This window comes from Streptomyces humi, from assembly GCF_001005085.2.
Classification (GTDB): Bacteria; Actinomycetota; Actinomycetes; order Streptomycetales; family Streptomycetaceae; genus Streptomyces; species Streptomyces humi.
This window is the reverse complement of sequence record NZ_LBMU02000029.1, coordinates 113839-227734: the sequence shown is the minus strand read 5'-3', so window position 1 is coordinate 227734 and position 113896 is coordinate 113839. Positions and strand designations below refer to the sequence as shown.

The following is a 113896-nucleotide window of genomic DNA, read 5'->3' as shown; positions in this document are numbered from 1 at the left end:
TGCCGTCCACGATCTGGTGGACGATCTCGGCGGTGGACAGGTTCCGGTCCAGACCCGCCTGCCCGGTCGCGCAGAACGGGCAGTTCATCCCGCAGCCGGCCTGCGAGCTGATGCACATGGTGACCCGGTCCGGGTAGCGCATCAGCACGGACTCGACGAGCGTGCCGTCGAACAGCCGCCACAGCGTCTTACGGGTGGTGCCCTCGTCCGTCGACAGATGCCGTACGACCGACATCAGCTCCGGGAACAGCGCCTCCCGCAGCTTCTCCCGGGAGCCGGCCGGGATGTCCGTCCACTGCTCGGGGTCGTGCGCGTACCGCGCGAAGTAGTGCTGCGAGAGCTGCTTGGCGCGGAACGGCTTCTCCCCGGCCTCGGCCACCGCGTCCTTGCGCTCGGCGGGCGAGAGGTCGGCGAGATGCCGCGGCGGCTTCTTGGCTCCGCGCGGGGCGACGAAAGTGAGTTCTCCGGGCTTAGGCATAGCCCCACCAGTGTCGCAGATCCACACGGGTGGCCCTGCCGTCCGGTGTCCGGGGCCGGTGTCACCAGGTGACGGGGAGGGTGCGGGGGCCGCGGATCAGGCCCTGGCGCTGGAACTCGACCTGCTCGGGAGGGACGGCCAGGCGGATGGCCGGGAAGCGGGTCAGGACCGAGGCGATCAGCACCTCGGCCTCCATCCGGGCCATGATCGCGGCCATGCAGTGGTGGGGGCCGTGCCCGAACGCCAGGTGGGGGCCGTCCGTGCGGTCGAAGTCCAGGTCGTCGGGGTCGGCGAAGACCGCGGGGTCACGGTTGGCGGAGACGTACGCGTTGTAGACGACCTCGCCCGCCCGGATCAGCTGGCCGCCCACCTCGACGTCCTGGACGGCGACCCGCGGGATGCCGACGCCGTTGCGGTGCGGGACGTAGCGGAAGAGTTCGTCGACGGCCTTGGGCAGCAGTTCCGGCTCCCGGCGCAGCCGGTCCAGGTGCTTGGGGTGGGTGAGCAGCGCGTACATCATCGAGCCGCTGTTGTTGCGGACCGCGTGGCCGCCGCTGACCTGGATGGCGGTGGCCAGGGAGATCGCCTCGTCGTCGGTGATCTCGCCGGCCCCGGTGGCCTGTGCCAGCACCCCGGCGAGATCCTCGCGGGGCTTCTCGCGGCGGCTCCGGAGCAGTTCGGCGATCCGGGCCCGGGTGTCCCGGGCGGCCTGCCGGGCCCGCTGCTCGGAGTCGGCGCCGGCGGACAGCAGGGCCTCGCCGGTCGCCGCCCAGCGGTGCCAGTCCTTCTCGTCGACGCCGAGGAAGTCACGGATCACGGCGATCGGGAACGGCCCGTGCAGGTGCTCCATGAGGTCGGCGGGCGGGCCCGCCGCCTCCATCGTGTCGAGCAGTTCAGCGGCCCGGCGTTCCGCCATCGGCCGCAGCCGCTGCATGGCCCGCCCGGTGAAGGCCCGGGCGACGACCCTGCGCAGCCGGTTGTGCCGGGGCGGGTCGATGTACTGGAGGCCGGCCGTCTGTGAGGCCACCGGCTCCGGACGCATGCTGGTGACGTCGCGGCCGACGACCTCTTCCCGCGAGAACCGGGGGTCGGAGGTGACGAAGCGGACGTCCTCGTACCGGGTGACCAGCCATGCGTGGCCCTCGCCGTGCGGAAGCCTGATCCGGGTGACCGGCTCCTCCCGCAGCACCTCGTCCAGGAACGGGTCGGGGTCGAGCGCGGGCAGGTCGTCGACGGGCCAGAACCGCACCGGCGGAGGCGTCGGGACCGGGGACGGGGTGGCGGCCGGAGCCGGGTCGAGGGGCATGGGCAGACTCCCTGCACGTCGGAGGACACGGCGTCCTCACAGGGAGTCTCCCTCCGACCGGCCCGACCCTGCGATTTCTGGTGCGGCATCCGGGGGCGGACATGCCGGTGGGCCCGCGCCCGGCGAAGGACGGGGCCCACCCGTGGGAGTCGTACGGCAGCCGGTGCGGCGGCGGCCGGTCGTACGGCGGGCGGTGGTACGACCGCCGGTGTCGGTGCCGGGCCGCCTCAGCCGCTGCCGACGAACAGCACCATCAGCAGCCAGACCACCGGAGCGGTCGGCAGCAGCGAGTCCAGCCGGTCCATGATGCCGCCGTGGCCCGGCAGCAGCGTGCCCATGTCCTTGATGCCCAGGTCGCGTTTGATCATGGACTCGCCGAGGTCGCCGAGCGTGGCGCTGGCCGCGACCGCGAGGCCCAGCAGCAGGCCCTGCCACCAGGTGCCGTCGTCGATCAGGAACTGCATGCACAGCGCGCCCGCGACCATGGCGAACAGCACCGCCCCCACCAGGCCCTCACGGGTCTTGCCGGGGCTGATCCGCGGAGCGAGCTTGTGGGTGCCGAAGCGCCAGCCGACCGCGTAGGCACCGGTGTCGCTGACCACCGTGAGGAGCAGGAAGGTCATGACCCGCAGGGGGCCGTCCTCGGCGGTGAGCATCATCGCCACGAACGTGGCCAGGAACGGTACGTAGAACGCCGCGAAGAGACCCGCCGTGACGTCCTTGAGGTAGCCCTCCGGCGGTTCCGTCATCCGCCAGACCAGGACGGCGAGTCCGGTGAGCGCCAGCGCCACCCAGGCGCCCTCCGCACCGCGCGCGTAGCCGGCGACCACCATCGCCGCGCCGCCGAGCGCGAGCGGGACCAGGGGCGCCTTGATGCCCTTGCGCTCCTGGAGCCTGCTGGTCAGTTCCCACAGGCCCACCACGACCGCGACCGCCACCACGCCGACGAAGACGGCCTTGACGACGAACAGGGAGGCCACGATCACGACGCCCAGTCCGACGCCGACCCCTATGGCCGCGCCCAGGTCGCGCCCCGCGCTCTTCTTCTGCGGCGCGGGCGCCGGCTGCGGGGCGTCGGGCATGGGCTCCGGATTCTGCGGCGCGGCCGCGTGGGGCAGAGGCTGCGCCGACGGGGTGTCGTTGCGGAACAAGGGGCCGCTCAGCCGAGCGGCCCCCCGGTCGTCGTCCTGGTCTCCGCCGTACGCGGGTCCGTCGTCGGACACGATGGGCATGGGGCGAGTCTGCTGCGCGTCATGCGCATCGTACGCGGGACCCGCCGGGGCGGCTCCCTGGACGTACCCCGGGCCGTAGCCGTGGCCTCGGCCGTGGTCGTAGCCCTGCCCGGAACCGTGGACGTACCCCTGCCCGGAGCCGTCGACGGAACTGTGGGCATACCCCTGCCCGGAGCCGTCGACGGAACTGTGGGCATACCCCTGGCCGGTGCCGTCGACGGGCCCGTGGGCGTACCCCTGGCCGGTGCCGTCGGCGTACCCCTGGCCGGTGCCCTGATCGGTCGGCCGCCAGTACCCGGCCGATGCTGATCCGGCCTGCCCGGCCTGCGGCCCGGCGGGTGGCGGGGCTCCCCAGGATGAGTCGTTCATCAGACTTCGAGAAGCTCCGCTTCCTTGTGCTTGAGGAGCTCGTCCACCTGCGCGACGTACTTGTGCGTGGTGTCGTCGAGCTCCTTCTCCCCGCGGCGGCCCTCGTCCTCGCCGACCTCGCCGTCCTTGACGAGCTTGTCGATGGCCTCCTTGGCCTTGCGGCGCACGGAGCGGATCGACACCCGGGAGTCCTCGGCCTTGCTCTTGGCGACCTTGATGTAGTCGCGGCGGCGCTCCTCGGTGAGCTCGGGGAACACCACCCGGATGATGTTGCCGTCGTTGCTCGGGTTGACGCCCAGGTCCGAGTCGCGGATGGCCTGCTCGATGTTGCGCAGGGCCGTCTTGTCGAACGGGGTCACGACCGCCATGCGCGGTTCCGGCACGGAGAACGAGGCCAGCTGGTTGATCGGCGTCGGCGCGCCGTAGTAGTCGGCCACGATCTTGTTGAACATCGCCGGGTGCGCACGCCCGGTGCGGATCGCGGCGAAGTCCTCCTTGGCGACCACGACGGCCTTCTCCATCTTCTCCTCGGCCTCGAGGAGGGTCTCTTCGATCACCACTTGCTCCTGCGTGTCTTGAGTAAGGCCCGGCTGCGGTTCCGTTGCGGGGCGGCGGCCGGCTGCGTCGCGTCTTCTTCCTGCACGGTTCCCGACCGGCCGGACATTGTCCATCCCCCGGTCAGGGTCCGTCAGGCGTTGCCGGTCAGGCCCGGCCGCCCTGGTCACCCACCAACGTGCCGATCTTCTCACCCTTGACGGCCCGCGCGATATTGCCCTCGGCGAGCAGCTCGAAGACCAGGATCGGGAGCTTGTTGTCCCGGCAGAGCGTGATCGCGGTGGCGTCGGCGACCTTGAGCTCGCGGGTGATGACCTCGCCGTAGCCGAGGGCGTCGAACTTGACGGCGTCGGGGTTGGTCTTGGGGTCGGAGTCGTAGACCCCGTCCACCCCGTTCTTGCCCATGAGCAGCGCCTCGGCGTCGATCTCCAGGGCGCGCTGGGCAGCGGTGGTGTCGGTGGAGAAGTACGGCATGCCCATTCCGGCACCGAAGATGACCACGCGGCCCTTCTCCAGGTGGCGCACGGCGCGCAGCGGGATGTACGGCTCGGCGACCTGTCCCATGGTGATGGCGGTCTGGACGCGCGAGTCGATGCCCTCCTTCTCCAGGAAGTCCTGGAGGGCGAGGCAGTTCATCACGGTGCCGAGCATGCCCATGTAGTCGGAGCGGGCCCGGTCCATGCCGCGCTGCTGGAGTTCGGCGCCGCGGAAGAAGTTGCCGCCGCCGATGACGACCGCGATCTCGGCACCGTCACGGACGACGGCCGCGATCTCGCGGGCGATCTTGTGCACCACGTCGGGGTCGACCCCCAGGCCCCCGCCACCGGAGAAGGCCTCACCGGACAGCTTCAGCAGAAACCGGCCGCGTACTTTGCCGTCGTCGCTCTTCTGGGCCTTGGTGGTCATGGAGATCCCGCCTCTTTCACGTGGTGCACATACGAAGAAGGCCATTGCCGGTGGGGTCGCTTTTCGCTGCCCATGCGCGGCAATGGCCTCCTCGTCAGATCTGCTGCCGTCCGTCACGACCCTGGCTGTGGCCGGGTACCCGGACGGCTGCTGTCGACCGACCCTACCGGGATTTCCCCGTGGGTCGCGCGTCGATCGGGGTACGGACTCAGATGCCGACCTTGATGCGCGTGAAGCGCTTCAGGGTGACACCGGCCTCGTCCAGGACCTTCTGGACCGACTTCTTGTTGTCGAGCGCGTACGGCTGGCCGAGCAGCGTGGCGTCCTTGAAGAAGCCGTTCAGACGACCCTCGACGATCTTGGCGATCGCGGCCTCGGGCTTGCCCTCGGCGCGGGTGGTCTCCTCGGCGATCCGGCGCTCGGACTCGACGACCTCGGCCGGCACGTCCTCCTGGGCGAGGTACTTCGGCGCGAAGGCGGCGATGTGCTGGGCGACGCCCTTGGCGATGTCGGCGTTCGGCTTGTCCAGCTCGACGAGGACACCGATCTGCGGGGGCAGGTCGGGCATCGTGCGGTGCATGTACGCGAGCACGAAGCCGTCGGAGAACTGCGCGAAGCGGTCCAGGACGATCTTCTCGCCGAGGTTGGCGTTGGCCTCGTCGACGTACGCCTGGACGGTCTTGCCGGGCTCGATCTCGGAGGCGAGCAGCGCCTCCAGGTCGGCCGGGGAGGTCTTGGCGACGTGCTCGGCGATGGTGTTGGCCACGGCCTGGAACTTCTCACCCTTGGCGACGAAGTCCGTCTCGCACTTCAGCTCGACGAGGACGCCGGAGGAGTTGTCGTCGGCGATGATCGAGACCACGGCGCCGTTCTCGGCGGAGCGGCCCTCGCGCTTGGCGACGCCCTTCTGGCCCTTGATGCGGAGCGCCTCGACGGCCTTGTCGACGCTGCCCTCGGCCTCGTCCAGCGCCTTCTTGCAGTCCATCATGCCGGCGCCGGTGAGCTCGCGGAGCTTCTTGACGTCAGCGGCGGTGTAGTTCGCCATGAGTCGTTAAGTCTTTCTCGAAGTCGGGAGATCTGCCCGATCCACGATCCACATGTAGATGCTGACCGCGAACCTATGGGTGAACGGCGGGGGCGTCCGGGATGTCGGTGCCCCCGCCGTCGACGCTGAAGGGTCAGGCCTGCTCGGCGTCCGCGGCCGGAGCCTCGGCGGTCTCGGCGGCCGGGGCCTCGGCGGCGGGCGCCTCGGCGGCCGGGGCCTCGGCGGGCTTCTCGGCCTCGTCGGCCTTCTTCTCGCCCTCGAGCAGGTCGCGCTCCCACTCGGCCAGCGGCTCGCCCGCGGCCTTCTCGCCCTTGTCACCGGTGGCGACACGGGAGCGGGAGATGAGACCCTCGGCGACCGCGTCGGCGATCACGCGGGTCAGCAGGGTGACGGAGCGGATCGCGTCGTCGTTGCCGGGGATCTTGTAGTCGACCTCGTCGGGGTCGCAGTTGGTGTCGAGGATCGCGACGACCGGGATGTTCAGCTTCCGGGCCTCACCAACGGCGATGTGCTCCTTCTTGGTGTCCACGATCCAGACGGCGCTGGGCACCTTCTGCATCTCGCGGATACCGCCGAGGGTCTTCTCCAGCTTGGCCTTCTCGCGCGAGAGCACGAGAAGCTCCTTCTTGGTCAGACCGGACGCGGCGACGTCCTCGAAGTCGATCTGCTCGAGCTCCTTGAGGCGCTGGAGACGCTTGTAGACGGTGGAGAAGTTGGTGAGCATGCCGCCCAGCCAGCGCTGGTTGACGTAGGGCATGCCGACGCGGGTGGCCTGCTCGGCGATGGCCTCCTGCGCCTGCTTCTTCGTGCCGACGAACATGACCGTGCCGCCGTGGGCGACGGTCTCCTTGACGAACTCGTAGGCCCGGTCGATGTACGACAGCGACTGGAGCAGGTCGATGATGTAGATGCCGTTGCGCTCGGTGAAGATGAAGCGCTTCATCTTCGGGTTCCAGCGACGGGTCTGGTGACCGAAGTGGACGCCGCTCTCCAGCAGCTCCCGCATCGTGACGACGGCCATGGCCGTATCTCCTTGAATTTCTCGGTTGTGCCGCGGGGGCCGGACGGCTCCCGCGCCTGACGCCCGTGTGCGCTGTGCCGCGAAGGACCGAGAAGCGCTGACACCTGCCTGTGAGGGCGGGATGTCGGGGCGTGCGAAGTCGACCCGGTGGCCCGGATCGCCAGAAGAAGTGTACGGGACCGGCGGGGTGCCGGGTGACGCCGCTGTCCACAACCGGGAAGTGGTCCACAGGTACCGGCCATGATCGGCGTGGCTGCGGGACGGTGTCGGCATGCGACGAACGAGGTGGTGGACGTGGGTGACGACGGTGTCGCCGCTGGTCCTGGCGGTGGCGACGGCGGTGGCGGTGGCTGTGGCCCGGGCGGATGCCGGGGCGCCGGCGCCTGTTCCGGTTCCGGCGGTCGCCCGTGCGTGGCCGGTGGGGGTACGACCGCCGGTCCTGCGCGGCTGGGAGCCCCCGGCGTCGGTGTACGGGCCCGGGCACCGGGGACTCGATCTGGGCGCGGCGACCGGCGAGCCGGTGCGGGCGGTGGCGGCCGGCCGGGTCTCCTACGCGGGGCGGGTGGCGGGACGGGGTGTGGTGGCGGTGGAGCTGGCGGACACGGACCTGCGCACGACGTACGAGCCGGTGAGGGCGACGGTGCGCAAGGGGGACGAGGTGGCGGCGGGGCAGGTGGTCGGAACGGTGGAGGTGGAGGGGGCGGGAACGGCGGCGCACTGCGGGGCGGTGGCGTGCGTGCACTGGGGGTTGTTGCGCGGGGAGACCTATCTGGATCCGTTGCTGCTGTTGCCGCCGTGGCTGTTGAACGGGGGCCCGTCGAGACTGCTGCCGGTACTGGGGGTCCCGCTGCCGAAGGGGTCGTGAGGGCCGGTCACGCGACCGCGCCCGGTGCGGGTCGGTTGCGCGACCGCAGCCCGGTTGGGGGTCGGTTTCGCGACCGCGGCCCGGTGGGGGACCAGTTTCGCGACCGCAGGCCGGTGGGGGACCAGTTTCGCGACCGCGGTCCGGTGGGGGATCGGTTTCGCGACCGCGGTCCGGTGGGGGCTGATCGCGCAGTTCCCCGCGCCCTTTACGGGGCGCCCTGACGGGGCGCTACAGCGACCGGCGCTTTGGCCCTTCAGCCCCGCACACCCCGTAGCGCCATCGCCACGGCCGCGTCTGTGATGACCCCGGGATCCTCCGCCGCGCCCAGCTCGATGCGGCGGACCGCGGCGTCCACGACGCCCTGGAGCAGCATCGCCGCCAGCCGGGGCTGCTCGTGGCCCAGCTCCCCCAGCGCCGCGACGATCATCGCGACCAGGCCGCCGTGCGCGGCGCGGATCTTCTCGCGGGCCCCGGCGTCCAGCTCGCTCGCCGAGATCGCGACCACCGCCCGGTGCCGCCGGTCCCCGACCAGGGTCAGCTGCCGGCGCACATACGCCTCGACCTTGTCCTCCGCGGTGGCCGCCCGCTCCATCGCCGTCTCGACCTCCGCCGCCCACACGGGGAAGTCGACCTCGCACAGCTCCTCGACCACGGCGGCCCGGGAGCGGAAGTACTCGTACACCGACGACCGCGCGAGCCCGGTCCGCTCGGCGAGCGCCGGGAACGTCAGCGCCTCCGTCCCGCCGTCGGACAGCAGGGACCGCGCCGCGTCCAGCAGGGCGGCTCGCTGCATCGACCGGTGCTCGGCCACGGAGGCCGCTCGAATCCTTGGCACGGCGTCCACTTTACGGACGCACCGGGCCGTGCGGGAGGCAGCACGACGGGGACGCCGGCCACCTCGCCGGTACCGTCGGCGGAAAACCCTCGCTCAGCGGCCGAAACTCGCCAGCTTCGCGCGCAGCTGTAGCACCGACTTGGTGTGGATCTGGCTGACCCGGCTTTCGGTGACCCCGAGTACGTTCCCGATCTCGGCGAGGGTGAGTCCCTCGTAGTAGTAGAGGGTGACCACGGTCTTCTCCCGGTCGGGCAGCGTGTTGATCGCGCGCGCCAGGAACCGCCGCAGCTCCCGGTCCTCGGCCACCTCCACGGGGTCGTCCGCGGCGGTGTCCTCCAGCGTGTCCATGAAGCTGAGGCCGTCGCCGCCCTCGCCGCCGACGTGCAGCAGCTCCTCCAGGGCCACCACGTTGGCCAGGGACAGCTGACTGAAGACGGCATGGAGCTCGTCGACCTCGATGCCCAGCTCCGCCGCCACCTCCCCCTCCGAGGGCGTTCTGCGCAGCCGCGCCTCCAGGGTGGCGTAGGCCCGCTCGACGTTGCGGGCCTTCTGCCGCACCGAACGCGGGATCCAGTCCAGTGCCCGCAGCTCGTCGATCATGGCGCCGCGGATCCGGGTGATCGCGTACGTCTCGAACTTGATCTCCCGGTCGACGTCGAACTTCTCGATCGCGTCGATCAGCCCGAACACCCCGGAGGAGACGAAGTCGGCCTGCTCCACGTTGGGCGGCAGACCGACGCTCACCCGCCCGGCCACGTACTTGACCAGCGGCGAGTAGTGCAGGATCAGCTGCTCCCGCAGCCGGTCGTCCCCTGTCGCCTTGTACGACCGCCACAGCTCGTCGAGTGTCGAGGGAGCGGGCGGCCGCACGCTGCCACCGTCACGGGCGGCTGGGGGGATCGCCGCCCGGTCGGACCCGGAGGTGTGCTGGGGCATTCGTCGCCTTGTGCCGTTCTGCTGTGAAGTGCCAGGAATTGCCGTGATGTGCCGAGAGACGGGATGGGCCGGGGAGAAGGGATGTCGGGCGCGGGGTCGGTCAGAGGTCGGCGGGCGTGGTCCGCGCGGGGCTTTTCGTGAGCGTAGCGTGACTGAGGAGTCGCGGTGCGCGAACAACGAGGCTCCACCCCTGCGCGAACCCCCTGTACGGCGCGTCGGAGCGCGTCCGGCAGGTCGCTCTGTGTGATCGCGCGGGGCGTCAACTCCGGGAATTCCCAAGGGCGTCGGGCGTTCCCCCGGACGGCCGAACACGCTCGGTCAGCACCGACTCCGACCGCCCCTGACCGAGATCAACGCCTGGCGTGTCAACTTCCAGCCGTCGTCGTGTCGTTCGACGTAACCAAGTGCTCGGAGTTCGTACAGCCTCGCGACCGCCTCGTCCTGGGACGTCTGGGCGCCGCGGGCCACCTCTTCGGGTGATGCCGGCCGGTTGCCGGGCAGGGCGGCCAGGACCTGCCGGGCGGCGGGCTCCAGCAGGTCCCGCGGGAGGACGGGACCGCGTCTGGCCGGGGCCAGCTCGCCCATGTCGCCCACGAGTTCGACGACTTCCGCGGCGTCGGTGACCAGCACGGACTCGCCTCTCAGCAGTTCGTGCACCCCGGCCGAGAGGGCGCTGGTGGCCGGTCCGGGCACGCCCATCGTGAACCGGCCGAGCCGCTGCGCCGCCCGTGCGGTGACCAGCGATCCGCTGCGGTGGGCGGCTTCCACCACGACGGTTCCCCTGGTGAGGGCGGCGATGACCCGGTTGCGTAGCACGAACCTGCTGGGGGTGGGGTGTTCGCCGGGCGGCAACTCCCCCACCACCAGTCCCTGTTCGGCGATCCGGTTGATCAACTCGGTGTGTCCTCGGGGGTAGGGCCGGTCGACCCCGCAGGCCAGGACGGCGACGGTGGCGCCGCCGGCGCCGAGGGCTCCGCGGTGGGCGGCGCCGTCGACGCCGTAGGCACCGCCGGACACCACCACCCAGCCGCGCTCGGCGAGCCCGGCGCCGAGGGTGGCCGCCATGTGGGCGCCGTACTCGGTACAGGCCCGGGCGCCGACGACGGCGACGGCCTGGAGCGCCCACATGCGCAGACCGGGCCGCCCCCGCACCCACAGCCCGAGGGGCCGCGCGTCCCCCAGGTCGTCGAGCTGAACCGGCCACTCGACGTCGCCGGGGGCGACGAACCGCACCCCCGCCTCCCGGGCGGTCGCGAGGTCCTGTCCCGGGTCGGCCCGGGCCGCCCTGGCCAGGAGACCGGCCCAGCGGGCCCCGCTCACCCCGGGCAGGGGCGGCCCGCCGCCGCGCAGGCGGTGGACCACCTCCGGCACGCCGTACTCCCGCAGCCACCGCCCGCCCGTCTCGTCGCCGGGTTCGAGGACCCGGGTGAGGAAGACCCGGGCGAGCGGTCCGCCGTCGGTCATGTCGCGGCCCCTTCCAGGACCGCGCCGCGCCGGACTCCGGTACGCAGCTCCAGGGCGAGGTTGACGTCGTTGGCGCTGGGCCGGTCGTGGCCCGCCAGGTCGGCCAGGGTCCAGGCGACCCGGAGCACCCGGTCGAAGCCGCGGGCGGTGAGCAGCCCCCGGTCGAGGTCCAGTTCGGCCTTGGCCAGCGCGCCGGGCCTGACGTGCCAGCGGGTGCGCAGTTCATGGCCGGGGACCTCGCTGTTGGTGCGCCAGGGCAGCCCCTCGTAGCGACGGGCGGCCCGTTCCCGGGCACCGCGCACCCGGTCGGCCACGGCGGCGGAGGACTCGGCGCCGGTGTGGAGCCGGAGCAGTTCGTCCCGGGCGACCGGTTCGACGCTCACCCTGAGGTCCACGCGGTCCATCAGGGGCCCGGAGAGCCGGGCCCGGTACCGCTTGATCGAGGAGGGCCGGCACTCGCAGGCGTCACCGGGGGTGCCGTGCCTGCCGCACGGGCAGGGGTTGGCGGCCAGGACCATGAGGAACCTCGCCGGCATGCGCAGTATCCCGGCGGCCCGGGCGACCACCACGTGCCCCGACTCCAGGGGCTGGCGCAGGGCGTCGAGGACACTGCTGTGGAATTCTGCGGCTTCGTCCAGAAAAAGCACGCCATGGTGGGCCAGGGACACCGCGCCTGGGCGGGGCAGGCCGGTTCCGCCGCCGACCAGGGAGGCCATGGTGGCCGAGTGGTGCGGGGAGCAGTAGGGCGGCCTGTTGACCAGGGGGTGCCCGGGTGGCAGCATCCCGGCGACCGAGTGGACGGCGGTGACCTCCAGGGACTCCTGGCGGCCCAGCTCGGGCAGCAGCCCCGGGAGCCGCTCGGCCAGCATGGTCTTGCCCGCGCCCGGCGGGCCCTTGAAGAAGACGTGGTGGCGCCCCGCCGCGGCCACCTCGAGGGCGGCCCGGGCCACGTGCTGCCCGGCGACGTCCGCCAGGTCGGGCGCGTGCTCGCCGGTCACCGGGCCGGTGGCGAGTCCCATGCCGGGCAGGGCCAGGCCGGCGAGGAAGGGGTCGGGACGGATCTCTCCGGCGACGGGCTCCTCGTCGGGCACCGGTTCGTCGGTGAGCACCGCGATCAGCTGGCGCAGGCTGCGCACGCCCAGCACCGACACCCCCGGCACCAGCGAGGCCTCCGGAACCGCGCTCTCCGGCACCACCACCTGTTCGTATCCGGCGTCGGCGGCGGCCAGCACCGCCGGGAGGATGCCCCGTACCGGGCGCACCCGGCCGTCCAGGCCGAGTTCGCCGATCATCACGATCTCGGCGAGCACCCGGGGATCGATCCGCTCGGCCGCCCCGAGCACGGCGGCGGCCACCGCGAGGTCGAAGCCGCTGCCGCTCTTCGGCACCGACGCCGGGCTGAGCCCCACCGTCAGTTTCTTCGAGGGCCAGGGGGCGCCCGAGTTCACCACCGCGGCCCGGACCCGGTCCTTGCTCTCCGTCAGGCTCTTGTCCGGGAGCCCCACCAGCGTGAAGGCCGCCACGCCCGGCTCCAGGTCGGCCTGGACCTCCACCACCACGCCCTCGACGCCCACCAGCGCCACCGAGCAGGTCCGTGCGAAACCCATCTCAGGCCACCCCCCGGACGTGCTCGACCACGGGTGCCCCGCGTCGCGGCAGGACCACGCCGATCACGTCGATGCGGACACCGCCCGGCGGCGCCCCTCCGTGGGCGTGGATCCAGTGTTCGGCGAGGTCGCGCAGCCGTTCCGCCTTCTCGGGCGAGACGGCGGCCATGGGATGCTCGAACACCCCCGCCCGCCGGGTCTTCACCTCGCAGACGACCAGGACGTCCCCGTCCCGCGCCACGATGTCGATCTCGCCCGTCCTGCCGCAGCGCCAGTTGCGCTCCAGCACTGTCAGGCCGGTCTCCGTCAGCCGCCGCGCGGCCAGCGTCTCGCCGTACCTGCCGAGTGCGCTGCGGGCCCGATGGGTGTTCATGTCGGCACCACCTCCGGCGCCAACCGTCACGCACACCGCACCCGAAAGTTGATCTTGGTGGGTTACTCAGCCGTTGTGGACAACTCCGTCACCCACACGAGCGACCGCACAAACGATCCACGCCGATCCACGCCGACGCCGAGGGCTCAGCCGCCCGGCAGCTCCAGGTCGCTCTTGTTCAGCTCCTCGATGTTCACGTCCTTGAACGTAAGCACGCGGACCTGCTTCACGAAGCGAGCCGGCCGGTACATGTCCCAGACCCAGGCGTCCGCCATGGACACCTCGAAGAAGACCTCGCCCTGGACCGAGTGCACCTGCATCTCGTAGTCGTTGGTGAGGTAGAAGCGCCGCTCGGTCTCGATCACGTATTTGAACAGACCGACGACATCGCGGTACTCCCGGTAGAGCTTCAGCTCCATCTCGGTCTCGTACTTCTCGAGGTCCTCGGCGCTCATGGCATGTTCCCCTTCAGCCGTGCGATCCCACCATTGTGCGCCAGTACCGCGCGCCCCTAGACGATTTCCGGGTCAAGGGTGACGGGCCTGACGGGGGGACCTTCGTCGAGCAGCCTACGGAACAGCTCGGCGAGTCTGGTCGGATACACCGTCTCATGTGCCCGGGTCAGTTCCCGGCACGTCCACCAGCGCGCTCCGGCGACACTGCGCCGCTCCAGCTCGGTCAGGTCCCTGGCCTCGACCGCCGTCTGCGTCGTACGGGCCAGGAAGTACCACTCGTCCTGGTCCCAGCGGCGGCCGGCGAACGGGAAGGAGCACATCCGGCGCCACAGCACCGGCCCGAGTTCGACGTCCGTGATGCCGGTCTCCTCGCCGAGTTCCCGCAGCGCGGCCTCCTCACGGGTCTCGTCGCCCTCCAGTCCGCCGCCGGGCGTGAACCACCAGTCGTCGGCCGGGTCGTCCGGTTCATGGCCGTGCAGCAGCAGGATGCGGTCGTCGGGATCGAGCAGGACGACCCGGGCCACCTTGCGCAGGCCGCCCTCGTACGGCGCCTCAGCGGGCACCGGCGGACTCCGTACGGCCACGGCTCCGGGAGCGGCTCAGCAGGCCGGCGACGGGACCGTAGGCGCCGCCGCCCAGGACCAGCACACCGCCGGCCACGATCATGAGCTCGATGATGCGCAGCGGACCCGGCTGGGAGAGGCTGCCCAGCTCCTCGAAGCCGGTCGGGCGCTTGAGCATGCCCTTCATCGGCCAGACCACGGCATCCACCCGCGCGGTCACGGCGCCGCGCGCGACCGTGCCCTTGGCAGCGTCGGTGAGGTGGGCGGTGGAGTCGAGGGAGCCCTGGCGCTCGTCACCGAGGAGGAAGAGCCGGCCCTTGGGAACGGTGACGGTCGGGAAGCCCTGGAGCTCGGCCAGGCTGCCGGCCGGCAGATACGGTTCGTCGATCGGCTTGCCGTTGACGGTGAGCTTGCCCTTGGTGCAGCAGGCGACCGTGTCCCCGCCGACCGCCACCACGCGCTTGACGACGTCCGCGTTGCTGACCCAGCTGGTGTCGCGGAAGACGACCACGTCGCCGCGGCGCACCTGGTCACCGTCGATGCGCTGGCCGAGCACCCGGTCCCCGGCGTCGATCGTCGGCGTCATCGAACCGGTGGGCACCGTGTACGGCCGGTAGACCACCGCTCCCCAGGCGAACCCGCCGAGGAAGAGCACGATGCCCAGCGCCACCGCGATCCCGGACAACCGGTTACCGAGCCCGCTGCCGGTCCGCGCCGTACCGGTGCTGGTGCCGCCGCCGCTGCGCGGGGCCGTACGTATCGTGCTCTCGCCGCTCATGAGGCCGCACCCTACCCGGCGGTACCGGGCAGGGGCAGCCCTTCTTCGGCGGCCCTGGTCACAAGCTCCCCAAGGGTTTCACATGGGCCGGTCAGCCGGGCCCGCGCGCGTCGCGTCAGCGCTTGCCGGCGGCGGCGCGCCGGTCGAACTTGGACCCGGTCCGGTCGCCCCGCCGGCGGCGCCACACGACGATCGGCAGGACGGCGGCGACGGCCACGCCCTCCGGGGCCACCGAGAGGGAGGCCGCGGCGGAGGCCTGCGTGTCGAGGCCGGACTGGTCGAAGGTGTCCGGGACGGGCAGCGTGCCCCAGCGGTTGATCGGCCAGGCCTTGACGATGGCACGGCCGACGACCTCCTTCACCGGGACCATGCCGTGGTGCTTGTCGGACTGGTTGTAGCGGGAGTCGCGGGAGTTCTGGCGGTGGTCGCCCATCACCCAGATGTAGCCCTTGGGCACCTTCACCGTGAACTGGCCGCCCTGGTCGTCGACGCTGCACGGGGTGTTGCCCGGGTACACGTAAGGCTCGTTCAGCGCATGGCCGTTGACCATGAGCGGGCCGCTGTTCTTGCAGGAGACGGTGTCGCCGCCGACACCGATGACCCGCTTGATCAGGTCCTTCTCCTCGGCGGACGGCATCAGGCCGATCCAGCTGAGGAACGTCTGGATCGCGTTCGGCTGGGCGGTGGGCTCGCCCGCCAGCCAGTCGTCCGGGTCGTGGAAGACGACGACCTCGCCGCGCTCCGGCTCGGAGCCGAACCACGGGGTGAGCTTGTCGACCAAAACGCGGTCACCCTGCTGGAGGGTGTTCTGCATCGAGTCCGACGGGATCGAGAACGCCTGCACCAGGAACGTCTTGATCAGCAGCGCCAGGACCAGCGCGATGCCGATCAGGATCGGCAGCTCCTTCCAGAAGGAGCGGGGCTTCTTCGGTGCGGGTGCCGCCGCGCCGCCGTCGTCGTCCGTCCCGGCTCCGCCGCCGCCGGAGTACGAGCCGTCCGCCGGGGTGGGGCCCCCGGCCGGCCCGCCGTCACTGCCGGAGGTGGTACCACCGTCTGCGCTGGGGACATTCTCCTCGGGGCGCCCGTGCTCCTCGCCGTCGTGTCCCGACCGTGCGCCTACCGCCACATCCCCCACGCCAACTCCTTACTCCGTGCCGCCGCCGGCGCCATCCACGGCGCAGGCCCACCACTCCCATAACGAGCGGGAGTTCCGCAGGGCTCGGGAGTTGGACGTATCCGTCTGGAACGTCGGAGGCAACCCTATGCGACACCTGGGGAGCCGCGGTCGACCCCGACACGGAGTTAGAAACGCTTGCGAAGGTTTTAGGTTCCTCGAGCGAGGACCAGTGCCCGAGCGGCCAGCCGATCCACTTGGCCCGTCCCACCACGTTGCTCACCGGGACCGTGCCGCCGTAGTCGGTGTCCTGGTGGGCCCGGGAGTCGGCCGAGTTGCCCCGGTGGTCGCCCATCACCCAGAGCCGGCCCTGCGGGACGGTGATGTCGAACTCCTGGGTGGACGGGGCGTTCCCGGGATACAGGTAGTTGCCCTCCGTCAGCGGCACGCCGTTGACGGTCACCCGGCCCTGCGCGTCACAGCACTTGACGTGGTCACCGCCGACGCCGATGACCCGCTTGATGAGGTCCTTCTCGTTGGCGGAGGGCAGCAGGCCGATGAAGGTGAGCCCTTCCTTGAGCTGCTTGACGACGACCGGGTCGTCGGCCTTGGTGGTCTGCTCGTCGGCCAGCCAGCCGCCCGGGTCGTGGAAGACGACGACGTCTCCGCGGTGCGGCTGCCAGCCGAACCACGGGGTGAACTTGTCCACCAGGACACGGTCGCCGATCCGGATCGTCTGCTCCATCGAGCCCGACGGGATCACGAAGGCCTGGACGAGGAACGTCTTCAGCACGAGCGCTATCAGGACGGCGACGCCGACCAGCAGCGGTATCTCCCGCATGGCTCCGCGCCGGCGCTTGCGCTTGACCTTGCGCTGAAGCTTGCGCCGCTCCGCGCGGGAGCGGCCGCCGCCCGGGCTGGAGGTGCGCCGGACCCCGGTGGGCAGCAGCGTGGCGGCGGCGTCGACGGGCACGCCGCGTGGTCTGCCGCGGTTACCCATGCACGCCCTCCGCCACCTTCGGCCGCCGCGCCCCGGCGGCCTCGCTCGCGGGCACGCGCGCGTAGGCGGCCGGGCGGGAGAGCCGGGTCCAGTGGGCGTACGGCCAGATGATCCAGTCGGCGCGGCCGATGACCTCCTTGACGGGGACCATGCCGCCGCCGGGCGAGCCGAGATGGTCGCGGGAGTCGCTGGAGTCGCTGCGGTGGTCACCGAGGACGAAGAGCCGGCCGCCTGGGACGACGACGTCGAAGGCCACGGTGGAGGGGGTGTCCCCCGGATAGAGGAACGCGGTCTCGTCGACCGACCGGCCGTTCACTTCGATCCTCCCCTTCTTGTCGCAGCAGACCACATGGTCTCCTCCCACACCGACAACGCGTTTGATGTAGTCGGCGTCCCCGAAATACCCGGATCCGTCGAACACGACGACATCGCCGCGGCGCGGCTCGGCACCGAAACGGTACGCCAACTTATCTACGAGAACCCGGTCCCCGATCCTCAATCCCTGTTCCATGGATCCGCTGGGAATCTGGAATGGTTGGGCCACGAAAGTGTTGAGGGCGAGCAAAAACACCAGGCAGGTGAAGAGCGTCAGGGTGATCCAGCCGCCCGGCAGCCAGTCGGCGACCCGGGTCAGGAACGCGAAACGCGACCGGTCCTCCGCGTCCCCTGGATCGGGACGGGAGGAGCGGTCGCGCTCCGTCGGCTGTGCTTCGGTGTCCATCGAGGCCAGATGCTATCCGGCCGCGATAAGAACTCCGTTCGCGCGAGATCAGTTCTCGCGCTTCTCCTTGATCTTCGCGGCCTTACCGCGCAGCTCGCGCAGGTAGTAGAGCTTGGCGCGACGCACGTCACCGCGGGTGACGAGCTCGATCTTCTCGACGATCGGGGTGTGCACCGGGAAGGTGCGCTCGACGCCGACGGAGAAGGAGACCTTGCGGACCGTGAAGGTCTCGCGGACACCGCTGCCCTGGCGGCGGATCACAACGCCCTTGAACTGCTGCACACGGGAGCGGTTGCCCTCGATGACGCGGACGTGGACGTTGACGGTGTCACCCGGGCGGAAGGCCGGGACGTCGCTGCGCAGCGACGCGGAGTCGACGGTGTCGAGCAGGTGAGACATTTCGTCTGCTTTCCTCGCTGATGCCACAGGTCATCAACGGAAACTAGGTGTTCCATGGGGTCTGCCGTGCGGGTCGGGGCGGGCGTCGTGTCCCCCTGCGGCAGGGGCGCACGCCGGACGGGCGCACAACAGCGGTCTATTCTTCCACGCCCTCTGGCCTGCGCCAAAATCGGCCGTGGGGAGTGCCCGCCGGATCCGGGGCCCAGCCCAGGATGGAGAGCATCTCGCGGTCCTTCTTGTCGAAGGCCTCGGGGGCGCAGCGCTCGATCAGGTCGGGCCGGTGGGCGGTGGTCCGCTTCAGGGCCTCGTCGCGACGCCAGCGGGCGATCTTGCCGTGATGGCCGCTGAGCAGCACGTCAGGGATGTCCCGGCCGCGCCAGACGGGCGGCTTGGTGTAGACGGGGCCCTCCAGGAGGTTGGCCATCGCGCCGGGCGCGAACGAGTCGTCCCGGTGCGACTCGGCGTTGCCGAGGACACCGGGCAGCAGCCGTGCCACGGCCTCGGTGATCACCAGTACGGCCGCCTCGCCGCCGGCGAGCACGTAGTCGCCGATGGACACCTCGTACACCGGCATCCGGGTCGCGTACTCGTCCATGACGCGCCGGTCGATGCCCTCGTAGCGGGCAGGTGTGAACAGCAGCCAGGGCCGTTCGGAGAGTTCGACGGCGAGTTCCTGCGTGAAGGGGCGGCCGCTGGGGGTGGGGACGATCAGCGCGGGGGCGTGCGAGCCGGTGTCGTAGCCGTCGGCGAGCGCGGAGTCGAGGGCGTCGCCCCAGGGCTCGGTCTTCATGACCATGCCGGGGCCGCCGCCGTACGGGGTGTCGTCGACCGTGTTGTGGCGGTCGTACGTCCAGGCCCGCAGGTCGTGCACATGGACGTCGAGCTGTCCGCGCGCGCGTGCCTTGCCGACGAGCGAGACGTTCAGCGGTTCCAGGTACTCGGGAAAGATCGTGACGACGTCGAGGCGCATCGCTTACGACTCTTCCCGTGAGGACGCGATCTCGGCCTGGTCGTCGATCAGGCCGGGCGGGGGCGCGATGACCGCCTTCTGCTCTTCCAGGTCGATCTCGGTGACGATCTCCTCGACGAACGGGATCATCACCTCGCTGCCGTCGGGGCGCTCGACGATGAAGAGGTCCTGGGAGGGCAGGTGCGAGATCTCGGTGATCCGGCCGACCTCGGTGCCGTCCTCGGTGACCACGTCCAGGTCGATGAGCTGGTGGTCGTAGTACTCGTCCTCGCCCTCGGGCAGTTCCTCCGGGTCGATCTCGGCGATCAGGAGGGTGTTGCGCAGGGCCTCGGCTCCGGTGCGGTCCTTGACGCCCTCGAAGCGCAGGAGCAGGCGGCCGCTGTGGACCCGGCCCGTCTCGATGGTGAGCGGTCCCACGCCGGCGGGATCGGTGGCGAGTACGGCGCCCGGTCCGAGCCTGAGCTCCGGTTCGTCGGTGCGTACCTCCACGGTGACCTCGCCCTTGATGCCGTGGGCGCGGCCGATCCGTGCGACTACGAGCTGCACTTTCCTCGGTCTCCTGTCATTGCCTGCTCCTAAGACTGCGCTCATAGGACTGCGCTCAATACGACTGCGCTCAATACGACTGCGGGCCGGGGACGGCCAGTGGCCCTCCCCGGCCCGAGCCGGTTGCGATAAGCGTCAGCGGACGTGGTCCACGTCGACGAGGTCGACGCGTACTCCGCGACCGCCGATGGCGCCCACGACGGTGCGCAGGGCACGCGCGGTGCGGCCGTTGCGGCCGATCACCTTGCCGAGGTCGTCGGGGTGCACCCGGACCTCCAGCACGCGCCCGCGACGCAGGTTGCGCGAGGCGACCTGCACATCGTCAGGGTTGTCGACGATGCCCTTCACGAGGTGCTCAAGCGCCTCTTCGAGCATGCTGCTCAGGCCTCGGTCGACTCGGACTCAGCCGCGGCCTCGTCCTTCTTCTCAGCCTTCTTCTTCTGGGTGATCGCCTCACCCTTGCCCTCGTCGTCACCGCCGAGCGCTTCGAACGTCGGGCGGGTGGCCTTCGGGGCCGCGACGAGCAGCGGCGCCGGGGCGGGCTCGCCCTTGAACTTCTGCCAGTCGCCGGTCTTCTTCAGGATGGCGAGGACGGGCTCGGTCGGCTGGGCGCCGACACCGAGCCAGTACGCGACACGGTCGGCGTCCACCTCGATGACCGACGGGTGGTAGGTCGGGTGGTACTTGCCGATCTCCTCGATCGCACGGCCGTCACGGCGGGTGCGGGAGTCGGCGACGACGATGCGGTAGTGAGGCGAACGGATCTTGCCCAGACGCTTCAGCTTGATCTTGACTGCCACGGGAGTGGGTTCTCCTGGTTTTGACGTGGTTGGGCACGGCGAGACTGCCGCGTGGGGTTGCGGTACCCGAGTGCCCGATGGACGCGTCAGCCGGAGGAGAGAGGGGTCCTGTGCGGCTGTCGAGTACAGCTAGCCATTGTGCCACACCCTGTGGGTCGCTCGGTCCGGCGGTCGGACGGGAGCACGCCGAAGGCGCACCCGGCGTGGAGGTGGCGTACGTCGGGTGCGCCGACCGGCGCATCAGGGCGCGGCGACGGCTGCGGCTGCCACGAGCAGCCGTGACCTATGCCGCGCCCACGACCTCCGGGATACGGAACGGTTTGCCGCAGCCGCCGCAGACGATGGGGGCCTGGGCCAGGACCGACGGAACCACCCGGACATTGCGGCCGCAGTCGCACACCGCCTTGACGCGGACGCCGCCACCGGAGGATCCGTGGCGGGCGGCCGGGCCGCGGAAGGTGCGGGTGGTGTCGGCGGACGTCGCCACCGTGTGTGCCTTGAGGGCGCGCTGAAGTCTCTCGATGGTCGGGCGGTAGCGGCGCTTCGCCTCGGGGTTGAGCGAGACCAGCGAGAAGCCGCTGCTGGGATGCGGCTCGTCGGGGTGGTCCAGGCCCAGCTCCTCGGCGATCGCGAGGAATCGGCGGTTGTGGTAGCGGCCGGCCCGTGAGGTGTCGCGGACTCCTCGGGAAGCGGCGATGCCGTGGACTGCCTCATGGAGCAGCCGTTCGAAGGAGAGCTCGTGACCGCACGCGGACGACGACTCCCCGATCAGGGACTCTGGCGCGGCAAGGTCCGGCAGCTCGGGGTGGTACCGCTGAATGTCGGCCCACGCCTGCGCCAGCTCTGCGGCGAGAACAGGTGGTGTCTGTGTCGTGCTCACGTAATGACAACGAGCGGGGGTGCCGCTGTGTTCCTATTCCGGGGCATCCCAAATAATTTGCACGTACCCGTCAGTCGGCACTGATGCGTGGAGACGAGTACGGGTGCGCTGATCTGCGGAGAAGCCTCACAGCTCGTACCAAGCCGGTGCGTAGTCTGACGTACGACCCGGCGCGTACCCCCGGCCGGGACGCGGAAGCGGCTGTCGTCGGCGGAGCGCAAGACGCGTTTCGGTCGCGCTCGTGGCCTTCGTGGCTCTCGCGGCGTTCGCGGCTGAGGCCGCCACCCCGGTCAGCGTGCCCGGCTTCGCGGACGTTACTCCGGAGCCGACCATGGCCAGAACCGCCGTGTCGTGGGTCCGATGGTAGAGCCCCAAGTTGCCGGGATGTGAAATCTCGCCACAGTCATAGTCCATGCACAAGCCGGGACCCGCGACCCCTGGACGCCACCGCGAGCCCGGAGTTATGTGGCATAGGTGGGAAGTGCGGGCGCACGGCACGGGGGCCACGGAATCGGTCAGTGCGTATCTCTCGGCGGATTGGGGCGCTTACCTATGACACCTACGCTCGTGCGGCACCACCCTTCTCACGCGGACTCCACCCCGCGCGTGGACCTGGGCGCACGCGCGCGTGACTGGTCCGAGATCCAGGAGCGGATGCTGGTGCCGCTCTACGAGACCGTCCACGAGCGACTCGAAGTGGGCCCGGCCACCCGGCTGCTCGGCCTGCGCTGCGGTTCCGGGCTCGCCCTGCTGATGGCGGCGGCCAGAGGAGCCGCGGTGACCGGAGTCGACTCCTCCCCCGAACGGCTCGCCCTCGCCCGGGAACGGCTGCTGCCCGACCCGGTACCGGGCGCACGGATGCGCCGCCGGGCCGCCCGGATCGTCCAGGGCTCGCCCGGGGACACCGTGGACGGGCGGGCACCCTCGTACAACCTGATCACCGCCTTCGATCCGATCGGCTGCCTCGCCGGGGACGCCGAGGGGCTCGTCGGCCTGCTCGCCGACGCGGTCGCGCCGGCGGAGCGCGGGGCGGCCGTGGTGCTGACCGGCTGGGGTCCGCCGGAGCGCTGCACGACCTCGTCCGTGCTGCGGGTGGCCGCGAAGTTGGCCGATCCTTTGCGCGGCGCGGGCTGCTGGCGTCCGGCCTGCCGTGACGATCTGGAGGAGGTGGCCGAGCGGACCGGTCTGCGGATCGACGGTTCCGGCCGGGTCTCCTGCCCGTTCGGGTACGCCGGCGTGGACAACGCGGTGCGCGGGCTGCTGTCGACCGGGCTGTTCGACGCGGGGATCGCGGCGGCCGACGAGGAGCAGGTCGGCAAGGAGCTGGCGGAGGCGCTCCATCCGTATCTTCGTGCGGACGGCACGGTGTGGATGCCGAACGTCTTCCGGTACCTGATCGCACGGGTGCGCTGACGCTCCGCGGGGCAGGCCTTGGTGTTTCGGCTGCGGCGTTGGTGTTTCGGCCGCGGCGTTGGTGTTTCGGCCGCGGCGCCGTCGTGGCTGGTCGCGCAGTTCCTCCCCCGGTCTTCGGCCGGGGGCACCCCCAGCGCCCCTCTGGGGCGCCATGGCACGGGGCGCTCAGACCCGCGTGATTCCCGCGATGCGGTACGCGTCCGCCTCCTCCAGGGTCTCGTGTTCCAGGAGGGCCTGGGCCAGTGCGTCCAGTTGGTCGCGGTGGTCGCGGAGTTGACGGCGGGCCTCCTCGTAGCACTCGTCGACGATCCGGCGCATCTCGGTGTCGATCACGTCGAGGGTCTGCGGCGCGGCGGCCAGTCCGTAGGCCTGCTGCGCGTCGTTCGGGAGCGCGGAGAGGCGGCCGACCTCCTCGCTCATGCCCCAGCGCGAGACCATCCCGCGCGCGATGCCGGTGACCTGCTCCAGGTCGCTCTCGGAGCCGGTGGTGATCACGTCGTAGACGACCTGCTCGGCGGCCATCCCGCCGAGCGCGCCGATGATCCGGCCGCGCAGGTACTCCTCCGTGTACGCGTACTTGTCGGCGTCCGGGGTGGAGAGCGTGACGCCCAGGGCGCGGCCGCGCGGCACGATGGTGATCTTGCGGACCGGGTCGGCGCCGGGCTGGAGCATGCCGAGCAGGGCGTGTCCGCTCTCGTGGTAGGCGGTCCTGCGCCGCTCCTCCTCGGGCATCACCAGCGGCCGTTCGGCGCCGAGCTGGACCTTCTCCAGGGCCTCGGAGAGGTCGGACTGGGTGACCCGTTCCTGCTTGCGCTTGACGGCGAGCAGGGCGGCCTCGTTGGCGAGGTTGGCCAGTTCGGCGCCGGTCATGCCGGGCGTCGTACGCGCGACCTGGGCGAGGTCCACGCCCTCGGCCAGCGGGATCTGCCGGGTGTGGATCCGGAGGATGGCCTCGCGGCCGGTGCGGTCCGGGGGCGCGACCTGGACCACCCGGTCGAAGCGGCCGGGGCGGGTCAGCGCGGGGTCGAGGATGTCGGCGCGGTTGGTGGCGGCGATGACGATGACGCCCTCGGAGCCGGAGAAGCCGTCCATCTCGGTGAGGATCTGGTTGAGGGTCTGCTCGCGCTCGTCGTGACCGCCCATGGAGGCGCCGCCGCCGCGGGCCCGGCCGATGGTGTCGATCTCGTCGATGAAGATGATGGCGGGGGCGACCTTGCGGGCCTCGGCGAACAGCTCACGCACGCGGGAGGCGCCGACGCCGACGATCATCTCGATGAACTCGGAGGCGGACGCCGAGAAGAACGGCACCCCCGCCTCGCCGGCGACGGCCCGCGCGAGCAGTGTCTTGCCGGTGCCGGGCGGGCCGGCCAGCAGCACACCGCGCGGCATCTTCGCGCCCATCCTCCGGTAGGCGTCGGGGTTCTTCAGGAAGTCGACGACGTCGTTGAGTTCGCCCTCGACCTCGTCGATGCCGGCCACGTCCTCGAAGGTGGTCCGCTGCTGTCCGGGCTCCAGTTCGACCGGTTTGGGCGGCGCCTTGCGGCCGAGCACGCCGCCCGCGCCGCCGAGGCCCTGGCTCATCCGGCGGGCGACGAAGACCCACACCGCGATCAGCAGCAGCATGGGAGCCAGCGAGATCAGCAGGTTGGCGAGGAAACCGCGGTGCTGGACGACCGGTTCGGCGGTGACCGTGACGTTGTGCTTGGTCAGGTTCGCCCAGAGGTCGTCGTCCGCGAAGGACGGCCGCTCGGTGTTGAACTTGGTGAAGTTCCCGCCGCCCTCGGGGTTCTTCCGCTCCTTCTTGAGCTGGCCCTGGATCGAGTCGCCCTTGGCGTAGATCTTCTCGACGTTGCCGGCGTTCACCTGCTTGCTGAACTCGGTGTACGAGATCGTCGGCTCGTCGGCCTCGTCGAAGTACGACAGCACCAGATTGGCGAGCAGGTACACGACCAGCGCGGTGAGGATCAGCCGCCACCAGCCCCCGCGCATCCCCGGTCCGCCGGACGGTGGCTTCGGCGGCTCCTCGGGCGCGCCCTCGGTACGCCAGGGCTGGTCGGGTGACTTGCGCGGCGGCGCGGGGTTGGCCATATCCGGACGGTACGGCACCGGCCAACCCCTGGCACCCGCGCAGGTGAACTCAGCCCATGAACTTCTTGAACTCGTCCGGCAGCTCGAAGTCCTCGGCACCCTGCTGCGGCACCCCGAAGGCGTTTCCGGCCTGGGCCGCGGCCTCGCGCCGCTGGGCCGCCTCCAGCTCCTGCTGCTTGCGCTTCATCGGGTTGCCGGAGCGCTGCTTGCCCTTGGCCTGCTTCTGCTGCTTCCGCTGCCGGCCGGGGCCGCCGCCCATGCCGGGGATCCCCGGCATGCCCGGCATGCCGCCGCCCTGGGCCATGCGGGACATCATCTTGCGGGCCTCGAAGAACCGCTCGACCAGGTTCTTCACGGCGCTGACCTCGACACCGGAACCGCGGGCGATACGGGCGCGCCGCGAGCCGTTGATGATGGTCGGGTCCTGGCGCTCGCCGGGCGTCATCGACTTGATGATGGCGGCGGTGCGGTCGACGTCCCGCTCGTCCAGGTTGTTGATCTGGTCCTTGATCTGCCCCATGCCGGGCAGCATCCCGAGCAGCTTGCTGATGCTGCCCATCTTCCGGACCTGCTCCATCTGGGCCAGGAAGTCGTCCAGGGTGAAGTCCTGGCCCTTCTTGGACGCCAGCTTCGAGGCCATCTTCTCGGCCTCTTCCTGGTCGAACACCTTGCCCGCCTGCTCGAGCAGGGTGAGCAGGTCACCCTGGTCGAGGATGCGGGAGGCCATCCGGTCAGGGTGGAACGCGTCGAAGTCCTCGAGCTTCTCGCCGCTCGACGCGAACATGATCGGCTTGCCGGTGACCTGGCGGATCGACAGGGCGGCACCACCGCGGGCGTCACCGTCGAGCTTGGACAGGACCACACCGTCGAAGCCGACGCCGTCGCGGAAGGCCTCGGCGGTGGTGACGGCGTCCTGACCGATCATCGCGTCGACGACGAAGAGGATCTCGTCCGGCGAGACCGCGTCCCGGATGTCCGCGGCCTGGCGCATCATGTCCTGGTCGATGCCGAGGCGGCCGGCGGTGTCCACGATCACGATGTCGTGGACCTTCTGCTTGGCGAACTCGATGGAGTCCTTGGCGACCTTGACCGGGTCGCCGACGCCGTTGCCCGGCTCGGGCGCGTAGACGGCGACACCGGCGCGCTCGGCGACGACACTGAGCTGGTTCACGGCGTTCGGGCGCTGGAGGTCGGCGGCGACGAGCACCGGCGAGTGGCCCTGCTCCTTCAGCCAGCGGCCGAGCTTGCCCGCGAGGGTGGTCTTACCGGCACCCTGGAGACCCGCCAGCATGATCACGCTGGGCGGCTGCTTGGCGAAGCGCAGGCGCCGGGTCTCGCCGCCGAGGATCGTGACGAGCTCGTCCTTCACGATCAGCAGGACCTGCTGGGCCGGGTTCATGGAACGCGAGACCTCGGCGCTGAGGGCCCGTTCCTTGACGTTCTTGATGAACGCCCGCACGACCGGCAGAGCCACGTCCGCTTCGAGCAGCGCGATGCGGATGTCCCGCGTCACGGCGTCGATGTCGGCTTCGCTCAGACGCCCCTTGCCGCGGAGATTCTTGAAGGTCGCTGAAAGGCGATCGGAGAGAGTGTCGAACACGGCGGCGTCGGTCCTCGGAGTCGGGGGCGGTGAGCGTCTTCCAGGGTATCCGGCCGCGCAAGGAAGTGGTCCCCGCCTTGCACGACCGGGCGGTCGGGCCCGTGGTGTCAGGCCCGCAGCGTCTCCTCCAGCGCCCGCGCGACCGAGGCCGCCTCCTCCCCCGCCAGCGGGGTCCCGGCGGCCGAGGTCACGTAGAAGGCGTCCACGGCGTTCGAGCCCAGCGTGGAGACATGGGCGCTGCGCACCCGCACCCCCGCCTTCTCCAGCGCGTTCCCGATCCGGAAGAGCAGCCCCGGCGCGTCCTGGGCGCGTACCTCGAACACCGTCGCGTGCCGGGAGGCCGCGGAGGCCACCGTCACCCGCGGCGGCGGCGCCACCCGGCCGCGGCGCCTCGGGTAGGCCGCGTCCCGCTCGGCCAGCCGGCCCGCGATGTCGAGCGAGCCGTCCAGCGCCCGCACCAGGTCGGCCCGCAGCCGGGCGGCCTGGGGCAGGGAGCCGTACTCGGCCGCCACCCGCCAGTCGAGGAGCAGGACCGTGCCGTCGCCGTCGTGGACGTCGGCCGGGAGCTGGAGGGTGCGCAGTTCGGCCGTGCGGACCGTGAGGCGGTGCACGGCCAGCACACCCGCGACGGCCGGCAGCACGCCGGGCTGGTCGGGTACGGCGATGAGCAGCTCCACACCGAGCGGTTCCGGCTCGCCCGGCTCGTCGTCCGGGGCCGGGGGCTCGGTCTGGGCGCGCAGGGACAGCACCGGGCCGCCGGTGCGGAACGCCTCGATGGCGAGCCGCTCCTGCTCGGCCGTGGGCGCGCCCGGCTCGGGTTCCTCCGCGGTGTCACCGGCGAGGACCGCGGAGACCCGCTTGACCAGGTCGGCGACGAGGGAACCGCGCCAGGAGGACCAGGCCGCCGGGCCGGTGGCCAGGGCGTCCGCCTCGGTGAGGGCGTGCAGCAGCTCCAGGGTGCCCTGGGTCGAGACGGCGTCGGCGACCAGGCGGACGGTGGCCGGGTCCTCCAGGTCGCGCCGGGTGGCGGTCTCGACGAGCAGCAGGTGATGGCGGACCAGGGTCGCCAGGACCGCCACGTCGGCGCGGTCGAAGCCGATCCGGGCCGCCACGTCCTTGGCGATGATCTCGCCGGCCACCGAGTGGTCGCCGGGCCAGCCCTTGCCGATGTCGTGCAGCAGGGCGGCGACCAGCAGCAGGTCGGGGCGGTGCACGCGGCGGGTGAACTCGGAGGCGCGGACGGCGGTCTCGATCAGGTGCCGGTCGACGGTCCAGATGTGCACGGCGTTGCGCTGCGGGCGGCAGCGCACCCGCTCCCAGTCCGGGAGCAGGCGGGTGATCAGGCCCTCGGCCTCCAGGGCCTCCCAGACGTCGACCGTGGGACGGCCGGAGCCGAGCAGCGTGACCAGCTGTTCACGGGCCTCGGCGGGCCAGGGCGTGGGCAGCGGGCGGGCGGTGGCGGCCAGGCGCCGTACGGCGTGCAGGGAGAGCGGGAGGCCGGCCTGGGCGGCGGCGGCCGCGGCGCGCAGCGGAAGCACGGGGTCGCGCTCGGGGCGTGCGGCGCGGGCGAGCACCACCTCGCCGTCCTGCTCCACCACCCCTTCGGCGAGCGGGGAGCGCTCGGGGACGGGCTTGCCGCCGCCGAGCATGGCGCGCAGCCGCGGCCGGACGGCGCGGGAGCGCAGCACGCGCCCCACCTCACGCCAGGTGACGTCACTGGCGTACGAGACGACCCGCGCGGACTCGTAGACCTGGCGCAGCAGGGTGTCGGCGTCGAGGAGGTCCAGTTCGGCGGCGACCTGGTCCTGCTCCTGGAGGGCGAGGCGGTCGGTGGCGCGCCCTGTCGTCAGGTGCAGGGCGTCACGGACGTCGAGGAGGTGCCGGCGGGCGTCGGCGAGGCCCTCCCGGGGGGCGTCGGCCACCCAGGAGGCGGCGACGGCGCGCAGGGCGGTGACGTCGCGGAGGCCGCCGCGGGCCTCCTTGAGGTCCGGCTCCAGGAGGTACTGGAGCTCGCCCTGGCGTTCGGCGCGCTCGGCGCACAGCTCCTGGAGTTCGGGGAGACGTCTCGGCGCCTGGTTGCGCCAGTCGGCGAGGATCGCGGTGCGCAGTGCGGAGGTGAGGCCGAGGTCGCCGGCGATGTGGCGGGCGTCGAGCAGGCCGAGCTGGACCTTGAGGTCGTCGCCCGCGGTCTTGCGGGCCTCGGCGGGGGTGCGCACGGAGTGGTCGAGGGCGAGGCCGAGGTCCCAGACGGGGTACCAGAGCCGGTCGGCGACGGCGGCCACCGCGCCGGAGTCGCCGCCGTCGTGCAGCAGCAGGAGGTCCAGGTCGCTGCGCGGCGAGAGTTCCCCGCGGCCGTAGCCGCCGACGGCGACCAGCGAGACACCGCCGCCGATGCCCTCGGTGGCCGCCGCGAACAGCCCGGTCAGCCATTCGTCGGTCAGCTCGGCGAGGGCGGTACGGCGCGGCGGCCCGGACCGCGCCCCCTCGGTGAGGAGGCGCAGCCGGGCCGCCGCGTAGCCGCTGGGTCCCGTGTCCTCTGCGTCGTTCCGCATATCCGTACCCGTCACCCGGCGACTCCTGCCTGTATGCAGATGGTGGTTCTGTTCTACAGCGCGTCCGGGCCGCGCTCGCCGGTGCGGACCCGCACGGCGGTCTCGACCGGGAGCGACCAGACCTTGCCGTCACCGATCTTGCCGGTGCGGGCGGCCTTGACGACAACGTCGATCAGCTGCTCGGCGTCGTCGTCCTCGGCCAGCACCTCGATGCGGATCTTGGGTACCAGGTCGACGGTGTACTCGGCACCACGGTAGACCTCGGTGTGGCCGCGCTGCCGACCGTAGCCGCTGGCCTCGGTGACCGTGAGGCCGTGGACGCCGAAGGCCTGGAGGGCTTCCTTGATCTCGTCGAGCCGGTGCGGCTTCACGACGGCGGTGATGAGCTTCATGCGTCCACCTTCTTGCTCGAACCGGCCAGGGCTCCGCCGGAGACGGCGCTGACGACACCGCCGCCGGCGCCGCTGAAGTCGTATGCAGTCTCGGCGTGCTCGGCCTGGTCGATGCCGGAGACCTCGTCGTCCTCGGAGACCCGCATGCCGATGGTCTTGTCGAGGAGGAAGGCGAGGACGGCGGAGGCGACCAGGGAGTAGGCGAGGACCGCGCCGACACCGGCGAACTGCTTCCACAGCTGGGTGAAGGAGTGGTCGCCGTAGAAGACGCCGGTCGCGGTGGACTGGCCCTTGCCGGTGGCGAAGAAGCCGATGAGCAGGGAGCCGATGATGCCGCCGACCATGTGGACGCCGACCACGTCCAGGGAGTCGTCGTAGCCGAACTTGAACTTCAGGCCGACGGCCGCGGCGCAGGCGACACCGGCGATGGCACCGACGGCGATCGCGCCGAGCGGGGAGACCGCGCCACCCGAGGGGGTGATCGCGACCAGACCGGCGACCGCGCCGGAGGCGGCGCCGAGCGTGGTGAACGCGCCGTGCCGGATCTTCTCGTAGGCGAGCCAGGCCAGCATGGCGGCGGCCGTGGCGACCTGCGTGTTGACGAACATCAGCGCGCCGACGCCGTCGTCGTTGCCGAGCCAGGAGCCGGCGTTGAAGCCGAACCAGCCGAACCACAGGAGTCCGGCGCCGAGCATGACCAGCGGGAGGCTGTGCGGGCGCATCGGGTCCTTCTTGAAGCCGACGCGCTTGCCGATGACCAGGATGACGCCGAGGGCGCCGGCACCGGCGTTGATGTGGACCGCGGTACCACCGGCGAAGTCGATCACGCCGAGCTTGTAGGCCCAGCCGTCGGCGCCCCACACCCAGTGGGCGACCGGGACGTAGACGATCGTCAGCCACAGGGCGACGAAGAGGGCCCAGGCCGAGAACTTCACGCGGTCCGCGATGGCGCCGCTTATCAGGGCCGGGGTGATGACGGCGAACATCATCTGGAAGACCATGAAGACGAAGATCGGGATCGTGTAGCCGTCCCAGAGCTCGGTCAGCCCGATGTTGCTCAGGCCCAGCCAGTCGGAGTTGAACCCGATGAAGCCGTTGCTGGAGCCGAAGGCGAGGGAGAAGCCGTAGAGCACCCACAGGATGGTGACGATCCCGATGCTGATGAAGCTCATCATCAGCATGTTGAGGGTGCTCTTGACGCGGACCATGCCGCCGTAGAAGAAGGCAAGGCCCGGCGTCATGAGCAGCACCAGGGCGGAACAGATGAGCATGAAGCCTGTGTTCGCGGCAGACAGCTTGGGTGCCTCCGCGGCAAGCGTGATGGCTGGAGCCATCGGCGTCTCCTCGTCGGTTGGTACGGCCCCGTGCGGGTCGGAGCGTGAGCGGTCCGGTCAAGCGGGGGGTGGGCCGGTTATGCGCCATGAGATTGGCGCAGCGCGGTTTCGGTCGGTGCCCCTCGTTGTTTCGCCGGGGTGACGAAGGCGCCTTGCGTGTTACGCGTCGATGAACTGCGAGATGTCCGGCTGCGGGATCGTTATCGTGCCGCAACCTTCCCGGGGAGGCCTCCCGGCACAAAAGAGCCGGCCGCGGTGGCCTTCCGAATGACCTGGCATGGGGGAGCCGAGTCGGGCAGTTCGGGAGGGCCGGCCGCGGCCGGGGTCCGGGTTCGCCGGAGGTCAGACCGCTTCGGCGGTCTCCGGCAGGTCGGCGGCCAGCTGCTCGGTGAGGTCGACGACCGCCGCGAGGTCGCCGTGGTCACGGACGGCCGAGTCGACCGTCTTTCGAATACGGGTGTTCACGCGCTCGGAGCGCACCTTCTTGGCGATGCCCAGGGCCTCGGAGGCGAGCACCGTGCTCTGTTCGGCCTCGCCCCGCAGCAGGTGCACGGTGGCCATGCCGATCAGGTTCAGCGCGTACGACCGCTGGTGCTCGGCGTCCTTGGCGAACAGCTCCACGGCACGCTGCATCAGGGGCTCCGCCAGGGACGCGTAGGTGGGGCTGCGGCCGGCGACATAGGCGAGGTCACGGAAGGAGTGCGAGTTCTCGCCGTAGAGCTCGGCCTCGGAGAAGAAGCGGATCCAGTCGGGGTCCGGGTCGTCCCACTCGTCGGCCTCGGCGAAGGTGTCCTCGGCCATCCGGACCGCCCGCTTGCACTTGCCGGGCTGGCCCATGTTGGCGTAGGCGCGGGCCTCCATCGCATACAGCATCGACTGGGTGCGCGGGCTGGCGCAGTCCCGGCTGCCGTACTGGGCGAGGTGGATCAGTTCCAGCGCGTCGTCGGGCCGGCCGAGGTGGATCATCTGGCGGCTCATGCTGGACAGCACGTACGAGCCGAGCGGCTTGTCGCCGGCCTCCTTGGCCGCGTGCAGGGCGAGCACGAAGTACTTCTGGGCGGTGGGCTGGAGCCCGACGTCGTACGACATCCAGCCGGCCAGTTCGGCGAGTTCGGCGGCGACCTGGAAGAGCTTGCGGGAGGTGGCCTCGGGCTGGGGTTCCTGGAGCAGGTCGGTGACCTCGTGCAGCTGGCCGACTACCGCCTTGCGGCGCAGTCCGCCGCCGCACTGGGCGTCCCACTGGCGGAACATCACCGTGGTGGACTCCAGCAGTTCCAGCTCGGGCCTGGAGAGGCGGCCGGGCCGGCGGGACTCGGCCGCCGACTCGCTGGCCGCGTGCTGCGGGCCGCCCGGCGAGGGGACCAGCCAGCGCTGCATGGGCTCGATGAGGGACGGGCCCGCCGACAGGACCAGCGAGGTTCCGAGGAAGCCGCGCCGCGCCAGCATCAGGTCGCTGCGCGAGAACTCGCTGAGCAGGGCCACTGTCTGCGGGCCCGTCCAGGGCAGGTCGACGCCGGTCGCCGAGGGTGACTGGCGTGCGGCCCGCAGACCCAGGTCCTCCACCGAGACGACACAGCCGAACCGCTCGGAGAACAGCTCGGAGAGGATCCTGGGGATCGGCTCGCGCGGGTTCTCCCCGTCGAGCCAGCGGCGCACCCTGGACGTGTCGGTGGAGATGTGGTTGGCCCCCAACTGGCGTGCTCTGCGGTTCACTTGCCGCGCCAGCTCGCCCTTCGACCAGCCACTGCGCACGAACCACGAGTTGAGCAGCTCATTGGGGCGCTTGTCGGTGCTGGTCGCGGTCGCCCCGCTTCCGCCGTTGCCGCCCACTGGAACGCCCCCATCCCTGAGACCACTTGATGCCGGATGCGCCAAGCCCTATCAGAATGCCGGTAAATACGGCCGCTCGTCCCGCGGTTCTCACCCTTCGAACGGGATCCCGAGTTGCCTCCGGCATACCCACGAGTGCATGTGCCCCCAGGCCTCGTGCACTCAAAGTAATCCTACGATCACTGGTCCAGCCATGGCGATCCCGGAAACGCCACCATTCGCCACCCCTTCGAATGAACTCACGATGCCCTTGGCGCGATTCACTTGACATAGGACGGCCGGGAGTTGGCGGAACGATGCATTCGGGGGCGCGTGTCCTCAGGTGCACCACCCGGGGTGCTTCGAGGCGCCGCCTTGACCGTGCGGGCGGACGGGAAAGCGGAGCCGTAGCGTCACGTTCCGTTTCAGTCCCGTTCCGTGTCGTAACCACCGGCGCGCCGGACCCGTTGGAGGGGGCATGGGCTTCACGATCGGCGGCATTCGAGAGATCCGCTCCGGCACACGTCGGCGCGGTCGTTCATCGGACTGCACCGCCGTCGCCGAGTTCACCGGCCTGTGGGGCTGGGACGTGGTGCCGGGCGCCCGGGCCGCGGCCGGGGCGTGCTCCTGCGGGCACGCCGACTGTCCCGCGCCGGGCGCGCATCCGCTGGACTTCGCGCCCCAGGTGTCCGCGGGCGCCACGCTCGACGAGGTCACCAAGGCCTGGGGCGAGTTCCCGGGCGCGGCCGTGATGCTGCCGGTCGGCCGCGCGTTCGACGTCATCGAGGTCGCCGAGCCCGCCGGGCGGCGCGCCCTGGTCCGCCTGGAGCGCATGGGCCTGCCGCTCGGGCCGGTCACCGCCACCCCGGAGGGCCGCGCCCACTTCCTCGTCGCCCCCGGAGCCGCCGCCGAACTCCCCGGCCTGCTCTACCGCATGGGCTGGGACGACCCGACCTCGCTCGACCTGCGCGGCCTCGGCTCCGGTACGCACATCACCGCGCCGCCGTCGGACCGGGCCGGGCTGGGCCCGGTGCGCTGGCTGCGGCCGCCGGCCCTGGACTCGGCGACCAGGCCGCCGGCCGCGCGCCTGCTGCTGGGGACGCTGGCGTACGTGGCGCACCGCTCGCGGGCGTAGGGCGCCGCACACGGCGAAGCGCCCGCTCCCGACTGTGTCTCGGGAACGGGCGCTTCTCGCAGCTGCGGGTGAATCCACCCGGCCGCTACTCCCCGATAAGGGCGTCAACGAACGCCTCCGGCTCGAACGGGGCCAGGTCGTCCGCGCCCTCGCCGAGGCCGATGAGCTTGACCGGAACCCCCAGTTCGCGCTGGACCGCGATCACGATGCCGCCCTTCGCGGTGCCGTCCAGCTTGGTGAGCACGATGCCGGTGATGTCCACGACCTCGGCGAACACCCGGGCCTGGACCAGGCCGTTCTGCCCGGTGGTGGCGTCGAGGACGAGCAGCACCTCGTCCAGCGGGGCGTGCTTCTCGACGACCCGCTTGACCTTGCCGAGCTCGTCCATGAGCCCGGTCTTGGTGTGGAGCCGCCCGGCGGTGTCGATGAGGACGACGTCGACACCCATCTCCTTGCCCTCCTTCACCGCGTCGAACGCGACGGAGGCGGGGTCGCCGGCCTCCGGCCCGCGCACGGTGTGGGCACCGACCCGCTCGCCCCAGGTCTGGAGCTGGTCGGCGGCGGCGGCCCGGAAGGTGTCGGCGGCGCCGAGGACGACCGTCCGGCCGTCGGCGACGAGCACCCGGGCGAGCTTGCCGGTGGTGGTGGTCTTGCCGGTGCCGTTGACGCCGACGACCATCACGATGCCGGGCTTGCGGTCCTCGGGCTCGGTCCTCACCGCGCGGTCGACGTCGGTGCCGACCAGCTTGAGCAGCTCCTCGCGCAGCAGCCCGCGCAGCTCGTCGGGGGTGCGGGTGCCGAGCACCTTGACGCGCTCGCGCAGCCGGTCGACCAGTTCGGTGGTGGGCTGCACACCGACGTCGGCGGTGAGCAGGGTGTCCTCGACCTCCTCCCAGGTCTCCTCGTCGAGGTGCTCGCGCGAGAGCAGCGTGAGCAGCCCCTTGCCGAGGGCGTTCTGGGAGCGGGAGAGCCGGGTCCGCAGCCGGACCAGGCGGCCGGCCGTGGGCTCCGGGATCTCGATCGCGGGAGCTTCGGGGACGGGCGGCTCCTCCACGACGACGGGAGCCGAGCCGTCGGGAAGATCGACCTCCTCTATCGTCCGGCGCGGTTCGTCGCGCGGCGTCTCGGCCTCGTCGCCGACGTGCGGCTCGGCCGGGGGCGCGGTGATGTCGGGCGCGGCGGGGGGCGGCGGGGGCAGCGACTTCTTGCGCCGGCTGCCGACGACCAGCCCGCCGAGCGCGCCGAGCACGACCACGGCGATGACTACAGCAAGGATGACGGTTTCCATAACCCGTCCAGTATCCATCCCTCCCTCACGGCCGACTTTGTTCCCTCGCGAAGGAGTCTGTGGGGATCCCTCGAATACGTGCGTACCTTTTGAGCGGATTAGTCGGTCTAACGTACGATGATTGACCATGAGCACCACCGCCCGTCACGACGGCGCGCTCGAACATCTCGAAGAGTCGCTGGCGCACCACGGTCTCGAAACCCGGGGCATCGAGCCGGTTCCGGACTCCGAGCGCACCGCGACGACCCGCGGTCTGCTGCCCACCTGGATCGCCGCCAACATCACGGTCCTGCTGGTGACCATGGGGGCCGGCCTGGCCGTGTCGTTCGGGCTGAACTTCTGGCAGACCCTGGTGGTGGCCGGCGTCGCGCCGGCGGTGGCCTACGGACTGGTCGGACTGATCGGAATCGCGGGCAAACGCGGGGGCGCCCCCGGCATGGCCCTGTCACGGGCGGTCTTCGGGCAGCGCGGCAACCTGCTCCCCGGCGGGCTGATCTGGGTGGCGCGCTGGGGCTGGGAGACGATCAACGCGGTGACCGGCGCCTATGCCCTGCTGACCGTCCTGGACGTGCTCTTCGGTGTCCGGAGCAACACCGCGCTGATCATCGTGACCCTGCTGCTCTTCGTGGCCGCGACGTTCGTGATCTCGGGCATGGGCATCAGGGTGGTGCAGCGCTGCAACCGCTGGGCGGCCTGGCTGTTCGGGGCCTTCTCCCTGCTGGTCGTCGGCCGCCTGGCCGTGACGGCGGACTGGGGCCGGGTGTTCGGGCAGGGCGCAGGCTCCACGGCCGCGATGGTCACCGGGGTCGGGCTGATCGCGGCGGGCGGGATGAGCTGGGCGCCGGCCGCGCCCGACTTCACGCGCTATCTGCCGGGTACGGCGTCCTCGCCGGCGATCGTGCGCAACACGGCCGTCGGCGCGGGGATCGTCGTACTCCCCCTGGTGCTGACGGGCGCGGTGACCGCGTCGTCCATGCCCGACCTCGCCGGGGCCGCCGACCCGGTCTCCTTCCTGGGCGCGGCCCTCCCCCGGTGGCTCGCGGTGCCGTACCTGCTGATCGCCCTCGTCGGCATGCTGCTGATCAACGCGATGTCCATGTACTCGGCGGGCTTCACCGCGCAGACGCTCGGCTTCCGCGTCCACCGCCACTGGGCGGTCTCGGTCAACGCGGTGATCTCGCTCGTCCTGGGCGCCGTCCTGATGCTGGCGGCGGCCTCCTTCATGGGCTCGTTCATCGCCTTCCTGACCCTGCTCGCGGTGGCGTTCTCGGCGTGGGTGGGCGTCTTCGGGGTGGACATGCTCCGTCGGCGCGAGTACGACGCCGCCGCCCTCCTCGACACGACCCCGGCCGGCGCCTACTGGTACCGGGCGGGCTTCTCCCCCGCCGCCGTGACGGCCTGGGCGCTCGGGCTGGCGACCGGCCTCCTGTTCACCGGGTCCGAGTGGTTCACCGGGCCGCTCGCCACCAACAACCCCGTCGGCCGCTACGGACTCGGCTGGCTGGCGACGATCGTCGTCTCGGGCCTGGTGTACGCGGTGCTGCCGAAGCCGGCGGTGGTGCCGGCGGCGGCCGGGGAGCCCGCGCCTCTGGCTGTCTGACGCACCGTCAGCTACTGTCCCCGCCACAGCCGCCGGCCAAGGTGAAGGGGAACTCCCATGCCCGTCTCGGTCGTTCGCTTCAACCTCGTCGAGCCCGGGGCCGACTCCGCGTCCCTGGGGGCCCGTTACCGGGCGGCCGTGGAGATGGCCGCGTACGCCGACACACACGGGGTCACCACGGTCCAGACCGAGGAGCACCACGGGGTGGACAACAACTGGCTCCCGTCGCCGTTCGCGTTCGCGGGCGCCGTGTTCGGGGCGACACGGTCCATCGCGGTGACCGTGTCGGCCGTGATCGGCCCGCTGCACGACCCGCTGCGGCTGGCGGAGGACATCGCGGTGCTCGACCTGCTCAGCGGCGGGCGGCTGGTGACGGTGGCCGGGATCGGTTACCGGCCTGAGGAGTACGCCCTGTTCGACGTGGACTGGAAGCGGCGGGGGCGGCTCCAGGACGAGGTGCTGGAGACGGTGCTGAAAGCATGGAGCGGCGAGGAGTTCGAGTACCGGGGCCGTACGGTACGGGTCACACCGCGCCCCTTCACCGACCCGCACCCGCTGCTGCTGGTGGGCGGCTCCTCCAAGGCCGCCGCCCGCCGGGCGGCCCGGCTCGGCCTGCCGTTCTTCCCGAGCGCGCACCTTCCGGAACTGGAGGCGTACTACAAGGAACGGCTCACCGAGTACGGCACGGAGGGCTGGACGATGATGCCGACGGCCGAGACACCGCTCCTGCACATCGCCGAGGACCCGGACCGGGCGTGGGAGCGGTACGGGGAGCACTTCCTGCACGAGGCCCGGACCTACGCGTCCTGGCAGTCCGGGGACATCCACTCGGCGGTGCGTTCGGGGGCGACGACGGTGGCGGAACTCCGCGCGGAGGGCGTTTACCGCATCCTCACGCCGGAGCAGTGCGTGTCGGCGGGGCTGGACAACCTGGTGCTGCATCCCCTGGCGGGCGGAATGCCGGTCGAGGAGGGCTGGCGGAGCCTACGGCTGTTCGCGGAGACCGTGCTCCCGGCGCTGCCGGCATAGCGGGCGCGGGCACCGGCCGCGAACGGGACGGGGCGGGGCGGGACGGGGCGGGACGGGGCGGGACGGGACGGGACGGGTACGGCGCGGCCCGGCACCGCCGGACACCACCGTCGTGGCCGATCACCGATGCGGCGGAAGAAGAAGAGGGGGTGCGGCACGGATCTGCGATGCGGCGGGGAAGAGGGGCGGCACGGATCGTGTCGCGGCAGACCGATCGGGTGCGGCACGGGTCGCGTCGCGGCCGATCGACGGGGTGTGGCATGGATCGCGTCGCGGTGGACGCGGAGCCGTCGCCCCGCCCGGGCAGTGACCGGGCGGGGCGACGGGGGGTACGAGGAGAGGGGCAGCGGGGACTTGGCCCTTCTCCCCGAGTCGAGGGGGCGGGTCAGCCCATCTCCTCCAGCGACTTGCCCTTCGTCTCCTTGACGAACTTGAGCACGAAGGGAATGGAGAGGGCCGCGAAGACCGTGTAGATCACGTAGGTCGCGGAGAGGTTCCAGTCGGCCAGCGACGGGAAGCTCGCGGTGATGGCCCAGTTGGCGATCCACTGCGCGGAGGCGGCCACGCCCAGCGCGGCGGCACGGATCCGGTTCGGGAACATCTCGCCGAGGAAGACCCAGACGACCACACCCCAGGACAGGGCGAAGAAGAGGACGAAGACGTGCGCGGCGATCAGGGCGATCCAGCCCTGCGTCGCGGGGAGCTTGCCGTCCACCAGGTCGTACGAGAAGGCCCAGGCCTCCAGGCCGAGACCGACGACCATGCCGACCGAACCGATCAGGGCCAGCGGCTTGCGGCCGATGCGGTCCACGAAGATCATCGCGATCACGGTGCCGATGATGTTGATGATCGAGGTCGTGAAGGAGTAGAAGAACGAGTCCGTCGGGTCGACGCCCACCGACTGCCACAGCGTCGAGGAGTAGTAGAACGCGACGTTGATGCCGACGAACTGCTGGAAGACGGAGAGGCCGATACCGACCCAGACGATCGGCTTGAAGAAGAAGGAGCCGCCGAGCAGGTCCTTGAACGTGGACTTGTGCTCGCTCTTCATCGCGTGCTCGATCTCGGCGACGCGGGCGTCCAGGTTCGCGCTCTTGCCCTCGACCTCTTCGAGGATCGCGCGGGCGCGTTCCCGCTTGCCGACGGAGAGCAGGAAGCGCGGGGACTCGGGGATCGCGAAGGAGAGCAGGCCGTACAGGACGGCCGGGATCACCATGACGCCCAGCATGACCTGCCAGGCCTCCAGGCCCATCAGCTTGCCGCGCTGGTCGCCTCCGGCGGCGTTGAGCAGACCCCAGTTGACCAGCTGCGAGATGGCGATGCCGATGACGATCGCGGCCTGCTGGAAGGACCCGAGCCGGCCGCGGTACGCCGGCGGGGCGACCTCGGCGATGTAGGCGGGACCGATCACGGAGGCCATGCCGATGGCGAAGCCGCCGACGATCCGCCAGAAGGCGAGGTCCCACAGGGCGAACGGCAGCGCCGAACCGACGGCGCTGATGGTGAACAGCACGGCGGAGATCTGCATGCACCGGATGCGGCCGATGCGGTCGGCTATCCGGCCCGCGGTCGCGGCGCCGATGGCGCAGCCGATCAGGGCGACGGCGATGACCTGGGCGAGGGCCGCGGACCCGATGTCGTAACGGCTCCGGATCGCCTCGACGGCGCCGTTGATGACGGAGCTGTCGTAGCCGAAGAGGAACCCGCCCATCGCGGCCGCCGCCGCGATGAAGATGACATGCCCGAGATGATCGGGGTGAGCCGTCCCGGCTCCTGACTGGGGTGCCTGCGCAGTGCTGGTCACAAAAACTCCTCGGGCCACCGGCAACGCTGCCGGGTGGGGGGTGAGCCCTCTCAGGTCAAGTGGCGCACAAGTTCACGCCGCTCACACCTGAAGGTAAAAGCAACGTTGCAGAGACTATGCCTTCAACTATCGAAGTCAATAGGGGGGCGGGTGTGACGTTGTCGGGGGAAGATCAGGGGAATACGTTCAGTTCTTGAAGGGAACGTGAACTGATTCCGGCTGTTCAGGCTGTGTCCGGCTGTCGCACGTCAGCGCAGGCGCTGGCTGATGACCTTCGACACACCGTCGCCCTGCATGGAGACGCCGTACAACGCGTCGGCCACCTCCATGGTGCGCTTCTGGTGCGTGATCACGATCAGCTGCGAGGACTCCTGGAGCTCCTGCATGATGCGGATCAGCCGCTGGAGGTTGGTGTCGTCCAGGGCCGCCTCGACCTCGTCCATGACGTAGAACGGGCTGGGGCGCGCCTTGAAGATGGACACCAGCATCGCGACGGCGGTCAGCGAGCGTTCACCACCCGACAGCAGGGAGAGCCGCTTGACCTTCTTGCCCGGCGGACGGGCCTCGACGTCCACGCCCGTGGTGAGCATGTTGTCGGGGTCGGTCAGGAAGAGCCGTCCCTCACCGCCCGGGAAGAGCCGGCTGAAGACGCCCTCGAACTCCCTCGCCGTGTCCCGGAACGCCTCCGTGAAGACCTGCTCGACACGCTCGTCGACCTCCTTCACGACCTGAAGCAGGTCGGCGCGGGTCTTCTTCAGGTCCTCCAGCTGCTCGCTGAGGAACTTGTGCCGTTCCTCAAGGGCGGCGAACTCCTCAAGGGCGAGCGGGTTCACCTTGCCGAGCTGCTGGTAGGCGCGCTCGGCCGCCTTGAGCCGGCGCTCCTGCTCGGCCCGGTGGAAGGGTTTCGGCTGGTTGCGCGGGTGCTCGGGGTCCTCGGGCAGCACCTCGCCCTCGGCGGGGGGCGAGGGCGGCACCAGCTGGTGCGGACCGTACTCCGCCATGAGTCCCGCCGGTTCCACACCGAGCTCCTCCAGCGCCTTGGTCTCCAGCTGCTCGATCCGCAGCCGTTTCTCGGCGCCGAGTACCTCGCCCCGGTGAACTGAATCCGTGAGTTTGTCGAGCTCCGCCTTGAGGTCGCGGCCGGCGCCGCGGGCGGCGGTCAGTTCCTGCTCGCGTCGCGCCTTCGCGGCCTCGGCGGCGGCCCGCTCCCGCTCGGCCCTGCCGACCGAGACCTCGACGTGCGCGAGGAGCTGGCGGGCGCCGGTGGCGACGGCCTCCGCGACGGCCGCCTCGTGGCGCAGCCGGGCCCGGCGCTGTTCGGCACGCGCGCGTGCCTCGCGTTCCGCGCGGGCGGCGCGGTCGAGGGAGTCGGCGCGGCCGGCCAGGCCCTTGACGCGTTCCTCGTGGGTACGGACCTGGAGGCGGGCCTCCATCTCGGTCTGCCGGGCGTTGGCGCCGTCGGCGGCGAGCCGGTCCCGGGCGGAGGTGTCCGGTTCCTCCTCCACCGGCATCTCCTCGGCGACGGCCAGCCGCTCGGCCAGCACCTCGGCCTCTTCGAGAGCCTTGTCGAGGGACTCCTGGGCGCGGGCGGCGGCGGCCGTGGAGCGTTCCGCCTCGCCCGCCGCGCCGCGGGCCTGCCCGGCGAGCCGGCCGAGCTGCTGGGCCACGGCCGACTTCTCGCGGTCGGCGGCGCGGCGGCGCTCGCCGACCTCTTCCACGAGGGCGGCGCAGGACCTGCGGTGCGCCTGGGCCGACTCCTGGGCCTCGGCCAGTTCCCCGCAGCGGACGGCGAGCTCCTCCAGTTCGGCGGCGGCCTCGTCGACGGAGGCCTGCACCTCGAGGAGGCTGGGCGCGCCCGCGGAGCCGCCGTGCGCGAAGTGAGCGCCGAGGAGGTCGCCCTCGGCGGTCACCGCGGTGAGGTGGGGGTGGCGGTAGACCAGGTCCTCGGCGGCTTCGAGGGTGTCCACGACGACGATGCCGGCGAGGAGGCGTCGTACGGCGGGCATCAGGTCGGCGGGGCCTCGCACGAGATCAGCCGCGAGGTCCCCGGACGGGAGGGGTGTGGTGGGTCGTCGGTCGGGTGCGGGTGCGTCGTGGCCGGTCGCGCGGTCACCCGCGGCCCTCTGGGGCGCTTCGGGGTGGGATGTCTCCGGGGCTCCCGCCAGCAGGAGGGCGGCCCGTCCACCGTCCTGTTTGCGCAGGAGGCGGATGGCGTCGGCTGCCGAAGCGGGGGTGGTCACGGCGATCGCGTCCGCCGCGGTGCCGAAGGCCGCCGCCAGGGCGATCTCGTGGCCGGGGGTGACCGTGAGGAGTTCCGCCGCCGGGCCGAGGATCCCGGTGAGGCGGTCCTTCGCGCCGAGCAGTATGCCCGTGCCGTCCTTGCGCCGCAGGCCCAGGGCCAGTGCCTCGTGGCGGGCCTGGGTCGCGGCGCGCCGGCGTTCCGCCGCGGTGGTCGCCTCGCGGGCCGCCGTCAGGGCCGCCTCCGCCTCGGCGAGCCGCTGCTTCGCCGTCTCGTGCCGCTCGGCCAGTTCGTGGTCGCCGGCGTCGAGGCCGTCGACCTCGGCCTTGAGCGTCTCGTACTCCTCCTGTGCGGCGACCGCCCGCTCCTGGGCCTCGTCACGCGCGGCGGCCAGGCGGTCGATCTCGGCCTGGGCCGACGCCGCGCGGGACCTGGCCGCGCCGGCCTGGCCGTTCAGCCGGGCCAGGCTCTCCCGGCGGTCGGCGATGGACCGGGCCACGTCCTTGAGCCGCCGTTCCTCCGCGGACAGCTCGCGCTCCAGCTCGGCGCGGTGCGCCACCGTGTCGTCGAGGGCGTGCTGGGCCGCTTCCAGGGCGGCCTCGAGCTCGGCCTCCTGCTCCCGGACGCGCTGCGCCTCGCGCTCCATGTCCTCGGGGTCCCGGCCGCGCCGCTCCTCGGGGGGCGCGGAGGTGGCGCTCTTCACCCGGGCGTCGGCCAGCGAGATCGTGCCACGGACCCGTTCGGCGAGCTGGGAGAGTTCGTACCAGGTCTGCTGGGCCCGCTGGAGGCGCGGGGTGAGCTGCCGTACCTCGTCCTCCAGGAGCGACTCGCGCTGGAGGGCCTTCTTCAGCTCCTGCTCGGCGGCTTCCTTGCGTTCCTTGAGCGCGGCCTCGTCGGCGATCTCGGACTGGAGCGCCTGGCGGAGTCGTACGAGATCGTCGGCCAGCAACCTCAGACGCGCGTCGCGCAGGTCCGCCTGGATGACGGCGGCCCTGCGGGCCACCGCGGCCTGGCGGCCCAGCGGCTTGAGCTGGCGGCGGAGTTCGTCGGTGAGGTCCTGGACCCGGGCGAGGTTGGCCTGCATCGCGTCCAGCTTCCGCAGCGCCTTCTCCTTGCGCTTGCGGTGCTTGAGGACGCCGGCCGCCTCCTCGATGAAGGCGCGGCGGCCCATCGGGTCGGCGTGCAGGACGGAGTCGAGCTGGCCCTGGCCGACGATGACGTGCATCTCGCGGCCGATGCCCGAGTCGCTCAGCAGCTCCTGGACGTCCAGCAGGCGGCAGGTGTCGCCGTTGATCTGGTACTCGCTGCCGCCGTTGCGGAACATGATCCGCGTGATGGTGACCTCGGCGTACTCGATGGGCAGGGCGCCGTCGGAGTTGTCGATGGTCAGGGACACCTCGGCGCGGCCCAGTGGCGGGCGGCCGGTGGTGCCGGCGAAGATGACGTCCTCCATCTTGCCGCCGCGCAGCGACTTGGCGCTGTGCTCGCCCATGACCCAGGTGAGCGCGTCCACGACGTTGGACTTGCCCGAGCCGTTCGGACCGACGACGCACGTGATACCCGGCTCGAACCGGAGCGTGGTCGCCGAGGCGAACGACTTGAACCCGCGCAGGGTCAGGGCCTTGAGGTGCACGCCGCTGGACTCTACCCGCCGCCGCTACCCCACTCCACGATGCCTCGCAACCCCGCGGTTTCGCGTATGAACATGCAGGGCACACCAGACGTTAAAGACGGTGAAAGGATGCGCGGGGCTACAAGCGGGCGGGGACACGGGGGGCGGGAAAGCCAAGAAAGAAGGGACGCCGGGGCGTCCCTTGCAAATCTTGACAACTGAAGCGGTTGAAAGGGCTGCCCGATCGCCGCATGTGCTGTTGTGGAGCGATGCAGCAATCAGGTGAGCGCAGGCTCCGCCTGGTTCGCGTCGATGCTCTCCATGATCCTGTCGTGAGAAGCGGCAGCCGTCAGTGCGTCGTTCTCGGCCTGGATCCGGCCGAGCTCGGACTCGAGGTCCTGGACACGCTGCTGGAGCCGTCGCATCTCGGCGAGGAGTCGCGGGTCGGAGCCGCCGACGTAACCGAGAAGCGCCTTTGCCATGATGGATGGTCCTCCACACTGAGTGACCGACCGAAGCGGTGTGGGTCGTGAGGGATCGCACCCGCGGTGCTTGACACATCCGAGTGTTGCTCGACTGTTGCGCCATGCCAAACAGCTAAGGTGCGCGGGGCTTTCAGCGTCTCACCAAAAAGTTTGACGGTCAACACGATCACGCCCCGTATTGGCGGGCGAACCCGGGGGAACGCGGCCCTGGCGGGCGGCGCTGCGACTCCTGCGGGGCCCTCAGGGCGTGACGGTCAGGCGTATCAGCGGAGCCTGCCACGGCGCGCGCTTCTTGGCAACCACCAGGCCCTTTCTGCTCCAGGCACATGCCGGTGGCAGTTCGCTCCGCTTCCGTCCGGGTCCTTCACCGCGCGGACTCAGCGGATGGCGAAGCCGTCGTAGCCGCCGCGGGGTGTGTCCCAGATCTCGGTGACACCGTCGACCCGCCCGGGCGTGTCATCGCCCTGGAGCCAGTCGAGCAGACCTTCGCAGCCCTTGCGGGAGCCCTCCGCGACCACCTGTACGCGACCGTCGCCCAAATTGAGAGCAAAACCACTCAGCCCGCCGATCTCCAGTGCCTTGGCCCGCGTGAACCAGCGGAATCCCACGCCCTGCACTCGTCCACGGACCCAGGCGACCAGTCGCACATCCTCGCTCATGGGTGCAACCTAACCGGCCAATGTCACTCGGGACACTGCCTCCCCCAGCGCCATGCGGTACCGTCCCCCTCCAATGAATCTCATATGAAACTCACTCGATCGAGTGAGTCTGGTTGACCAGAAGGAGTCATTGGCCACATCGGCCCCTGGTCGGCCCCGACCGCGAGGACGAGGGAAGAAGGCAAGGACATGGGACGCCACCGACGCTCCGCCGCCGGCCGCGCCGCCACGGGCCGCGCCACGGGGGTCACGGAGCACAACGACCCGTACGCGGGCGGCCACGACTCGCAGGACTCTTACGCGGCCCTCCGGTTCGGCACGGGCACCGCGCCCTACCTGCACCAGGAGGAGTACTCCGACACCAACGCGCGCAGCTCGGCATACCTGTTCGCCACCGAGGGCGACTACGCCCGTTTCATGGACACCACCGCCTTTCCCGCCGAGGAGTTCACTCCGGCCGACGGCTCCCCCTCCGGCGGCGGGCACCGGCGCCGGAAGAAGGGCGGGCGGCCCGTCGCCACGGGTCTGCTCGGGGTCTCGGCCGCCGTCGCCATCGGCACCGTCGCGGTGGCCGCCGGTGTGGTGCCGGGCCTGGAGAACTACAAGCTCGGCGGCACCAGCAGCACCGGCGGCGACCGGGTGCAGGCCGCCGGCGTGCCCAGCAACACGGCCTCCGAGCAGGGCGGCACCTCCGGCAGCGCCGAGAGCCGCGGCACCGGTTCCTCGACCAGCCAGGACACCCAGCGCTCCGCCTCGCCGACCGCACCGGCCTCCGCGTCCGCGTCGGCCTCCAAGTCCGCCTCCGCTTCGCCCACCCCGACGAAGCCGGCTGCCGAGAAGCCCACGCCCAGCGCCACGCCGTCCACGGAGAAGCCGGCGGCGGCGCCCTCCAGCACGGCCACCAAGGCGCCGGCCCGGGCGGCCGCGCCGATCACCGTGTCCCAGGCGGCCGCCGCCGAGGCCGAGGTGCTGAAGCTGGTGAACGAGGAGCGGGCCAAGGTCGGGTGCAGCGCGCTGTCCGCGAACTCCTCGCTGACCAAGCTGGCCGAGACGTTCAGCGAGGACATGGCGGCACGGGACTTCTTCGACCACACCGACCCGGACGGCAAGACGCCGTGGGACCGGGCCGCGGCGGCCGGCATATCCAACCTCGGCGGCGAGAACATAGCCCGGGGCCAGGCCGACGCCCAGGCCGTCATGGACGCCTGGATGAACAGCGAAGGCCACCGTGCCAACATCCTGAACTGCGACTTCAAGACCCTCGGCGTCGGCGTGCACTTCGGCGCGGGCGGCCCGTGGTGGACGCAGGACTTCGGGTACTGAGCCCGGCCCGCGGGCCGCTCGGCACGGGGTGCGCTAACCGACGGTTAGCGCACCCTGTCAGTTAGCGCTGCGTTCCCGTACCCTTGGTCCATGACCGTCACCCAGGACCGCGCCGAGGAGACGCCCCCTCCGTACGACGCCTTCGCCAGGGCCTGCCCCTCGCGCACCACCCTCGAACACGTCATGGGCCGCTGGGGCGGACTCACGCTCAGCGCCCTGCACGAGGGGTCGTTCCGGTTCAACGAACTGCGCCGCCGGGTCGACGGTGTCAGCGAGAAGATGCTCTCCCAGACGCTCCAGGCCCTGGAGCGCGACGGCCTGGTGCTCCGCGAGGCGCAGCCGACCAACCCGCCGCGCGTCGACTACGAACTCACCCCGCTCGGTCACGAGGTCGCCGAACGCCTGCTGTCCGTCGTGCACTTCGTGGAGAGCCGGATGGACGAGGTGCTGGCCGCCCGGGTGCGTCACGACGAGACGCGCGGCGCGCGCTGACACTTCGGGCAGAAGTAGCTGGACCGGTTCATCCAGGGCCGCCTGCGCATCGGCGTACCGCAGCGCCGGCAGGGCAGCCCCTCCCGGCCGTACGCGTCCAGGGAGCGGTCGAAGTACCCCGACTCGCCGTTCACGTTGACGTAGAGACTGTCGAAGCTGGTGCCGCCGACCGCCAGGGCCGCGTTCATCACGTCCCGCACATGGCCGAGGAGTTCCGTGGTGCGGGGGCGGGTGAAACCGGCGGTCGGGCGTTCGTAGTGCAGGCGTGCGCGCCAGAGCGCCTCGTCCGCGTAGATGTTGCCGACCCCGCTGATCAACGACTGGTCCAGCAGGGCCCTTTTGATGGTGGACCGCTTCCGGCGCAGCGCCTGGTGGAAGGCCTCGTCGTCGAACAGCGGGTCGAGGGGGTCGCGGGCGATGTGCGCGATGACGTCGGGCAGCCCGTCGAGGGTGTTGTCGTGCAACGACAGCCCGCCGAAGGTGCGTTGGTCGACGAAGCGGAGTTCGGTGCCGAGGCCGTCCGCGAACCGGACCCGGATGCGCAGGTGCTTCTCGTCCGGTGCCGCGTGCTGCTGGACCAGCAGCTGACCGCTCATGCCGAGATGAGCGAGGACCGACTGGTTCGTGTCCTCCAGCGGCAGCCACAGGTACTTGCCGCGCCGGCTCGGAGTGCCGACACGGTGGCCCTTGAGCCGGTGCGCGAAGTCGTCGGCGCCGGCCACGTGGCGTCGTACGGCACGCGGGTGCAGTACCTCGGTCTCGGCTACGACCCGGTGGGCGACCCACCGCTCCAGGCCGCGCCGTACGACCTCGACCTCGGGCAGTTCGGGCATCGGGGCTCCCGTTCCAGGACCGTGGAAGACTCCGAGCGCCCGCCCCGTCAGATGCCGGGGCGGGCGCTCGGACTGCGCTGTTCGTCAGGCGGAGGCGGTGGACGACGGGTCGTCGTCCTTCTCGGCCTCGGCTGCGGCGGCCTGCTCGGCTGCCGCGGCCTCGGCCCGCTCGTCCGCCGCGGCGCGGATCGCGCGCCACGCGGACTCGGCGGCTTGCTGCTCCGCCTCCTTCTTGCTGCGGCCGGTGCCGGTGCCGTACGAGACGCCTCCGACGCGGGCGGCAGCAGTGAAGGTCTTCTCGTGGTCGGGGCCGGTCTCCGTGACCAGGTACTCGGGCACGCCGAGGCCCTCCGTCGCGGTGAGCTCCTGGAGACTGGTCTTCCAGTCCAGGCCGGCTCCGAGGTTCGAGGACTTCTCGATCAGCGGGTCGAAGAGCCGGTGCACCAGCTCGGACGCCGAATCGAGGCCCTGGTCGAGATAGACCGCGCCGATCACCGCTTCCAGGGTGTCGGCGAGGATGGACGCCTTGTCCCGGCCGCCCGTGCCCTCTTCACCACGGCCGAGCCGGATGAAGGAGCCCAGGTCGAGTCCGCGGCCCACCTCCGCGAGCGCACGCGAGTTCACCACCGCGGCCCGGAGCTTGGCCAGCTGGCCCTCCGGCAGGTCCGGGTGGGTGTTGTACAGCGTGTCCGTCACGACGAGACCGAGGACGGAGTCACCGAGGAACTCCAGCCGCTCGTTCGTCGGCAGACCGCCGTTCTCGTACGCGTAGGAACGGTGGGTCAGTGCACGCACCAGAAGGGCGGACTCGAGCTTGTAGCCGAGCCGCCCTTCCAGAAGCGTGTGGGACGAGGCCGTGCTGTCCGCCTTCTTCTTGGCGGACGGGTCCGCCTTGGGCTCTTCGCCCTTCTTGGGACTGGACACAGTGCCTCTCACCTGGCCGCTCAGACTTCGAGGACCTGGCGCTTGTTGTAGGTGCCGCAAGACGGGCACGCGATGTGCTGCTGCTTGGGCTCGTGGCAGCGCTCGCACGCAACCAGGGTGGGGACCGCAGCCTTCCACTGCGACCGGCGGTGGCGCGTGTTGCTGCGCGACATCTTCCGCTTCGGAACAGCCACGGCTACTTCTCCTGCTTCTCGTCGACGCCCGCTTCCGCGTCAGCGCCGCTCATCTCGTCCTTCTCGCCGTCCTTCATGGAACCGGCGAGTCCCTGCAAAGCCGCCCAACGGATGTCGACGGCGTCATGGTGGTGGTCCGGGTCGTCCGTGAGCCGGGCTCCGCACTCGGAGCACAGGCCCAGACAGTCGTCCTGGCACACCGGCTGCATCGGCAGTGCGAGCACCACCGCATCACGCAGCACGGGTTCGAGGTCGAACAGGCCGTCCTCGATGAAGTACCTGTCCTCGTCGTCCTCGGCGTCGTCGCCCGGTTCCGCGATCACGCGGCCCCGGTCGTCGGCGTCAGGGTACGAGAACAGTTCCTGGAAGTCCGCTTCGAGCTCCTGCCCGACCGGCTCCAGACACCTTACGCACTCCCCCTCGGCCTGTGCACGGGCGGTGCCGGTGACGAGCACACCTTCCATGACCGACTCGAGCCGGAGTTCGAGCTCCACCGGGGCGCCTTCCGGCACTCCGATGACTCCCTTGATACCGAAGTCCTGGGGAGCGTCGACCGTGCGGGTCAGGCGCTGAAGCGCACCGGGACGCCGCCCCAGCTCGTGTGTGTCGAACACGAACGGGTTGCGGTGGTCGAGGCGCGCGTGAGGAGCCATTCCTGCTTTCGATCTTCGAGCTCAGAGGGGCGCCGCCGGAGAGGTCTCCGGGCAGCGTTGATCGCGGACGTAGACGCGACCGAAGAGCCAGGATACTGGACCTTTCGCTGTCGGCCCAATCCGGCCGGCTCCGGCCCGCTCCCGCAGTCCCGGCTACAGTCCCCGGCCCTGCTCGTAGGCCCTCAACTGCTCCGGCGTGATCATGCCGGTGTCGAAGAGGCTGGTCTCGTCGAGATCGTACGACTGGTGCGCCTGGTGCTGCACGGCCGGCTGCTGCTGGGGGTCGTAGACGGGCTGCTGGCCGGTGTCGTAGCCCTGGTAGGCGGCGGCGTACGGATCCGCCTGCTGGTAGCCGTAGGGGTCCTGCTGGTAGCCGTACCCGTCCTGCTGGGCGTACGCGGGCTGCTGCTGTTGCGGATAGCCGTACGGATCCTGCGCCACGGGCTGCTGCACCGGCTGCTGGTCGTACGACGGCTGCTGCTGCGCGGCGGCGGGCTGCTCGGCCTGCGCCGCCGCCCGGTCCTCCTGGTCGGCGAGGGCCGCCAGGTCGGCGAGGTAGTCGGCGTCGCTGGAGTGCTGGAAGGTCGTGTTGTCGTCGGCCAGCGCGCCGAGGGCGTCGGTGGCGATCCGGCCGTGCAGCTTGGCGCGGCCCTTGCCGACCGCCTCCAGGGTCTTGGCGAGGACCGCCTCGAAGGCGCCCAGCTTGGCGTCCACGTAGGCGTCGGCGTCCCGGCGCAGGGTCTCGGGGTCGTGGCTGCGCTCGGGCGCGTCCTCGTCCTCGTAGCCCTGCTCGTCGAGGCCGGGGCCGGTGCCGAGCAGCTTCTCGCGGCCGCGGCCGACCGAGCCGAGCGTCTTGGTGAGGACGACCTCGAAGTTGGCGAGCTTGGAGTCGACGTAGTCGTCGGCGTCGGCGCGGACCTCCTCGGCCTCCTGACGGGCCTCGGCGAGGATCCGGTCGGCCTCGGTCTGGGAGCGCCGGGCCACCTCGGTGTCCGAGATCAGCGAGCCGCGTTCGGCGTGCGCGGTCTCGATGATCCGCTCGGCCTCCATCCGGGCCTGCTCGACCATCTGGTCCCGGTCGCCGATCAGCTCCTGGGCCTGCGCGAGGGAGCCGGGCAGCGCCTGGCGCAGCTCTTCCAGCATCGCGAGCAGGTCGGCGCGGTTGACCACGCACGACGCCGACATGGGCATGGACCTGGCGCCCGAGACCGAGGCCACGATCTCGTCGAGCTTCTTCTGCACGTCCACCTGTGCTCGCCACTCTCTACAGGGTTGGAGACGGACGGGACGACTGTAGCCCCATCAGTCCCTGTCGAGACGCTTGTTGAGGGCTTCGAGGACGGGCGGGGGAACCAGGTGCGAGACGTCGCCGCCCCACTGGGCGACCTCCTTGACCAGCGAGGAGGAGAGGAAGCTGTAGGTGGGGTTGGTCGGCACGAACAGCGTCTCGACGCCCGACAGGCCGTTGTTCATCTGGGCCATCTGGAGTTCGTAGTCGAAGTCGCTGACGGCACGGAGACCCTTGACGATGGCGGGGATCTCGCGCTGCTTGCAGAAGTCGACGAGGAGGCCGTGGAAGGCCTCGACCCGGACGTTCCCGTAGTCGGCGGTGACCGTGCGGATCAGGTCGATCCGCTCGTCGATCTCGAACAGGCCCTTCTTGGACTTGTTGATCATCACGGCGACGTAGACCTCGTCGTACAGACGGGAGGCACGGGCAATGATGTCGAGGTGTCCGTTGGTGATCGGGTCGAACGACCCGGGACAGACGGCGCGGCGCACTTGTGATCCCTCGCTCTCCGGTCCGGTCATCGTGCGTCTTCGCACGTAGAGGCGGCGCGACCGTACCAAAACGTTCCCTCGCCGTAGCGACGGGACCGGAGGGGTTCGAAGCCGGTCGGCCAGCGGAATTCGCCGCCTCTGGTGCTGCGCTCCACGGTGACGAGGGCGTCGGGCGTGAGCCAGCCCTCCGAGCGGAGTGTGAGGAGAATCTCCCGAAGATCGTCGTCGGAGACGGCGTACGGGGGGTCCAGGAAGACGATGCCGTACGGCTCGGCCGGTGCCGGGTTCTGGATGATCTGCTCGGCTCTGCCCGCCCGTACCTCGGCGCCGGGCAGGCCGAGGTTCTTCACGTTCTCGCGTACGACACGGGCGGCTCTGGCGTCGGCCTCGACGAGGAGGGTGTGGCTCGCGCCCCGGGAGAGGGCCTCCAGGCCCACTGCGCCGGAGCCCGCGTAGAGGTCGAGGACGCGTTCGCCGTCCAGGGGGCCGCCGAGGAGGGACTGCCAGGTGGAGAAGAGGCCTTCGCGCGCGCGGTCGGATGTCGGCCGGGTTCCTGTGCCGGGCGGCACCGAGAGGCGCCGTCCGCCTGCCTGGCCGGCGATCACGCGGGTCATGGGGGGTCCTTCTTCGAGGGCGGCTTTTCGGTTCAGTTTGGCAGGCCCATGGGGGTGGGTGCCTGGTGTGCGATGGCGGCTGCGGGTCCGTGGGGGTTGCTCGCGCAGTTCCCCGCGCCCCTGAGCTGGTCACCTTCAGCCTTTTTCCAAGTACTGCTCTCTCTCCTCGTCCAGGAGGGCGTCCAGGGCCGTTCGCAGGCCGGGCAGGTCTGTCAGCTCCGGGTCTCTCGCCACCAGGGCCGTCGCCTCCTCCCGCGCCTCCGCGATGATCTCCTCGTCCTCGATGACCGCCAGGACGCGGAGGCTGGAGCGGGCGCCCGACTGGGCCTGGCCGAGGACGTCGCCCTCTCTGCGCTGTTCCAGGTCGATGCGGGAGAGCTCGAAGCCGTCCAGGGTGGAGGCGACCGCCGTCAGGCGCTGGCGGGCCGCGCTCGCCTCGGGCATCTCCGTGACCAGGAGGCAGAGGCCGGGGGCGGAACCCCGGCCGACGCGGCCGCGCAGCTGGTGGAGCTGGGAGACGCCGAAGCGGTCGGCGTCCATGATCACCATGGCCGTGGCGTTGGGGACGTTCACACCGACCTCGATGACCGTGGTGGCGACCAGGACGTCCGTGTCACCCGCGGTGAAGCGGCGCATGACCGCGTCCTTGTCGTCCGGGTGCATGCGGCCGTGCAGGACCTCGACGCGGAGCCCGTTCAGCGGTCCCTCGGCGAGGTGGCCGGCCACGTCCAGGACGGCCAGCGGCGGGCGCTTCTCCGCCTCGTCCTCGGCCGACCTCTTCGCCTTCTCGGGGTCGGCCGCCTCGTCGATGTCGTCGCCGATGCGGGGGCAGACGACGTAGGCCTGGTGGCCGTTCCCGACTTCCTCCCTGACCCGTTCCCAGGCGCGGGCCAGGAAGTGGGGCTTGTCGGCGGCGGGGACCACATGGGTGGCGATCGGGGAGCGGCCCGCCGGGAGCTGGTCCAGGACCGAGGTCTCCAGGTCGCCGAAGACCGTCATCGCGACCGTGCGCGGGATGGGGGTCGCCGTCATCACGAGGAGGTGGGGCGGCTGCTTGCCCTTGCCGCGCAGGGCGTCCCGCTGTTCGACGCCGAAGCGGTGCTGCTCGTCGACGACGACCAGGCCGAGCTCGTGGAACTGGACCTTGTCCTCGATCAGCGCGTGGGTGCCGATGACGATGCCGGCCTCGCCGGTGACCAGGTCGAGCATGGCCTGGCGGCGGGCCGCCGTACCCATGGAGCCGGTGAGGAGGACGACCTTGGTCGCGTGGTCCGCGCCGCCGAGCATGCCGCCTTCGGCCAGCTCGCCCATCATCTCGGTGACCGAGCGGTGGTGCTGCTGGGCCAGGACCTCGGTGGGGGCGAGCATGGCGGCCTGGCCGCCCGCGTCGACCACGGCGAGCATGGCGCGGAGGGCGACCAGCGTCTTGCCCGAACCCACTTCGCCCTGGAGCAGCCGGTGCATCGGGTGTTCCGTCGCCAGGTCGTCGAAGATCTCCTTCGAGACCTTCCTCTGGCCGTCCGTGAGGGTGAAGGGGAGGCGGTCGTCGAAGGCCGTGAGGAGGCCGTCGGGGGACGGTTCGCGGGCCACGGCCGGGAGTTGGGCGTCGGCGTGCCGACGGCGGGCCAGGGCCACCTGGAGGACGAAGGCCTCGTCCCACTTGAGGCGGTCGCGGGCCTGGGCGATGTCCGCCTTGGTGCCCGGGCGGTGGATCTTGAGGAGGGCCTCGGGGAGGGGGACCAGTCCACGGCCCTCGCGGAGGGCCGGTGGCAGCGGGTCCAGGGCGTCCTGGGCGCTGGGCAGGACCGTCTGGACGGCCTTGCCGATCTTCCAGGACTCCAGTTTGGCGGTGGCGGGGTAGAGCGGGATGAGGGCGCCCGCCCAGGTCTCCACGGACTCCGCCGGGTCGTCGCCGCGGAGCAGCTCGTAGGCCGGGTGGGCCAGTTGGAGGCGGCGGTTGAAGACCGAGACCTTGCCGGCGAACATCGCGCGGGTGCCCGGCAGGAGTTCCTTGTGGGGTTTGTGCACGCCGGCGCCGAAGAAGACCAGTTGGAGCCGGCCGCTGCCGTCGGTGATCGTGACCTCCAGGCGCTGGCCCTTGCCGCGGGGCGCCTTGGCGGAGGCGAACGTGTGCAGGCGGGCGTCGGCCACCATGGCGACCACCGTGACGTGTTCGTCCATGGGCAGGTCGGCGAGGTGGGTGAGCTGGCCGCGCTCCTCGTACCTGCGGGGATAGTGGTGCAGGAGGTCGCCGACGGTGTGCAGGCCGAGATGCTCGGCCATCACCTTCGCGGTGGCGGGGCCGAGCACTGACTTCAGCGGTTGTTTCAGTGGTTCTTCCAGTGCGGGCACGAGATCCATTGCACACCACGCCACTGACAATCCCGGATACGGTTCGGGAAACACCTGGTCAGACGGTCGTTTTGAGTCATAGGATGGCGCGCTCCGGCCATCCTTCCGCGGTCACCGCCCCATCAGGGACCGCCCGACCCCGCGCCGACCACGTCTTCCCCCCTCCGGCGCAGCGACGATGGATTCCCAGACCTCACAGTCATCCCAGGCATCACAGTCACCTCATACGTTCCAGGTCGACCTGCGTGGTTTGGTGGACCTGCTCTCCCATCACCTGTACTCCAGCCCCAAGGTCTACCTGCGCGAGCTGCTCCAGAACGCCGTGGACGCGATCACCGCGAGACGGGCCGGGCAGCCCGACGCCCCGGCGCGGGTGCGGCTGTACGCGGACGGCAGCTCGCTCCGGGTGGAGGACAGCGGCGTCGGGCTCACCGAGTCGGACGTGCACAGTCTGCTGGCGACCATCGGGCGCAGCTCCAAGCGGAGCGACGGGCTTCAGGAGGCCCGCTCCGACTTCCTGGGCCAGTTCGGCATCGGGCTGCTGGCCTGTTTCGTGGTCGCCGAGCGGATCCGGGTGGTCAGCCGCAGTGCCCGTACGCCGGGCGCGCCGCCCGTGGAGTGGACGGCGCGCGAGGACGGGTCGTACACCGTGCGGACGCTGCCGCCCGAGGCGCGGCCGGAGCCCGGTACCACCGTGCATCTGGTGGCGCGGGCGGGCGCGGCGGAGTGGCTGGACGAGCGGCGGGTGCTCCAGCTCGCGCGGGACTTCGGTTCGCTGCTGCCCTACGACGTCCGGGTGGGCGAGGAGGCGGTCACCGACCTGCCCGCGCCCTGGGACCGGCCGTACCCCTCCCCCGCGACCCGCCGGGTGGCGCTGGCCCGGCACTGTCACGAGCTGTTCGGTTTCACCCCGCTGGACTCGATCGCCCTGGACGTGCCGCTGGCCGGGATCCGGGGCGTGGCCTACGTGCTGCCGTCGGCGGTGAGTCCCGCCCAGCGGGCGACCCACCGGGTGCACCTGAAGGGGATGCTGCTCACCGAGCGGGCCGAACAGCTGCTGCCCGACTGGGCGTTCTTCGTGCGCTGCGTCCTGGACACGGACAGTCTGCGGCCCACCGCGTCCCGCGAGTCGCTGTACGAGGACGAGACGCTGGCCGCCGTCCGGGAGGCGCTCGGTGAGCGGATCCGGTCCTGGCTGACCGGTCTCGCGGCCGGGGACCCGGAACGGCTGTCCGCCTTCCTGTCGGTGCACCACCTGGGTGTGAAGTCGCTGGCCCGGCACGACGGGGAGATGCTGCGCACGATGCTGCCGTGGCTCCCCTTCGAGACCACCGACGGGCAGCTGTCCCTGGAGGAGTTCGCGCAGCGGCACCCGGTGGTGCACTTCACGCGGACGGTCGAGGAGTACCGGCAGGTCGCGCCGATCGCCTCCGCGCAGGGCGTCGGGGTGGTCAACGGCGGCTACACGTACGACAGCGAGCTGGTCGAGGCGCTGCCGTCGGTGCGGCCGGGGACCGTGGTCGCGGAGCTGGACGCGGACACCGTGACCGCGCACCTGGACGCGGTGGACCCGACGGAGGAGCTGTCGCTGGCGGGGTTCCTGGCGGTGGCGCGGGCCAAGCTCGACCCGTTGCAGTGCGACATCGTGCTGCGGGCCTTCCACCCCCTGTCGGTGCCCGCCCTGCACCTGGACGACCGTGCCGCCCGCCACGAGCAGGCCCGCGCGGAGGCCGAGGAGCAGGCCGACGACCTGTGGGCGGGCATCCTGGGTTCGCTGCGCGGCAGCGCGCCCCGCGCGCGGCTGGTGCTGAACCACCTCAACCCGCTGATCCGGCGGATCAGTTCGCTGAAGGACCCGGAGCTGATCGGCACCGCGACCGAGTCGCTCTACGGTCAGGCGCTGCTGATGGCCCAGCGTCCGCTGCGGCCGGCCGACTCGGCGCTGATCAACCGCTCGTTCATCGGCCTCCTGGAATGGGCCACGCATGGGGAGGCCGACCGCTGATGAGCGGAACCGACAGGACCGCCGACTTCGACTCGCTGCGCCGGGCGATGGCGGAGAACTCCGAGGAACCGGAGGGGCCCGCCCGCAACGCGCGCGCGGAGCAGCTGCTGGCGGAGGCCGAGAAGCTGAACGTCCCGCTGGCCGTGATCGAGGCGCTGGGGCACCAGCTGAAGGTCTACAACTACAGCTCCGAGAAGGACAAGATGTTCGTCCCGTTCGCGCGGCTGCTGCGGATGTGGGACGAGCGGCCCGGGGACTTCGACGAGTACGAGACGCATTCGCTGCACTGGGTCTTCAAGTGGATGTCGGCCGGCATGCTCGACCAGCCGCACATCCCGCTCGCCTCGATCGAGAAGTGGCTGGGCGAGATGGAACACCGCTACCGGCTCGCCGGGCACTCGGAGCGGGCCGTGCGCAGCGCCGAGTTCAGCGTCGCCGGGCACATGGGTGACCTGCCGCGCGCCGAGCGGGCGTACGCGGCCTGGCTGGCGGCGGACCGGGACCGGATGGCCGACTGCCACGCCTGCGAGCTGCACGGTCAGGGCGGCTGGCAGCTGCGCAACGGCCGGGACGAGGAGGCCTTGGAGCTGTGGCGGCCGGTCCTGGAGGGCGAGTACAGCTGCGCCCACGAGCCGCACACCGTCCTCGCCTCCTCGCTGCTCCCGCTGCTGCGGCTGGGCCGGGCCGACGAAGCCCGCGCCCACCACCTGCGCGGTTTCCGGCTGGTGCGGCCCATGGAGAGCATGCGGGGCGCCTACGCCGACCACCTGGAGTTCTGCGCGCTGACCGGCAACGAGGCACGCGGTCTGGAGCTGCTGGCGGAACGTCCCGCCTACTTCACGGACACCGGGCAGCCGCGCAGCCGGATGGACTTCCTGGCGGTGGTGGCGCTGCTGATGGACCGGCTGACCGTCCTGGGGCTCGGCGAACAGCGGGTGCCGGGTCCGGCCGGGCGGACCTGGACCGCCGGCGAACTCGCCGGGCACGCGCGCGGGGAGGCCCTGGAGCTGGCCAGCCGGTTCGACGCCCGCAACGGCACCTCGTACGTGGGCGACCAGCTGCGTGAGCGCATGGCGCGGCAGCCGCTGGCGGACCGGCTGCCGCTGGGCGTGCGGGCGGTGCGCACGGCGCCCGCCGGGCCGGTCGGGCCGGCCGTTCCCGCGGCTCCGGCGGAGCGGCCGGGGCTGCCGGAACTGCTCGCCGAGGCGCGCCGGCTGTCGGACACGCTCCAGCCGCACGCCCTGGAGGCGTGGGCGGCGGTCGCGCGGGCCGCGGAGGAGACCGAGGTGGACACGTACGTCCGTGCGGAGATCACCGATCACACGGCGATGGGGCGCGGCCCGGAGGGCGTCGAGCTGTTCGAGCGGGCGGCCGAGCTGTACGCGGAGGCGGGCGACCGGGGCGAGGCGATCGCGGCCCACGCGCGCGCGGCCTACGTACGGGCGCTGTCCGGGGAGCTGGACGAGGCGCTGGCCGGGATCGACGAGCCGTACGACCGGATCCTCGCGCTGTACGCCGAGGACGCGACCGGGGTACGGCAGACGGCGTCCGTGCTGATGAGCCGGGCACGGATCCTGATGCGGCAGGTGCACGAGCGGTCGACGGGCGCCACGGAGGCCGAGCGGGCCGTACGGGAGCTGCTGGCGCTGGTCGGCGGGCGCGGCGGGTCCGACGTACGGCTGGTGTCCCGGGCGGCCGAGGGGCGGGCGATGCTCGCCGAACTGGCCGAGCAGGCCGGGGACGGCGAGCGGGCGGGCGAGCTGTTCCGGCAGGCGTCGGCGCAGTTCGTCGGCGCGGAGCTGCCGTGGTTCGCGGTCGAGTACGAGGTCCGGGTGGCCGGGCTCGCCCACGAGCAGGGTGACCTGGCCGAGGCGGAGCGGGCGCTGCGCTCGGCCCTGGAGCACGGCGGACCGTACGTGGAGCCGATCGGGCGGGCCCAGCTGTATCTCCAGCTCGCCGAGGTGGTCGGCGGGCGGGGCGCGGCCGAGGAGGCCGCCGACCACGCTCTCCAGGCCGCGCACTGGGCCGACGAGGCCGGGGAGAGCGGCACGCTGGGCGCCTGGGCCCGGCACCAGCTGGGCGGCTTCCTGCTGCGGCAGGGCCGGTTCGCGGAAGCCGCCGAGGTGCTGGAGTCGGCGCTGGCGGATCTGAGGGCCGAGACGCACGGGGACGGCGCGGTGGTCCAGACGCAGTGGTGGCTCGGGGACTGCCTGAGCGAGCTCGGCGAGCACCACGCGGCGGCCGAACGGCGGCTCCAGGCGGCGGAGATCGCCCGGCACTGGCCCGAGCAGCACGACCACGCCACCCTGGCCCACCTCGCGGCCGAGTCGCTGGGCAACGCGGGACTGCCGGTGGAGGCGGACCGGGCGTACGTGCGGGCGGGCGAGCTGTGGCGGGCGATGGGCAACGTGCACTTCCTGGTGCGTTCGCTGCGTGCCCGGGCCTGGCTGGCGCTGCGTACGGAGGCGGGGCCGGCGGGCGCGCGGAAGCTGATGGCGGACGCGGTCCGGGAGTGCGAGGCGGCGCTGGAGTCCGCCGCGGACCCGGCCGCGGCGGAGCGGCTCGCCGGTGAACTCGGCCACACCCACCGGCAGTTCGGTGACCTGCTGGCCCGTTCGGTGCCCGAGGACGCCGAGGACACGGCGATCCAGGCGGCGTTCGAGGCGGCGCTCGCGGAGATGACGACGGCGGTCTCGGTGTTCGCCGGGCTCGGCGCGGACGCGGTGCACAGCCGTACCGGTGCCGAACTCGCCGCGGGCTGGCTGGAGGCGGACCTGAGCCGTCCGGCGGACGCGGCGGCACGCGCGCGAGCGGTGCTGGACGCCTACGAGGGGGCCGACCCTGCCGACGAGACGGTCCGGGCCCGGCAGGCGGAGGCGCGGCAGCTGCTGGAGCTCACGGAGGGCTGAGGGCGGCGCGCGGTCAGGGGTTCACTCGACGCCGATGAGCAGCGGGGCGCCCTGCCGGCCGCCGTCGTAGACCACCGTGTCGACGGCGAGGTACGCCTCGCGCACGCGTGCCCGCAGGCGGTCGGCGACGCCCTCGGGCGCCTCGTCGCCGAGGACCAGGGTGACCAGTTCACCGCCGGCCTGGAGCATGCGGTCCAGGACGGTCTCGGCGGTGGCCGTGACGTCCGAGCCGATCACGGCCACGTCACCGTCGACGAGCCCCAGCACGTCCCCGGCCTGGCAGATGCCGGCCATGGTCCAGGACTGGCGTTCGGCGACCACGACCTCGGCGTAGCGGGTGGCGCCGGCGGCCGAGGTCATCTGGACCACGTCCTCGTCGAAGCGGCGGTCCGGCTGGTGCACGGCGAGCGCGGCGATGCCCTGGACCGCCGAGCGGGTCGGGATGAGGGCGACCCGGATGCCCTCCGCGCGGGCCTGCTCGGCCGCCGCGGCGGCGGTGTGCCGCAGGTCGGCGTCGTTGGGCAGCAGCACCACCTCGTGCGCGTGGGCGCGCCGTACGGCGTCCACCAGCTCCCCGCTGGCGGGCGGCTCCCCTGGGCGGGCGAGCACCGCGGTGGCACCGGCCTCGGCGTACAGCCCGGCCAGCCCCTCCCCCGGTACGACGGCCACCACGGCCCGCTGCACCCGCTCGCGCGGCGGCCGGTCCCCGCCGGCGTGCGCGTCCCCGGCGCCGAAGTGGGTGATCCGGATGCGGTGCGGCCGTCCGGCCTCGACCCCGGCCTCCACGGCGGCGCCCGCGTCGTCGACGTGCACATGGACGTTCCACAGGCCGTCGCCGCCGACCACCACCAGGGAGTCGCCGAGGGCGTCGAGCCTGGTCCGCAGCCGGTCCACGGCGTGCTCCTCGGCCTCCAGCAGGTAGATGACCTCGAAGGCGGGTCCGGCGGCGGCCTCGGCGCGGTTCTCGGCGCGGGCGTCGGAGACGGCGTCCACGCGCGCGTGGACGAGCGGACCCGCCCCCGCGGCCCGTGCGTCGAACGTGGCCGGTGTCTCCCCCGTGAACGCCTCCACCAGCGCTCCCAGCACCGCGACCAGGCCCCGGCCGCCGGCGTCGACCACTCCGGCCCGCTCCAGGGCGGCCAGCTGGCCCGGGGTCGCCGCGAGCGCCTCGCACGCGCCCGCGTAGGCGGCCCGCGCGACCGCCGCGCAGTCGTCCCCGGTCCCGTCGGCGGCGGCCACGGCGGCGGCGGTGGCGACCGACAGCACGGTGCCCTCCACGGGGTGGGCGACGGCCTGCCGGGCGGAGTCGGCGGCGTGCCGAAGGGCCAGCCGCAGCCCCTCCCCGTCGATGTGAGTCGCCTCACCCGCGGTGAGGACGTGGGCCATGCCGCGCAGCAGCTGCGCCAGGATCGTGCCGGAGTTGCCGCGCGCGCCTATGAGGGCCCCGTGCGCCATCGCGTGGGCGGCGTCGGCGAGGGTCGGGACCTCCTCGCCCAGCTCGTAGCCCGCGAAGACGGCCTCCACGGCGCCCGTGGCCGACTCCACCGTCAGGTAGAGGTTGGTGCCGGTGTCGCCGTCGGCCACCGGGTAGACGTTGATCGCGTCGATCTCCTCGCGTGCCCGGCCGAGCGCCCCGAGTGCGAGAGCGCACCAGGTGCGTACCGCGAGAGCATCGAGGAATGTCTGCGGCACCTGCGCCACCTGCGCCTCCTTGAGCTGGCCGGACGTGGACGCAGCGTAGACCCCGTGGGGGCGGACACCGGAAGAGGGCCGGGAGCGGGCCCCTGAGCTGCCATGCTAGTTTCGTCTAACCGTCGCAGCCGTTGTATGCTGCTCCGGTTGCCCGATCTGATCGGGCCATTCCCCTGGCAATGCCAATCAAGATCTCGGATTCATTCGATCTCGATCCCGGCACGCCGGGATTCAACCGTAAGTGCATCTGAAGTCTTTGGAGTGACCCGTGGCTGCCAACTGCGACGTCTGCGGCAAGGGGCCGGGCTTCGGCAACAACATCTCGCACTCGCACCGCCGTACGTCCCGTCGCTGGAACCCGAACATCCAGCGTGTGCGTACCGTGGTCGGCGGGACGCCGAAGCGCGTGAACGCCTGCACCTCGTGCATCAAGGCCGGCAAGGTCTCGCGCTGACGCACTGTCGCTGAGCGCGCGGCCACCGCTGGTTCGCTGCACAGAGCCGGTCCACCGTAAGGTGGGCCGGCTTTTTGCCGTGCCCGGAAATCCCGGGGCCCAGCCCCCGCCCGGTCGCGCCCTGACAGGCTGTCCCCATGCGTTTCGGCATTCTGGGCCCCCTCGACCTGCGCACCGACGACGGCACCCCGCTCGACCCCGGCGGCCCCCGCCCCCGCGCGCTGCTCGCCCTGCTGCTCCTGGACGCCGGCCGCGCGGTCTCCACGCAGCGCCTCACCGACGGCCTGTACGGCGCCGAGCCGCCCGCCGGAGCCGCCAACGCGCTCCAGTCGCAGGTCTCCCGGCTGCGCAGGCGGCTGGCCCCGCACGGCGAGATCGAGGCCACCGCCACCGGCTACCGCCTGGTCACCGCCCGCGACAGCGTGGACGCGCACCGCTTCGAGGAACTGGCCGCGGCCGGCCGGGCCGCACTCGCCGCCGGTGACCACGCACGGGCCGCGGCCCGCCTGCGGGAGGCGCTCGCGCTGTGGCGCGGGCCCGCGCTGCCCGACCTCCCGGACGCGGCCGCCGAGGCGGCGCGGCTCGAGGAACTGCGGCTGGCCGCCGTACAGGACCGGATCGAGGCGGACCTGGCGCTGGGCGGCGGTGCCGAGCTCGTGCCCGAGCTGCGGGCGCTGCTGGCGGACCGGCCGCTGAGCGAGCGGCTGTACGGGCAGCTGATGCGAGCCCTGCACGCGGGCGGGCGGCCCGCCGAGGCGCTCACGGTGTTCGAGGAGGCCCGCCGGGCGCTCGCCGACGAGCTGGGCGCGGATCCGTCGCCGGAGCTGTCCGCGCTCCATCTGGATCTGCTCAGGGGTGTGGCACCGGAACGGCCACGGCTGCCGGTCCAGCTCACCCGGTTCGTCGGCCGCGAGCCCGAACTCGACCGGATCGCCGCCGTTCTCGCCGGCTCCCGGCTCGTCACACTGACCGGGCCGGGCGGCGCGGGCAAGACACGGCTGGCGATCGAGGCGGCCCAGCACCGTCCCGCCGCCTGTCTCGTCGAGCTCGCACCCCTGACCGACGGTGCCCGCATCCCGTACGCGGTCCTGGCCGCGCTCGGGGTCCGGGAGGGGCTGCGCAGTCCCGCCGCCGACATCACGGACCGGCTGCTGGCCGCGCTGGAGGACCGGGAGCTGCTGCTCGTCCTCGACAACTGCGAGCACCTGGTGGCGGCGGCCGCCCAGGTCGTCTCGCTGCTGCTCGCCTCCTGTCCGGGGGTGCGGGTGCTGGCCACCGGCCGGGAGTCGCTGGGCATCACCGGCGAGATCCTGGTGCCGGTGCCCCCGCTGCCGCCGGAACCGGCGGTACGGCTCTTCCTGGACCGGGCCCGTGCCGTGCGCCCCGGTTTCGAGGGGCACGCGCGCGTGGCCGGCATCTGTGCCGCCCTGGACGGGCTGCCGCTGGCCATCGAGCTGGCGGCGGCCCGGCTGCGCACCCTGACCCCGGACGAGCTGGCCGACCGGCTGGACGACCGGTTCCGGCTGCTGTCGCGCGGCGACCGCTCCAAGGCGCCCCGGCACCGCACCCTGCGCGCGGTCGTGGAGTGGAGCTGGGACCTGCTGGACGAGGAGGAGCGGGAGCTGGCGCGGCGGCTGACGGTGTTCTCGGGGGGCGCGACGCTGGCCGCGGTCGAGGCGGTGTGCGGGCTGCCGTACCCGGAGGACGTGCTGGCCTCGCTGGTGGAGAAGTCCTTCGTGGAAGTGTCCGAGGGGCGCTACCGGATGCTGGAGACGATCCGCGCGTTCGCCGCCGAGGAACCGCGGGACCTGAAGGACGCCCACGCGCGGTACTTCCTGCGGCTGGCCGAGGAGGCCGAGCCGCACCTGCGCGGTGGCGGGCAACTGCCCTGGCTGGCCCGGCTGGCCGCCGAGCACGGCAACCTGGACGCGGCCCTGCGGCACCTGGTGCGCCGCGACACCGACGGGGCGCTGCGTCTGATGGGTCCGCTCTCCTGGTTCTGGCGGCTGCGCGGACTGTACGGGGAGCGGGTGGCGACGGCACGGGAGCTGCTGGCCGCCGTCGGGGACGCACCGCCGGCCGGCCTGGAGGAGGAGTACGTGCTCTGCGCGATCAACGCGCTCTCCGGCGCGGGTGAGGAAGCCGAGCTCATCGCGCGCGTGGACGCCGTTCTGGACGCGTACCCGGGGCCGTTGCGGCTGCCGTACATCCTGGTGCTGTGGGCGGTCGCGGCCGGTCCGCGGCCCGCCGCCGACGACCACGCCCTCGCGCTGGCGGGCGACTCCCCCTGGGCGCGTGCCCTGCTCGACGTGGGCCTCGGCTTCCGCGCCCAGTTCACGGGCCGGCCGCGGGAGTCCGAGGAGTGCTTCAGGCGGGCGCTGGCGGGATACCGGGCCGCCGGGGACCGCTGGGGCATGGCCAACTGCCTCGACCCGCTCGGCCTGGCCGCCCACACCCGCGGTGAGTCCGGGCGCGCCCTTGAACTCCTCGACGAGGGCCTGGCGTACATGCGGGAGCTGGCCGCCCCGGAGGAGACCGCCGACGTGCTGCGCAGCCGTGGCACCGTGCTGCTGCACCGGGGCGACACGGCGGCGGCCGAGGCGCACTTCGAGGAGGCGCTGACGCTGGCCCGTGGCGCCGGGCTGCCCGACAAGGTGGCGGCCGCCCGGCGCGGCCTCGGTGACGCGGCCCGGCTGGCCGGGGACCCGGCACGCGCGCGCGTGCACTACGAGAACGCCCTCCAGGAGTGTGCCGCCAACTGGTTCAGCGTCGGCGAGACCGTCCGCGGTCTGGTCGGGCTCGGCCGGGCGGCCGCCGCCGAGGGGCACACCGAGGAGGCCCGCGACCGGTTCGGGCAGGCCGCCGGCCTCGCCGTGGAGGGTCCCGGCGTGCTGGAACTCGCCGACGCGGCCGAGGCGCTGGCGTCCGTCGCCGGCACCGCGGAGCGGGCCGCGGTGCTGCTGGGCGCGGCGACGGGCCTGCGGGGCGTCCGGTCCGAGGCCGACCCGGACGTCGTACGGGTGGTGGCGGACGTCCGCGCGCGGCTGTCGCCCATGGAGTACGAGCGGGCCCACGAGCGGGGCCGGCGGCAGCGGGCGGCGGCGGTCAGCGAACGGTAGGGGGACGGTCAGCGCCCCCGCCGAAGCTCCTCGCATGACGAAGCAGACGAAGCACCTCGCCCACCTCAGCGTGCTGGTCTCCGGCGCCAGCGTCGCCGGACCCGCCCTCGCCCTCAACCTGGCCCGGCTCGGCGCCCGCGTCACCGTCGTCGAGAAGGCCCCCGGCCTGCGCGGCGGCGGCTTCGCGGTCGACTTCCGCGGCCATGTCCACCGCACCGTCCTGACCTCCATGGGCATCTGGGACGAGATCCACGCCCACCAGACCCACATGGGCCGCCAGACCGTCGTGGCCGCCGACGGCAGCCCGCGCGTGGACCTGCCGGCCGAGATGATGAGCGGCGACGTGGAGATCTTCCGCGGCGACCTCGCGCGGATCATGTACGAGCGCACCAGGGACGACGTCGAGTACGTCTTCGGCGACTCGATCGCCTCCCTCGCCCAGGACGCCGACGGTGTCGACGTCACCTTCGAGCAGGGCGCGCCCCGCCGCTTCGACCTGGTCGTCGGCGCCGACGGGCTGCACTCGAACACCCGTCGGCTCGTCTTCGGTGACGACTCCCGCCACCTGCGCTTCCTCGACCACTACGTGGCCGGCTTCGACGTCCCCAACCACCTGGGTCTGGACCGCACCGGCCGGGTCTACAGCGAGCCCGGCCGCGCGGTCGTGGTGGGCAACTACGACGGCGACCCGGACCGCGCGGGCGCGCTGCTGGTCTTCCGGTCCGGGGAGCTGTCGTACGACCGCCGGGACGTCCCGGGGATCAAGCGGACCCTGAGGGACCGCTTCGCCGGGATGGGCTGGGAGGTCCCGGCCGTCCTCGACGCCCTGGAGGAGGCCGACGACCTGTACTTCGACGCGATCGCCCAGATCCACGTGGACCGGCTCGTCGAGGGGCGGGTGGCGCTGCTCGGGGACGCCGGGTACGGGGCGACCATGGGCGGGATGGGGACCGGCGTGGCGATCGTCGGTGCGCATGTCCTCGCCGGTGAACTCGCCCTCGCGGGCGGCGACTTCCGTACCGCGTTCACCGAGTACGAGACCCGGATCCGGGAGTTCGCCAAGGGCTGCCAGAAGATCTCCGGGAACGCGGGCCCGTTCTTCGCGCCGCCCACCGAACGCCGTATCCGCAGCCGGGACCGGATGTACCGGATCCTCGCCTCGCGTCCGCTGGCCCGTTTCTTCAAGAGGCTGACGGAGAAGGCGGCGACCGACATCAAGCTGCGGGAGTACCCCTGCTGAGGCGCCAGCCGTGGTCGACGGGTCCGATCCCGGCACCGAGCGCGAAGCCGGCCGCGATCGCCCCGGTGACGTACTCCTTGGCCGCGGTCACCGCCTCCGGCACGGACCGCCCCTTCGCGAGCTGCGCCGCGATCGCGGACGCGAGGGTGCAGCCGGTGCCGTGCGTGTGCCGGTTGGCGTGCCGGGGGGCGCGCAGCAGGTGCTCCTCGGTGCCGTCCGTGAGCAGGTCCACAGCCTCACCGGGCAGGTGCCCGCCCTTGATCAGCACCCATCTGGGTCCGTACGACAGCACGGCCGCCGCGGCCCGGCGCAGACCGGCCTCCGACTCGACGTGCACACCGGTGAGCTGGGCCACCTCGTCGAGGTTCGGGGTGGCCACGGTGGCGAGCGGGAGCAGTCCGGTGCGGACCGACTCCAGTGCGGAGGCGGCGAGGAGGGGGTCACCGTGCTTGGAGACGCCGACCGGGTCCACGACCACGGGCACACCGGTCCCGGCGATCAACTCGGCGACCTCCTCGACCAGTTCCGCGGAGGCGAGCATGCCGGTCTTGACCGCGTCGACACCGATGTCGTCCACGACGGCGCGGTACTGGGCGCGCACGGCCGCCACCGGCAGTTCCCAGGCGCCCTGCACGCCCACGGAGTTCTGCGCGGTGACCGCGGTGATCACGCTCATACCGTGCACGCCGAGGGCGAGCATGGTCTTCAGGTCGGCCTGGATCCCGGCCCCGCCGCCGGAGTCGGAGCCCGCGACCGTCAGTACCCTCGGCGGGCTGTTCATGACTCGATGTCCCCGAAGTGGTCCCAGCCGCCCTTGCTGGTCCAGGGCGCCCCGTCGACGGTGACCTGGGGCAGCGCGGACGGATTGAGGACCTCGCCGATCACCTTCCAGCGGGCGGGCAGTTTCACGTCCGGCGGGAAGGTCGCCACGATCGCGTGGTCCTCGCCGCCGGTCAGCACCCACTGGATGGGGTCGACGCCGACGGCCTGCCCGATGTCGTTCATCTGGGTGGGGACGTCGATCGCGCCGGAGCGGATGTCGATCCGGACCTTGCTGGCCTCGGCGATGTGCCCCAGGTCGGCGATCAGCCCGTCGCTCACGTCGCACATCGCGGTCGCGCCGAGCCCGGCGGCGGCCGGACCGGCGTGGTACGGGGGTTCTGGGCGGCGGTGGGCCTCCACGAAGGCGCGCGGCGAGCGGAAGCCGCGGGAGAGCACCGCGTAGCCGGCCGCCGACCAGCCCAGCCAGCCGGTGACGGCCACCAGGTCGCCGGGCTGGGCGCCGGCCCGGGTGACCGGCTCCTGGTTGCGCAGGTCGCCGAGCGCGGTGATGGAGACCATGATCGTGTCGCCGCGGACCACGTCGCCGCCGACCACCGAGGCACCGGCCACCTGGCACTCGTCCCGGATGCCGTCCATCAGTTCGCTGGGCCAGGTCACGGGCAGTTCGGCGGGGACGACCAGGCCGAGCAGCAGCGCGGTCGGCACGGCGCCCATGGCGGCGATGTCCGCGAGGTTCTGGGCGGCGGCCTTGCGGCCCACGTCGTAGGCCGTGGACCAGTCACGGCGGAAGTGCCGCCCCTCCAGCAGGATGTCGGTGCTCGCCACGACCCGGCGGTCGGGCGCGGCGACCACCGCGGCGTCGTCGCCCGGGCCGACGCGGACCGCCGGAGTGGTGGTGAGACGGGAGGTGAGCTCCCTGATGAGTCCGAACTCACCTAGCTCACCAACAGTGCCCTTCATTGCCCTTGCGCCCCTTCTGTGCCTTGCCGTGCCCGCTCGCGCGTCATCGTCGTCCTGGATACGGTCGAGGTGACCGTCAACATCTGTCCTGCCTGCACCCTGGCGCGCAAGCCCCTGTCCGCGCAGGTCTCCCCGCGGTGAGCGGGGACGCGATACCGTGGCGTTCCTTTTCCCCACATGATCCTCGTGGCCGCCCTGGAGGTTCCGTGGTACAGGCGTACATCCTGATCCAGACGGAGGTCGGCAAAGCGTCGACCGTCGCCGAGACGATCAGCAAGATCCCGGGAGTCATCCAGGCCGAGGATGTGACAGGACCGTACGACGTCATCGTGCGCGCGCAGTCCGAGACGGTCGACGAACTCGGTCGCATGGTGGTCGCGAAGGTCCAGCAGGTGGACGGCATCACCCGCACCCTGACCTGCCCGGTGGTCCATCTGTAGCCCCCGTCTACCCTTGGCCGGTGAACTCCTTCCGTCACCGGCCATTCGGTCTGCCCGCGCTCGCCGCGCTGATGATCGCGGCAGCGGGCTGCTCCTCAGCAGACGACGCCCCGTCGGCGGCGGTTCCCAGTCCGGGCGCGGCGGTTGCGAAGCTCTGCGATCGCCTGGACCGGGTACTGCCGACGAAGGTCGACAAGCTCGGCCGACGTGATCCGGAACCGGCCTCCGCGCTGACGGCCGGGTGGGGCGGCGACCCGGCGATCATACTGCGGTGCGGGGTTTCGCGGCCCGCGAAGATGGCCGACCCGGAGGCCGACGGGGTGGAGGTGAACGGGGTGGGGTGGCTGCTGGAACAGCAGGCCGACAAATCGTTCCGGTTCACCACGACGTTGCGGAAGGCGTATGTCGAGGTGACGATTCCGGCGAAGCGGACGGGGGACGGTATGGCGCCGCTGGTCAGCTTGGCGCCTGCCGTCAAGAAGGCGGTTCCGGAGGGGATTGCCGACTAGGCGCCCTGCGTGGAGCCGTTGCGTGTCGGGTGCGGGTGGTACGTGGTCGCTCGCGCGGTTCCCCGCGCCCCTTTCGGGGCGCTCCAGCTCGGGGTGTCACCAGTGGGGGTGTTTCAGCGGAGGCCTGTCGAGCGGTTGAGGGCTGCCTGGATGAGGCGGTCGACCAGGTCGGCGTAGCCGACGCCGGTCGCCTGCCACATCTGCGGGTACATCGAGATCGGCGTGAAGCCGGGCATCGTGTTGATCTCGTTGATCACGAAGTCGCCGTCCTCCGCGAGGAAGAAGTCGGCACGGACCAGGCCCTCGCAGGACGCGGCCTCGAAGGCGTCCACCGCGAGCCTCTGGACCTCGGCGGTCTCCTCCGGCGTGAGGGGGGCCGGGACGATGCCGGGGGTGGAGTCGATGTACTTGGCCTCGAAGTCGTAGTACGCGTGCTCCGACGGCGGCGGGATCTCGGCGGGGACCGAGGCGCGCGGACCCTCCTCGAACTCCAGCACGCCGACCTCGATCTCACGGCCGCGCACGGCCGCCTCGATGAGGATCTTCGGGTCGTGGGACTGGGCCTCGGCGATCGCCTCGTCCAGGCCGGACAGGCCGTCGACCTTGGTGATGCCGATCGACGAGCCCGCGCGCGCGGGCTTCACGAACAGCGGCCAGCCGTGCTCGCCCGCGAAGTCGACGATCCTCTTGCGGGCGGCGGACTCGTCCTGCTGCCACTCGCGGGGCCGGATCACCAGGTACGGGCCGACCTTGAGCCCGAACGAGGAGAACACCCGCTTCATGTACTCCTTGTCCTGGCCGACGGCCGAGGCGAGCACGCCCGAGCCGACGTAGGGGACGCCGGAGAGCTCCAGGAGGCCCTGGAGGGTGCCGTCCTCGCCGTAGGGGCCGTGCAGCACCGGGAAGACCACGTCGACCTCGCCGAGCGCCTTGGGCACCGAGCCGGGCTCGCTGTAGACGACCTCACGGCTGGCCGGGTCGACCGGGAGCACGACGCCGCCCTCGGTGGACTCGGCGAGGTCGCCGACCTCGGGGGTACGGCGTTCGGTGATCGCCATGCGTTCCGGTTCGTCGGCCGTGAGCACCCAGCGGCCTTCCCTGGTGATGCCGATCGGCAGGACGTCGTACTTCGTCCGGTCGATGGCAGCGAGGACGGCGCCCGCGGTGACCGTGGAGATCCCGTGCTCGGAGCTGCGGCCGCCGAACACGACGGCCACGCGCGGCTTGCGAGCAGGCTGCTCAGGGCTCTGGGGAAGGTTCTCGGTGCTCATATGGCGATGAGAGTACCCGGTGGTAGGGCCCCGATACAGCGTCCGGCCGGTGCCGTGGCTCAGCGTCGCTCGGGCTTCGCGCTGCGCGACATCAGCTCCTTGAGGGCGACCACCGGCGGCTTGCCCTCGTGGACGATGTCCACGACCGTCTCGGTGATCGGCATCTCGACGCCGTGCCGACGGGCCAGATCGGCCACCGACTCACAGGACTTGACGCCCTCGGCGGTCTGCCGGGTGACCGCGATGGTCTCCTCCAGCGTCATGCCCTTGCCGAGGTTGGTGCCGAAGGTGTGGTTGCGGGACAGCGGCGAGGAACAGGTCGCCACCAGGTCGCCGAGCCCGGCGAGTCCGGAGAAGGTCAGCGGGTCGGCGCCGAGCGCGCTGCCGAGCCGGGCGGTCTCCGCGAGACCGCGCGTGATGAGCGAGCCCTTGGCGTTGTCGCCGAGTCCCATGCCGTCCGCGATGCCGACGGCGAGACCGATGACGTTCTTCACGGCGCCGCCCAGTTCGCAGCCGACCACGTCGGTCTCGGTGTAGGGGCGGAAGTACGGCGTGTGGCAGGCGGCCTGGAGGCGCCGGGCCACCGTCTCGTCGGTGCAGGCGACCACGGCGGCGGCCGGCATCCGGGCGGCGATCTCGCGGGCGAGGTTGGGCCCCGTGACGACGGCGATCCGGTCCGCGCCGACCTTGGTGACGTCCTCGATGACCTCGCTCATCCGCATGGCCGTGCCGAGTTCGACGCCCTTCATGAGGGACACGAGGACGGTGCCGGGCGCGAGCAGCGGCGTCCATTCGGCGAGGTTGGCCCGCATGGTCTGGGACGGCACCGACAGGAAGGTGAAGTCGGCGCCGGCGGCCGCCTCGGCGGGATCGGTCGTGGCCCGCAGGTTCGCGGGGAGTTCCACGCCCGGCAGGTAGTCGGGGTTGGTACGGCCGGAGTTGATCGCCTCCGCGACCTCCGCGCGCCGCGCCCACAGGGTGACCTCGCACCCGGCGTCGGCGAGCACCATCCCGAAGGCCGTACCCCACGAACCCGCACTGAAGACCGCCGCCTTGGCCGGCTTGCTCACTTGCCGCTCTCCTCTTCCAGACCGCTCTGCGCACGCGTCCGGCGCCGCTGCTCGATCCGCACCTGGCGAGGATCGTAGGGGGTCTCGGGGGCCTTCTCGCCGCGGATCTCCTCCAGCTGGCGCGTGATCGCCGCCATGATGACCTCGGTCGCCTCCTTGAGGACGTCCTGCGTCATGTCCTTGCCGTAGAAGCGGGTCAGGTCGACCGGCGGGCCCGCGAGCACGTGGTGGGTCTTGCGGGGCAGCAGACTGGGCTTCTTCGCGTACGGCGGGAGCAGTTCGTTGGCGCCCCACTGGGCGACCGGGATGACCGGGCACCTGGTCTGGAGGGCGACCCGGGCGGCACCGGTCTTGCCGGTCATGGGCCACTGGTCCGGGTCCCGGGTGATCGTTCCCTCAGGGTAGAAGGCGACGCACTCGCCGCGCTCCACGGCGTCGATCGCGGCCCGGAAGGCGCTGAGCGCGTCGGTGGACTCGCGGTAGACGGGGATCTGGCCGGTACCGCGCATGGCGGCGCCGACGAATCCCTTCCTGAAAAGCCCGCTCTTCGCCAGGAAACGCGGAACACGGCCGGTGTTGTACTGATAGTGGGCGTAGGCGAAGGGGTCGATGTGGGAATTGTGGTTCACCGCGGTGATAAATCCGCCCTCGGCCGGAATGTTCTCCATTCCGCGCCAGTCCCGCTTGATCAGAACCACCAGCGGCGGTTTGCAGAGCACCGCAGCGAAGCGGTACCAGAAGCCGATTCTCCGGCGGGGCACGCGGACACCTTCCTCTAGGTCTTCCTCCCGGCCTGGGATCGGGAAGAAGTGTGGCCCCGGCCCGCCGGTCTGTCGAGAACACCGTACGCCTCGGTGTCGCGGCCACCGGGTGGGCCCGGGTGACAATGAGGCAACAAGGGAGGGACGGTACGACGGTGCAGTGGACCTTGGTCATCCCGCTCAAACCTCTGGCGCGGGCCAAGAGCAGGCTCGCGGACACCGCGGCGGACGGGGTGCGCCCTTCGCTGGCCCTCGCCTTCGCCCAGGACACGGTGGCGGCGGCGCTGGCCTGCCAGGCCGTGAAGGATGTGGCGGTCGTCACGGTCGATCCGCTGGCCGGGCGGGAGCTCTCGGCGCTGGGCGCGCGCATCGTCCCCGACACGCCGGGAGGCGGCCTGAACGAGGCGCTGCGGCACGGCGCGGCGGTCGTCCGCGCATCGCGTCCGGAAACCCCCGTGGCGGCCCTGAACGCCGATCTCCCCGCGTTGCGTCCACTGGAATTGGCCCGGGTTCTGGACTCGGCCGCGGAATTCCCGCGCGCTTTTCTCCCGGACGCGGCGGCAATCGGCACCACTCTGCTGGCGGCAGCGCCCGGCAGGGAATTGGCGCCCGCATTCGGTCCGGACTCCCGCGCCCGGCACGCCGCCTCGGGCGCCGTGGAACTGCGGCTGACGGACGTGGACTCGGTGCGGCAGGACGTGGACACCGGCGCCGACCTGCGCACCGCACTGGCCCTGGGCGTGGGCCCGCGCACCGCGACCGTGGCGGCCCGCCTGCTGATCCCCGACCAGTAGGCTGCGCCCATGCAGGCCACCGCATACACGTACGACCCCGAAACCCACACCGGCCAGGTGCTCCTGGACGACGGCACCCCGGTCCCCTTCGACGCCCCCGCCTTCGAGGCGGGCGGCCTGCGGCTGCTCAGGCCGGGCCAGCGGGTACGCATCGACACCGAGGGGGCGGGCGCAGACCTCCGGATCACCCTGGTGACTTTGCAGACACTCTGAGGCGAGAGACTCAGGGGCGCGGGGAACTGCGCGACAAGCCCCCACCGGACCCGCACCCAGAACACAACCCACCCAAGAACACACCGCGGGCCGGACTCCCCAAGGGAATCCGGCCCGTCGCGTGAGTAACCCGACCGCGCCGCCGAAGCGAACGCCTAGCGAGTCGCGGTCTTCTTGGCGGCGGCCTTCCGGGCGGTCGACTTCTTCGCCGGCGCCTTCTTGGCCGTGACCTTCTTGGCCGGAGCCTTCTTCGCGGCGGTCTTCTTCGCCGTCGCCGTGGTCTTCTTCGCGGCCGTCTTCTTCGCCGTCGCCGTGGTCTTCTTCGCGGCCGCCGCGCCCGTGGTCTTCTTCGCCGTCGTCTTCTTCGCGGTGGCGGCGGTGGTGGTCTTGCGGGCCGCGCCCGTCGCCTTCTTGGCGGTGGTCTTCTTCGCCGCGGCCTTCTTGACCGTCGCCGAAGCGGCGCCAGTCAGGCTGCCCTTGGGCGCCTTCTTGACCGAGACCTCGCCGCCGCGCGGGAGCTTCTTGGAGCCGCTCACCAGGTCCTTGAAGCCCTGACCGGCGCGGAAGCGCGGCACGGAGGTCTTCTTGACCCGAACCCGCTCGCCCGTCTGGGGGTTGCGGGCGTAACGGGCGGGGCGGTCCACTTTCTCGAAGGACCCGAAGCCGGTGACCGAGACCCGCTCACCCGCGACGACCGCGCGGACGATGGCGTCCAGGACATGGTCGACGGCGTCGGCCGCCTGCTGGCGGCCGCCCATCTTGTCGGCAATCGCTTCTACGAGCTGCGCCTTGTTCACGTCTTCCCCTTCGGAGACCTCGCCAGAACGAAAGTGTTCAAGCTTTTTCGCACGTTAGGCAGATATATACCGCAAATCAAACACGAAACGGGCTTATCACCCTCGTGCCGCAACGGATTCGACTGTCTCGCGAGGTCCGGTCAGCCTTCCTCTTGCGGGAATCGACCCGCTTCGAGGTCGGCGTTGAACCGCTCGAGCCGCCTTGCCGCGTCGGCGATGTCGTGCTTGGCCGCGGCCGTAATGACCAGCAGCTTCCGGGTCAGCGCCATCCGTACGCCCTCCGGGACTTGCAGTGCGCGCACTGTTGTGTGCGCTTCCTTGAGTTGGTCCGCGACCGCCGCATAGAGCTGGAGTTGGCCGTCGTGTTCCATGCACAGATTGTGCCATCTGGGGCGAGTTGTCGCCTGCGCAGGGGGCAACTGCCGCCTCAAATGGCCTTCCGGGCACTTGCGGAAGCCCCGGACACAGCACTCACCTACCCCCACAACATCGGCCCTAACGTGGGAAGTTGGCAAGACCTGCGACAACGCGAGCGTCCGTTCGGGTGCAGACATGGCTGTACCCCCAATCGTGGCGATCGGGGGTACAGACGGGGTGTCGCGGTGGCTGAAACCAGCCGTATTCAGATGTGGTGGATCACGCCCGAACCGGGCTCCGGATCAGACCTGGAGCGTCCGCGGCTTGTACGACGGCCGCTTGGCCTCGTACGCCGCGATGTCGGCCTCGTTCTGGAGCGTGATGGAGATGTCGTCCAGACCGTTCAGCAGCCGCCAGCGGGAGTTCTCGTCCAGCTCGAAGGAGGCGGTGATGCCCTCGGCGCGCACCTCGCGGTTCTCCAGGTCGACGGTGATCTCGGCCTCGGGGTCGTTCTCGGAGAGCTCTTGCAGGGCCTCCACGATCTTCTGGTCGAGGACCACCGTGAGCAGGCCGTTCTTCAGCGAGTTGCCCCGGAAGATGTCGGCGAAGCGGGAGGAGAGCACGGTCTTGAAGCCGTAGTTCTGAAGCGCCCAGACCGCGTGCTCACGGGAGGAGCCGGTACCGAAGTCTGGGCCGGCCACCAGGACGGTGGCACCCTGCCGCTCGGGGCGGTTGAGGATGAAGTTCTCGTCCTTGCGCCAGGCCTCGAACAGACCGTCCTCGAAGCCGTCCCTGGTCACCTTCTTGAGCCAGTGGGCAGGGATGATCTGGTCGGTGTCGACGTTGGAGCGGCGCAGCGGGACGGCCCGGCCGGTGTGCGTGGTGAATGCTTCCATGGCTGATCAGACTCCAGCGGGCGTACGGGCGTCGGACAGGTCGGCCGGGGAGGCCAGGTGACCCAGGACGGCGGTGGCCGCCGCGACCTGCGGCGACACCAGGTGGGTACGCCCGCCCTTGCCCTGCCGGCCCTCGAAGTTGCGGTTGGAGGTGGACGCGGAGCGCTCGCCGGGGGCCAGCTGGTCGGGGTTCATGCCCAGGCACATCGAGCAGCCCGCGTGCCGCCATTCGGCGCCGGCCTCCTTGAAGACCACGTCCAGGCCCTCGGAGACGGCCTGGAGACCGACCCGGGCGGAGCCGGGGACGACCAGCATCCGTACGCCGTCGGCGACTTTGCGGTCCTTGAGGATGTCGGCGGCTGCGCGCAGGTCCTCGATCCGGCCGTTGGTGCAGGAACCTACGAAGACGGTGTCCACGTTGATGGAGCGCAGCGGCTGACCGGCCTCCAACCCCATGTACTCCAGGGCCTTTTCGGCGGCGAGGCGCTCCGAAGCGTCTTCGTACGAAGCGGGGTCGGGGACGTCCGCCGAAAGCGGGGCGCCCTGGCCCGGGTTGGTGCCCCAGGTGACGAACGGCGAGAGGGCGGCCGCGTCGATGTGCACCTCGGCGTCGAATTCCGCGTCCGCGTCCGTCTTGAGGGTCTTCCAGTACTCGACCGCGGCGTCCCAGTCCGCGCCCTCGGGGGCGTGGGCGCGGCCCTTGATGTAGGCGAAGGTGGTCTCGTCGGGGGCGATCATGCCCGCGCGGGCACCGGCCTCGATCGACATGTTGCAGATGGTCATGCGGGCCTCCATCGAGAGCTTCTCGATGGCGGAGCCGCGGTACTCCAGGATGTAGCCCTGGCCGCCGCCCGTACCGATCTTGGCGATGATCGCCAGGATCAGGTCCTTGGCGGTGACGCCCTCGGGCAGCTCGCCGTCGACCGTGATGGCCATGGTCCTGGGTCGGGCCAGCGGCAGCGTCTGGGTGGCCAGCACGTGCTCCACCTGGGAGGTGCCGATACCGAACGCCAGCGCGCCGAAGGCGCCGTGCGTGGAGGTGTGCGAGTCGCCGCAGACGACGGTCGTGCCGGGCTGGGTCAGGCCCAGCTGCGGGCCGACCACGTGCACGACGCCCTGCTCGACGTCGCCCAGCGGGTGCAGGCGCACGCCGAACTCGGCGCAGTTCTTGCGCAGCGTCTCCAGCTGGGCGCGGGAGACCGGGTCCGCGATGGGCTTGTCGATGTCGAGGGTCGGGGTGTTGTGGTCCTCGGTCGCGATGGTGAGGTCGAGGCGGCGCACCGGGCGGCCGTTCTGACGCAGACCGTCGAAGGCCTGCGGGCTGGTCACCTCGTGCAGCAGGTGCAGATCGATGAAGAGGAGGTCGGGCTCGCCCTCGGCGCGCCGGACGACATGGTCGTCCCAGACCTTCTCCGCGAGTGTCCTACCCATCGCTTTCCCTCCGGCCGGCAGACGTGCACCGGCCCAACTAGAGATCTTGAGGAAGCGGCTGCCCGAGTTCCGGGCCCCTGAAGTCGTGGTTCCGGGCGTCCGCCGCCGGGCCCGTTGGTACGCGGGCCACTGTGTGATTCCAGGGTGGCGCGTTCCACGGAAAATTGAACTTGCGTTTCACAGAGTGAGACGTGAGTATCGTTGCATGGACAACAGTAGCGGCGTCGGCGTTCTGGACAAGGCGGCCCTTGTCCTGAGCGCTCTGGAGTCCGGTCCGGCCACCCTCGCGGGTCTGGTCGGGGCCACCGGACTGGCACGGCCCACGGCCCATCGGCTGGCCGTGGCTCTGGAACACCACCGCATGGTGGCACGCGACATGCAGGGCCGTTTCATTCTCGGCCCCCGGCTCGCGGAACTGGCCGCGGCGGCCGGCGAGGACCGCCTGCTCGCGACGGCGGGCCCGGTGCTCACGCACCTGCGGGACATCACCGGCGAGAGCGCGCAGCTCTATCGCCGCCAGGGTGACATGCGGATCTGCGTGGCCGCGGCGGAACGGCTGTCCGGCCTGCGGGACACCGTCCCGGTCGGCTCGACCCTCACGATGAAGGCCGGCTCCTCGGCTCAGATCCTCATGGCCTGGGAGGAGCCGGAGCGGCTGCACCGCGGCCTCCAGGGCGCCCGCTTCACGGCGACGGCCCTCTCCGGCGTCCGCCGCCGCGGCTGGGCCCAGTCCATCGGCGAACGCGAGCCGGGCGTCGCCTCGGTGTCGGCGCCGGTGCGGGGGCCCTCCAACCGCGTGGTCGCCGCCGTGTCCGTCTCCGGCCCGATCGAGCGCCTGACCCGGCACCCGGGCCGCATGCACGCCCAGGCGGTCATCGACGCGGCGGGCCGCCTCTCCGAGGCCCTGCGCCGCACCGGCTGAGCACCGAAACGAACGCCCCCGTCAGAAGAGCCCGGCCCCAACGCCGCGGCCGGCCTTCTTCCCGACGGGAGTGGAGCGCCCCGCAAGGGGCGCGGGGAACCGCGCGATCAGCCACATACCGCTGGCACTCGATCACCCTGCGCAGCCCAACGGCGAAGGATGTGCCCCCACAGGCCGTCAGCCGTCCGCGACGCCGTCGTGGCTTGTCGCGCAGTTCCCCGCGCCCCTACGAGGCGCTCCTGTCAGCGCCTCGGTAAGCGAACCGGTCCTTCGCGTAGCGGCCCCTGCGCTCCACGGGTACCGTCCCGCTCGCCGCGCCCAGGCCGAACTCCGGCATGTCGAAGTAGATCGACTCGTACGAGCCCTCGGGTGCGACGTACGTCTCGTGCCACAGGCCCACGTGCTGCCGCAGCTTCCCCGCCCGCTCCTTGCGGTTCACGATGCTCCACATCCCGTGGTGGAGCAGGTCCGGCGAACTCGCGTACGCGTACAGCTTCTCCTTGGACTCCCAGTACTGGACGACGTAGTACGTCCGCGGCGAGGCCGTCAGCAGGACGCGCCCCAGCAGCCCCCGGTCAGGGTTCCGCGCAAGCTCCCCCAGCATGCGGAACATGGACAGCATGACCGGGAGCCACTGGTGCACCGCCCAGAAGTGATTGACGCGCATGCCGATCAGCAGCACCACCGCGTCACCCTCACGCGCCGCGGTCGTACGGCCCGGAATCGGTCTGGCGACCATGCGAAACACCCCCGGTCCCTGTCGGATAGCGTCACTATCCTTCTGTCGGTGCTTGGATAGTGGCACTTACCAAGGAGAGGCGCAAGAGATGCGGCTGGCCCGGTTGAGCGAGCGCAGCGGGGTGCCCGTCGCGACGATCAAGTACTACCTGCGCGAGGGGCTGTTGCCGCCCGGCCGCCAGGTCAACACCACGACCGCGGAGTACGACGAGGAGCACCTGCGCCGGCTGCGGCTGGTCCGGGCGATGATCCAGGTGGGCCGGGTGCCGGTGGCGAAGGTGCGCGAGGTGCTCGGGCACGTGGACGACGAGTCGCTGGGCCGCACGATCAGGGTGGGCGCCGCACTGTGGGCACTGCCGCAGGTACCGGAGCCGGACGAGGACGACGAGTACGTCCGGGCCGCGCACCGGGAGGTGGGCGCCCTGCTGTCGACCCTGGGCTGGGAGAACGCCAAGCAGCTCACGACCATCTCCCCGGCGTACCGCCAGCTGGTGGTCGCGGTGGCCGCGTTCCGCCGGCTCGGCTACGACTGGGACAGTGAACTCCTGGTGACCCGGGCGAGGTTGATGCACCAGGCGGCGATCGCCGATCTGGACTTCCTGGAGACGCATCCGTCGGAGGAGGAGAAGGTGGCGGCCGCGGTGGCCAGCGCGGTGCTGGTGGAGCCGATGCTCCAGGCGCTGCACCGGCTGGCCCAGGAGGAGGAGACGGCCCGGCGCTACGGCTTCGAGTAGGCCTCGGACACGCCGAAGGGCCCTCCGCCTGAGCGAAGGGCCCTTCGTCCCGTACCCCCGACCGGATTCGAACCGGCGCTACCGCCTTGAGAGGGCGGCGTGCTAGGCCGCTACACAACGGGGGCGTGGATCTTACAAGCGCCAATGTGCGACGCCGCAGATCCGAGCTGGTCTACCTGGACTCGAACCAAGACTAACTGAACCAGAATCAGTCGTGCTGCCAATTACACCATAGACCAATGATGGTTTAGACCAGTTCGTACCCCCGACCGGATTCGAACCGGCGCTACCGCCTTGAGAGGGCGGCGTGCTAGGCCGCTACACAACGGGGGCCCTAGCGATCATCCGTAGACGATCTCCGTACCCCCGACCGGATTCGAACCGGCGCTACTGCCTTGAGAGGGCAGCGTGCTAGGCCGCTACACAACGGGGGCTTTGTGGATGTGATCCACGCGTGCAGATGAGCTCTGCGAGCTGGCCTACCTGGACTCGAACCAAGACTAACTGAACCAGAATCAGTCGTGCTGCCAATTACACCATAGGCCACTGGAACGCAAGCCCCTGAGGGGTTCTTGTTCTAGTTTCGCTCCTCCGGTTCCGGCCTTTCGGCCCGCTCCCCGGCGGCGCAGGAAGAACATTACCTGAAGGTGGACGGGGCTCCAAAACGGGTATCGGCGCGGAGGATCGCGGGCAGTTCGGCGAGGGAGGCGATCCTGTGCGGTCCGACGGGCGCGTTGCCTCCCGCGGCGGCACCGTGGCGGTCGATCCACACGGACAGCAGTCCGGCGTCGACGGCGCCGCGTGCGTCGATCTCCGGGTGGTCACCGACGTACGCGACCTCGTGCGGGGCGAGTTCCAGCGCGTCACAGGCCGCCAGGAAGGCGCCGGCTGCGGGCTTGGAGACGCCGAGTTCGGCGGCGCACAGGATGACCTCGAACCGGTCGTGCACACCGAGCGTGCGCAGTTTGTGGTCCTGGACGTGCAGGCTGGAGTTGGACAGCACGGCGTGCCGGTAGTCGGCGGCCAGCGCGTCCAGGACCGGCAGGACGTCCGGGAAGAGGGCCCAGGCGGCCTCGTAGTACGTCCGGTACCGGCGGAACCAGTCGTCGGCCTCGTCGCCGCTCAGCGCCTCGCCGAGGAACACCCGGATCCGCTCCCGGCGCTGCTCCTCGAAGGACAGCTCCCCCGCCGAGAACCGCGCCCACTGCCGGTCGGTGATCGACCGCCACCGCACCAGCGCCGCCTCGGCGCTCTCGTACGCCGCCAGCAGTCCCTCCGCCGCGAGATGCGCCCGCATGCCCTCGCGGTCGGCGGTGGTGTAGTCGAAGAGCGTGTCGTCCACGTCCCAGACCACGGCTCTGATCGTCATACCGCCGACGGTACCCGCTGGGTACGACGAAGGGGCGGCCCCGGGATGAACCGGAGCCGCCCCGTCACACGGGCGTGCCCTACGCGGCCAGCCTCGCCAGCGCCGCGTCGATCCGGGCCAGGGTCTTCTCCTTGCCCAGGACCTCCAGGGACTCGAAGAGCGGCAGGCCGACGGTGCGGCCCGTGACGGCCACCCGGACCGGCGCCTGGGCCTTGCCGAGCTTGAGGCCGTGGGCCTCGCCGGCGGCCAGGACGGCCTCCTTCAGGGACTCCGGGGAGGTCCAGTCGGCGGCCTCCAGCTTCTCGCGGGCCGTGGCGAGGAGGGCGTCGCTGCCCTCCTTCATCGCCTTGGTCCAGGACGCCTCGTCCTGGACCGGCTCGGGGAGGAACAGGAAGTCGACGTTGTCGGTGATCTCGGAGAGGACCTTCAGGCGGGTCTGGGCGTGCGGGGCGATCGCCTCCCACTTCGACTCGTCGAAGTCCTCGGGGGCCCAGGGGGCGAAGGGCGCCTTCAGCCAGGGGGCGCAGCGCTCCGTGAAGTCCTTCACGTCCAGCATGCGGATGTGGTCGGCGTTGATCGCCTCGCACTTCTTCAGGTCGAAGCGGGCCGGGTTGGGGTTCACGTCGGCGATGTCGAAGGCGGCCACCATCTCGTCGACGGAGAAGATGTCCTGGTCCGCGGAGAGCGACCAGCCCAGCAGGGAGAGGTAGTTGAGCAGGCCCTCGGGCAGGAAGCCCTGCTCGCGGTAGAGGTTCAGGGACGCCTGCGGGTCGCGCTTGGAGAGCTTCTTGTTGCCCTCGCCCATGACGTACGGCAGGTGGCCGAAGGCCGGCGTCCGCTTGGCGATGCCCAGCTCGGTCAGCGCCTTGTAGAGGGCGACCTGGCGCGGGGTGGAGGAGAGCAGGTCCTCGCCGCGCAGGACGTGGGTGATCTCCATCAGGGCGTCGTCGACCGGGTTGACCAGCGTGTACAGCGGGGCGCCGTTGGCGCGGACGATGCCGTAGTCCGGGACGTTCTCGGGGGTGAAGGTCAGCTCGCCGCGGACCAGGTCCGTGAAGGTGATCGTCTCGTCCGGCATCCGGAAGCGGACGATGGGCGCCCGGCCCTGGGCCTGGTACTCCTCGACCTGCTCGGCGGTGAGGTCACGGCAGTGGCCGTCGTAGCCGGACGGCCTGCCGGCGGCGCGGGCGGCCTCGCGGCGGCTGTCCAGCTCCTCCTGGGAGCAGTAGCAGCGGTAGGCGTGACCGGCGTCCAGCAGCCGCTGCGCGACGTCCCGGTAGATGTCCATGCGCTGCGACTGGCGGTACGGCGCGTGCGGGCCGCCGACCTCGGGGCCCTCGTCCCAGTCGAAGCCGAGCCAGCGCATCGCGTCGAGCAGCTGGTTGTACGACTCCTCGGAGTCGCGGGCCGCGTCCGTGTCCTCGATGCGGAAGACCAGGGTGCCCTTGTGGTGCCGGGCGAACGCCCAGTTGAACAGGGCGGTGCGGACCAGGCCCACGTGGGGGTTACCGGTGGGCGAGGGGCAGAAACGGACGCGAACGGGGGAGCCGGGTGCGCTAGCCACGCTTGACAACCTTGTTGGTGAGAGTGCCGATGCCTTCGATGGTGACGGCGACCTCGTCGCCGACGTTGAGGGGGCCGACCCCTGCCGGGGTGCCGGTGAGGATCACGTCGCCGGGCAGCAGCGTCATGGCCTCGGTGATGTGGACGATCAGGTCCGCGATCGGGTGGATCATCTCGCTCGTACGGCCGAGCTGGCGCTGTTCGCCGTTGACGGTGAGCTGGAGCGTCAGGTCGGACGCGGTGGCGAGGTCGAGGTCCGTCTCCACCCAGGGGCCGAGCGGGCAGGAGGTGTCGAAGCCCTTGGCGCGGGCCCACTGCTTCTCGCGCTTCTGGACGTCACGGGCGGTGACGTCGTTGGCGCAGGTGTAGCCGAAGATGACGTCCGCCACGCGCTCGCGCGGGACCTCGCGGCACATACGGCCGATGACCACGGCCAGTTCGGCCTCGTGGTGGAGTTCCTCGGAGAAGGCGGGGTACTGGATCGCGTCGCCGGGGCCGATCACCGAGGTGGACGGCTTGAAGAAGGCGAAGGGGGCGTCCGGGACCTCGTTGCCCAGCTCCCGCGCGTGCTCCGCGTAGTTGCGGCCGTAGGCCACGACCTTGTTGGGGAGCACCGGCGGGAGGAGCCTGACCTTGCTCAGCGGGACCTTGGTCCCGGAGAGCTCGAAGTCGGCGAACGGAATGCCCTTGATGATGTCGAGGACGAGTTCGTCCTGCTTGTCGCCCTCGACGGCGCCGAAGGCGACGTTCCCGTCGATGGAGAACCTGGCGATGCGCACGGGATCCTGGCGCCCCTCACTGAGCCGGCTGGAGTCTGACGCTCCAGGCTAACGCGGGGCGGGGCGCCCGCCGTGGAATAACCCAGGTGACTGAGTGGCCGGCGCTCCGCTCCCGTATAGCTCGGTGGTCCCGCCTCTAGTCGGCGACCGGGGTCCCGGCCGGGAGCTCCATGAGGATCGTGCGCCGCGGGTTGGCGGTCTGGGCGGGGAGGTCGAGGGAGTGCTCGGGCAGTACGGGGGTCCCCAGTTCCTCGGCGTCCTCGAGGTGGGCGAGGGTGGTGCGCCGGGGGTTGGCTATGTTGCGGAACATCATCGTCGTCTTCACGGTTGTCGTGGACCCCGTCGTGTGTGGGTTGGCAGAGACTTCCCTCTTGTAAAGCGCCAGGCTAAACATCGAATTCCCGACGGAAGTCGCCAAGTAGCCGTGATCCGGGTGTGAGTTTGCTCACGAAGCAGGGGACAAAGCGGTCATTCCTCGCCGGCAACTTGGGGAAACGAAACGGACATTGACGAACTGAACCTGTCATTCCGCTCCTGATCATGGCGACTGGGACACGCTCCGCCCGCTCTCCCCTGGCAGGCATACGTCCGTTATGTACGCGATCAGCCTCGACATCTCGTAACGTGTCACTCACACGCTGTCACGGAGGTCACAGCTCGGCCCACGGCCCTTGTTGGAGATCCGGCACTGTGCTGGAATTCCACGGAACCGCCGCAGGATCGAGCCGGCGCGCAGGGGGCGCAACGCAGCGCCGAGTGGCGGCGAGACAGGGGGAGCCAGCGCCGGTCACACTCACGACCAACAGGGGGCGTATTCAGGGCGCTCCCCCTACAACGCCGACACCGTGTCCCTCCATTCAGCGGAGGGGCGCCTGGTCCAGAGGTTGCGACGCTAGTGCAGGGACGTTTCAAGAGGGATGGCAGCGCTCCGGCGGAGCCGGAGGCGCACGGCGGGACCGACCGCGGTTCCTCGCCCCAGCACGCCCAGAACCCGGGCCACGCCCCGGTCGGCGGTGGTGACGGCGGTGAGCGCCCCGGGCGTCCCGCCGTGTCCGCTTCTCCGGGGTCTCCGGGATCTCCGGGGTCCACCGGATCCACGGGCCCCCAGCCGACCGCGACGCCCGCGCCGGCGATCAAGCCCCCGAAGGGCCCGTCCAACCCGGGCTCGCGCATAGCCCTGCGCAACTGGCGCATCTCCACGCGCCTGGTGTCGCTGCTCGCGCTCCCCGTGGTGGCGGCGACGACACTCGGCGCGGTCCGCATCAACCAGTCGCTCGACGACATCCAGCAGCTCGACAACATGAAGCTGCTGACGGACATGACCACGCAGGCCACCGAGCTGGCCCAGACGCTCCAGAACGAGCGTGACAAGTCGGCGGGTCCCCTGGCCCACGGCGCGTCGACCAGCGACGTCACGGTCAAGGGTCTGGAGCAGGCGACCGACCGGGCCCGCGAGAACTTCCTCAACGCCTCCGAGGAGATCGACACCGCGAGCAAGAACGGTCAGCTCCAGGGCGTCCGTGACAGCCTCGTCGGTCTGGCCGGTCAGCTCGACGACCTGGCGAAGATCCGCAAGGACGCCTATCAGCAGAAGGAGAACTCGACCCAGACGGTCGAGTCCTACCACCGGCTGATCACCCAGCTGATCGACCTCTCGCAGGACATGGCGCAGGCCTCCAGCAACCCGGAGATGATCCAGCGCACCCGCGCCCTGGCGGCGTTCTCCACCGCCAAGGAGTACGCGTCCGTGCAGCGCGCCGTCATCGCCGCGGCCCTGCCCGCCAACAACACGAGCACCGGCGACCTCTCCGAGAACGACCGCCTCTACGGCGAGTCGGCCCAGGAGAGCGAGACCTCCGAACTCACGATCTTCCGGAAGATCTACGTCGGCAACGCGGCCGAACTGCTCAAGCCGATCGACGAGAACAACCCGACGATCGAGGCCGCGAACACCTACGCCAAGCGTGCCCTCGGCGCCCAGAACGGTCTGAACGAGCTCTCCAAGCGGTCGTACCTCGACTGGGTGGACGACAGCTCGACCAAGATCGACCAGATGCAGAAGATCGAGCACACGCTCCTCGAGGACATGGAGCAGAAGGCCCGCGAGCTGCGCTCCTCCTCGCAGCAGGAAGCGATCATCTCCGGTGCGCTGATCCTGCTCGTCCTCGGTGTGTCGCTGGTCGGCGCCTTCATCGTGGCCCGCTCCATGATCCGCTCGCTGCGCCGCCTCCAGGAGACCGCCACCAAGGTCGCCCAGGACCGGCTGCCCGAGCTGGTCAAGCAGCTCTCCGAGTCCGACCCGCAGGACGTCGACACGTCCGTGGAGTCGGTCGGTGTGCACTCCCGGGACGAGATCGGCCAGGTGGCCGCGGCCTTCGACGACGTGCACCGCGAGGCCGTCCGCCTCGCCGCCGAGCAGGCCCTCCTCCGGGGCAACGTCAACGCGATGTTCACCAACCTCTCGCGCCGCTCCCAGGGCCTCATCCAGCGTCAGCTCTCGCTCATCTCCGAACTGGAGTCCCGCGAGGCCGACCCGGACCAGCTGTCCTCCCTCTTCAAGCTCGACCACCTCGCGACGCGTATGCGCCGTAACGGTGAAAACCTTCTGGTTCTCGCGGGTGAGGAGCCCGGCCGCCGCTGGACCCGCCCGGTCCCGCTGGTCGACGTGCTCCGCGCCGCCGCCTCCGAGGTGGAGCAGTACGAGCGCATCGAACTGGCCGCCGTGCCGACCACCGAAGTGGCCGGCCGCGTGGTCAACGACCTCGTGCACCTGCTCGCCGAGCTGCTCGAGAACGCCACGTCGTTCTCCTCGCCCCAGACCAAGGTCAAGGTCACCGGTCACGCCCTGCCCGACGGCCGGGTACTGATCGAGATCCACGACACCGGTATCGGCCTCTCCCCCGAGGACCTCGCGGCGATCAACGAGCGGCTCGCCTCGCCGCCCACCGTGGACGTCTCCGTCTCCCGCCGCATGGGCCTCTTCGTGGTCGGTCGTCTGTCGCAGCGGCACGGCATCCGCATCCAGCTGCGCCCCTCCGACTCCGGTGGTACGACCGCGCTGGTCATGCTCCCGGTCGACGTCGCCCAGGGCGGCAAGAAGCCCGCTCCCGGCAAGCCCGGTGCCCCGGCGCAGTCCGGCGGTCCGGCCGCCGCGCAGGCCGCGGCCGGTGCCGCGGCGGCCCGACGGGGCAACGGCCAGGGCGGTGCGCCCGGTTCGCTCGGCGCGGGTGCCCCCGCCCCGGCCCTCGGCGGCGGTGCCGCCGGCGGCTCGCGCGGTGGCGCCCTCGGTTCCGGCGGGCCCTCCGGCGGCGGAGTGCTCGGTGCCGGTGCGGCCCCGCGCGGCCAGGTCGGCGCGGGCCAGGGTCCCCGGGCCGCGCTGCCCGGCGCGGGCCCGAACGGCGGTCGTCCCGGTGCGCCGGGCGGCCCGCGCGGCCCCCAGGGTCCGCAGCAGGGCGGCCGGCAGAACGGCGGGGCCTTCGGCAACCAGGACGCGTTCGGCAACCAGCAGGACTCCTTCGGTGGTCAGGACGCCTTCGGCAACCGCGGCGCGGTTCCGCCGCAGCGCACCGCGAACCCCTCCGACCAGGGCCGTCAGCCGCAGCTGCCGCCGCGCGGCGGTCCGCGGGCCGAACTGCCCGGCGGCAACCCGCAGGCGGCCCGGCCCAGCTGGAGCGACGACAACGCCCAGCCGCCGCTCTCCCGTGCCTCGCTGGACGCCCCGCGCGGCCACGACGAGCAGGACCAGGGCCACACCGCGCCGATGCCCCGCGTCGACGACCGGCACGACCTCGGCGCCACCTCGCAGATGCCGGCCATCCCGCAGGGCCCGTCGGCGACCGGTGAGTTCCCGCGCCCGGACTTCAACGTCCCGGGCGGCAACCAGAACACCGGCTCGTACCCCCGCCCGGGGCTGAACGGCCAGCAGGACACCGGTTCCTTCCCGCGTCCGAACGTGAACGGCCAGCAGGACCAGGGGCAGCAGTTCGTCCGCTCCGATGTCTTCGGCACCCCGTCCGGGCAGCCCGGCAACCCCCAGAACACCGGCCAGTTCGCCGCTCCGCAGGCCTACGACAACGGCTCCACGGGCCAGTTCGCCACCCCGTCCTTCGACGGCGGCGCCACCGGCCAGCACTCGCTGCCCGGCCGCCAGAACGGTTACGCGGGCAACGGCCAGAACGGCAACGGCCAGCACGGCACGGGGCAGTTCGAGCGTCCGGGGACCAACGGCCGCGGGATGGACTTCGGCGCCGCACAGCGCCCGTCGATGCCGTCCGCGCCGCCGGCCCGCCCGGTCCGCCAGGAGCCGGAGGCGCTGCCGCCGGCCAGCGGCCCCGGTGACGGTCGTACCCCGCTGTACGACACGCTGGAGACCAACTGGTTCCACGGCGGCCAGCAGGACCAGCACCCGCAGAGCAACGGCTCGCACAACGGCACGCCGGCGGGCAACGGCTCCGCGCCGCTCCCGCCCGTCCCCGTACAGCCGCCGGCCCCCGCGGCCGCGGCCCCCCAGCGTTCCGCGACCAGCTCCTGGCGCCCTTCGCCCAACGACGATCTCGTCCGTCAGGCGGAGCGCGTACGGCAGCCGGCCGCGGGCGGTGTCACCACCTCCGGGCTGCCGCGGCGAGTGCCCCGGGCGAACCTCGTACCGGGTACCGCACAGCAGCAGCAACAGCACCAAGCAGGTCCGCAGGTCTCGCGTTCGCCTGATGACGTCCGTGGCCGGCTGACCAATCTCCGTCGGGGTATCGCGCAGGGCAGGCAGGCCGCACCCGGCCCGCAGACCGGCAGCTTCCCGAGCCCCACTCACCAGCAGGAGCGTTAGTTGAGTCCGATGAGCCAGGCGGCACAGAACCTCAACTGGTTGATCACCAACTTCGTGGACAACACCCCTGGTGTGTCCCACACCGTCGTCGTGTCCGCCGACGGCCTCCTTCTGGCGATGTCCGAAGGCTTCCCCCGTGACCGTGCCGACCAGCTGGCGGCCGTCGCGTCCGGGCTCACCTCGCTGACGGCCGGGGCCTCCCGGATCTTCGAGGGCGGCAACGTGGCGCAGACGGTCGTCGAGATGGAACGCGGCTTTCTCTTCCTGATGTCCATCTCCGACGGCTCGTCCCTCGCGGTGCTGGCCCACCCGGAGTGTGACATCGGCCTCGTCGGCTACGAGATGGCACTGCTGGTCGACCGCGCGGGCGCGGTGCTCACGCCCGACCTGCGCGCCGAACTGCAAGGCAGTCTGCTCCACTGACAGCCTGGATCCAACCCACCTCACCAAATCACCGTCCGGCCGCCACAATCCCCCCACCGGCCACGTCCGACGGCACGACTGACCGACTTGCTGTCCCGCCCGGAGGAACGATGACCCCGCCCACCGCCTCTCATGATCCGTACGCGGAGCCGTACGGGGACGAGGGCGACCAGCCGCTGGTACGTCCTTACGCGATGACCGGCGGCCGGACCCGGCCGCGCTACCAGCTCGCCATCGAGGCGCTGATCAGCACGACGGCCGACCCGGCAGCGCTCATGGGGCTGCTCCCGGAGCACCAGCGCATCTGCCACCTGTGCCGCGAGGTGAAGTCGGTGGCCGAGGTGTCGGCTCTGCTCGCCATGCCGCTGGGTGTGGCCCGGATCCTGGTGGCCGACCTCGCCGAGGCCGGCCTGGTCGCCATCCACCAGCCGGGCGGCGACGAGAACAACGGCGGCGCTCCGGACGTGACGCTGCTCGAAAGGGTGCTCAGTGGACTTCGCAAGCTCTGACGGAGGCCGGGCCACCACCTCCGCGAAGATCGTGGTGGCGGGCGGCTTCGGCGTCGGCAAGACCACGTTCGTGGGAGCGGTCTCCGAGATCAACCCGCTGCGCACGGAGGCCGTGATGACGTCCGCCTCGGCGGGCATCGACGACCTGACCCACACCGGGGACAAGACCACCACCACGGTGGCCATGGACTTCGGCCGCATCACGCTCGACCAGGACCTGATCCTGTACCTGTTCGGCACGCCCGGCCAGGACCGCTTCTGGTTCATGTGGGACGACCTGGTGCGGGGCGCCATCGGCGCCGTCGTGCTGGTGGACACCCGTCGGCTCGCGGACTGCTTCCCGGCGGTGGACTACTTCGAGAACAGCGGTCTGCCGTTCGTCATCGCGCTCAACGGCTTCGACGGGCACCAGCCCTACACGCCCGAAGAGGTGCGCGAGGCGCTCCAGATCGGTCCGGACGCGCCCATCATCACGACCGACGCCCGGCACCGGGCGGACGCGAAGAGCGCGCTCATCACGCTGGTCGAGCACGCGCTCATGGCACGGCTGCGGTAGCGGCCGGGCCGTACTCAAATCCGTCGTCGTGTACGGCAGTTGTCGTAACAAAACCGGAGCCGGCTGTGGCCTTTGACACGGTCGGCTCCGGTGTTCATAACGTTTCGGCAGAGGAATCCGGTGGTATCGCCACGCGTCGTTGTCACGCGGTACCGCTGCGCTCACAACAGCCCCGCCTTTTGGCGGGGCTCGCTCTTTATGACCGTTTTATCTGGGGCTTACATCAGCGTACTCCGGTGGTTTCCACTGTTTGGAAGAGCGCAGGGCCCCGTGCTGGAATGCCTGAACTGCCCAATAGTCAAAGACGTACTGAGTAGTGGTCTGTGACACACCGGGCTCTGAGAGACTGCGGCACGACGACAGGTGCCCGCCGCCGAGAGGTTGTTGGTCGAGTGAGGCGAAGCAAGAACGGTCCCGAGCCGTCGGCGCGGGGCAACTTCACCCCGCCGCCGCGCGCTGCGGCGCCCACCCCTGTGCCAGCCGCGGAACCACCGGCCGCGCCCGCGAAGAGCGGCGGCCGTTTCTCGCCGCGGAACTGGCGTGTGCCGACCAGGCTGAACGCGATCCTGCTCATACCCGTGGCCGTCGGCCTGGTCATGGGCGGCTTCCAGGTGAAGAGCTCCATCGACACCTGGCAGGAGGCCCGGGACGCGGAGAACACCGCGCGCCTGGTCCGCGCCGCCCTCACCTATGCCGACGCCCTCTACAACGAGCGTGACGTCAGCGCGGCGCCGATCCTGCTCAACAAGAACAAGCAGGTCGTCACCCAGGCTCGGGCGCAGACCGACAAGGCCGCCGACGCCTTCGACGCCGCCGCGCAGAACATGCCGCAGAAAGCCGGTCTGGAACGCCGTCTGAAACTGTTCCGCGAGGCCGAGCCGAAACTCACCAACCTCCGTGAGGCGGCGTACACCACCAAGCTCACCGGTGTGCAGACCGAAGAGGGCTACGTCGAGGTCGCCCACCCCCTGATGGAGTTCGCCAACGAACTCGGTCTGGGCACCGGAAACATCACCTCCTACGGCCGTACCGTCTACGCCATCTCGCTCACCAAGGCGGCGCTGTCGCTGGAGCGGTCGATCGGCATGCAGCTGCTGCTCAAGCCGGGACCGGACGCCGGCAACCTGGCCTCCCAGCGGGTCGCCCTCTCCTCTTACGCCTACCTGGAGGGCATCGCCGTCGAGGAGTACGTCGGCGGTGGCACCGAGGCGGACGCGCAGAAGCTGACCGACCTCACCAAGAAGATCAAGTCCGACGGCGCGGCCCTGGTGCAGCAGGCCAAGGCCAAGGACCCGAACTACGTGGCCCCGCCCTCCGGCGACACCGCGATGGTCACGGCGCTGGCGACGCTGAAGGACACCGACACGTCCACCCGTCAGGCGCTGGCCGCCAAGGGCGTCACCGCCGACAACTGGTGGACGGTCAACACCCTCAAGTACAACGCCTACCGCACCATCGAGTCGGACATGGCCGACAAGGCGGTGGAGGAGGCCTCCGGCATCGCCGACGACGCCAAGACCTCCGCGTTCATCACCGGTGCCGCGGTCGTGGTCGCCCTGCTCGCCGCGTTCATCCTGGCCGGCATGGTGGCCCGCCAGATGTCCCGCTCGATGCGCCAGCTGCGCAACGCCGCCTTCGGCATCGCCGAGCAGCGCCTGCCGATGCTGGTCGACCAGCTCTCCCGCACCGACCCGGGCCGGGTCGACACCCGGGTGGCGCCGATCCCGATCAGCACGACCGACGAGATCGGCGAGGTCGCCCGCGCCTTCGACCAGGTCCACCGCGAGGCCGTCCGGCTCGCCGCCGAGCAGGCCCTGCTGCGGGGCAACATCAACGCGATCTTCACCAACCTGTCGCGCCGCAACCAGTCGCTGATCGAGGGCCAGCTGACCCTGATCACCGACCTGGAGAACAACGAGGCCGACCCGGACCAGCTGGAGAACCTCTTCCGGCTGGACCACCTCGCGACCCGTATGCGCCGCAACGGCGAGAACCTCCTGGTCCTCGCCGGCGAGGAGCCCGGCCGCCGCTGGGACCAGCCGGTCCCGCTGGTCGACGTGCTGCGCGCCGCCTCCTCCGAGGTGGAGCAGTACGAGCGCATCGAGCTCTCCGGCGTCCCGGAGGCCGAGATCCACGGCCGCGCGGTCACCGACCTCGTGCACCTGCTGGCCGAGCTCCTGGAGAACGCGACGACGTTCTCCTCCCCGCAGACCAAGGTCCGCGTCACCGCGACCCGTCTTCCCGACGGCCGCGTCATGATCGAGATCCACGACAAGGGCATCGGCCTCACCGCCGAGGACTTCGCGGACATCAACCACAAGCTGGCCAACCCGCCGACCGTGGACGCCGCGATCTCCCAGCGCATGGGTCTGTTCGTGGTCGGCCGGCTGTCCGACCGGCACGGCATCCGGGTCCAGCTGCGGCCCTCCGGCGAGCAGGCCGGCACCACCTCGCTGGTCATGCTGCCGGACGCGATCACGCACGGCGGTGGCGGCGAACAGCAGTTGGACCGCGATGAGTTCACGGTCTCGCAGATCATCCCGGAGCAGCAGTTCCAGGGTGAGAACTTCCAGCAGCCGCAGCTCCAGCCGATGCGCACCGCGGCCGAGCTCGGCTTCGACGACAGCCGCTACGTGGACGTCCCCGACGACATCCGCGACCTGGATCCGGTCGGCCGCTCCCTGATGCGTGAGGAGCGCCGTGCGGCCCTGGAGGCCCAGGCGCAGCCCCCGCAGGGCGCCCAGCTCCCGGGAGCCCCCCAGGAGACCGCCGAGATCCCGGCGTACACCGACGAGTTCGACAGCGGCCGGCACGGTCGACACGAATACGACAACGGCGGTACGGGCTTCCAGGAGCAGCCCACGGGCTACGACGCGCAGCCGGCGTACCAGGAGCAGCCGCAGAGCCCGTACGACGAGCAGTTCTACGCGCCGAACGGCGGCCTGCCGCAGCAGGACCCGTTCTCCGCCGAGGCGTTCCCGGCCGGCGGCGGCTACCCGGAGCCCGCGTTCGCGGAACCGGTCCAGGAGGACCCGGCGGCCGCGCAGGCCGCCGCCGAGGCCTACGGGACCTTCGGGGAGCAGGCCTACCAGGACGACTGGCCGCAGCAGGACGGTTACCAGAACGGCTACCCGGCCCAGTACGCTCCCGAAGCGGAGTCGACGCAGGCCGGTGACGTGGAGTCGCGGAACCGCGTAGGCTTCGACCGTCCGGGCGCGGCCCCCGCCGCCGGTCACCAGCTGACCGACGCCGGGCTGCCCCGCCGGGGTTCCGTCGGCGGCACGAGCGGTTCGAACGGCGCGGCTCCCGCGCCGCAGGCCGCGGCACCGGCCGCTCCGGCGGCCCCGGCCGCGGAGCCGGGCGGCGACGACTCCTGGCGTTCGCAGAACGACGAGCGCTGGCAGCAGGCGTCGCAGCTGCGCAAGCCCAAGGCGGGCGGGGTCACCTCCTCCGGCCTGCCGAGGCGGGTACCCAAGGCCAACCTGGTCGAGGGAGCCGCCGCGAGCACCCCTCAGGGGGGCCCACAGGTCTCCCGCGCCCCGGAGGACGTCCGGGGCAGGCTGAGCAACCTGCGCAGGGGCGTCCAGCGCGGACGCAGCGCAGGCAGTGAAACGAACGGCCAGGGCTTCGGTCCTGACAGCACCTACAACCAGGAGCGTTAGTGTGAGCCCGATGAGCCAGGCGGCACAGAACCTGAACTGGTTGATCACCAACTTCGTGGACAACACCCCGGGGGTGTCCCACACGGTGGTGGTCTCCGCCGACGGACTCCTTCTGGCGATGTCCGAAGGCTTCCCCCGCGACCGCGCCGACCAGCTCGCGGCCGTCGCCTCCGGTCTGACGTCTCTGACGGCAGGCGCCTCCCGGATCTTCGAGGGCGGCAGCGTGAATCAGACGGTTGTGGAGATGGAGCGGGGGTTCATGTTCATCATGTCCATTTCCGATGGTTCCTCGCTCGCGGTTCTGGCCCACCCCGAGGCCGATATCGGTCTGGTTGGGTACGAGATGGCCCTTTTGGTCGACCGCGCGGGCACGGTTCTTACCCCGGATCTGCGTGCGGAACTCCAGGGAAGCCTTCTCAACTAATAGTCAGACGGTGCGTTTTGGCGTCCCGGGGCCGTAAGGTTTCGGGACGCGGCTCCACAAGGATGGGTGCCCGGCACGGTCGGAGGAGGAGAGAAAGTGGCAACACCCCCAGGCGGTTCTAATAACGGCAACTGGTCGTACGGGCCTGCGCAGGGCCAGGGCGACGGTTCCGGGAACCGGTACAACTTCCCCTCCACGCCGAGCCACCGGCAGCCGTACGCGCCGCAGGGCCCCGGCCCCTCGCCGTACGACCAGCCGCCGGCGCCGCGCATCCAGCCGGTGCAGCCGCAGCGCCGCCCCGACTCGGCCCCGGCCTCGGGGTCGAACAACCCCTTGGTGCGTCCGTACGCCATGACCGGTGGCCGGACCCGCCCGCGGTACCAGCTCGCCATCGAGGCGCTGGTGCACACCACCGCGCAGCCGCACCAGATGCAGGGCCAGCTGCCCGAGCATCAGCGGATCTGCAACCTCTGCCGGGAGATCAAGTCGGTGGCCGAAGTCTCGGCCCTGCTGTCGATCCCACTCGGCGTGGCCAGGATCCTCGTCGCCGACTTGGCGGAGGCGGGCCTGGTCGCCATCCATCAGCCCGGCGGCGACGAGAACGCCGGCGGCCAGCCAGACGTGACACTGCTCGAAAGGGTGCTCAGTGGACTTCGCAAGCTCTAGCGGCGGTCCTTCCCGCTCCACCACCTCCGCGAAGATCGTGGTGGCGGGCGGCTTCGGCGTGGGCAAGACCACGTTCGTCGGTGCCGTCTCGGAGATCAACCCGCTGCGCACAGAGGCCGTGATGACGTCCGCGTCTGCCGGCATCGACGACCTCACCCACACCGGGGACAAGACGACCACCACGGTCGCCATGGACTTCGGCCGTATCACCCTGGACCAGGACCTGATCCTGTACCTGTTCGGCACGCCCGGCCAGGACCGCTTCTGGTTCATGTGGGACGACCTGGTACGCGGCGCCATCGGCGCGATCGTGCTGGTCGACACCCGCCGGCTCGCCGACTGCTTCCCGGCGGTCGACTACTTCGAGAACTCCGGCCTGCCGTTCGTCATCGCCCTCAACGGCTTCGACGGCAACCAGCCGTACAACCCCGAAGAGGTCCGCGAGGCGCTTCAGATCGGCCCGGACACGCCGATCATCACGACGGACGCGAGGCATCGTGCCGATGCGAAGTCGGCGCTGATCACGCTGGTCGAGCACGCTCTCATGGCTCGACTGCGGTAGTTTCCGGCCGCCGGGCCGCCACGGCCGGCCGCTCGCCGACTGCGGGTGGTTCGTGGCTTCCTCCCCCAGCCTTCGGCCGGGGGGCCGGGGGCACCCCAGCGCCCCTGAAGGGGCGCGTGCAGGGCCCCTTCCTGTGAAGGGGCCCGAACTTTTCCCCCGACGCCCCTGTCCTTCTCCCCTCACTGTCTCGCCTCCGCACCAGTCACCGTCTCACCTCCGCACCAGTTCTTTTCCCGCCGCAACGGCGCCGAGCCCCAGCGGCGGTGTCCGGCCGTGCCGGACCGGCCTGAGAGCCCTGGCGCACACGGAAGAAGGGCCCCTCTCCAGCGAGAGGGGCCCTTCTTCTACGTGCTGTCGGCCGGGCGGCGCGGCCTAGCCGTGCCAGCTGTGCGGGGCGCGGAAGCCGTTCTCGCGCTCCAGGCGGCGCCAGCCGGCCTTGGCGCGGCCTCGGTGGGTCTGCTCGGTGTCGGCGGTCGGCCGGGCGGCCGCGCGGGCCAGGAGGACCGCCGTGATGGCGGCGACTTCCTCCGGGTCGGCGTTGCCCTTCTCGACGCGGATGTCAGGCACGTTCATGGGTGTCAGTCTCCGTGAGAGAGGTTTCCGCAGGATTACTGCGGGGGGTTGCCGTGCTTACGGGACGGCAGGTCGGCGTGCTTGGTGTGCAGCATCGCGAGCGACCTGGCGAGCACCTCGCGTGTCTCGGCCGGGTCGATGACGTCGTCGACCAGGCCGCGCTCGGCCGCGTAGTAGGGGTGCATGAGCTCGGCCTTGTACTCCTTGACCATCTTCTGCCGCATGGCCTCGGGGTCCTCGGCGGAGGCGATCTGCCGGCGGAAGATCACGTTGGCCGCACCCTCGGCGCCCATGACCGCGATCTCGTTCGTCGGCCAGGCGTACGTCAGGTCGGCGCCGATCGACTGGGAGTCCATGACGATGTAGGCACCTCCGTACGCCTTGCGCAGGATCAGGGAGATCCGGGGCACGGTCGCGTTGCAGTAGGCGTAGAGGAGCTTGGCGCCGTGCCGGATGATCCCGCCGTGCTCCTGGTCGACGCCGGGCAGGAAGCCCGGTACGTCCAGGAAGGTGACGATCGGAACATTGAAAGCGTCACACATCTGAACAAAGCGCGCAGCTTTTTCGCTCGCCTCGATGTCCAGGACGCCCGCCAGGACCTGCGGCTGGTTGGCGACGATGCCGACGACCTGGCCGTCGATGCGGGCCAGCGCGCAGATGATGTTCCGCGCCCAGCGCTCGTGGACCTCCAGGTACTCGCCGTCGTCGACGATCTCCTCGATGACCTTGGCCATGTCGTACGGCCGGTTGCCGTCGGCCGGGACCAGGTCCAGGAGGACGTCGCTGCGGCGGTCGAGGGGGTCCGTGGACTCGACGCGCGGCGGGTTCTCACGGTTGTTCTGCGGGAGGAGCGAGAGGAGGTAACGGACCTCCGCGATGCAGGTCTCCTCGTCGTCGTAGGCGAAGTGGCAGACGCCGGAGGTCTCCGCGTGGACGTCGGCGCCGCCGAGCCCGTTCTGGGTGATCTCCTCGCCGGTGACCGCCTTGACGACGTCCGGTCCCGTGATGAACATCTGCGAGGTCTCGCGGACCATGAAGACGAAGTCGGTGAGGGCGGGGCTGTAGGCCGCGCCGCCCGCGCACGGGCCGAGCATCACGGAGATCTGCGGGATGACGCCGGAGGCCTTGGTGTTGCGCTGGAAGATGCCGCCGTACCCGGCGAGGGCCGAGACGCCCTCCTGGATACGGGCGCCGGCGCCGTCGTTCAGCGACACCAGCGGAGCGCCGGCCGCGATGGCCATGTCCATGATCTTGTGGATCTTGGTGGCGTGGGCCTCGCCCAGCGCGCCGCCGAAGATCCGGAAGTCATGGGCGTAGACGAAGACCGTGCGGCCGTCGACCGTGCCCCAGCCGGTGATGACACCGTCGGTGTAGGGCTTCTTGGCCTCCAGGCCGAACCCGACCGCGCGGTGCCGGCGCAGTTGCTCGACCTCCTGGAAGGAACCCGGGTCCAGAAGCAGCTCGATGCGCTCCCGGGCCGTCAGCTTGCCCTTGGCGTGCTGCGCCTCGGTCGCCTTCTCGCTGGGTCCGGCCACGGCCACCGCACGGATCTCGTGCAGCTCGGCGACCCGCCCGCGCGCGTCCGTCGGTTCGCCGGTGGGCTCGCCCGTCGTCTCTTCCAAAACGGTCATGTAGCGACCTTACGAAGGACACCAAGGAATGCGAGACGTCGACTCCGTACAGTCTCCGGCGCGTTTTCCTGGAAGCACTGAACAGAACCAGAACGGCATGCAGCCGTTCCGACTGCTCAGAGGGCCTCACCGTTGTAGGGGTGACACAAAGAGGCCAGCCGAGAGACGCCTCACATTCGCAGGCGGTCCATACCCTCCCCGGAGTGACGGACCACTCCGACAGACCCTAACCGCACCCGCGCCACCACGTCCCGTCGCGGTGCCTCGCGCCACACGGAGCGCTACGCTGCGTAATGAGCGCGACACGTCGGCGGATGATGTTGAAGGTTGAACGGAATAGGTCTACGGTGGGATCCGTTGAGTTCGTTGAATGTTAAACATCAACGCCCCGCGTCTTCGGCATCACCGCTCCGGAGTCGCGACCCGTCCCCTTCAAGGAGCACCCCATGGGCATCTTCGGCCGCAAGAGCGACGACACCACCGAGGCCGGCGCGGGCGCCGACCTGGCCGCGCTGACCGGCGACTACACCATCGACCCGGCGCACAGCACGCTCGGCTTCGTGGCCCGGCACGCGATGGTCACCAACGTCAAGGGCAGCTTCCAGGAGTTCGAGGGCACCCTGCACCTCGACGGTTCGGACCCCGCGAAGTCCACCGCCTCCCTGGACATCCAGATGGCCAGCATCACCACGGGCAGCCCCGACCGCGACGGCCACCTGAAGTCGGCCGACTTCTTCAAGACGGACGAGTTCCCGACGATGACCTTCCGGTCCACCAAGGCGGAGGCCCTGGGCGACGAGGACTACCGCATCACCGGTGACCTCACCATCCTCGGTGTCACCAAGCCGGTCACCATCGACCTGGAGTTCAACGGCGCCGCCAAGGACCCGTTCGGCAACGAGCGCGTCGGTTTCGAGGGCAAGGCCGAGATCAAGCGCTCCGACTGGGGCGTGACCTGGAACGCGGCGCTGGAGACCGGTGGCGTCCTCGTCTCCGACAAGATCAAGCTGAACTTCGACATCTCGGCGATCAAGAACGCGTGACCCGACGGCGCGGAACCGCCGGAAGCACCCGTGGCTTCCGAGCCCGTCCCGCCGCCACAGGCCCCGCCACCGTGCGCCGCGCCGGGCGCCCCGCCCCCGCGCGCCCCTGCCCGTAGCGCCCGTCCTCCGCTGTCCCGCACGGAGTCCGGGCGCTCGGTCATGTCCGCGGCTCCCGCGACCGCGAAAGCCGGTCCAGAGCGGCCGCCGGCCGGGCCGCCCGGCCTCGCGGTGGCGCACCGCAGGGCGGGCACAGGCCGGGACCCGTCCTCGTGGATGCCGCGTTCCCTGGCCCGGCCGAGTGTGGTTCGCTGCTGGGGTGACTCAGGACCTGGAGATCGTCGCGTTCGCATCCGCCGAGGCGTTCGAGGCGTGGCTCGATGAGAACCACGCCGTCTCGCCCGGCATCTGGCTCAAGCTCCGCAAGAAGGGCCCCGGCATCGTCGCGCTGGACTACGCGCAGGCGCTCGACGTGGCGCTCTGCTACGGCTGGATCGACGGCCAGAAGGCCAAGGTCGACGACCAGTGGTGGACCCAGCGGTTCACCCCGCGCAAGCCGCGCAGCAGGTGGTCCAAGATCAACCGGGACAAGGTGGCCGCTCTGATCGAGCAGGGCCGGATGCGTCCGCCGGGGCAGGCCGAGGTCGACCGCGCCAAGGCGGACGGCCGCTGGGAGGCGGCCTACGACGGTGCGAAGACCGCCACGGTGCCGGACGACCTCGCGGCGGCCCTGACCGCCACCCCGGGCGCGGCGGAGTTCTTCGGGACACTGGACCGGCAGAACCGCTACGCGATCCTGTACCGGATCCAGGACGCCAAGAAGCCCGAGACCCGGGCACGCCGGATCGAGACGTACGTGGCGATGCTCGCGAAGGGCGAGAAGCTGCACCCGTAGTCACGGGGAGAAGGTCGCCGGACGCAGGTGAACGGGCTTGTTCCCAAGGCTGGTTGGGTTCCTGCGGTCGCCTGTCTGCTCGCAGCGGATGGCAGTGCCGTCCCGGCCAGGACGTCCGCCGTCCTCACATGCCGGCTAGCCGGTTGATGGCGCGGCTGGTCAGGATGGCGGGTTCGGTGTTCTCCGGGTGGCTGAGGACTATCGCCGCGCGCCCGATGGCCTCGGTCGAGGTGGCCCAGTCGGGAAACGCCCGGCGCAGCACAGGGAAGAGCGGGCTGGTCACCGTGTAGAACGCGTGTGCCGCCGCGGAGGAGCCGCGGGCGCCGTTGAGGGGGCGGATGTAGCCGGGCCGCAGGATGTGTGTGCGCATCGGAAGGGCCAGGAGCGCGTTCTCGGCCGCGCCTTTGACCCGAGCCCACATCACGGAGCTCTTCTCCGTGCTGTCGGCGCTGCGTCCGGAGACGTAGACGAAGGCCGGCCTGTTGCCCGCTGCCAGCAGGGTGTGCGCCGCCGCGAGCGCGTGGTCACGGGTCACACGGGTGTAGTCCGCTTCCGTGGTGCCCGCCGACGAGGTGCCGATCGCGTAATGGCAGGCGTCGACCCCCTTGAGTTCCTCGCGGAGCGGAGTCAGATCGGTGAAGTCCTGGTGGAGCAGCACACGCACCTTGGGATGGGTCAGAGCAGGTGTACGGCGGGCGACAACCGTGACGGTGTCGATGCGGGCGTCGGCGATGCAGGCGTGGAGCATGCCGTGGCCGACCATGCCGGTGGCGCCGAGAAGGAGAACGTGCACTGGGAGCTTCCCCTGTCCATGGGTGAGAACGACGGTGAGCCCGGACGGGCCGGCACCCGTGCCGGCTATGCGGCGCCATGGGAGAGCAGGCTGCGGGCGCAGTCGACCACGGTCTCGCGGGCCGGGCGCGGCTGCCAGCCGAGGACGGTGTGTGCCTTGGCCGTGCTGTGCCGGTTGCGGCGCCCGAGCGCTGGGGCGATCTCACCCATGGCGGGGTTACCACGGACGACCTCGTCGGGGATCTCCTGGGCGGAGACCCGCTCGCCGTCCTCGCCGAGTTCTTCCCTGAGGGCGTGGGCCATGTCCAGCATCCAGGTGAACTCGCCCGTGGCGAGGAAGCGTTCACCCGCGGCCTTGGGGGAGGTCATGGTGCGGACGTGGATGTCGGCGAGGTCGCGGACGTCCACGATCTCGAGGCCGATGCGGGGTACGCCGTTCATGGTGCCGGTGAGCATCTGCTGGATGATGCCGACCGAGCCGATGGTGTTCGTGGCCAGGATCGGGCCGAAGACGGCGCCGGGCAGGACGGTGGTGAGTTCGGTGGGGCCGTCGTGGGAGGCCATGTAGTCCCAGGCGGCGCGCTCGGCGAGGGTCTTGGAGCGGCGGTAGGGGATCAGGGTCGGGTCGTCGGGGTCGGTCCACAGGGTCTCGTCGGTGACACCCTCCTCGGCGTAGGAGGAGGGGCTGGCGGCGTTCGCCGCGGAGGTCATCACCACGCGCCGCACCTCGGCCCCGGCGGCGGCACGCAGGACACGCAGGGCGCCGTCGCGTGCGGGGGCGATGAGGGCCTCGGGATCGCCGACGTCCGCGCCGCCCATGGGGGAGGCGACGTGCAGGACGAAGTCCACGCCCCTGACGGCCGCGTCCCAGCCCTCGTCCGCGGTGAGGTCGGCGATCGCGAACTCGAGGCGGTCGTCCGCGTCCACCTGGGTGGCGACGGCGTCGCGCACCGCCTGTTCCCTGCCGTGGTCGCGCACGGTGGTGCGTACGCGGTAGCCGCGGTGCAGCAGCTCGGCGATGCACCAGCCCCCGACGTATCCGGTGCCTCCGGTGACCAGAACCGTTTCCGGCATGACTGTCCTCCATGTGATGTGGCAAAATTAAGCGGAAGCCCTTCCGGTACTTCTCCCCGAACGTAACGGAAGCCCTTCCGCTTTGCAACCAGGCCGATAGGACCAGCCGTGACCGCGTCTTCCTCCCGCGCGAGGCGCACCGACGCACTGAGCAACCGGGCGCGCATCCTCGCCGTCGCCGGCGATGCCTTCGCCGCGTCCTCGAACACCTCGATGACGACGATCGCCAAGCAGGCCGGGGTGGGGGTGGGAACGCTGTACCGGCACTTCCCCACCCGCGAGGCACTGATCGTGGAGCTGTACCACCACGAGATCCAGAAGGTCATCGACCTGGCCCACACCCTCGCCGCCGAGCTTCCCCCCCTCGACGCCCTGCGCCGCTGGTTCGAGGAGGTGGCCCACTACGGAAAACTCAAGTACGGCTTCTCCGAGGTCATCCACGCGGCGACCAACGGTGGGCTCGACGACAAGAACTACGAACCCTTCGTGCGCGCCATCGCGGTCCTTCTCGACGCCGGCGCCGCCTCGGGGGACCTGAAACGGGACCTCGACGCGGAGGACGTACTGCTGCAACTCAGCGTCCTGTGGCGCATCCCCCCGGGCGAGGACGCGGCAACTCGCGCCACTCGCCTGCTGAACCTCATCCTCGACGGCCTGCGCGCCCGGCCGGCACCTCCCCCGGGGAGCCCCGGCTGATCCAGACGAAAGGGTCCAGCCGGCTCCGCGCCGACCGCGGCACGCCGGGTGCGGCCCGTTTCCGTACCGGCAGCAGCCACCAGGCCGAGGCCACCGACAGGACCGCGCCCACCGCGATGCCCTCCAGGCGGGTGGGGAGGAGGTGAAGGGCGTCCTGGCCGAAGTAGCCGAGGAGGAGGGACAGGGCGCAGGTCATGCCCGCGGCCCAGTAGGCGTAGCTCAGGGGGCGCAGCCAGAGGGCGATCGTGAGGATCGTGAACATCAGGGCCACCGCGGTGTGGCCGGTGAAGCCCGCCGCCGCCACGCCGGCAGCCAGCAGCGTGCCCACGCAGGCACCGGCCAGGCGCTCGACTCCCTTGCGCAGTACGTCTGTTCGCCCGCGGTTGCCGCTCGCCGCGACGTAGGCGGTGAGCACGACCCAGGGCCAGTGGTCGTCGAAGAGCAGGTGGCCGAGGGCGAAGGCGGTGGCGATCCCGGCGGCCATCTGGAGGGCCATGCGGGTACTGGGGCGGGGATGGAGACGCGAGCGGCGTGGCGGCGGGTCGGGGGCCGGGGACGCGCGGAAGGGGCCGAAGCGGTCGGCCAGCCCCTGCACCAGCCACACCGAGCAGCACACCAGCACCCCGATCAGCGCCGACCAGCCCCAGGTCACCAGCCCGCTCTGGGCCCGGGCCGGCAGCGCGGGGCCGGGGACCACGAGCAGGGCCACCAGCGGGAGGGCGATCAGCGTGCCCGCCTTGGTGGCGACCGGGCCGTAGCGGCGGATCCAGATGGCCAGCGTCATGCCTGCCGTGTAGAGGACCGCGCCCGCCGCGTAGTGGGAGGCGAGCAGGCGGCCGACGAAGATCGACGCGGCGGCTGTCACGGGCAGCAGGACCAGTGAGGTCAGCCGTCGGCGGGTGTCGGCGGTGCGGTGGGTCGAGGCGAGGGTCAGGGTGAGGGCGACCGCCAGGACCAGCACGTCGGTGTGCAGCCCGGCGGCCCCCTCCAGCGCCAGCGCGGCTCCCCAGGAGAGCAGCACAGCCGTCATCGTCAGCCCGGCTTCGTACGCGTTGCGTATGAGTTTGGGGGTCACAACCCGAGAATAAGGGCGTCGAGGGCCGTAGAGTAGTAAGTATTCGCGTAATAAGTATCCGCGTACGATCTCTCCATGGAGCATCTCGCCGAAGCCGCCCGTTTCCGTCGCGCCGTCCTCCGGTTCAACCGCAGGCTGCGGCAGGAGCGGGCGGACGGCAGTCTCAGCCCCAACCAGCTGTCGGTGCTCGGGCACCTCTACCGGCACGGGCCGGCCACGCCCGGTGAGGTCGCGGCCGCCGAGCGCCAGCGGCCGCAGTCGCTGACCCGGGTCTTCGCGGAGCTGGCGGCCGAGGCACTGATCGAACGGGCGCCGGACCCCTCCGACGGCCGGCAGTCCCTGCTGAGCCTGACCGGGGCGGGGCGCCGGGCGCTGGAGGCCGACATGGCCCAGCGGGACGCCTGGCTGGCCAAGGCCCTCGGGTCGTTGAGCGAGACCGAGCGCGGGGTGCTGCTGCTCGCCGCCGCCGTGATGGAGCGCCTGGGGCAGACGGAGTAGTCAGAAACCGCCGCCGAAGTCCCCGCTGTCCCCGCCCCCGCCGCCGAAGTCGCCGCCTCCCCCGCCGAAGTCGCCGAAGTCGCCGGGGTCGAAGTCCGCGCCCGAGACGTCGCCGCCCTGGTAGCCGCCGCCGTCGAAGCCGCCGAAGTCGCCGTAGCCGGTGCCGTAGTCGGCCGCGTAGGCGGGGGCGGACATCCAGCCGCCCAGGGCCGTGCCGAGGAGAAGGCCGGGGAGGATGCCGCCGCCGAAGTAGCCGCCCGCCCAGGGACCGTAGGCCGGGCCCGCGTCCCAGTAGGGGCGCCGGCCGCGGTCGGTGTCGACCTCGCGGATCACCGGGTCCCGGCCGTCGGCCAGCCGGGTGGCGTCGGCCGCGCAGACCGGCACCTCACGGGGCGCTCCGCCGGGCGGGGTCCAGGCGGCGTCCGTGACCGAGGGGCCGTGCCGGGGGTCGAAGAAGCACGGCGGACGGCGCTCCGGGAGCGGGCCGCCGGTGCGGCGGGCGGCCAGCAGGGCGAGCGAGAACCGTCCGTCCTCCAGCGCCTCGGTGACCGCGCGGACGTCCTCGGGTCCCCGGGCGTCGGCCATGGCGGACTTCGCCCGGTCGTAGGCGTTCAGGGCGCGTTCGTAGTCGGCGCGCATCGCGTCGTCGGCGCCGGACTCGGCCGGATGGAAGTCGAGCCGGTCCAGTTCCTCGCCGAACGCGGTGATGTCCTCGTCCACGACCACCCGGAGCCGGTCCAGCGCGGCCCGCCGCACCTCCTCGTGGCGTCGGCGGTTGCGCCGGACCAGGGCGTACGCGCCCGCTCCGCCGGCCACCACGACCGCTCCGAGCGCGATCAGTGCCGTACTGGACACCCCGGAGCCGCCCGTGGCGCCGCCGCCCCAGGACGCGGGCGCCCTGCCGCCCATGTTGGCCAGCGCGCGGTCGGTGAAGTCGGTCAGCTGGGCCCCGGTGGTCTCGCCCTGGACGCTGGTGACCAGGTTCTGCACGGCCGTGCGGGGCAGGACGGCGGCGTCGGCGCGGGCGTCGAAGCGGTCGCCGAGCCGCACGGCGTACAGGCCGGTGATCCCGGTGGCGGTGCGCAGGTCGGTGAAGAGGTTCCGGGTGGGGTAGCCGGCCGGCAGGACGGCGATGAACAGCGGTCGGTCCGCGTCCTTGATCTGCCGGGCCAGGGTGTCGGCCTCGGCCGTGGACAGCTGGGCGGCGGCCGCCGGGTCGACGTACACCGGGCTCCTGCGCAGGGCGTCGGCGATCGTCGAGACGCCGGTGGCCGCCGTGGCCGGCGGGGCGCCCACGGTCGCCACGAGCAGCGCCAGCACGGCCAGCAGCAGCGCCGGGAGGCTTCGGGTCCGTCGCACGGCCTTCATGCTTCGCACGGCCTTCATGCTTCGAAATTACCCGAAGCCTCCCTTTGCGGACATTTCCTATGCGGCCCGGTACGCCTCCGTCAGCTTCTCCACCGCCGCCGCGTACTTCCCGGTCAGCAGCAGGTGGTCGGCGTCCGCGAAGGGCTTGGAGACCGCCGCCGTGATCGACTGGCCCACCTTCGCCTGGACCAGCAGCCGGGCCTCGCCGACCAGCTCGCGGCCCGCCGGGGCGGCGCCCGCCCGCTCGGCGGTCCGCGCCGCCCTGCCGAGCTTCCGCAGGGTCGCCTCGCCGCCCTTGGGGGCCTTCGTCAGGGTCGTCAGGCCCCAGCCGTACGGGTACTGCGGGTCGTAGGCCGCGTCACCCACGTTGATCGGCAGCTGCGCCTCGGACTTCGGCCAGGTGACCGGGAGCTGCCCGGTGAAGGCGCGCTTGCCGTAGAGCACGTCGGCCACGCCGTCGCCCTCGGTGCCCGGCAGCCAGGACGCCACCAGGGCGTCGATCCCGCCGAGCCGGTCGCCGATCAGCTGCGGCCGCCCGGAGACGATCAGCACCGCGCACTTCATGGCCGCGCACACCTTGTCCACGGCGGCCTGGTCGGCCGCGGACAGGGCCAGGTCGTTGCCGTTGCCGACGTCTCCGACGCCCTCGGCGTACGGGGTCTCGCCGACGACGACCACTCCCACGTCGTAGCCGGAGGTGGGCGCCGAGGCGTCCTTGGAGTAGGTGACGTCTCCCCCGGCGTTCCTCATGCCCTGGAGAATGGTGGTGCCGGTGGTGTGGGTGCCGGACTGGCCCTGCCAGGTGATGGTCCAGCCGCCGGTCTGGTTGCCGAGGTCGTCGGCGTTGGACCCGGCGACGTACACCTTCTGCGACTTCCGCAGGGGCAGTACGTTCGCGGAGTTCTTCAGCAGCACCTGCGACTCGGCGGCCGCCTGGCGGGCCACCGCCCGGTGCGCGGTGGAGCCGATCTTCGAGGCGCCGGAGGTGTCGGCGTAGGGGTGCTCGAAGAGGCCGAGTTCGAACTTCTGGGTGAGGATGCGGGAGACCGCGTCGTCGACGCGCCGCTCGCTGACGCGGCCGGCCCTCACCTCGGCGGTCAGGGTGGCGGTGAAGTCCTGGTAGCTGTACGGGACCATCATCATGTCGACGCCCGCGTTCACGGCCGTACGGACGTGTGCCGGGTAGTCGCCGGGCAGCTGGTCGATGGCGTTCCAGTCGCTGATCACGAAGCCCTTGAAGCCCATCCGGTCCTTCAGCACCCCGTTGATCATGTCGGCACGGGCGTGCATCTTCACCGGGCCCTGGCCGTCGCCGACGATGTCCAGCGAGGAGTACGACGGCATGACCGTGCCGACGCCCCGGTCCACGGCCGTCTGGAACGGCGCCAGGTGGATCGCCTCCAGCTGCTGCCGGGTGACCGTGGTGACGCCCTGGTCGACGGTGTACGAGCCGGTCGTGGAGGAGCCGTACGCGGTGCCGCCGTCGCCGACGAAGTGCTTGGCGGTGGCGAGCACCTTGTCGTCGTCCTTCAGGTCACGGCCGTCCGCGCGCCCCTGGAGGCCCTGGATCACCGTCTCCATGGACTTCACCAGCGCCGGGTCCTCACCGAAGGACTCGTAGGAGCGGCCCCAGCGTTCGTCGCGGCTGACGCAGAGGCAGGGCGCGAAGTCCCAGGGGATGCCGGTGGCACGGACCTCGGCCGCCGTCACCGCGCCCGTCCGCTCGGCGAGTCGAGGGTCGCGGGTGGCGCCGATGCCGATGTTGTGGGGCATGATCGTGGCACCGGCGAGGTTGTTGTGGCCGTGCACGGCGTCGACGCCGTAGATCAGCGGGATCTGGAAGCGGGTGGCCTGCGCCCGCAGCTGGAAGCCGTCGATCATCTTCGCCCAGGCGGCAGCCGTGTTGGGCGTGGGGGTCGAGCCGCCGCCGGACAGGAGTGAGCCGAGGTCGTAGGCCGCGATGTCACCGCCGTTGCCGACGGCGCCGCGCTCGGCCTGGGTCATCTGCCCGGCCTTCTCCGCCAGGGACATCCGGGAGAGCAGATCCGCGACCCGCTTCCGCACGGGCAGCCTGCTGTCCAGGTACGGCAGTCCGTGCGCGTCGATGACGACCTGCGGGGTCTCCGCGGGGGCCTTGGCGCCGCTGACCGTGAGCTTCAGCGGGACGGTCTCCGCGGACTCGGCCGACCGGTCCTTCAGCGTCGGCACCTCGATGGTCCGCGTGGCGCCGGAGGCGGTGCCCGCCGGGAAGGTGAGGGTGCCGGAGACGGGCCTGTAGTCCCTGCCGGACTCGGCGGTGCCGCCGGCCGTCTCGTAGGTGACCGTCACCGGGTCGTCGATCGGGGCCGAGCCGGTGGTGGCGACCGTGACCTTCACCGAGGCCGTGCCGCCCTCCGTCACGGGGTAGACGGCCGCGTCGGTGGTGACGGAGGCCCGCAGGGCCTGGTCGGCCTTGCCGTACAGCTCCACGTCGTCCATGGCGAACTGCCCCTGGACCCCGACCGGGAGGGTGACCGCGTAGCCCCACATCTGGGTGAGGCCGAGGACGTGGTCGATGCCGCCGACCGGCTGGTAGTCGGTGCGGTAGACGAAGTCGGTGAACGGGATCTCGATCTGCTTCCAGCCGGAGAAGTCGTCGGTGAAGGACGTCGTCCACAGCTCCGAGGCCTCGCCGTTGCTGCCGCCGTCCTTGATCTCGAAGGCGGTCTTCTTGCCGTTGTCCTGGCCGTCCCACCAGAAGCGGATGCCCTTGTGGGCGGACCAGTCGTGGGCGGGTTCGGTGGCGGCGAAGTCGTGGCTGAAGCCGCCGTAGCCGCTGATGTCGTAGGTCCCGGAGAGCACCTTGGCGCCCTCCGGGGCGTCGGCGCGGTCGGCGAACCGCAGGGCGGGCGGGTCGTCGCTGTCGCCTCCCCAGGTGAAGATGCCCTCGGCGGGCTGGGAGGCGAAGGGGACCTCGCCCTCGAAGCGGTCCACGGGGGTCGGCGCGGGGTCGTCGGCGGCACTGGCCGCCGACAGGGGTACTAGAGCGGCGAGCAGTGCGGTGGAGACGAGCAGGGCGGTTCTTGGCATGGACCTTCCCTCGACTCTCTGGTTCACTCAGGGCTCTCGAGTTCACTCATGGCTTAGATCACGACGTGAGTTAACTAACGGCCCGCACCCCCGTCAAGACGTCCCGTCAGGAAGGGCGATGTGTCGATGAGAAGCACCCCCCACGTGCCGGCGAGAAGCACCCCCCGCACCCTCCGGCTGCTCCTCGCCGGACTGCTCACGGCGGCCGGGTTCAGTGCCGTCGTACCGCCGGCGCACGCGGCCGGCGAGCAGGTCACCGCGTACCTCACCACCACCGACGACTCCGCCGGACGCCATGTCACGCGCGGCCTCCAGGCCCAGACGCCGTTCGCCTTCTCCGCCGGGACCGGCGGCAGCGGCGAGAACATCACGGTCGACGAGAACACCCGCTACCAGACCTTCACCGGCGGCGGCGCCTCGTTCACGGACACCGCGGCCTGGCTGATGAACAGCAGCGGGGCACTGTCCCAGGCCACCCGGGACGCGACCATGAAGAAGCTGTTCTCCCCCACGGACGGCATCGGGCTGTCGTTCCTGCGCAATCCGATGGGCGCCTCGGACCTGGCCCGGTACGGGTACACGTACGACGACGTACCCGCCGGGCAGACCGACCCGAACCTGAACAGCTTCTCCATCTCGCACGACCTCGCCGACGTCGTGCCGCTGACCCAGCAGGCGCTCCAGCTGAACCCCTCCCTGACTGTCATGTCCTCGCCATGGACGGCGCCGGCGTGGATGAAGGACAGCGGCTCGCTCAACGGGGGCTGGCTGAAGTCCGAGGACTACGCGGCCTACGCCGCCTACTTCGTGAAGTACCTCCAGGCGTACAGGAACCAGGGCGTCAACGTCTCCTACGTGACCCCGCAGAACGAGCCGACCTGCTGTTCCGGCTATCCGGCGATGAGCTGGAACGCCTCGGGGCTCCAGTACTTCCTCAAGAACGACCTGCTGCCGCAGTTGCAATCGGCCGGCCTGTCCACCAAGGTCCTGGCGCACGACTGGAACTGGGACGTCTACGACTCCTACGCGGCCGCGTCCGTGGACGACGCGGCCATCCGCAACCACCCCAACTTCGGCGGGATCGCCTGGCACGGCTACAGCGACATCAGCGGCGTCTCCAAGCAGACCACCGTCCACGACCAGTACCCGAACCTGGACGCGTTCGGCACCGAGCACTCCGGCGGCACCTGGGTCGCCAACCAGCAGCGCGAGGACATGAACAACATCATCGACTACACCCGCAACTGGGCGAAGTCGGTGACCAAGTGGTCGCTGGCCGTGGACCAGAACATGGGCCCGCACAACGGCGGTTGCGGCACCTGCACCGGCCTGGTCACCGTGCACGACGGGGACGGCGCCGACGGGACGGTCGACTACACCGTCGAGTACTACACGATGGGCCAGCTGACGAAGTTCGTCCGGCCGGGCGCGCAGCGGATCGCCTCCACCGCGTCCACCGCCGTGCCGAACGTGGCCTGGCGCAACCCGGACGGCTCGAAGGCCCTGATCGCCTACAACGACGCGTCCTCCGCCAGGACCGTCACCGTCAACTGGGGCTCCCAGCACGCCACCTACTCGCTCCCCGGCAGGACGTCGGCGACCTTCACCTGGTCCGGCACCCAGTCGGGCGGCGGCGGCCAGACCGGCGCCTTCGTGGGGCTGGCGAGCAAGTGCCTGGACGTGGCGGGCGGTTCGGCCGCGAACGGCACCGCCGTCCAGCTCTACGACTGCAACGGCTCCACCGCCCAGCAGTGGACCGTGCAGTCCGACGGCTCGGTCCGGGCGCTCGGCAAGTGCCTCGACGTGACCTCGGCCTCGACGGCGGACGGGGCGAAGGTGCAGTTGTACGACTGCAACGGAACCGGTGCGCAACAGTGGTCGTACAACTCCTCGACCGGTGATGTCGTGAACACGGCGGCGAACAAGTGCCTCGACGTCACGGACAACTCGTCGGCGAACGGCGCGCGGGCGCAGATCTGGTCGTGCACGGGGGCAGCCAACCAGAAGTGGCATATGCAGTAAGGCCGTGGGAGTGCCATGAGGAGTACGACGGGGGCGGCGGCCGTGCTGGTCACGGCCGCCGGTGCGGTACTGCTGACCGGGTGCGTACCCGAGGAGCCGCCGCTGGCCGCGGTGCGGACCGGTTTGGACGGCCGGCCGCACGCCCTGGTCCGGCCGTGCGGCGACGACCGGGTGCAGGGCCTGTCGCTCACCGGCACCCGGGCCCGGGACGGCTCCGGGCGCAACCTGTCCGGCTGGCGGGTGGCGGACCGGGTGCGGCCCGGCAAGGCGAGCTTCCCGCTCTTCGATCCGCCCGCCGACTGGCACGCCCGGCACACCGGGACCCAGCACGCGGTGGCCGGGTACACCTATCGACTCGGCTTCATGAAAGGCGAGTTCGACTACGAGTACACCACCACGCTGACGTTCCGGACGACCGACCTGGCGAAGCTGGGGGCCGGTCAGGTCTGGGCCGACGGCCGGGTGATGGGCCTCGGCGAGTTCGAGAGACTCGCCGAGGACTCGTGCTGACGGGGACGGCCTACTCGGCGGGCTCGACGCCGGCCCGCAGCAGACCGTAGGTGTACGCGTCCTCCAGGGCCTGCCAGGACGCGGCGATCACGTTCTCCGCGACGCCGACCGTGGACCATTCGCCGCTGCCGTCGGAGGTGGAGATCAGGACCCGGGTGGTGGACTCGGTGCCGTGCTTGCCCTCCAGGATGCGGACCTTGTAGTCGACCAGGTCGAGCTTGGCGAGCTGGGGGTAGATCTTCTCCAGGGCCACCCGCAGGGCGCGGTCGAGGGCGTTGACCGGGCCGTTGCCCTCCGCCGTGGCGACGATGCGCTCGCTCTTGGCCCAGAGCTTGACCGTGGCCTCGTTGGCGTGGGTGCCGTCGGGGCGGTCCTCCACGATGGCCCGCCAGGACTCGACGCGGAAGTAGGACCGCGGCCTGCCCTCGACCTCGGCGCGCAGGAGGAGCTCGAAGGAGGCGTCGGCCGCCTCGTAGGTGTACCCCTGGAGCTCGCGTTCCTTGACGCGCTCGACCACCCGGCCGACCACTTCGCGGTCGTCGCCGAGGTCGACGCCCAGCTCCTTGCCCTTGAGCTCCACCGAGGCGCGGCCGGCCATGTCGGAGACCAGCATGCGCATGGTGTTGCCGACGAGGGCGGGGTCGGTGTGCTGGTAGAGGTCGGGGTCCACCTTGATGGCGGAGGCGTGCAGGCCGGCCTTGTGGGCGAAGGCGGAGACCCCGACGTACGGCTGGTGGGTGGAGGGCGTGAGGTTCACGACCTCGGCGATGGCGTGCGAGATGCGGGTCATCTCGCGCAGGCGCCCGTCGGGCAGCACCTTCTTGCCGTACTTCAGCTCCAGGGCGGCGACCACCGGGAACAGGTTGGCGTTGCCGACGCGCTCGCCGTAGCCGTTGGCCGTGCACTGGACGTGGGTGGCGCCCGCGTCGACGGCGGCGAGGGTGTTGGCGACCGCGCAGCCGGTGTCGTCCTGGGCGTGGATGCCGAGCCGGGCGCCGGTGTCCGCGAGGACCGTGGAGACCACGGCGTTGACCTGGGCGGGCAGCATGCCGCCGTTGGTGTCGCAGAGGATGACGACGTCGGCGCCCGCCTCGGAGGCGGCCCGTACGACGGCCTTCGCGTACTCGGCGTTGGCGCGGTAGCCGTCGAAGAAGTGCTCGCAGTCGACGAAGACCCGGCGGCCCTGCTCCTTGAGGAAGGAGACGGTGTCGCGGACCATCTCCAGGTTCTCGTCGAGGGTGGTGCGCAGGGCCAGTTCGACATGCCGGTCGTGGGACTTGGCGACCAGCGTGATCACCGGGGCGCCGGACTCCAGCAGGGCCTTGACCTGGGGGTCCTCCGCCGCCCTGGCGCCGGCCCGGCGGGTGGCGCCGAAGGCGACCAGCTGGGCGTGCTGGAAGTCGATCTCCTGCTGGGCGCGGGCGAAGAACTCGGTGTCCCGGGGGTTGGCGCCCGGCCAGCCGCCCTCGATGAAGCCCACGCCGAAGTCGTCCAGGTGCCGTGCGATGGCCAGCTTGTCCGCGACGGTGAGGTTGATGCCCTCGCGCTGCGCGCCGTCGCGCAGCGTGGTGTCGAAGACGTGGAACGAGTCGTCCAGCTCGTTGGTTTCCGTCTCGGTCATGGTCTCAAGGCTCCTGATGTCGAATCTCGGTCGTACCGGAATGACCGGCTCCACCGTGCCTCCATGGTCCCTCGCGCCTGTCTCCCGGCTGAAGGTGGGCCGGAAAACGAAAAAACCCCTCGCGGGTGCGAGAGGTCTGCGCGCGGGTCGAGGACGACGATGGCCACCCGTACCTGGTCGTACGTGGTGGTCACTGCGGACCGGCGCGCCTGCTGCCAATAATCATGGCGAACGAGAGCACGGAGGCAGTCTGGCACAGCCCCGCCCCCGGCTCACCCACCGTCTCAGGATGCGGTCGGCACTCCGGGCGCCTCACGGGCCGCGACCCGCGCCAGATCCAGGTCCCTCGTCTCCCGCATGGTGACGTACACCACCAGCGACACGGCGGCACAGCCCGCCACGTACCAGTAGAAGCCGGACTCGGTCCCGGCGTTCTTGAACCACAGGGCGACGTACTCCGCAGTGCCGCCGAACAGGGCGTTGGCGAGGGCGTAGGGCAGGGCCACGCCCAGGGCGCGGACGCCGGTCGGGAAGAGCTCGGCCTTCACGCAGGCGTTGATCGAGGTGTAGCCGGTGACCACGACGAGGGCGAGCAGGGAGAGGCCGAGGGCGGGCCAGTATCCGTTCGCGTGTTTGAGGAGGGTCAGGACCGGCACGGTGAGGACGGTGGAGCCGACCGCGAAGGTGATCAGCAGCGGGCGGCGGCCGATGCGGTCGGAGAGCGCGCCGGCGAGGGGCTGGAGGCAGGCGAAGACGGTGAGCGCGGTGAAGGAGACGAGGGTCGCGGTCTCCTTCGGCAGCCCGGCGGAGTTGGACAGGTACTTCGTCAGGTACGTCGTGTACGTGTAGTAGGCCACCGTGCCGCCCATGGTGAGGGCGACGACCAGGAACGCCTCCCGCCGGTGCCGCCACAGGGCCCGCAGGGTGCCGCGCTCGGCCGCGTGCGAGGTGTCCTCGGCGTAGACCTCGGTCTCCAGCATGGTCCGGCGCAGGTAGAAGACCACGGCCGCGCCGAGCGCGCCGACGACGAAGGGGATCCGCCAGCCGTAGTCGTGCAGCGCGGTGTCGGAGAGGGTGTGCTGGAGGATGATCAGCAGGCCGAGCCCGGCGATCTGGCCCGCGGTCATCGACACGTACTGGAAGCTGGAGGCGAAGCCGCGCCGGCGCGGGTCGGAGGCCTCGGTGAGGTAGGTGGCGCTGGCCGCGTACTCGCCGCCCACCGAGAGGCCCTGCAACAGGCGGGCGACGAGCAGTACGAAGGCTCCGCCGTAGCCGGCGACGTCGTAGGTCGGGGCGACCGCGATGAGGAGCGCGGACGCGGACATGAGGGTCACGGTGAGGGTCAGCGCGGCCTTGCGGCCCTTGCGGTCGCCGACGCGGCCCAGCAGCCACCCGCCCACCGGGCGCATGAAGAACCCGACGGCGAAGATGCCCGCGGTGTTCATCAGCTGCGCGGTGGGATTTCCGCTCGGGAAGAACGCCCCGGCGAAGTAGGTGGCGAAGCTCGCGTACACGAACCAGTCGAACCACTCGACCATGTTGCCTGCCGAGCCGACCCAGATCTGCTTCCAGTGTTGTCGTCCCATGCGGCGTTCCTGCCCGGCGGGGGAACCCGGGATTCCTTCACTGCAAATGCCGTACGAAGACGTCTTGTTCGTGGCGTGCGCCCTGGCCGGAAGGTCACGTCGCCGCGAGGAGGTCCGCTTCCAGGAACTCGCGGACATGACCGAGAACCTGCGCCCGGTCGGTGCCGCGCAGGCCGATCGCCACATGGATGGAGAAGCCGTCGAGCAGGGCGCGCAGGCGCGCGGCGCAGCGGTCCGGGTCGACCGGGCGGAACTCGCCCCTGGAGACGCCCTCCGCGAGCAGCGCGACCAGGTCGCGGTGCCAGGCGCCCTCGATGGCGGCCTGCCGGTCGCGGGCGGCGTCCCCGGCGTTCTGCGAGCGGTTCCAGACCTCCAGCCAGAGCGTCCAGTGCGGGTCGTGGTGCCCGTCGGGCACGTACAGGTCGACGTACGCGTCCAGGCGCTCGCGGGCGGTGCCGCGGCCGGTGAGCAGCCGGCCGCGCTCGGCGCCCAGCCGGCCCTCGCTCCACTCCAGGGTCTGGAGCAGGAGTTCGTCCTTGGAGTGGAAGTAGTAGAGCAGGTGGCCACTGCTCATGCCGACCTCGCGGCCGAGGGCGGCCATGGTGAGCTTCTCCAGACCGCGGTCGGCGATCATGGTCATGGCGGCGGCGAGCACGTCCTCGCGGGGCGGGGCGTTCCTGCGCGCACCGGCCATGTTCCGCTCCGCTCCTAGATCCTCGGCTGCTGCTGGGTGATGCAGTGGATACCGCCACCGCCCGCGAAGATCGTACGGGCGTCCACCAGGGTCACGGTCCGTTCGGGGAAGAGACCGCGGAAGATCCCGGCGGCGGTCTCGTCGCGCGGGTCGTCGAAGCCGCAGAGCACGACCCCGCCGTTGCAGAGGTAGTGGTTGATGTAGGAGTAGTCGGCCCAGTGCCCGTCGGCCTCCAGGACGGTCGGGGCGGGCACCTCGACGACCTCCAGGGCGCGGCCGCGGGCGTCGGTCGCGGACCGGAGCAGACCGATGACCTCCCGGGTGACCTCGTGATCGGGGTGGGCCGGGTCCGGCTGGTGGTGCGCGACCACGACGCCGGGACGGGCGAAGGCGGCGACGATGTCGACGTGCCCGAGGGTGCCGAAGCCGTGCGGAGGGTAGTCGCCGGTGAGGCCGCGGGGCAGCCAGATCGCCTTGCGGGTGCCGAGCATGCCGTGGATCTCGGCCTCGACCTCCTCGCGGGTCCAGTCCGGGTTGCGCTCGGGGCCGAGCTGCACGGTCTCCGTCAGCAGGACGGTCCCCTCGCCGTCGACGTGGATCGCGCCGCCCTCGTTCACCAGCTTCGACGCGTACGTCTTCGCGCCCGCGAGGTCCGCGACATGGGCGGCGATCTTCGCGTCGTGCTCCCAGCGGGCCCAGTGCTGGGCCCCCCAGCCGTTGAACGTCCAGTCCACGGCGGCGAGTTGCCGCCCGTCGGTGAGGAAGGTGGGGCCGATGTCCCGCATCCAGGCGTCGTCGAGGTCGCGCTCGACGGTGTCGACGCCCGGCCCGAGCAGCGCCTGTGCCTCGGCCGACTGACCGGGACCGCAGACGACGGTCACCGGCTCGAAGCGGAGCACGGCCCGGGCCACCGAGGCCCAGGCGATCCTGGACAGCCGCAGGTCGTCCGGGTCGTCGAAGGTGGGGTTGGGGCCCGGCCACGCCATCCAGGTGCGCTCGTGCGGGGCCCACTCGGCGGGCATCCGGAAGCCGTCGGAGGCTGCCTTGTTCATGGGGGTCCTCACAGAAGGTGACTTTTACAGGAAGTAGAGCCGGCTGAGGGAGACGGAGTCGGCGGGCTGCGAGCGGATCGGCTCGCCGTCGAGGGTGACCAGACCGGTGCGCTGGTCGACGTCGACCGCTCCGGTGCGGGAGTTGAGCCGCAGGTCGGCCGGGCCGATGCCGCGGGTGCCGCGGACGGCGACCCGGCGGCGCCGGGTGGGCATGGTGTCGTGGCCCTGGTCGAGCGCCGCCTGGGCGACGAACGCCACCGAGATGTCGGCGGGGGTCGCCCCGTGGGCCCCGAACTGCGGTCCCAGGACGAGGGGTTCGCAGGTGTCGGTGGCCGCGTTCGGGTCGCCGGTCACGCCGTACGCCGGGAAGCCGGACTTGAGCACGAGCTGCGGCTTGGCGCCGAAGTACTCGGGCGACCAGAGCACGATGTCGGCGAGCTTGCCGACCTCGATCGAGCCGACCTCGTGCGCGAGGCCGTGCGCGATGGCCGGGTTGATGGTCAGCTTGGCCATGTAGCGCAGCACGCGCTCGTTGTCGTGTCCGTCGTCCGGGGCGCCCAGCTCGGCCTTCATCTTCCCGGCCATGGCGAAGGTGCGGCGGACGGTCTCACCGGCCCGGCCCATGCCCTGCGCGTCCGACGAGGTGATGCCGATCGCGCCCAGGTCGTGCAGGACGTCCTCGGCGCCCATGGTGCCGGCCCGGATCCGGTCACGGGCCATGGCGGCGTCGCCGGGCAGGTCGGTCTTCAGGTCGTGGACGGAGACGATCATCCCGTAGTGCTCGGCGACCGCGTCCCGGCCGAAGGGCAGGGTGGGGTTGGTGGAGGAGCCGATGACGTTGGGGAC

General features: G+C 71.2%; 102 protein-coding genes and 5 tRNA genes (2 of these 107 running past the window's edge). 32 read left to right on the top strand and 75 right to left on the bottom strand.

Annotation, left to right across the window (positions count from 1 at the left end; all coding sequences use genetic code 11):
• From rlmN to rpsB, 7 genes are all read right to left on the bottom strand, one after another.
• Window positions 1-478, bottom strand: partial view of a dual-specificity RNA methyltransferase RlmN gene (rlmN, locus tag AAW13_RS14740; protein ID WP_046727848.1) — the 5' end (the start) only. Its footprint begins 629 nt before the window's first position; the window shows 478 of its 1107 coding nt (coding positions 1-478); it begins with the start codon at window positions 476-478; its stop codon lies off the left edge, out of view.
• 61 nt (window positions 479-539) lie between these two features.
• Window positions 540-1784 carry a cytochrome P450 gene (locus tag AAW13_RS14735; RefSeq protein WP_046727847.1) on the bottom strand — a complete coding sequence of 415 codons (1245 nt, stop codon included), beginning with the start codon at window positions 1782-1784 and terminating at the stop codon, window positions 540-542.
• 227 nt (window positions 1785-2011) lie between these two features.
• Complete coding sequence (locus tag AAW13_RS14730; protein WP_240528619.1) at window positions 2012-3385, bottom strand: phosphatidate cytidylyltransferase; 1374 nt, start codon at window positions 3383-3385, stop codon at window positions 2012-2014.
• Window positions 3385-3942: a ribosome recycling factor gene (frr, locus tag AAW13_RS14725; RefSeq protein ID WP_046727856.1), complete on the bottom strand. Its 558-nt coding sequence runs from the start codon at window positions 3940-3942 to the stop codon at window positions 3385-3387. Before frr ends, AAW13_RS14730 begins: the two co-directional genes overlap by 1 nt.
• Before the next feature lie 145 nt (window positions 3943-4087).
• Window positions 4088-4846, bottom strand: a complete 759-nt coding sequence (gene pyrH / locus AAW13_RS14720) for a UMP kinase (protein ID WP_046727846.1) — start codon at window positions 4844-4846, stop codon at window positions 4088-4090.
• 208 nt (window positions 4847-5054) lie between these two features.
• Window positions 5055-5891 carry a translation elongation factor Ts gene (gene tsf / locus AAW13_RS14715; RefSeq protein WP_046727845.1) on the bottom strand — a complete coding sequence of 279 codons (837 nt, stop codon included), beginning with the start codon at window positions 5889-5891 and terminating at the stop codon, window positions 5055-5057.
• 133 nt (window positions 5892-6024) lie between these two features.
• A complete protein-coding gene (rpsB, locus tag AAW13_RS14710; protein ID WP_046727844.1) occupies window positions 6025-6912 on the bottom strand; it encodes a 30S ribosomal protein S2 in 888 nt (295 codons plus the stop codon).
• A gap of 271 nt (window positions 6913-7183) precedes the next feature.
• Between rpsB and AAW13_RS14705 the strand changes: the two genes are divergently transcribed.
• Window positions 7184-7777: a murein hydrolase activator EnvC family protein gene (locus tag AAW13_RS14705; protein ID WP_079178815.1), complete on the top strand. Its 594-nt coding sequence runs from the start codon at window positions 7184-7186 to the stop codon at window positions 7775-7777.
• A 253-nt stretch (window positions 7778-8030) separates the two neighbouring features.
• Here AAW13_RS14705 and AAW13_RS14700 read toward each other — a convergent pair whose 3' ends face one another.
• The 17 genes from AAW13_RS14700 to AAW13_RS14620 all read right to left on the bottom strand — a co-directional run bounded on the left by AAW13_RS14700 (window position 8031) and on the right by AAW13_RS14620 (window position 21218).
• Entirely contained in the window at window positions 8031-8588 is a 558-nt protein-coding gene (locus AAW13_RS14700; protein WP_046727843.1) for a TetR/AcrR family transcriptional regulator, read from the bottom strand.
• A 117-nt stretch (window positions 8589-8705) separates the two neighbouring features.
• Complete coding sequence (whiG, locus tag AAW13_RS14695) at window positions 8706-9548, bottom strand: RNA polymerase sigma factor WhiG (protein ID WP_046727842.1); 843 nt, start codon at window positions 9546-9548, stop codon at window positions 8706-8708.
• A 318-nt stretch (window positions 9549-9866) separates the two neighbouring features.
• A complete protein-coding gene (dprA, locus tag AAW13_RS14690) occupies window positions 9867-11012 on the bottom strand; it encodes a DNA-processing protein DprA (protein WP_046727841.1) in 1146 nt (381 codons plus the stop codon).
• Window positions 11009-12619: a YifB family Mg chelatase-like AAA ATPase gene (locus tag AAW13_RS14685; protein ID WP_046727840.1), complete on the bottom strand. Its 1611-nt coding sequence runs from the start codon at window positions 12617-12619 to the stop codon at window positions 11009-11011. Before AAW13_RS14685 ends, dprA begins: the two co-directional genes overlap by 4 nt.
• A 1-nt stretch (window position 12620) precedes the next feature.
• Window positions 12621-12992 (bottom strand): YraN family protein, encoded by a 372-nt coding sequence (locus AAW13_RS14680; RefSeq protein ID WP_046727839.1) that lies wholly within the window; start codon window positions 12990-12992, stop codon window positions 12621-12623.
• Between the two features lie 146 nt (window positions 12993-13138).
• The gene (locus AAW13_RS14675; RefSeq protein WP_003965949.1) at window positions 13139-13447 is read right to left on the bottom strand and encodes a DUF2469 domain-containing protein; all 309 of its coding nucleotides are present in this window, start codon (window positions 13445-13447) and stop codon (window positions 13139-13141) included.
• 56 nt (window positions 13448-13503) lie between these two features.
• Entirely contained in the window at window positions 13504-14010 is a 507-nt protein-coding gene (locus AAW13_RS14670; protein WP_046727838.1) for an NUDIX hydrolase, read from the bottom strand.
• Window positions 14000-14788, bottom strand: a complete 789-nt coding sequence (gene lepB / locus AAW13_RS14665) for a signal peptidase I (protein WP_046727837.1) — start codon at window positions 14786-14788, stop codon at window positions 14000-14002. Before lepB (AAW13_RS14665) ends, AAW13_RS14670 begins: the two co-directional genes overlap by 11 nt.
• A gap of 115 nt (window positions 14789-14903) precedes the next feature.
• Window positions 14904-15923, bottom strand: coding sequence for a signal peptidase I (gene lepB, locus AAW13_RS14660; protein WP_046727836.1), 1020 nt, complete (start codon window positions 15921-15923; stop codon window positions 14904-14906).
• Window positions 15817-16902 (bottom strand): signal peptidase I, encoded by a 1086-nt coding sequence (lepB, locus tag AAW13_RS14655; RefSeq protein ID WP_046727835.1) that lies wholly within the window; start codon window positions 16900-16902, stop codon window positions 15817-15819. Before lepB (AAW13_RS14655) ends, lepB (AAW13_RS14660) begins: the two co-directional genes overlap by 107 nt.
• The gene (gene lepB / locus AAW13_RS14650; protein ID WP_046727834.1) at window positions 16895-17623 is read right to left on the bottom strand and encodes a signal peptidase I; all 729 of its coding nucleotides are present in this window, start codon (window positions 17621-17623) and stop codon (window positions 16895-16897) included. Before lepB (AAW13_RS14650) ends, lepB (AAW13_RS14655) begins: the two co-directional genes overlap by 8 nt.
• 48 nt (window positions 17624-17671) lie before the next feature.
• The gene (gene rplS / locus AAW13_RS14645) at window positions 17672-18022 is read right to left on the bottom strand and encodes a 50S ribosomal protein L19 (RefSeq protein WP_046727833.1); all 351 of its coding nucleotides are present in this window, start codon (window positions 18020-18022) and stop codon (window positions 17672-17674) included.
• Between the two features lie 136 nt (window positions 18023-18158).
• Window positions 18159-18992 carry a tRNA (guanosine(37)-N1)-methyltransferase TrmD gene (trmD, locus tag AAW13_RS14640; RefSeq protein WP_046727832.1) on the bottom strand — a complete coding sequence of 278 codons (834 nt, stop codon included), beginning with the start codon at window positions 18990-18992 and terminating at the stop codon, window positions 18159-18161.
• A gap of 3 nt (window positions 18993-18995) precedes the next feature.
• On the bottom strand, window positions 18996-19538 hold the full coding sequence (gene rimM / locus AAW13_RS14635) for a ribosome maturation factor RimM (protein WP_046727831.1): 543 nt from the start codon (window positions 19536-19538) through the stop codon (window positions 18996-18998).
• A gap of 135 nt (window positions 19539-19673) precedes the next feature.
• Entirely contained in the window at window positions 19674-19913 is a 240-nt protein-coding gene (locus tag AAW13_RS14630; RefSeq protein ID WP_003973401.1) for an RNA-binding protein, read from the bottom strand.
• A gap of 5 nt (window positions 19914-19918) precedes the next feature.
• Window positions 19919-20338, bottom strand: coding sequence for a 30S ribosomal protein S16 (gene rpsP, locus AAW13_RS14625; protein ID WP_046727830.1), 420 nt, complete (start codon window positions 20336-20338; stop codon window positions 19919-19921).
• 283 nt (window positions 20339-20621) lie between these two features.
• Window positions 20622-21218: a hypothetical protein gene (locus AAW13_RS14620; RefSeq protein WP_046727829.1), complete on the bottom strand. Its 597-nt coding sequence runs from the start codon at window positions 21216-21218 to the stop codon at window positions 20622-20624.
• A 552-nt stretch (window positions 21219-21770) separates the two neighbouring features.
• Between AAW13_RS14620 and AAW13_RS14615 the strand changes: the two genes are divergently transcribed.
• Window positions 21771-22631, top strand: a complete 861-nt coding sequence (locus AAW13_RS14615) for an SAM-dependent methyltransferase (protein ID WP_071659551.1) — start codon at window positions 21771-21773, stop codon at window positions 22629-22631.
• A 165-nt stretch (window positions 22632-22796) separates the two neighbouring features.
• Here the strand turns inward: AAW13_RS14615 and ftsH are convergent, their stop codons facing one another.
• The 6 genes from ftsH to nsdA all read right to left on the bottom strand — a co-directional run bounded on the left by ftsH (window position 22797) and on the right by nsdA (window position 32427).
• On the bottom strand, window positions 22797-24719 hold the full coding sequence (gene ftsH / locus AAW13_RS14610) for an ATP-dependent zinc metalloprotease FtsH (RefSeq protein WP_046727827.1): 1923 nt from the start codon (window positions 24717-24719) through the stop codon (window positions 22797-22799).
• 49 nt (window positions 24720-24768) lie between these two features.
• Window positions 24769-26319, bottom strand: a complete 1551-nt coding sequence (ffh, locus tag AAW13_RS14605) for a signal recognition particle protein (RefSeq protein WP_046727826.1) — start codon at window positions 26317-26319, stop codon at window positions 24769-24771.
• A gap of 107 nt (window positions 26320-26426) precedes the next feature.
• Window positions 26427-28886 (bottom strand): [protein-PII] uridylyltransferase, encoded by a 2460-nt coding sequence (locus tag AAW13_RS14600; RefSeq protein ID WP_046727825.1) that lies wholly within the window; start codon window positions 28884-28886, stop codon window positions 26427-26429.
• Between the two features lie 38 nt (window positions 28887-28924).
• Window positions 28925-29263 (bottom strand): P-II family nitrogen regulator, encoded by a 339-nt coding sequence (locus AAW13_RS14595; RefSeq protein ID WP_009190863.1) that lies wholly within the window; start codon window positions 29261-29263, stop codon window positions 28925-28927.
• Window positions 29260-30597, bottom strand: coding sequence for an ammonium transporter (locus AAW13_RS14590; RefSeq protein ID WP_046727824.1), 1338 nt, complete (start codon window positions 30595-30597; stop codon window positions 29260-29262). The genes AAW13_RS14595 and AAW13_RS14590 overlap by 4 nt, the downstream gene beginning before the upstream one ends.
• 342 nt (window positions 30598-30939) lie before the next feature.
• On the bottom strand, window positions 30940-32427 hold the full coding sequence (gene nsdA / locus AAW13_RS14585; protein WP_046727823.1) for a transcriptional repressor NsdA: 1488 nt from the start codon (window positions 32425-32427) through the stop codon (window positions 30940-30942).
• 457 nt (window positions 32428-32884) lie between these two features.
• Between nsdA and AAW13_RS14580 the strand changes: the two genes are divergently transcribed.
• Window positions 32885-33541, top strand: coding sequence for a bifunctional DNA primase/polymerase (locus AAW13_RS14580; protein ID WP_046727822.1), 657 nt, complete (start codon window positions 32885-32887; stop codon window positions 33539-33541).
• An 85-nt stretch (window positions 33542-33626) separates the two neighbouring features.
• On the opposite strand, the gene ftsY is transcribed toward AAW13_RS14580, so the two are convergent.
• Window positions 33627-34829, bottom strand: coding sequence for a signal recognition particle-docking protein FtsY (ftsY, locus tag AAW13_RS14575; RefSeq protein ID WP_046727821.1), 1203 nt, complete (start codon window positions 34827-34829; stop codon window positions 33627-33629).
• Window positions 34830-34956: 127 nt separating this feature from the next.
• On the opposite strand from ftsY, the gene AAW13_RS14570 reads away from it, so the two are divergent.
• Both AAW13_RS14570 and AAW13_RS14565 read left to right on the top strand, forming a co-directional pair.
• The gene (locus tag AAW13_RS14570; RefSeq protein ID WP_079178813.1) at window positions 34957-36429 is read left to right on the top strand and encodes a cytosine permease; all 1473 of its coding nucleotides are present in this window, start codon (window positions 34957-34959) and stop codon (window positions 36427-36429) included.
• A 57-nt stretch (window positions 36430-36486) separates the two neighbouring features.
• Window positions 36487-37458, top strand: a complete 972-nt coding sequence (locus AAW13_RS14565; protein ID WP_046727820.1) for an LLM class flavin-dependent oxidoreductase — start codon at window positions 36487-36489, stop codon at window positions 37456-37458.
• A gap of 385 nt (window positions 37459-37843) precedes the next feature.
• Here the strand turns inward: AAW13_RS14565 and AAW13_RS14560 are convergent, their stop codons facing one another.
• From AAW13_RS14560 to AAW13_RS14540, 4 genes are all read right to left on the bottom strand, one after another.
• On the bottom strand, window positions 37844-39262 hold the full coding sequence (locus AAW13_RS14560) for a sugar porter family MFS transporter (RefSeq protein ID WP_046733989.1): 1419 nt from the start codon (window positions 39260-39262) through the stop codon (window positions 37844-37846).
• Between the two features lie 248 nt (window positions 39263-39510).
• Window positions 39511-43134: a chromosome segregation protein SMC gene (smc, locus tag AAW13_RS14555; protein WP_046733988.1), complete on the bottom strand. Its 3624-nt coding sequence runs from the start codon at window positions 43132-43134 to the stop codon at window positions 39511-39513.
• A gap of 257 nt (window positions 43135-43391) precedes the next feature.
• Window positions 43392-43595, bottom strand: coding sequence for a hypothetical protein (locus tag AAW13_RS14545; RefSeq protein WP_046733987.1), 204 nt, complete (start codon window positions 43593-43595; stop codon window positions 43392-43394).
• Between the two features lie 380 nt (window positions 43596-43975).
• Window positions 43976-44257 carry an acylphosphatase gene (locus AAW13_RS14540; RefSeq protein ID WP_046733986.1) on the bottom strand — a complete coding sequence of 94 codons (282 nt, stop codon included), beginning with the start codon at window positions 44255-44257 and terminating at the stop codon, window positions 43976-43978.
• 189 nt (window positions 44258-44446) lie between these two features.
• Here AAW13_RS14540 and AAW13_RS14535 point away from each other — a divergent pair, with 189 nt between their 5' ends.
• Window positions 44447-45580, top strand: a complete 1134-nt coding sequence (locus AAW13_RS14535; protein ID WP_046733985.1) for a CAP domain-containing protein — start codon at window positions 44447-44449, stop codon at window positions 45578-45580.
• A gap of 90 nt (window positions 45581-45670) precedes the next feature.
• On the top strand, window positions 45671-46072 hold the full coding sequence (locus AAW13_RS14530) for a winged helix-turn-helix transcriptional regulator (protein ID WP_046733984.1): 402 nt from the start codon (window positions 45671-45673) through the stop codon (window positions 46070-46072).
• On the opposite strand, the gene mutM is transcribed toward AAW13_RS14530, so the two are convergent.
• The 8 genes from mutM to recG all read right to left on the bottom strand — a co-directional run bounded on the left by mutM (window position 46045) and on the right by recG (window position 53433).
• Window positions 46045-46905: a bifunctional DNA-formamidopyrimidine glycosylase/DNA-(apurinic or apyrimidinic site) lyase gene (mutM, locus tag AAW13_RS14525; protein ID WP_046733983.1), complete on the bottom strand. Its 861-nt coding sequence runs from the start codon at window positions 46903-46905 to the stop codon at window positions 46045-46047. The two genes, AAW13_RS14530 and mutM, sit on opposite strands and share 28 nt — an antisense overlap.
• Window positions 46906-46989: 84 nt before the next feature.
• Window positions 46990-47841 carry a ribonuclease III gene (gene rnc / locus AAW13_RS14520; RefSeq protein ID WP_046733982.1) on the bottom strand — a complete coding sequence of 284 codons (852 nt, stop codon included), beginning with the start codon at window positions 47839-47841 and terminating at the stop codon, window positions 46990-46992.
• An 8-nt stretch (window positions 47842-47849) separates the two neighbouring features.
• The gene (gene rpmF, locus AAW13_RS14515; protein ID WP_003951102.1) at window positions 47850-48023 is read right to left on the bottom strand and encodes a 50S ribosomal protein L32; all 174 of its coding nucleotides are present in this window, start codon (window positions 48021-48023) and stop codon (window positions 47850-47852) included.
• Between the two features lie 2 nt (window positions 48024-48025).
• Complete coding sequence (locus AAW13_RS14510; RefSeq protein ID WP_046733981.1) at window positions 48026-48676, bottom strand: YceD family protein; 651 nt, start codon at window positions 48674-48676, stop codon at window positions 48026-48028.
• Window positions 48677-48829: 153 nt separating this feature from the next.
• Window positions 48830-49924: a cell division initiation protein gene (locus AAW13_RS14505; protein WP_046733980.1), complete on the bottom strand. Its 1095-nt coding sequence runs from the start codon at window positions 49922-49924 to the stop codon at window positions 48830-48832.
• Between the two features lie 54 nt (window positions 49925-49978).
• Window positions 49979-50458 (bottom strand): pantetheine-phosphate adenylyltransferase, encoded by a 480-nt coding sequence (coaD, locus tag AAW13_RS14500; protein WP_046733979.1) that lies wholly within the window; start codon window positions 50456-50458, stop codon window positions 49979-49981.
• A gap of 26 nt (window positions 50459-50484) precedes the next feature.
• Complete coding sequence (gene rsmD / locus AAW13_RS14495) at window positions 50485-51072, bottom strand: 16S rRNA (guanine(966)-N(2))-methyltransferase RsmD (RefSeq protein WP_046733978.1); 588 nt, start codon at window positions 51070-51072, stop codon at window positions 50485-50487.
• Window positions 51073-51207: 135 nt separating this feature from the next.
• Window positions 51208-53433, bottom strand: a complete 2226-nt coding sequence (gene recG / locus AAW13_RS14490; protein ID WP_046733977.1) for an ATP-dependent DNA helicase RecG — start codon at window positions 53431-53433, stop codon at window positions 51208-51210.
• Between the two features lie 169 nt (window positions 53434-53602).
• Between recG and AAW13_RS14485 the strand changes: the two genes are divergently transcribed.
• Window positions 53603-55429 carry an HSP90 family protein gene (locus tag AAW13_RS14485; protein WP_046733976.1) on the top strand — a complete coding sequence of 609 codons (1827 nt, stop codon included), beginning with the start codon at window positions 53603-53605 and terminating at the stop codon, window positions 55427-55429.
• Window positions 55429-58338 carry a tetratricopeptide repeat protein gene (locus AAW13_RS14480; RefSeq protein ID WP_046733975.1) on the top strand — a complete coding sequence of 970 codons (2910 nt, stop codon included), beginning with the start codon at window positions 55429-55431 and terminating at the stop codon, window positions 58336-58338. The genes AAW13_RS14485 and AAW13_RS14480 overlap by 1 nt, the downstream gene beginning before the upstream one ends.
• 21 nt (window positions 58339-58359) lie before the next feature.
• Here AAW13_RS14480 and AAW13_RS14475 read toward each other — a convergent pair whose 3' ends face one another.
• Window positions 58360-60039, bottom strand: a complete 1680-nt coding sequence (locus AAW13_RS14475) for a DAK2 domain-containing protein (RefSeq protein ID WP_046733974.1) — start codon at window positions 60037-60039, stop codon at window positions 58360-58362.
• 259 nt (window positions 60040-60298) lie between these two features.
• Between AAW13_RS14475 and rpmB the strand changes: the two genes are divergently transcribed.
• The 3 genes from rpmB (at window position 60299) to AAW13_RS14460 (ending at window position 64843) form a co-directional block, all read left to right on the top strand.
• The gene (gene rpmB / locus AAW13_RS14470) at window positions 60299-60484 is read left to right on the top strand and encodes a 50S ribosomal protein L28 (RefSeq protein WP_003993230.1); all 186 of its coding nucleotides are present in this window, start codon (window positions 60299-60301) and stop codon (window positions 60482-60484) included.
• A 137-nt stretch (window positions 60485-60621) separates the two neighbouring features.
• A complete protein-coding gene (locus AAW13_RS14465) occupies window positions 60622-63603 on the top strand; it encodes an AfsR/SARP family transcriptional regulator (RefSeq protein WP_046733973.1) in 2982 nt (993 codons plus the stop codon).
• A gap of 34 nt (window positions 63604-63637) precedes the next feature.
• On the top strand, window positions 63638-64843 hold the full coding sequence (locus tag AAW13_RS14460) for an FAD-dependent monooxygenase (RefSeq protein ID WP_046733972.1): 1206 nt from the start codon (window positions 63638-63640) through the stop codon (window positions 64841-64843).
• Here the strand turns inward: AAW13_RS14460 and thiD are convergent.
• Both thiD and AAW13_RS14450 read right to left on the bottom strand, forming a co-directional pair.
• The gene (gene thiD / locus AAW13_RS14455; protein ID WP_046733971.1) at window positions 64818-65624 is read right to left on the bottom strand and encodes a bifunctional hydroxymethylpyrimidine kinase/phosphomethylpyrimidine kinase; all 807 of its coding nucleotides are present in this window, start codon (window positions 65622-65624) and stop codon (window positions 64818-64820) included. The genes AAW13_RS14460 and thiD overlap by 26 nt on opposite strands.
• Complete coding sequence (locus AAW13_RS14450; protein WP_046733970.1) at window positions 65621-66586, bottom strand: thiamine-phosphate kinase; 966 nt, start codon at window positions 66584-66586, stop codon at window positions 65621-65623. The genes thiD and AAW13_RS14450 overlap by 4 nt, the downstream gene beginning before the upstream one ends.
• 206 nt (window positions 66587-66792) lie before the next feature.
• Between AAW13_RS14450 and AAW13_RS14445 the strand changes: the two genes are divergently transcribed.
• Together AAW13_RS14445 and AAW13_RS14440 are read left to right on the top strand one after the other, a co-directional pair.
• Window positions 66793-67026, top strand: coding sequence for an Lrp/AsnC family transcriptional regulator (locus tag AAW13_RS14445; RefSeq protein WP_037654619.1), 234 nt, complete (start codon window positions 66793-66795; stop codon window positions 67024-67026).
• A 20-nt stretch (window positions 67027-67046) separates the two neighbouring features.
• Window positions 67047-67535, top strand: a complete 489-nt coding sequence (locus AAW13_RS14440; protein WP_046733969.1) for a DUF3515 domain-containing protein — start codon at window positions 67047-67049, stop codon at window positions 67533-67535.
• Between the two features lie 113 nt (window positions 67536-67648).
• On the opposite strand, the gene AAW13_RS14435 is transcribed toward AAW13_RS14440, so the two are convergent.
• From AAW13_RS14435 to AAW13_RS14425, 3 genes are read right to left on the bottom strand one after another with little or no spacing between them, the layout of a single operon-like run.
• On the bottom strand, window positions 67649-68806 hold the full coding sequence (locus tag AAW13_RS14435) for a D-alanine--D-alanine ligase family protein (RefSeq protein ID WP_046733968.1): 1158 nt from the start codon (window positions 68804-68806) through the stop codon (window positions 67649-67651).
• A 59-nt stretch (window positions 68807-68865) separates the two neighbouring features.
• Window positions 68866-69876 carry an NAD(P)H-dependent glycerol-3-phosphate dehydrogenase gene (locus AAW13_RS14430; RefSeq protein WP_046733967.1) on the bottom strand — a complete coding sequence of 337 codons (1011 nt, stop codon included), beginning with the start codon at window positions 69874-69876 and terminating at the stop codon, window positions 68866-68868.
• Window positions 69873-70637, bottom strand: a complete 765-nt coding sequence (locus AAW13_RS14425; protein ID WP_046733966.1) for a lysophospholipid acyltransferase family protein — start codon at window positions 70635-70637, stop codon at window positions 69873-69875. The genes AAW13_RS14430 and AAW13_RS14425 overlap by 4 nt, the downstream gene beginning before the upstream one ends.
• Before the next feature lie 155 nt (window positions 70638-70792).
• On the opposite strand from AAW13_RS14425, the gene cofC reads away from it, so the two are divergent.
• On the top strand, window positions 70793-71431 hold the full coding sequence (gene cofC, locus AAW13_RS14420) for a 2-phospho-L-lactate guanylyltransferase (protein ID WP_046733965.1): 639 nt from the start codon (window positions 70793-70795) through the stop codon (window positions 71429-71431).
• 9 nt (window positions 71432-71440) lie between these two features.
• Entirely contained in the window at window positions 71441-71644 is a 204-nt protein-coding gene (locus AAW13_RS14415) for a hypothetical protein (RefSeq protein WP_046733964.1), read from the top strand.
• Between the two features lie 155 nt (window positions 71645-71799).
• On the opposite strand, the gene AAW13_RS14410 is transcribed toward AAW13_RS14415, so the two are convergent.
• The 4 genes from AAW13_RS14410 to leuC all read right to left on the bottom strand — a co-directional run bounded on the left by AAW13_RS14410 (window position 71800) and on the right by leuC (window position 75125).
• Entirely contained in the window at window positions 71800-72441 is a 642-nt protein-coding gene (locus AAW13_RS14410; protein ID WP_046733963.1) for an HU family DNA-binding protein, read from the bottom strand.
• A 140-nt stretch (window positions 72442-72581) separates the two neighbouring features.
• Complete coding sequence (locus AAW13_RS14405) at window positions 72582-72812, bottom strand: SCO5555 family protein (RefSeq protein WP_046733962.1); 231 nt, start codon at window positions 72810-72812, stop codon at window positions 72582-72584.
• A 288-nt stretch (window positions 72813-73100) separates the two neighbouring features.
• A complete protein-coding gene (gene leuD / locus AAW13_RS14400; protein WP_046733961.1) occupies window positions 73101-73694 on the bottom strand; it encodes a 3-isopropylmalate dehydratase small subunit in 594 nt (197 codons plus the stop codon).
• Between the two features lie 6 nt (window positions 73695-73700).
• Window positions 73701-75125 carry a 3-isopropylmalate dehydratase large subunit gene (leuC, locus tag AAW13_RS14395; protein ID WP_046733960.1) on the bottom strand — a complete coding sequence of 475 codons (1425 nt, stop codon included), beginning with the start codon at window positions 75123-75125 and terminating at the stop codon, window positions 73701-73703.
• 205 nt (window positions 75126-75330) lie between these two features.
• Here leuC and ndgR point away from each other — a divergent pair, with 205 nt between their 5' ends.
• Window positions 75331-76047, top strand: coding sequence for an IclR family transcriptional regulator NdgR (gene ndgR / locus AAW13_RS14390; protein WP_003993203.1), 717 nt, complete (start codon window positions 75331-75333; stop codon window positions 76045-76047).
• A gap of 226 nt (window positions 76048-76273) precedes the next feature.
• Here the strand turns inward: ndgR and AAW13_RS14385 are convergent, their stop codons facing one another.
• Complete coding sequence (locus tag AAW13_RS14385; RefSeq protein WP_046733959.1) at window positions 76274-76786, bottom strand: DUF4188 domain-containing protein; 513 nt, start codon at window positions 76784-76786, stop codon at window positions 76274-76276.
• An 88-nt stretch (window positions 76787-76874) separates the two neighbouring features.
• Between AAW13_RS14385 and AAW13_RS14380 the strand changes: the two genes are divergently transcribed.
• Complete coding sequence (locus AAW13_RS14380; protein ID WP_046733958.1) at window positions 76875-77519, top strand: MerR family transcriptional regulator; 645 nt, start codon at window positions 76875-76877, stop codon at window positions 77517-77519.
• 52 nt (window positions 77520-77571) lie between these two features.
• Here the strand turns inward: AAW13_RS14380 and AAW13_RS14375 are convergent.
• The 9 genes from AAW13_RS14375 to AAW13_RS14335 form a co-directional block, all read right to left on the bottom strand.
• Window positions 77572-77644: transfer RNA gene (locus tag AAW13_RS14375), tRNA-Glu, on the bottom strand.
• 42 nt (window positions 77645-77686) lie between these two features.
• Window positions 77687-77758, bottom strand: a tRNA-Gln gene (locus AAW13_RS14370).
• Window positions 77759-77779: 21 nt separating this feature from the next.
• Window positions 77780-77852 (bottom strand) — tRNA-Glu (locus tag AAW13_RS14365).
• Window positions 77853-77880: 28 nt separating this feature from the next.
• Window positions 77881-77953, bottom strand: a tRNA-Glu gene (locus tag AAW13_RS14360).
• 40 nt (window positions 77954-77993) lie between these two features.
• Window positions 77994-78065 (bottom strand) — tRNA-Gln (locus AAW13_RS14355).
• A gap of 91 nt (window positions 78066-78156) precedes the next feature.
• Window positions 78157-78888 carry an HAD family hydrolase gene (locus AAW13_RS14350; RefSeq protein WP_046733957.1) on the bottom strand — a complete coding sequence of 244 codons (732 nt, stop codon included), beginning with the start codon at window positions 78886-78888 and terminating at the stop codon, window positions 78157-78159.
• A gap of 79 nt (window positions 78889-78967) precedes the next feature.
• Complete coding sequence (gltX, locus tag AAW13_RS14345) at window positions 78968-80452, bottom strand: glutamate--tRNA ligase (protein WP_071659548.1); 1485 nt, start codon at window positions 80450-80452, stop codon at window positions 78968-78970.
• Window positions 80445-81230 (bottom strand): fumarylacetoacetate hydrolase family protein, encoded by a 786-nt coding sequence (locus tag AAW13_RS14340; protein ID WP_046733955.1) that lies wholly within the window; start codon window positions 81228-81230, stop codon window positions 80445-80447. Before AAW13_RS14340 ends, gltX begins: the two co-directional genes overlap by 8 nt.
• A gap of 136 nt (window positions 81231-81366) precedes the next feature.
• The gene (locus AAW13_RS14335; protein WP_046733954.1) at window positions 81367-81555 is read right to left on the bottom strand and encodes a hypothetical protein; all 189 of its coding nucleotides are present in this window, start codon (window positions 81553-81555) and stop codon (window positions 81367-81369) included.
• Between the two features lie 570 nt (window positions 81556-82125).
• Between AAW13_RS14335 and AAW13_RS14330 the strand changes: the two genes are divergently transcribed.
• From AAW13_RS14330 to AAW13_RS14295, 8 genes are all read left to right on the top strand, one after another.
• Window positions 82126-86052 carry a sensor histidine kinase gene (locus AAW13_RS14330; protein ID WP_107483325.1) on the top strand — a complete coding sequence of 1309 codons (3927 nt, stop codon included), beginning with the start codon at window positions 82126-82128 and terminating at the stop codon, window positions 86050-86052.
• Window positions 86053-86061: 9 nt separating this feature from the next.
• Entirely contained in the window at window positions 86062-86475 is a 414-nt protein-coding gene (locus tag AAW13_RS14325) for a roadblock/LC7 domain-containing protein (protein WP_030382516.1), read from the top strand.
• Window positions 86476-86585: 110 nt separating this feature from the next.
• Window positions 86586-86984, top strand: coding sequence for a DUF742 domain-containing protein (locus AAW13_RS14320; protein ID WP_019058642.1), 399 nt, complete (start codon window positions 86586-86588; stop codon window positions 86982-86984).
• Window positions 86965-87540 (top strand): GTP-binding protein, encoded by a 576-nt coding sequence (locus tag AAW13_RS14315; RefSeq protein WP_046729249.1) that lies wholly within the window; start codon window positions 86965-86967, stop codon window positions 87538-87540. The genes AAW13_RS14320 and AAW13_RS14315 overlap by 20 nt, the downstream gene beginning before the upstream one ends.
• A 392-nt stretch (window positions 87541-87932) precedes the next feature.
• Window positions 87933-91202 carry a sensor histidine kinase gene (locus tag AAW13_RS14310; protein WP_071659547.1) on the top strand — a complete coding sequence of 1090 codons (3270 nt, stop codon included), beginning with the start codon at window positions 87933-87935 and terminating at the stop codon, window positions 91200-91202.
• 10 nt (window positions 91203-91212) lie between these two features.
• Window positions 91213-91626 carry a roadblock/LC7 domain-containing protein gene (locus tag AAW13_RS14305; RefSeq protein ID WP_046729253.1) on the top strand — a complete coding sequence of 138 codons (414 nt, stop codon included), beginning with the start codon at window positions 91213-91215 and terminating at the stop codon, window positions 91624-91626.
• Between the two features lie 96 nt (window positions 91627-91722).
• Window positions 91723-92292, top strand: a complete 570-nt coding sequence (locus tag AAW13_RS14300) for a DUF742 domain-containing protein (protein WP_046729247.1) — start codon at window positions 91723-91725, stop codon at window positions 92290-92292.
• Entirely contained in the window at window positions 92273-92854 is a 582-nt protein-coding gene (locus tag AAW13_RS14295) for a GTP-binding protein (RefSeq protein ID WP_046729246.1), read from the top strand. Before AAW13_RS14300 ends, AAW13_RS14295 begins: the two co-directional genes overlap by 20 nt.
• A 372-nt stretch (window positions 92855-93226) precedes the next feature.
• Here the strand turns inward: AAW13_RS14295 and AAW13_RS14290 are convergent, their stop codons facing one another.
• Both AAW13_RS14290 and AAW13_RS14285 read right to left on the bottom strand, forming a co-directional pair.
• Window positions 93227-93427 carry an acyl-CoA carboxylase subunit epsilon gene (locus AAW13_RS14290; RefSeq protein ID WP_046729245.1) on the bottom strand — a complete coding sequence of 67 codons (201 nt, stop codon included), beginning with the start codon at window positions 93425-93427 and terminating at the stop codon, window positions 93227-93229.
• 35 nt (window positions 93428-93462) lie between these two features.
• Complete coding sequence (locus AAW13_RS14285; protein WP_046729244.1) at window positions 93463-95058, bottom strand: acyl-CoA carboxylase subunit beta; 1596 nt, start codon at window positions 95056-95058, stop codon at window positions 93463-93465.
• Between the two features lie 446 nt (window positions 95059-95504).
• Here AAW13_RS14285 and AAW13_RS14280 point away from each other — a divergent pair, with 446 nt between their 5' ends.
• Together AAW13_RS14280 and AAW13_RS14275 are read left to right on the top strand one after the other, a co-directional pair.
• Window positions 95505-96101, top strand: a complete 597-nt coding sequence (locus AAW13_RS14280) for a YceI family protein (protein ID WP_046729243.1) — start codon at window positions 95505-95507, stop codon at window positions 96099-96101.
• Between the two features lie 298 nt (window positions 96102-96399).
• Window positions 96400-96993, top strand: a complete 594-nt coding sequence (locus AAW13_RS14275) for a YdeI/OmpD-associated family protein (protein WP_046729242.1) — start codon at window positions 96400-96402, stop codon at window positions 96991-96993.
• A 124-nt stretch (window positions 96994-97117) separates the two neighbouring features.
• Here the strand turns inward: AAW13_RS14275 and AAW13_RS14270 are convergent, their stop codons facing one another.
• Both AAW13_RS14270 and AAW13_RS14265 read right to left on the bottom strand, forming a co-directional pair.
• Complete coding sequence (locus tag AAW13_RS14270; protein ID WP_052768540.1) at window positions 97118-97786, bottom strand: NAD-dependent epimerase/dehydratase family protein; 669 nt, start codon at window positions 97784-97786, stop codon at window positions 97118-97120.
• Between the two features lie 65 nt (window positions 97787-97851).
• The gene (locus AAW13_RS14265) at window positions 97852-98859 is read right to left on the bottom strand and encodes an NAD-dependent epimerase/dehydratase family protein (protein ID WP_046729241.1); all 1008 of its coding nucleotides are present in this window, start codon (window positions 98857-98859) and stop codon (window positions 97852-97854) included.
• A gap of 108 nt (window positions 98860-98967) precedes the next feature.
• On the opposite strand from AAW13_RS14265, the gene AAW13_RS14260 reads away from it, so the two are divergent.
• The gene (locus tag AAW13_RS14260; protein ID WP_046729240.1) at window positions 98968-99555 is read left to right on the top strand and encodes a TetR/AcrR family transcriptional regulator; all 588 of its coding nucleotides are present in this window, start codon (window positions 98968-98970) and stop codon (window positions 99553-99555) included.
• Here AAW13_RS14260 and AAW13_RS14255 read toward each other — a convergent pair.
• A complete protein-coding gene (locus AAW13_RS14255) occupies window positions 99500-100630 on the bottom strand; it encodes an FUSC family protein (protein WP_046729239.1) in 1131 nt (376 codons plus the stop codon). The two genes, AAW13_RS14260 and AAW13_RS14255, sit on opposite strands and share 56 nt — an antisense overlap.
• A 75-nt stretch (window positions 100631-100705) precedes the next feature.
• On the opposite strand from AAW13_RS14255, the gene AAW13_RS14250 reads away from it, so the two are divergent.
• A complete protein-coding gene (locus AAW13_RS14250; protein ID WP_046729238.1) occupies window positions 100706-101128 on the top strand; it encodes a MarR family winged helix-turn-helix transcriptional regulator in 423 nt (140 codons plus the stop codon).
• Here AAW13_RS14250 and AAW13_RS14245 read toward each other — a convergent pair whose 3' ends face one another.
• The gene (locus tag AAW13_RS14245; protein WP_046729251.1) at window positions 101129-102496 is read right to left on the bottom strand and encodes a hypothetical protein; all 1368 of its coding nucleotides are present in this window, start codon (window positions 102494-102496) and stop codon (window positions 101129-101131) included.
• Between the two features lie 57 nt (window positions 102497-102553).
• A complete protein-coding gene (locus AAW13_RS14240) occupies window positions 102554-105565 on the bottom strand; it encodes a glycoside hydrolase family 3 protein (protein WP_046729237.1) in 3012 nt (1003 codons plus the stop codon).
• Window positions 105566-105691: 126 nt separating this feature from the next.
• On the opposite strand from AAW13_RS14240, the gene AAW13_RS14235 reads away from it, so the two are divergent.
• Window positions 105692-107587, top strand: a complete 1896-nt coding sequence (locus AAW13_RS14235) for a ricin-type beta-trefoil lectin domain protein (protein WP_046729236.1) — start codon at window positions 105692-105694, stop codon at window positions 107585-107587.
• Between the two features lie 15 nt (window positions 107588-107602).
• Window positions 107603-108097 carry a hypothetical protein gene (locus tag AAW13_RS14230; protein WP_046729235.1) on the top strand — a complete coding sequence of 165 codons (495 nt, stop codon included), beginning with the start codon at window positions 107603-107605 and terminating at the stop codon, window positions 108095-108097.
• 10 nt (window positions 108098-108107) lie between these two features.
• On the opposite strand, the gene cimA is transcribed toward AAW13_RS14230, so the two are convergent.
• The 5 genes from cimA to AAW13_RS14205 form a co-directional block, all read right to left on the bottom strand.
• Window positions 108108-109718: a citramalate synthase gene (cimA, locus tag AAW13_RS14225; RefSeq protein WP_046729234.1), complete on the bottom strand. Its 1611-nt coding sequence runs from the start codon at window positions 109716-109718 to the stop codon at window positions 108108-108110.
• A 284-nt stretch (window positions 109719-110002) separates the two neighbouring features.
• Window positions 110003-111304: an MFS transporter gene (locus AAW13_RS14220; RefSeq protein ID WP_046729233.1), complete on the bottom strand. Its 1302-nt coding sequence runs from the start codon at window positions 111302-111304 to the stop codon at window positions 110003-110005.
• Window positions 111305-111398: 94 nt separating this feature from the next.
• A complete protein-coding gene (locus AAW13_RS14215) occupies window positions 111399-111998 on the bottom strand; it encodes a TetR/AcrR family transcriptional regulator (RefSeq protein ID WP_046729232.1) in 600 nt (199 codons plus the stop codon).
• A gap of 14 nt (window positions 111999-112012) precedes the next feature.
• Window positions 112013-113050, bottom strand: a complete 1038-nt coding sequence (locus tag AAW13_RS14210) for an agmatine deiminase family protein (protein WP_046729231.1) — start codon at window positions 113048-113050, stop codon at window positions 112013-112015.
• A gap of 24 nt (window positions 113051-113074) precedes the next feature.
• Window positions 113075-113896, bottom strand: the final stretch of a protein-coding gene (locus tag AAW13_RS14205; protein WP_046729230.1) for an urease subunit alpha. 891 nt of this gene lie beyond the right edge of the window; 822 of the gene's 1713 nt are visible here — the last part of the coding sequence; the start codon falls outside the window, past its right edge; it ends in the stop codon at window positions 113075-113077.

What these genes read in the sequence shown, in the direction of transcription:
- AAW13_RS14735 (WP_046727847.1), bottom strand. Translation starts at nt 1,784, where the DNA reads ATGCCCCTCGACCCGGCTCCGGCCGCCACCCCGTCCCCGGTCCCGACG.
- AAW13_RS14730 (WP_240528619.1), bottom strand. Translation starts at nt 3,385, where the DNA reads ATGAACGACTCATCCTGGGGAGCCCCGCCACCCGCCGGGCCGCAGGCC.
- pyrH (WP_046727846.1), bottom strand. Translation starts at nt 4,846, where the DNA reads ATGACCACCAAGGCCCAGAAGAGCGACGACGGCAAAGTACGCGGCCGG.
- tsf (WP_046727845.1), bottom strand. Translation starts at nt 5,891, where the DNA reads ATGGCGAACTACACCGCCGCTGACGTCAAGAAGCTCCGCGAGCTCACC.
- rpsB (WP_046727844.1), bottom strand. Translation starts at nt 6,912, where the DNA reads ATGGCCGTCGTCACGATGCGGGAGCTGCTGGAGAGCGGCGTCCACTTC.
- AAW13_RS14705 (WP_079178815.1), top strand. Translation starts at nt 7,184, where the DNA reads ATGCGACGAACGAGGTGGTGGACGTGGGTGACGACGGTGTCGCCGCTG.
- whiG (WP_046727842.1), bottom strand. Translation starts at nt 9,548, where the DNA reads ATGCCCCAGCACACCTCCGGGTCCGACCGGGCGGCGATCCCCCCAGCC.
- dprA (WP_046727841.1), bottom strand. Translation starts at nt 11,012, where the DNA reads ATGACCGACGGCGGACCGCTCGCCCGGGTCTTCCTCACCCGGGTCCTC.
- AAW13_RS14685 (WP_046727840.1), bottom strand. Translation starts at nt 12,619, where the DNA reads ATGGGTTTCGCACGGACCTGCTCGGTGGCGCTGGTGGGCGTCGAGGGC.
- AAW13_RS14680 (WP_046727839.1), bottom strand. Translation starts at nt 12,992, where the DNA reads ATGAACACCCATCGGGCCCGCAGCGCACTCGGCAGGTACGGCGAGACG.
- AAW13_RS14675 (WP_003965949.1), bottom strand. Translation starts at nt 13,447, where the DNA reads ATGAGCGCCGAGGACCTCGAGAAGTACGAGACCGAGATGGAGCTGAAG.
- lepB (WP_046727837.1), bottom strand. Translation starts at nt 14,788, where the DNA reads ATGAGCGGCGAGAGCACGATACGTACGGCCCCGCGCAGCGGCGGCGGC.
- lepB (WP_046727835.1), bottom strand. Translation starts at nt 16,902, where the DNA reads ATGGGTAACCGCGGCAGACCACGCGGCGTGCCCGTCGACGCCGCCGCC.
- lepB (WP_046727834.1), bottom strand. Translation starts at nt 17,623, where the DNA reads ATGGACACCGAAGCACAGCCGACGGAGCGCGACCGCTCCTCCCGTCCC.
- rplS (WP_046727833.1), bottom strand. Translation starts at nt 18,022, where the DNA reads ATGTCTCACCTGCTCGACACCGTCGACTCCGCGTCGCTGCGCAGCGAC.
- trmD (WP_046727832.1), bottom strand. Translation starts at nt 18,992, where the DNA reads ATGCGCCTCGACGTCGTCACGATCTTTCCCGAGTACCTGGAACCGCTG.
- AAW13_RS14630 (WP_003973401.1), bottom strand. Translation starts at nt 19,913, where the DNA reads ATGCTCGAAGAGGCGCTTGAGCACCTCGTGAAGGGCATCGTCGACAAC.
- AAW13_RS14615 (WP_071659551.1), top strand. Translation starts at nt 21,771, where the DNA reads ATGACACCTACGCTCGTGCGGCACCACCCTTCTCACGCGGACTCCACC.
- ftsH (WP_046727827.1), bottom strand. Translation starts at nt 24,719, where the DNA reads ATGGCCAACCCCGCGCCGCCGCGCAAGTCACCCGACCAGCCCTGGCGT.
- AAW13_RS14595 (WP_009190863.1), bottom strand. Translation starts at nt 29,263, where the DNA reads ATGAAGCTCATCACCGCCGTCGTGAAGCCGCACCGGCTCGACGAGATC.
- AAW13_RS14590 (WP_046727824.1), bottom strand. Translation starts at nt 30,597, where the DNA reads ATGGCTCCAGCCATCACGCTTGCCGCGGAGGCACCCAAGCTGTCTGCC.
- AAW13_RS14580 (WP_046727822.1), top strand. Translation starts at nt 32,885, where the DNA reads ATGGGCTTCACGATCGGCGGCATTCGAGAGATCCGCTCCGGCACACGT.
- ftsY (WP_046727821.1), bottom strand. Translation starts at nt 34,829, where the DNA reads ATGGAAACCGTCATCCTTGCTGTAGTCATCGCCGTGGTCGTGCTCGGC.
- AAW13_RS14570 (WP_079178813.1), top strand. Translation starts at nt 34,957, where the DNA reads ATGAGCACCACCGCCCGTCACGACGGCGCGCTCGAACATCTCGAAGAG.
- AAW13_RS14565 (WP_046727820.1), top strand. Translation starts at nt 36,487, where the DNA reads ATGCCCGTCTCGGTCGTTCGCTTCAACCTCGTCGAGCCCGGGGCCGAC.
- AAW13_RS14545 (WP_046733987.1), bottom strand. Translation starts at nt 43,595, where the DNA reads ATGGCAAAGGCGCTTCTCGGTTACGTCGGCGGCTCCGACCCGCGACTC.
- AAW13_RS14540 (WP_046733986.1), bottom strand. Translation starts at nt 44,257, where the DNA reads ATGAGCGAGGATGTGCGACTGGTCGCCTGGGTCCGTGGACGAGTGCAG.
- AAW13_RS14535 (WP_046733985.1), top strand. Translation starts at nt 44,447, where the DNA reads ATGGGACGCCACCGACGCTCCGCCGCCGGCCGCGCCGCCACGGGCCGC.
- AAW13_RS14530 (WP_046733984.1), top strand. Translation starts at nt 45,671, where the DNA reads ATGACCGTCACCCAGGACCGCGCCGAGGAGACGCCCCCTCCGTACGAC.
- mutM (WP_046733983.1), bottom strand. Translation starts at nt 46,905, where the DNA reads ATGCCCGAACTGCCCGAGGTCGAGGTCGTACGGCGCGGCCTGGAGCGG.
- AAW13_RS14510 (WP_046733981.1), bottom strand. Translation starts at nt 48,676, where the DNA reads ATGGCTCCTCACGCGCGCCTCGACCACCGCAACCCGTTCGTGTTCGAC.
- rsmD (WP_046733978.1), bottom strand. Translation starts at nt 51,072, where the DNA reads ATGACCCGCGTGATCGCCGGCCAGGCAGGCGGACGGCGCCTCTCGGTG.
- recG (WP_046733977.1), bottom strand. Translation starts at nt 53,433, where the DNA reads ATGGATCTCGTGCCCGCACTGGAAGAACCACTGAAACAACCGCTGAAG.
- AAW13_RS14485 (WP_046733976.1), top strand. Translation starts at nt 53,603, where the DNA reads ATGGATTCCCAGACCTCACAGTCATCCCAGGCATCACAGTCACCTCAT.
- AAW13_RS14480 (WP_046733975.1), top strand. Translation starts at nt 55,429, where the DNA reads ATGAGCGGAACCGACAGGACCGCCGACTTCGACTCGCTGCGCCGGGCG.
- AAW13_RS14465 (WP_046733973.1), top strand. Translation starts at nt 60,622, where the DNA reads ATGCGTTTCGGCATTCTGGGCCCCCTCGACCTGCGCACCGACGACGGC.
- AAW13_RS14460 (WP_046733972.1), top strand. Translation starts at nt 63,638, where the DNA reads ATGACGAAGCAGACGAAGCACCTCGCCCACCTCAGCGTGCTGGTCTCC.
- thiD (WP_046733971.1), bottom strand. Translation starts at nt 65,624, where the DNA reads ATGAACAGCCCGCCGAGGGTACTGACGGTCGCGGGCTCCGACTCCGGC.
- AAW13_RS14450 (WP_046733970.1), bottom strand. Translation starts at nt 66,586, where the DNA reads ATGAAGGGCACTGTTGGTGAGCTAGGTGAGTTCGGACTCATCAGGGAG.
- AAW13_RS14435 (WP_046733968.1), bottom strand. Translation starts at nt 68,806, where the DNA reads ATGAGCACCGAGAACCTTCCCCAGAGCCCTGAGCAGCCTGCTCGCAAG.
- AAW13_RS14415 (WP_046733964.1), top strand. Translation starts at nt 71,441, where the DNA reads ATGCAGGCCACCGCATACACGTACGACCCCGAAACCCACACCGGCCAG.
- AAW13_RS14405 (WP_046733962.1), bottom strand. Translation starts at nt 72,812, where the DNA reads ATGGAACACGACGGCCAACTCCAGCTCTATGCGGCGGTCGCGGACCAA.
- leuD (WP_046733961.1), bottom strand. Translation starts at nt 73,694, where the DNA reads ATGGAAGCATTCACCACGCACACCGGCCGGGCCGTCCCGCTGCGCCGC.
- leuC (WP_046733960.1), bottom strand. Translation starts at nt 75,125, where the DNA reads ATGGGTAGGACACTCGCGGAGAAGGTCTGGGACGACCATGTCGTCCGG.
- ndgR (WP_003993203.1), top strand. Translation starts at nt 75,331, where the DNA reads ATGGACAACAGTAGCGGCGTCGGCGTTCTGGACAAGGCGGCCCTTGTC.
- AAW13_RS14385 (WP_046733959.1), bottom strand. Translation starts at nt 76,786, where the DNA reads ATGGTCGCCAGACCGATTCCGGGCCGTACGACCGCGGCGCGTGAGGGT.
- AAW13_RS14380 (WP_046733958.1), top strand. Translation starts at nt 76,875, where the DNA reads ATGCGGCTGGCCCGGTTGAGCGAGCGCAGCGGGGTGCCCGTCGCGACG.
- AAW13_RS14350 (WP_046733957.1), bottom strand. Translation starts at nt 78,888, where the DNA reads ATGACGATCAGAGCCGTGGTCTGGGACGTGGACGACACGCTCTTCGAC.
- AAW13_RS14325 (WP_030382516.1), top strand. Translation starts at nt 86,062, where the DNA reads ATGAGCCAGGCGGCACAGAACCTCAACTGGTTGATCACCAACTTCGTG.
- AAW13_RS14320 (WP_019058642.1), top strand. Translation starts at nt 86,586, where the DNA reads ATGACCCCGCCCACCGCCTCTCATGATCCGTACGCGGAGCCGTACGGG.
- AAW13_RS14305 (WP_046729253.1), top strand. Translation starts at nt 91,213, where the DNA reads ATGAGCCAGGCGGCACAGAACCTGAACTGGTTGATCACCAACTTCGTG.
- AAW13_RS14290 (WP_046729245.1), bottom strand. Translation starts at nt 93,427, where the DNA reads ATGAACGTGCCTGACATCCGCGTCGAGAAGGGCAACGCCGACCCGGAG.
- AAW13_RS14285 (WP_046729244.1), bottom strand. Translation starts at nt 95,058, where the DNA reads ATGACCGTTTTGGAAGAGACGACGGGCGAGCCCACCGGCGAACCGACG.
- AAW13_RS14280 (WP_046729243.1), top strand. Translation starts at nt 95,505, where the DNA reads ATGGGCATCTTCGGCCGCAAGAGCGACGACACCACCGAGGCCGGCGCG.
- AAW13_RS14265 (WP_046729241.1), bottom strand. Translation starts at nt 98,859, where the DNA reads ATGCCGGAAACGGTTCTGGTCACCGGAGGCACCGGATACGTCGGGGGC.
- AAW13_RS14250 (WP_046729238.1), top strand. Translation starts at nt 100,706, where the DNA reads ATGGAGCATCTCGCCGAAGCCGCCCGTTTCCGTCGCGCCGTCCTCCGG.
- AAW13_RS14245 (WP_046729251.1), bottom strand. Translation starts at nt 102,496, where the DNA reads ATGAAGGCCGTGCGACGGACCCGAAGCCTCCCGGCGCTGCTGCTGGCC.
- AAW13_RS14240 (WP_046729237.1), bottom strand. Translation starts at nt 105,565, where the DNA reads ATGCCAAGAACCGCCCTGCTCGTCTCCACCGCACTGCTCGCCGCTCTA.
- AAW13_RS14235 (WP_046729236.1), top strand. Translation starts at nt 105,692, where the DNA reads ATGAGAAGCACCCCCCACGTGCCGGCGAGAAGCACCCCCCGCACCCTC.
- AAW13_RS14230 (WP_046729235.1), top strand. Translation starts at nt 107,603, where the DNA reads ATGAGGAGTACGACGGGGGCGGCGGCCGTGCTGGTCACGGCCGCCGGT.
- cimA (WP_046729234.1), bottom strand. Translation starts at nt 109,718, where the DNA reads ATGACCGAGACGGAAACCAACGAGCTGGACGACTCGTTCCACGTCTTC.
- AAW13_RS14220 (WP_046729233.1), bottom strand. Translation starts at nt 111,304, where the DNA reads ATGGGACGACAACACTGGAAGCAGATCTGGGTCGGCTCGGCAGGCAAC.
- AAW13_RS14215 (WP_046729232.1), bottom strand. Translation starts at nt 111,998, where the DNA reads ATGGCCGGTGCGCGCAGGAACGCCCCGCCCCGCGAGGACGTGCTCGCC.
- AAW13_RS14210 (WP_046729231.1), bottom strand. Translation starts at nt 113,050, where the DNA reads ATGAACAAGGCAGCCTCCGACGGCTTCCGGATGCCCGCCGAGTGGGCC.